The following is a 115343-nucleotide window of genomic DNA, read 5'->3' as shown; positions in this document are numbered from 1 at the left end:
GAGCTCTCAACAGAGAACTATGATGACATATTGAACGGTTGGGCTTCATTGCCAAATTTGCAAGCTAGCGTTGTACTTGATGCTGGTTTCAGTCAATATTGTGATGAGGAATCTTCAAAACAGACGTTAGTCAACAATTTTGGATGGCAAATTGAGGATAATGGAGCATCATGTCTCTCCTCTTTGACCGTCAGGGAAATTTACTTGGTGGATGCTGTTCAAGATGAAAAATTGTACACGTTAAGGGATGATGCTCAGATAAATAGGCAATCGTTGCCCAACCAACTTATCAATTTCGAAATCATAACATCAGACGATGTTGGAAGTGTTGAGATTGAACTTAGCGACACCCAGAGTTTTTCCGCGGTTTCAAATGGAGATCCATTTACACTATTTGGAGTTGATGGTACGGATTATTTAGGAAATTCCTTGCTTTCTGGAAGCTATACCATAGTCGTTACACCATACAGTGGTACTGATTTGACAGGAATTTCCGGAGAGCCATATATGCTCAATTTTAAGATTTTGGATGGTGTGGCCAAGCCCTTTATCACTACATGGAGGATAGATAGTCCCACTAATCTTACAATAAGAACAATCCCAGGAGAGCATTATTATTACGATATAAAGTGGTCAGACGGTTATACTAGTTTGGGAGTGAGCGGTAATTTGACCCACTTTTATGATGAACCCGGTACTTATGAGGTCATAATAAGTGGAAGGTTCCCTGGCATCGTTCTTGAAGGGGACAATCTTGCTGCAAGCCTTATTTCAATAGACCAATGGGGGGATGTTGATTGGAAATCCATGGAGGGAGCATTTTCAGGTTGTGGGAACATGGATATTCTTGCCGCGGATATTCCGGACCTCTCCAATGTTGAAAGCATGGCCAGAATGTTTCAAAATTGCATATCATTGATTGGCAACAATACAATTAGTACTTGGGATACAAGTCAAATCAGTGATATGTCAAACATGTTCAAGGGTGCTGCGGTATTTAATCAAAATATAGCAGATTGGGATGTGTTCAATGTTTCCAGTATGGTTGGTATGTTTGAAGGAGCAACCGTGCTGGACCAAGATTTAGGGAACTGGAACATTTCACAAGTAACGGATATGGGCAATATGTTTAACCAGAGTTCATTGTCCAATACAAATTATGAATCCATGCTGATATCATGGAGTCAACTGCCCTCTTTGCAAAGTGGAGTCCGTCTTGGCGCACAGCAAAACAATTATTGTGCAGCCGCCTCTGCTCGTCAAGATTTGATAGCTGATAAAGGGTGGATAATACATGATGGTGGCTTGGAATTGAATTGTGCCGTTGATGGACAAATGCCTTTTTTGACAACATGGAAAACCGATAACCGAGGAGCTTCCAACAACAATCAAATAACCATTTACACGGACACCAGGTTTGATGGTTTCAATTATACTGTGGATTGGGGAGATGGGTCAGTAGATACTAATGTTCAAGGAGATATTATCCATACATATCCTGAACCAGGGATTTATCGTGTGGCTATTTATGGAGATTTTCTAGGAATGTATATAAATAATGGGGGCAATGCTAGACTTAGAGACGATGATAAACTTCTCTCCATAGATCAATGGGGAGATATTGAATGGGAACTTTTGCATTTGGCATTTGCAGGATGTGATAACATGGATATGAAAGCAACTGATATTCCAGATTTTACAAATGGCCCTAATCTGTTTGGTATGTTCTCGGATTGTAAAGCATTTATTGGAAATGAATCCATAAATTCTTGGGATTTGTCAGCAGTTGATAATACGGCCTATATGTTTCGTGGAACAGAATCATTTAACCTGCCCTTGGATAATTGGAATACGGGAAATGTATTGTATATGTACAATATGTTCCAAGATGCATCAGCCTTCAATCAGGATTTGGGCTCGTGGAATGTCTCCAATGTGATACATATGACCGAAATGTTCGATGGTTCTGGACTTTCGGATGACAATTATAATGAAATTTTAATGGGTTGGGCCAGCTTGCCTTCCCTACAACAGGGAGTACAATTGGATGCGCCACAGAATAAATTCTGTGAGGCCGCACTATCAAGATACGAGCTCCTTAAAAATTATGATTGGATAATAAATGATCAGGGAAGATCTGAAGGGTGTACTGTATATCACACACAAGAAGTTTTTGTGACCAAATGGCAAACCAACAATGTGGGCATTTCTGAAGACAACCAGATTTTATTACCACTTTTTGGAGGGCCATATAATGTAGATTGGGGCGATGGCAGTATAGAAACAGATTTATTTGGCAGTACAACACATACCTATGCAACACCTGGGACCTATACCGTATCAGTTTTTGGGAATCCATATAGTGTAGCTTTTAACAGCAGTGGAGGGAGTACAATAACCAATGACGCCCAAAAATTGTTGGAGATAAATCAATGGGGGATAATAAATTGGTCTTCAATGAATTCAGCATTCGCAGGTTGCGTCAATATGGATGTAGTGGCAACTGATGCTCCAGATTTATCAAACGTAAGCAGCATGTTCTCCATGTTCTATGGCTGCGAATCTTTAAAGGGCAACGATTCGTTCAATACATGGGATATTGGTAATGTTCAAAATCTTCTACAAACTTTTTCAAGATGTAAACAATTTAATGCCGACATCTCCAACTGGAATACGGGTAATGTAACCTCAATGGGTAACCTTTTTGAGGATTGTGAACTATTCAACAGGGATATTTCGGGTTGGGACGTTTCTAATGTGGAAAATATGAATGCGATGTTCTATCGTGCTGCTTCTTTTAATCAAAACATTGGTAGATGGGATGTTTCCAGTGTAACTAACATGGAGTCAATGTTTGAATTTTCGAACTTTAATATGGACATATCCAATTGGGATGTTTCCAACGTTGGGGACATGGGATACATGTTTAATCTGACTACTGAATTCAACCAAGATATAAGTTCGTGGAATGTTTCCAAGGTACAAAATATGGATTTTATGTTTTCTGGTTCTCAAAAATTCAATCAAGATATCTCCAACTGGGATGTTTCAGGGGTAATTACAATGAGAGGGATGTTCAATCGGGCTGAGGCCTTTAATCAAGACATTTCCAAATGGAATGTTTCAAACGTACTGACTATGTATAATATGTTCTTTGGAAATAATGTATTTGACCAAAATATTGGGAGTTGGAATATCTCCAATGTTGTTGATATGACCGGAATGTTTGCAAATACAGCGCTGTCGTTAAAGAACTATGATAATACTTTGCGAGGATGGGCCAGTTTACCTAATCTGCGAACAAATGTTATTTTTAATGCGGGCAGCAGCACGTATTGCGAGTCTGCCGAGGCACGCCAATTTATTATTGATACATATGGATGGACAATCTTAGACGCGGGTGAAGATTCTTTGTGCACCGCTGACATGGATGGTGATGGAATTTTTGATTATAGAGATGGTTGCCTTGATACTTCACCCGGAGCCTTGGTGAACTCCGAAGGCTGTGATTTGATACCCAATGATGCAATAAAGGTGCAAGTATTATCAACGAGCTGTGTTGGAAGAAGCGATGGGGCCATTGAAATAGTCATGGCAACTCCCGGGTATTTGCTTGACATCTCGATTGTAGGAGATGGATTCGCAAATCAATTTAATGATGTTCCTTCTGGAACCGATTTTTCAATCAAAAATTTAGCCAATGGGAATTATACAATTACTGTTCTCATTCCTGAAATTCTTTTTGAACGGACCTATGGGACAACTATTAACGAGTTGGATGCTATTAGTGGTAAAAGAACGCTATTGGATTCCAAATCGGGAACAGTTTCATACGCTGTTGCAGGAAGTAAAACATATGAGGTTTTGGTAAATGGGAAGGAAATGACCTTTTCCTTTGATGATACCAGTGAAAGAATAATATCACTTGAAAAGTTAGAAGGTCAAACAGAAATTACAATTTCAGGTCAGAGCGATTGCCAAGGTGTCATTCTAGACAACTTATATATGGGCCACTTAATACAAGTTTTCCCAACCATTACTTCAACAAATGTGAACTTCATTTCCGAGGATGCTAATCTCAAGGTTAAGGTTTTTGGACTTGACGGGAAATTGGTTAGGGAATTGGATTTTGATGAAAGGGAAAAAAGTATGGACATCTCTTCATTCAATTCTGGAATATACATTGTACAAATGGAGAATGGAGATAAAATGGAAACTGTAAAAATTATCAAACGATGAAATATGTTAAGCACATAATTGAATTATACATCATTTCTTTTGTGGTTGGTGTGTTTTTTGCCTGCAGTGGTGGAGAAGGTGGCGAACAGCCACCTAAAGAAGAGCTAAATCCTCCCGAAAAGGCAATTGGTGTCTTGCCTGCAAATGGGGAACCTTGCTCAGACTATGAAGAAATAGCGGAAAATGATACTCAAGTCTTGATTTCCTTTAGCTGGAATTCTGCTCGGTTTGCCCAAAGTTATGAGGTCATTATTTTGGAAGGCAGTAACGAAATTGTGAGAAAAAGCGTAGGAGGCTTACATACAGAAATAGAATTGGATAGAGGGAAAACCTATACTTGGCAAATTGTATCAATTAACGATGATGGTTCCTCAACAAGCAACACATATTCATTTACTTCACCAGGCATTCCTCAAAGAAATTTTGCACCATACGCTGCAACTATTACGGTAGAATTTGATACTATAAATTCTGAAATGTTAATTTCTTGGGTGGGTAGTGATGAAGATGGGGATGCTTTGAGTTATGAAGCCCTCATATACCAGTCTAACGAATTAATATATGAATTCAATGATTTATCAGACACCTTTTTACCCCCAATATCTTATATTCCCAGTAGGGAATATTCCATTGAGGTAACATCTAAAGATAGTTTTGGTAATTTCTCCATTTCAGAAGTTACTGTTTCAACTTTTAGTGGTTTTTAAGACAAATTAGTTTAAAGCATACGCATGCCAGTTGAAACTTAGGCTGAAGAAAAGATAAGTTTTACTGATTAAAGTTCGCAAATACTCTTGATAATTTGATTTTTTGCAGAGCCCTTAACCTGATTCAAATACTTGAATATTCGAAACTGAATAAGATGTTGGAGCAACTAATAGAATTACTTAAGGATTTTTTCTTGAAGATTCGAAATATAGGTACGTCATAGCAGCAATTTTTGTTATTGTTTTGGTCATTGCAATAGTCATTATAAAGTATAAATAAACGATGCAGAGAAAAGAAATCATAGATATAAATCAACTTTTGGAACTGATAGAATTTATTCTTTCAGATTCTAAAACTGAACTCTATGAATCATACTCTGAAATGGAAAAGGAAATAGTTCGGGTTAACACTTTATCTGAGTTTAAGAACTATTTAGACAATGGTATTTCGAACGGAAAAGTACACTTCGGATTTGGAATTTACAATCCAGAGCATAAAGGCAAGTTTTTCGTTTCCAAAATACCACTAAACCCCAAATATTGTAACGGTATGACTTTTCGTTATAGGATAGATGGCTTGGCAATAATTTTTATTCAACTTGATTTAAAAAATGGCGAAAACCAAGTTGAATGTAATATATCAGTGAACTCAAAAAAGAGAGCTGAAAATTGGAAAAACACTAATCCTGAATTTGGAAATCCAGAATTATGGGAATGGAAGTTGGTAGAAAGTAATGCTCGAAAGATAATTAACAGATTAAAGAAGACAACCACTACCATTAATTAAAGTTCAAATAAACCATTCGGCTATTACATCGATAATTATCTTATTTCAGATTTTAGTAACGTATATTAGGGTGAATTTGCCATTAACCACATGAATAAACTAACATTATTTCTGTCAGCATTTGTAATAATTACTAATGTTGAAGCTCAAAAATTTGATATAAAAGATTTTAATGAAAAAGCAAAAATTGCTGAATGGCTTGTCAATTATGACTTAGCAGCTTGGTGGTCGACAGATTCACTTTTAACTAAGAATCAATCCAAAATTGAAAAACTTGGGAAAGAATGGTTCTGCTTTCAAGATTCAACTAATACTTGGCATTCAGTATATGGTAAATACGAAGATGGGTTTTATGACCAAGTATTTCATTTTGTAATCAAGTCCAGTTCTGATGTGAAGGAGTCGACAGAAATTCTTGATCAACCCTTTTTGAGCAACCATGCTGAAGCGTTAAATATTGCACTTAAAGAGTCAAAAGAAGTCAGGGATTCTTCGGGTCTTCGGTACAACAATTACATTCGACAAAATGAACGAGGAAACTTTGATGTGTACATATTACCAGCGTTTCAACCTGATGGGACTGCGGTATATGGGGGTGAGTTTATTTATGAGATAACTCCTGAAAATATTATTGTTAAAGATAAAAGTTACTATCAAGGTCAATTTCGTGGGTTTAAAACTAATCCTCCCAGAGAAATTTGGTTGAATTATCGGGAACTTGAAAAACCGAGCTTAGGAAGTGTGTTTTTTGCTTGGTATTATAAACCATATTTCACCAAAATCTTTATTGATAATAAGGAAACTTCAACAACGCCGTTTCAAGATGGTGATATCTGGACATGGATTCATGTTGAAAAGGATTTAAATAAAGATTAACTGGAATGACATGTTCTTTTTAAATACAAATTCGAAGTTCAAATAAACGATGATGGAAACAAAATCAATCGAACAATTGGAAAAGGACATTTGGGAAAAGCCGTCTGAATTCCAGACAGACTTGGTTGAGAAGTGTTTTCAATATCGGAAAATAAACATTGGAGAATTAAACAATGAACAATTAAGACTTTTGATTTCTCAAAACATTGGTCTTGATTACCTCCTAGGAATTGCCCTTGAAAAACTCGAACAGGACGTTTGTGCCGAAGGAGATTTTTATAAGGGAGACTTGTTGGACTCAGTTTCAAAAGTATCGACAGAATTTTGGTCAAAAAAACCAATCGAATATCAAACACTTAAGCAATTAATAAAATTGAATTCGGAAAAAATAAAATCCGAATTGGGAGAAAAGCACTTTGAAAGAATCAAGGAGAGAATTCAATATTTAGTAGAATAAGGTAATTTAAGCTAACAAAGTTCAAACAAACGATCAGAATGTATAAAAAAATTATTCCCCTTTTGTTTTTACTCTTTTACTTAGCCATTGGCCATTCTCAATCTCAAAAAATCAAAATCAAATCGGAAAATTTGGAGGAAGTCAATTATCTAAAAATGGACGATTTTTATTTGACTCATTATTTATACATCGATTTGTTTTTGAGAGAGAATTTATTTCCTCAGGCAACTCCTGAAGATGTTTCAGCAGTACTGAAAGCAATAAAAAAATATGTTTCGGAAGAAAACGGTTTGACTATTGAGATCGAAAAACCCGGGGAAAGGAATTACTTAATCAGGATTGCCATTCTAAAGAATAATGATGGAACCGAACTACTGACTGCTTTAACAAATTGGAGTGTAAAGAAAAAGGAATTTGAAAAGGAGATTAAAATTGAAAATGATTCTTACGCAAGGTGGTATTTTCTAAATGGCGACAAAATGACCTATAGAAAGGACATGTCTAACAAGAATGACTATTCTAAAATGGAAAGAATTGACCTTGCTAATGCTTATCTCTTTGACGAACTACCAGATAACGATTCCGAGATTTCAGAGACTATCGCAATTAAACTTCTATCAGCCCCTTTGAACGTTTCGGATAGAATCATGGCCAACTTAATTTTATTGAAATACCAAATTTTCATGAGAGAAAAGGACGAGGTATTAAAACAAACAACATACATATCAGAGCTCTTCCAAAAGAACAAAGCCGAAACAAACCTCAGTGGTTTGCGAGTGGCTTTTGAAGCAACGAAATTTCAAATTGAATTAATGAAATAAATACTCTGTATAATAATGGCACTAATTCATTGTGGTTTTGTGCCATACCAAAATAAAAGTTCAGATAAACGATTGCCATACCAATGATTAAATAAACCTAAATGACACGATAACAAAATAGAAATGAACCAGAGTACTTTAAAATATCTAAACTTCCTCATTTTAATTTTTGCATTTCAAGGATATTGTCAGAACCAAGCCAATGACTACGAAACAGATTATATTAAGGATTTGAATGGGATTAGGCTTAACTGTAAGGTTGTCAAAATAAAAAACGGCAGACTTACTTATCGCTTATATAAGAAGTCCCAACCCTTTAAGCTTAATTTGATGAATCTAACTGACTTGTATATTTCAAACAACAATTTTATTGATAGCCCAATCGGAACGGAAATTAAAGAACCTAAAGATGGATTTTCCCACATTTATATTTACTGTGCTATGCTTCCAACAGCTCAAATATTCTATAACGGTGAAAAGTTGATAAAAATAAAAAAAGGAACTTACTTCCTTCATAAAGTGCGGGCAAATGAACAACACACTTATTATACAAAACTAAATCTTGATGAGGAAAAATTGTGGATAACCCCAGAATCCGGAGAAGTGATTTTTATACATCCAGTATATAATGAAGATGTTATAGGAATGGAAATGGGAAATACGATGATGGTAAGAAATGGCATTAAACTAAAAATGGATAAAAGTAAAATATCCAAGTATGCTGTTTTGTCCATGGGGAAAAAGCTTTGACCTGTTTTATTTATAATAAAAGTTTAAATAAACGATAAATGCAAATCAAGCTTTTCATACTATTTCTTCTTCTTGTTTCAATAGGATGCAATAATGATAAGATGACTCATCGAGATATTGTTACTCAATATTACAATGCTTTGAATTCAGGAAACCACAATGAAATTCAAGCTTCAATAAATGATATTGTCACGTTTATTTCTGGTGATTATGTGACATCTTATAATCGTGATGAGTTTTATGAATTTTTCAAATGGGATTCTGTATTTAAACCATCATATAGAATATTAGAATTAGAAGTAAAGAACAATGAAGTCATTGCGTCTGTTGCACAAGAGAATGCCCGTAATGAATATTTAAGGAACAATCCTTTAGTTTATAAGGTCAAAGTGTACTTTGAATCAGGAAAAATTTCAAAGGTGGAAGATTTGGATTACATGGATGTCAATTGGGAAACTTGGAGCCATAAAAGAGATACACTGGTTAGTTGGATAAGGAATAATCATCCTAATCTGGATGGCTTTGTAAATGATATAACAATGGAAGGAGCAATCGATTATTTGAAAGCCATTGAATTATTCAGCTCCAGTCAAGAAAATTAATAGTAAAGTTCGGAAATGATTGGAATGAAAATGATTTTAATTCTATCATTATTTATTACAGTTGTTTTTATTTCATGTAAAAGCAAAAAGGTGGAATCAAATCCCAATCTAACCCAAGTGGAAAATGTTGCTAAATACGTTAGTGGTATTATCTCAAAAATAGATTCCATTTAAAAATATTATTTCGTTTTCATTGAAAATGACCAAGAGTTTTATAAAATAATCTCGAATAAACATCAGGTAATACCGCAAAATGGAAAAAAGGTAGAAGTTGGAGAGCATTATCAAGTTAAAATACAGCAATTAACGGACAGAAAGGCACCTGGTCCTAATGATCGATTTGTTCCCGTAAACTATTTAGACATAAGCAGGTGCATAGATTATGATGGAACTGAAATTTGCACAGAGTCTTCTTATGAATTAGCAAAATCCGATAATTTAAATGGCCTGTATCTTTTTAAATAAAAAGTTCAAATAAACGATTTATTACAAATGGGAAATGACCGATAGATATTTGAGAAAAAAACCAATAGAGCTGTTCTGGCTTTGTTGGTTGGGCATCCCATATTTGATTTGGTTGTTCTCAATCGGAATGGAATTAAATAAGAAACTTCCAAAATACCATGAACTCAACAAGGGATTGTTTATCACCCTCGCAGGATATTGCTCATTCTATTATATTTTCGGAATTACTGTGTTGTTTTCGGGGAAAGGATTTGAAACATTAATGCCATTTCATATAGCTGCCATGGTTTCAATGTTTTTAATGATGATATTGGCTTCTTCTACGATAATTCGGTTTGAGAAGGAATTACACCTTAAACAATCAAACGGGCTGGGTCTATTTTTTGGCATTTGGTATTTCATTTTTGGCATTTTGGATATTCAACCCAAACTAAATAAATATATTAAAATAGTAGACCAAAGTGACTAAAGTTCAAATAATTGATTACATACATCGACTTTATTCTAATTTGGGAGAATATAAATGCATTTTAAAACTATATGGATAGATTGACCACAAACAAAGTACCATGAAAAGAAAAATTACCTTTTCTGTCTTCTTCCTAATAGTCACTTTTATCCAAACTCAAGTAAAAAAAGAAATTTTGGGCATTTGGATAAAAACTAAGATTGGAAATGTTGGAAAGGAATTGACCCCAGATGTGCAACAGAGAAACAAAAAGTTTTTTAGATATACATTCGAAAGGAACAATCAATTATTCATTTCCTTAAGCCCCAATGAAAAAGGGAATTTGATTAAATATCGGATTGAGCGAGACATCATAAATCTAGGTTTCAATAAATTCAAAATAGAGAAATTAAATAACGAGCAATTAGTTCTTATTGAATTTGAGAACAATAAGATAACCCCAAACTCAGTAAGGATTTCTTTTTTAAAAGAACAATCTTACTTGAACCAGTTGGCTTTAAAAGAAGAGGATATTCTTATAAGAGGAGGGGATGAACTTTTTTTTGAAACCGACAAGGTGTATCCAAAATTTAATAATGTCAAATATGCCAATGTAAATGAGTTCATTCAACCATTTGTAGAGAATTTATCGGATAACGAAAATACTTTTGCATATGCCACTTTTCTTGTCGATACCAAAGGAAAAGTAAGTGATGTTCAAATCCACCACCATATTAATGAAACATATGATAAAGGACTTAGAAAGGCAATCATGAAAACAAGTGGGATGTGGACTCCCCCGTTTTTGAACGGAAAAAAAGTGAGTGTGGTTAAAGAAATTACTTTTAATTACATTGAATTTCCAAATTTTGAGAGAAATGGTGATAACTTGACTATTAAACCTTACAATACTTTCAAGGAGTCCTATAAAAATCAATTCAAGAATGCGACTCAATTATATTTAAGAGGAAACTATGATGAGGCATTGAAATTGCTTCTAGATATTGAATTTTCTGATAGTCTCAATGTAGACAATTTGAAAAGGAAGATTTATGAAAGATTGGAGGATACAACAAATTATCGGTTGACAACTCAAAAGCTAAAAAAATCAAGGCTCTCTTATTTAATCGGGCTAAAGCAATGACCAACAGGAGCTATTAAAGTTCAAATAAACGATGATCGCTAAGATTATTTATTAACTACAATAATGAAAAATATAACCCTAATTGTTCTTCTAACAGTAAGTATGGGCTGCGGGTCCAAAAGAACAGTTGTTGAACCCAGCGCAAATGCATATTATCCCGTAGGAAATTATGATGCTAAGTTTAAATATGTTGATACTGATGCCTATGTAATCCATAAGGACATAACAAAGCAAATTGAATGGAATCAAATTGCCTATAGTGTTCGCGAAATCCAATATTCTTGGGGCAAAAAAGTAGAGATGTTTTATAGATTGGAAGATGGAAATGTTTTGTACTACGATGTTGCATCCAATACTGAGAGTATGATAATGCCCAAGGATCCCAAGGTTGGTTTTAAATGGGTAAGCACTGACAAAGCCTGGGAATATGAAATTGTTCAACTAGATGGAGAATTGGAAACACCCCAAAGGAAATACTCAAACTTATTGGTTATGAAGGCAAGTCAAGTTACAGGAAGAGATTTAAATAAATTAAGTGAATACCACAATTATTATCAAAAAGGTATAGGAAAAGTGGCTAGCATGGGAGATGGTATGTTGATGACGTTTAGATTATACCAATAATTCAGTAAAATGATTAAGCTAAAGTTCAAATAAGCGATGATGTGGAAACAAAATAGATTCTGGCTCGTAATAGCTCTTCTGACTTTTTTGACTTTGTATTTTCTTACTGTTGGATTTGGAAACAGTGGGCTCATGGAGACAACTAGAATTTTTATACTTGGTAATTTTATAAACGCTCCAAACTTTTATTTCTTTTTCACTTATCTACCTCTTGTGTTTTTCACCGTATTTCTCATCAAGGCAATTTCGGATAGACTTAAAAATCGTATTACGAATAAGATTTTAATAATTTTCAATTCATTTTTTATCCTTCAGATAACTTATTTGACGCTTAAAATCAATTGGATAAATGAAGCAAACTCCTTGGATGAAAATACAATCAAACTATGGCAAAACATTCTGCATTTATCCTTACCAATACAAATTTTTTTAATATGCGTATTGGTAATTGTAAGTTGGAAAGGTGAGAAGCGAAGTAAAACTTTAAAAACAATCAAAGAGTAATAAGTTCAAATAAGCGATAGGCTTTCATTTATAAAACAATCATTTACAGCTGTTTGTTTATCTTTGTAATGACGAAAGTCAAATTGACTTTAAGAGTTCACAAATCGTCAACATTTTGAAATCAAAAAGTGGAAACCCCAATAAAACTAGGGGTCCGAGAGAAAAGTTCGATTCTTGCCGGGGCTACTTACTTCATTTCGCGAACACTTCCATCCAGATTGATAATCAGATAGCAATTTCTAAGGTTATTTGAATATATTTACTACTAAGAACCCCTCTCAAAACGTGATTGCTATGGAACGTTTGTATAGGATAGTCCTACTCTTTTTAGTTACATTACCGTATTTGGGTAAGGCCCAGAAAATGGAACCCAAGGATATTACCGTGTTGGTCAACAAGTTCAAGAACGACATTCGAGGGCCGTACAAGGACATCCGTTGGTTCTGCACCGATGGAAGTATTCGTGCACCTAAAGATCCTTGTCCAGATGAGATTGGTCCCGGCGTACAGCATGCCCGTTACAAGGATGAGGTTGTGGCTTTGGCGAAATCAAACCACATTTATCTAGGCCAAATTTTGGCCTATACGGAAAAGGAACCTTTTTGGGATGCCGAAAATGACCATTCGCGACTCAAACAGTATCAACTCGATAAATATTTGAAGAGTGTGGACAATGGTTGGATCAACCAAAAAGGGCAATTTTACCGCGGTGCAATCCAGGCCGAGGATGAGGAAGCTTGGGGGATTGAGTTTTATAAATGGCTTTTAACGAAGGATGAAATTCTGAAGAACGAGTATTTTTTGGTCCGACAATCTCTAAAAGATATTCCCCACAACGGTGATGACAATGTGGCCCAAAAGATGCGGAGCGAATCCAAAGTGATTTCCGATTTGTATCTGCCGTTTATGGATTTAAGAGTAAAGATTCACAGTCAACCTGAAGAAGGTGACATTCAAAAAGTGGTTCGTTTCAAGCAGGCGCACAGCACCAAACTGACTTCTGACATTTCCAAGAAAATAGACGAATTGGTGGCCACCATGAGGGAATTCCACAAGCCGGTTGATATATCCGCACTGCCCAAAATTGCACCATTGGTCAAAGACACCACTTTGGGCAACTCCATTCAGGCTTTTGCTTCCAATTCGGCATTAGTGGAAAGTCCAAAGTTGCTATTGGAGCAGGCTTCGCAACTCTTGTTTGACATCAGAAATGGTCTTTTGGATGAGAAAAAGCCTTTGGCACGACTCCAGCTGTTGGATGTTTCCCTAAAACTTGAAGAAATCGTATTCAAGAGTTCGTCCGACTATCAACCCAAAACCTTAAAGGAACTCTTGCATAAAATCTGCTATTTAGGCATGGCTGTAACCGGTTCGGGCTATTTGGAGCAATGGGAATGGAACCAATTGGCCAGTGATTTAACCAATTACGAAGCTCAAGAACGTTCACTTGGCGAATTGACCGAAATTTTGAATCGGGCAAGGTCTGCCGTGGAGTGGAGCGCAGCCATGGTCAAGGCCAATTATGATGGCATTGTCAACGAATATGTGGCTTTTGAACCCCTAGCTGCTGGTTTTGTGGACGATAAAATCCGCGGTTCGGTGGCACTTCACTTGGGTCAAAGTGTGGGAGAATTGGGGAATCTTATTTCAACAGAATCCCAATTGGCGAACAAAGTGATGGACTTGCAGAACCAAAGTACCATTCGGGGTCTTAATCCAGGCTATGCCTTTGGGGAATTGGTGGTTGTGGGGGGCAGTTCCGATGATATTGAAGTTTCATCGGATAAAATCTACGTGTTCCAACGTCCGCCATCCGATTTAAAACCGGTTGCAGGCATCGCCACCGTCGCCGAAGGAAATATGGTGTCCCACGTGCAATTATTGGCCCGTAATCTGGGAATTCCTAATGCTGCCCTATCGGATGAAAACCTGCAAAACCTTAAAAAGTATGATGGCACTCGGGTGTTTTACGCGGTTTCCAACAAAGGAAATGTTATCCTGAAACCCGAAAACCAAATGACCTCGGAAGAAGTGGCCCTTTTTGCCAAAAAAGAACGCAAGGAAGAACGCATCGAAGTGCCCATTTCACAAATCCGGTTGGATGAAAACAATGTTTTGAACATGCGAAATGTGGATGCCGATGATTCTGGAAAATTATGCGGCCCCAAAGCCGCCAATTTGGGTCAGCTCAAAAAAATGTTTCCAGAAAAAGTCGTGGAGGGCCTGGTAATCCCATTTGGAATTTTCAGGACACACATGGACCAAAACATGCCCGGTCAAGAGGGCTCGTATTGGCAGTTTTTGACGAAGATGTTCCAAGAGGCCAACCGGATGACTGCCTCTGGCATATCCGAAAAAGAAGTTGAAAACTACCAATTGCGACAATTGGAGACCCTTCGGGATGCCATCAAAAAAATGCCACTGCAAGGCAGTTTTGTGAATCAATTGGAAAAGGGATTCAAAGAAGTTTTGGGTTCTGAATTAGGCACCGTTCCCGTGTTCCTTCGCAGTGACACCAATATGGAAGATTTAAAGGATTTTACAGGTGCAGGGTTAAATCTCACCATCTTCAATTCGGTGGATAAAGAAAAAATCTTGGCTGGCATTAAGGATGTTTGGGCATCTCCATATACCGAACGAAGCTTTAAATGGCGTCAGAAATATTTGCTGAATCCCGAAAACGTGTTTCCATCTATTTTGGTCATTCCCAGTGTGGATGTCGACTATTCCGGGGTTTTAATCACCAAGGGAATCAGTTCGGGAACGGATGAGGACCTGACCGTTGCGTTTAGCCGGGGTGCTGGTGGCGCGGTTGATGGCCAAGCTGCGGAACAATACCTCATCAAAGATGAAGGAGGGTATACTTTATTGGCCCCTGCTCGGGAACGATTTTACAACAGTCTGCCCAAAACAGGTGGCACCGAGAAGAAACAAGCCACTTTTCAAGACCGAGTGCTGAATGAGCGGAACATCAGGGAAATCCGGGAGTTGGCCCAAACCATTCGGGAACGGGTGCCCAAAGAGACAAATTCGGATTACGAAGGTGCTTATGATGTAGAACTGGGCTTTAAAGATGATAAGTTGTGGCTCTTCCAAATCCGGCCTTTTGTGGAAAACAAAAAGGCGTTGGGGTCCACCTATTTGGAGTCCATCACCCCAAAAATCGACCTTAATAAACGCATTTCACTTTCCAAAAAACTGTAAATGAAAAAGATACTTACTTTAGGATTTTTAGGTTTGATGGGATTAGGATTCACGGAATTTGTGGAATATCCCATCGATGGGTATGAGCGTACTGGAATAAAACGACTCAAACGACTGGAAATGATCAAGAACGGGGAACTGAAGGAGACTTCTACTCCGTTACCGGAAGGCGCCAAAAAATCATGGGAAGACATCCAATTGAACCTTCGCTCCAGAAAAGAGGATAGCGTGGGAAGCTTTTTTGTGGTAGATGAATCCTTTCAAAAGGATATTGGCGCATTGTTCCGAGGGCTTGACAAAAGCTATTCCCTAACGATTTTGGATATTTCCGACCCTGACAGTGTCCGGTATGCCGAACGAAACAAAAATTTAGGTTATCAGCCGGGAAGTGTGGGTAAACTGGCAGTACTTGTGGCACTTTTTGAGCAGTTGGCCAAAATTTATCCTGATTCCTTCGAGCTGCGTACCCAATTGCTGAAAAACAAAGAGGTAAAAGCTGGCGTATGGGGCCTGACAGACACTCATACAATTCCAATTTTCAATATTGAAAAAAATACCCTGGTCAAGCGTCAGGTGATTGCCAGCGATGTGTTCAGCCTGTATGAATGGGCAGACCACATGCTTTCCGTGAGCAACAACGGAGCCGCGAGCATTGTGTGGCGCGAGGCACTTTTAATGGCTGCTTTCGGTGAAAAATATCCCGAATTGACCGAAGAAGAGGCCATGGCCTATTTTAAGGAAACCCCAAGAAAAGAGTTGACCGATTTGGCCAATGACGTGGTCAATCTTCCCCTTCGTGATTTGGGTATAACCACGGATGAATGGCGGTTGGGAAGTTTCTTCACCTCTGGGGCCAACACCTATGTGGGTGATAAAGGCGGAAGTATTGGTACGCCGTATGGTTTGATGAAATTTTTGGTACAACTCGAGCAAGGCAAAGTCATCGATGAGGCCAGCAGTCTAGAGATGAAACGCTTGATGTACATGACCGATAGACGGATTCGCTACGCGCAATCGCCAACCTTGAAAGAGGCCGCCGTGTATTTTAAATCAGGGAGTCTCTACAAATGTGATCGAAGCAAAGGGGAGGAATGCGGAAAATATATGGGCAATGTTCAAAATTTTATGAACTCTGTCATTATTGTGGAACACCCAGACAATTGCAGGTATATGGTGGTGTTGATGACCAACGTCCTTCGGAAAAACTCAGCTTCAGACCATATGTATTTGGCTTCAGCCATTGACAAGATTGTTAGGAAAGGTTGATTTCTTCTAGGGCTTTTTGGGCAAAATCCTTGATTTTTGGGTTGTTATCCGTAATGAATCGTTCCAACAACGGTTTAAACCGACTGTCTTTTTGTTTTCCGATGAGGTAGATTACGGCCAGTTTCAGGTTAATGTCCGGAACGTTCAGTAATTGCTCAAAACACTCCACTTCACTGGGGATACTGTGTTTTATTTTTTGGATGGCCTCTTCGGATGAAAAGTCCATGGTGGCTTCCTCAATGATGGGCAAAAGCTTTTGCTTGAGATTTCCGGTGAGAAGATTGTCCAAAAACTCAATGGCCTTGTTTCGTGCTTCTTCCTTGGGGCTCAAAAGTCCCAAATAAGCATTTTGCACGTCTTCCTGCACGTATTTCAACCCCAAAAGTTTAAATATTCGCTCCAAACCCGAATCTAGCCTTCGTTCCAAAAGCTCCAACAACGAAGCGCGGGCATCTCTTTCTTCGGAATCGACCGTGGCTCCTGATTTTTTCCGGTTTCTGTATGAGATAATAATCTGCGTGTGCATGGCCGAAAGTGTCTGGTGGTACAGTTTGCATTCGTCAAAAATCTTGGCCACGATTTTAAACCGATTGAATCGTAAAGTAGGCCGTTCTTTTCGGATGTCGCTGAGGGCACGGACCACTTCCAACCGAATGCTGAGATCAACATCATCAAACAACTGAAACAATGAATGAACCGCTTCCTTGGACATAAACGACTTTATGACCAATGGCACAAATCGGCAAACATCAAGACTTACCGTACGATTTTTTACCTGTGAAACCAAAATAGGCAGAATGCCCGGACCATAAGTATTCAAGGCCTCAATGGCCAACGGTCGCATTTTTTTATGGGGGAGCAAATGCAATAATGTATTGATGAACATGGGTCGCATGCTAATGCCAGCGGCAATAATGGCCGCTTTTTTAAGTTCATCATCCTTGCTCTCAAGGCTCTCCATGATTACTGGATAATATTGCGGATAACCCGAAGTGGCAATGGCCTTTAAAACCAATGCATTTATGGAGTGTTCCTTTTGGGCCAATCGCTTTTCCAGCCTTCCGGCCAAATCATACCTTGATTTCAGTGTCACGTTGCCAGCACTTTCCAATGCTAAACAATAGAGGGCCGTATCCCGAATCAATTCGCTTTCCGAATCCAAAAAATGGTCAAAAATATGTTCCTCGTTTTGGTCCGAATGCAATAAAAGATACTCAAAAGTGGCCAAGGTCAATTCTTCATCATCATACCCTAAAAGTTCATTAATGTTGACCACCATGGTGGCGCTATTCAAAAAATAAAGGTTGCGCATGGCAGCAGCTTTCACTTTTAGCGAAGGATGATCTAACAATCTTATTACATCATCCAAAAACCGTCTATCGTTGATCTCCATCAACTTGTTGAGCATGAAAAGGAGTTGCTCTTCGCTTCCGGTTGAAAAAACGCTTTTCATTCCCTCAACTACAGAAACTTTTTTCACCTTTTCGGAGGAAATGTTGATTGTTTTATCTGCCGTGTTTTCCAGATTCTTTTTGAAGGTGGCATAATATTCCTTGCGCAAAACTCCCACAAAGAATATCCAAATCAGAACCAGCCCTATAATCAATAGGGTAATGCTCATGGTGCCAAGGTTGAGCCCACTGACAAAGAAAATAAGTAGCAAGCCAGCAAAACCTGTGGCAATGCTGTCCACGACAACATCAATAAAGGATTTTGTGCGATTTTTTAGCTCGAAGGGCAAGGGGAGCGCCAACAATTCCGAAGCACTTTTATTGATGGATTGTTTCAAGACCCCATCCATGGCCTTAATGGCCACAATGGCGGACAATTCAGGCAATATCAAGAAAAAAACTGCACCAAAAAGGATGCCCAAGGGCAATAAAAGCAAGGAAAACCCAACTCCCCAAATGCCCACGATTCGGTGGGTGAGGAAAAGCTGTACGGCGAGTGACAATAAATTGAAGGAGGAAAACCAAAAGGCCAAGAAAGAGGTAAGTTCCTCTGGGTCTTCAATGGCTTTGGCGGCAAAATCACTGAAGAGGTAATCCACCAATTTTGCGACCAAAACACCAACGGCCACGGTTAGGGCCATGTAGGTAAGATGCCGGGATTTTTTGATCAATTTATACGGATGGCCATCGGTGGATGAGATTCGCTTTTTCTGTTTAAACTCATCCAACTTGTTCACCCGAAGTTTCCAAATAAAATTGAGTAGGGGAAAGCAGCCGACCAGCAAAATGGCTGCTATGAATATCATCACTTCGTTGCCAAAGAGCGGAGCAAAAATAGAGGTGAGGTAGCCCCCAAAAATTCCACCCAAAATCGCCCCTGAGCCTATAAAACCAAAAAGTCGTTTTGCATCCCTCACATTAAAGACCAAATTGGCCATGACCCAAAATTGTGAAGCGGACAACACTGCGTAAATGGCCACCCAGATGTAGAAAAAGAAGAGCAAATAGGTGTTCATCAGTCCCAATTTCAACAAGCTTCCCAGCGCTACAAGGACAACAATTGAAGTGGACAGCGTGGTTTTTATGATGTGATTCAGCTCAAACTTTGTTAATACACGGGTGTAGAACAGGGAGCTAAAAACAGCCGTAATGGCAACCAGTACGTAGGCAATGGACAATTTTTCGGCACCCAATTCAGAAAGGAAAAGTGCGTTGATGGTTGGTTTAATGATCAACAGCACAGATATGATCAGAAAGATGTAACAAAACATAAAAAGGGAAATTTTGTATTCCCCTTTTCTGATATCAAAAAAGTTATTTGCTATTCTATAGATCATTGGTCAAAGCGCTATCCAATGACTAAATTTCGGTTTTTTTCAATACTTTCTCCACCGGCTTGACCAAATTTCGGATAATTTGTTCCCCATCGGGGTCATCAATGAGGGCCACCAAGATGTAACGTCGATTGGGGTCTTTTCCCCAGACCAAAATGGAATCGGAGTGATAGGTCTTCCATGACCCAGATTTTCGGAATAGACGCGCGCTTGGGGCAATGACTTCCAAGGTGTTCACAAATTTGTGATGAAGTTCTGGGTGTTCCATGATGTTCAACATCTGTTTGGACCTTTTTTCATTCACCAATTTTCCATTGGCCAGCAAATAGTAAAAGCGGCAAACCTGGGTCACCGATGCAGCATGACTCAGTTGTTTTAACGGCTCTCTGTGGGTGTCACCACCACCGCCATAACGTTTCCCAACCCAAAGGCCACCTCCTTTGTGTTCATCATAAAACGCATATTTGGGGTCGGTCATTACAGATTCTATTTTAGCATATCCAATACGGTCAATCATTCGGGTGGAAGCAGCATTGTCCGATTTACTGATCATCAATCGCATATCCTTTTTCACCTCTACAGTTTCTACCAGTTCTCCCTTTTCAATAGCATCCATGGCGGCTAAAAGAATGGCAATTTTGGGCAGACTGGCGGCGTACATCATATGGTTACCATTGATTCGTGCAAATCTTACTTTTTCAGGATTGCTAAGGTCCACGATGCCGATGGCCATTTTCTTTTGGGAAATTAAATGGGACCAGACTTCATTACTTAATATTTCTTCTTCCAAGTTGACTTGAAGCGAAGTATCCACCAATTTTGTCAGTGGTTTAATGTTTTCACTCTTTATCTTCAATGGGAGGGTTTGCTGTCCTGAAATTGAAGGGCACAGCGTAAAAAGTAAAATTATGAGCAGGATGTTCCTCATTAAAATACGGTGTATTAAAAACTAGTCAAAAGTATATAATCCAATAACACACAGGATGTTAAAAATATTTTTTTAACCAAAATGAAATAGCGAGCAATTGTGCGGTTTGTAAGCAAGATTTGAAATTGAAATGTTAAAAGTTGACACAAAACTGCTTTTCTAAGATGCTCGTGAAGGGGCTTACAGGAAAAGATCTGTTCCTGTCCAAACCACTTTTCCCATTCTTCCTTACCTTAGTGCAAAACTTGCTGTATGGAGACCAAAATCAAGAATGTTTTTAGGGAAGGAGCCATTTCTCCTGAGTTTATCGCCAATTCCATCGCAAAACACCAATCCAAGACCCAAATTGGGGCGCACGATATCTTTTTGGGTCAGGTTAGGGCGGATGTAATTGGAGGTAAAACCGTTTCGGCCATTGAGTACACCGCCTATGAGACTATGGCCAATCAAAAATTTCATGAGATTAGGGAGAGTACTTTTTCAAAATATGAGATTACCTGTATGCATATCTACCACAGTTTGGGAAAAGTAAACACTGGGGAGATTTGCCTCTTTGTCTTTGTGTCTTCACCCCATAGACGTGTGGCTTTTGAAGCGTTGGAATATGTGGTGGAAGAAATTAAGGCCCACGTTCCCGTTTTCGGCAAAGAACTTTTTGAGGATGATTCCTATCAATGGAAAGTTAATACATAGCTCATGGTAGATATTACGCAAAAACAATCCACCCATAGAACTGCCGTGGCCCAAGCTATTGTTAAGGTCAGTAATATATCGACTATTGAAGCCATAAAAAACGGGACTGTTCCCAAAGGTGATGTGCTTTCCATGAGCAAGGCCGCCGGTTTTTTGGGCGTAAAGAAGACGTCAGATCTGTTGCCCGATTGTCATCCACTTCCTGTGGAGTATTGCGGCATAGAATACGAAATGGACGGTCTGGATGTTAAAATTCTGATTACCGTAAAGACATTTTACAAGACAGGGGTGGAAGTGGAAGCCATGCATGGCGCCAGTGTGGTGGCCCTTACCATGTACGATATGCTCAAGCCCATTGATAAGGGTGTGGAAATACATCAAATAAAACTACTCAAGAAAACAGGTGGTAAATCTGATATAGATGTAACATAATTTTTTTTGTTAATTTTTTTGTAGCAAATACTTTTATTCTACTTTTAGATTAGTCACCCGATAATCCCACTGCTATGAATAACCTCAAACGTGTAATTGTCGATTATAAAAAATTGACCCCCGAAGTCCTGAAGCTGTTGGTGGATAAATACCCTGATGGCTATGGCGACAATGATGTCATCAATTTTAGAAACCTAAAAGGTGAGTGGGTGGAGGCTGTAGAGGTTTCAACCGACGATACCAAATATTTGGTCAAGATCAGTTCCAAATTGGAACACACCATGGCCAACTATGACGATGACGACGAAGATGATGACCTGGATACCGAAGATTTGGGAAAACTCCCAGATGATGACGATGAAGACTTTTCCAATTCTGATGAAGAGGAGTAAACTATCCCTCTTTCTTTAAATTGCTAAGCATTTCTGAAGAAGTTTGATCCAAATCAAATTCAGGTTTCCAGCCCCAATCCGTTTTGGCCAAGGAATCATCAATGCTACTGGGCCAAGAATCCGCTATTTTTTGTCTAAAATCAGGAGCATAACTGATTTTGAAATTGGGAATATGTTTTTTGATGCTTTCCGCCACATCTTCTGGAGTAAAGCTCATGCTTCCCAAATTGTAGGATGATCTTACGGCCAGATTCTCCGCTGGACTTTCCATGAGCTGAATGGTGGCCCTAATGGCATCATCCATATACATCATGGGCAATTTAGTGTCCCTGTCCAAAAAAGATTGGTATTCTCCTTTCTTCAAGGCTTCATGGTAAATTTCAACTGCGTAGTCGGTGGTTCCGCCACCAGGCATGGTCTTCCAACTGATTAAACCGGGATAGCGCACACTGCGCACATCCACACCAAATTTTTTAAAATAATATTCGCACCACCGTTCCCCAGATTGTTTACTTATACCGTATACCGTACTAGGCTCCATAATGGTACTTTGAGCTGTGTTTTCCTTGGGGGTATTTGGCCCAAAAACAGCAATACTCGAAGGCCAGAATATTTTGGTGATTTTACCTTCTTTCGCCAAATTCAACACATTGAAAAGTGAACTCATATTAAGGTTCCATGCGCGCATAGGAAACTTTTCGGCGGTTGCACTGAGCATGGCGGCCATGAGATACACTTGGTCAATCTCATAATGCATCACCACATCCTCAATGGCGGCATAATTGGTGGCGTCCAACAATTCAAACGGGCCAGATGCCATTAAAGCATCACTTCCCTCCCTAATGTCGCTTGCCACCACTCCTTCGGCGCCGTATTTATTTCGTAGTTCAATGGTGAGTTCCGTTCCTATTTGGCCACATGCGCCAATAATGAGAATAGGTTTTTGCATTAAAATTGAAGTTAATTGCGTTTGATGGCAAAGATACCCTTTATTAAAATTTGTACATTCGCCTATGCGAAAATTGTTAGGCTTATTGATTGTTTTTTTAGTCCTCTTCGGATGCAAAACCAATGAAGAAGATGCTCAGGAGCCCCAGGGCACCGAACTTGTTTTTGAGTATCAAAGAATGCCTGAAAAACTTGCTATAAATCCTGAAGCCACTGAAATTGTAAAAAATTGGAAAGAGTTCACCTCGTTTGCTGCAAGCATCGATGTGCTCTACAAGGCAACCAACAATGAAGACCTCAGTTTGGCTATTGACGATCTAATTGAAAAAGAAAAAAAACTTGCTGAGGGCACGTATCCAGAATTGTTCGACACTTTTCAGGTGAAGAGTAGGCAACGGGTATTGAAAACCTACATGTACAAGGTGAAGGCGAGTATTTTAGAAAATCAGGAAACCACTACACCTACCATTGAAATGCTTGAAGCTTACAATGCCATGCGAAAACAATTCAATGTAATCGTGAACAGTCAACTGGACAAAGAATTAATATTGGATGAAAACTAAAATTTTATTTATGTTGGGATTTTTCATGGTACTTGGTGCCATGGCCCAGGATATCGAGGAAGAAAAAATAAATACAGTTTTGGATGGTTGGCACTTGGCTGCCGCCAATGCTGATTTTGAAGCGTATTTTGGAAAGATGACCAATGATGCTGTTTTCATTGGGACAGATGCCATGGAAAATTGGCAAAACAAAGAATTCAAGGCGTTTTCCAAGCCTTATTTTGATCTAGGCAAAGCTTGGAGCTTTACATCGGTGCAGCGAAATATCTATATCAATAAAGCTAAGGACTTTGCTTGGTTTGATGAGTTATTGGATACCCAAATGAAAATCTGTAGAGGCTCTGGAGTGCTCAGAAAAGAAAATGGGCAATGGAAATTGCCCATTATGTGCTTTCAATTACAGTGCCCAATGAAAATGTGGACGAACTTGTCCAAATCAAGGAAGAAAAGGATGACACACTCCTCCTTGAACTGAAAAAGAAGCAGTGATTATTTGTTGCCGCCCTCTCCCTCGGGTTTTTCCTTGCGGGATTCCAAGGCCTGTTTGCTCAAACTGGCCAGATTAAAATTGGGGTCTATCTTTAGGGCTTCATCTATGGATGTTATGGCCGCATCAATATTGTTCTTGTCCATATTATATGTGACCAATCCCTTCAAGTGATGAAAAGCGGCCTTTAGAGGAACTTCGTAGGGTTGTTGTCTTTCGTAAAAAGCATATGTCATGCCTTCTTGGGCATTGTTAATGCCATAATCTATGTTTGACAAGGCTCCTGAATTGTCTCCAACTTGAATTTTAAGGTCCGCCAATTCGTAGGCTAAATACGCCGATGGCTCTCTTTTGTATAGAATCTCAAAATGTTCCAAAGCCCTTTTAGGTTGGTTCAATGCCTTCAAAGAAACAGCCTTTACTTGCACGGCAAGGTCCGAGTCGGCCTCATTCTTATCAATACCGATAGTATTCAGGGCCTGCATGTGCTGGTTATTGTTCATGTAGACAAAGGCCAGTGTATCTCTTCGCTCTGTGGAGGGTGAGAGTACATTTAAATGGGTCAATGCCCCTATTACGCCAGTAACATCGCCTTGCATACGCATTTCTTGGTAATACGCCTTGTAGTGGTCCAAAAGTTCGTTTTTGGTCTGGGAAATTCCACTAAAGCCCGCAAGCAACAGTAATAAGAGTAGTGTCTTTTTCATTCATCTTCAATTTAGTGCGCCAAAACTAAAAAAATTATCCATATCATCCTGTTAATAATCCCATAAGTATCAGGATATAATGGAGGTGGTAAAGGAATGCCCCTTTTCCAGAAAATTTTTACTGATTACAACCTTGGCCTTACTATGGGTGTCATCCACTTGATATGGAGGTAAGGGTAGCCCCCTTTTTGTTGCTTCTGAATTATAATATTCAATTTTAGGAGGGTGAAAAGGATTGACACCATTGAATACCTCACCCCAGTATTTGTTTTTGAGAATGATGCTGATGATATGGATGCAATCTTCCAGATGGATAAGGTTGACCGGGTCGTTCCCATTGGTAAGATGTTGTTTTTTGGACAACATGGTCACAGGATGCCGGTCTGGGCCAATGAGTCCGCCAAACCGAATAATTGTGGTTGAGATGTGGGGGTCACTCAAAAAAAGTTCCTCAGATTGCACCAACTGTTTCCCAGATTCAGTCACTGGGTTTGGCAAAGTTTGCTCGGTAACCTCACCTTCCAAATTTCCGTAGACCGAAGTACTGCTCACAAAAATGACCTTTTTCACACCACTTTTTTGGATTTCGCCATGCAAGAGCTCCATTTTATCTATGAAACTTTCATTTTGACTACCTCTTAATCGCGGTGGCACATTAATGATGAGCACATCAATCTGGGACAAAAAACCTTGAATATCCCCGTGGATTTTGGTGGGCTTTACACTAATTTTAAAGGGATGTACCCCTTCCTTTTCCAATGCGTGCAGTTTATCTGCTGAAGTTGTGGTTCCAAATACCTTATAGGAATCCTTTAAGAGTCGTTTTGCCAAAGGTAATCCTAGCCATCCACAACCCAATACGCCAATTTTTTCACTCAAACTTTATGGTTTTTATGGTCAAGATAGCATCATTTAAGACAAAAGGCATGGGAATGCTGTTTTCCGGCCTTTTTGGGATACTGAAATCCTTGTGAGATAGGAGGTCGTTGGATGCCTCATAAAAAGAAAGCTCCAAAACCGAATCCTTTGGAAAACTCAGTTCCAATTCGGTGAAATCATTATTGGTGACATAGTGCGTAATCAATTTGTTTCTCCTTTTCTGCAAGAATTCATCGGATAATTGAATGCGATTCGCCTTTGCCGAAGTTAAAGCGATGGAGTTGGTGTACACATCAAGTCGGTTGACATCCCGTTTTGGTGTGACACAGATTTCAACAACACGATTCTCGCCAATAATGGTGTCCCTCACTGTGTCTATCCAAGGAGGGGTGATTTCTTTTTTGGGAGCCTCTGCAATATAGGTGAGCTTTGTGGCATATTTGCTTGATAAAGTCTTGTACTCATCGGGTCCGGGTACTCGCTTTTCATTTCCTAGAAATTGATTGTTCCAACCAATCAGACTATGATCATAGGTGCCCCAAATGGCAGCATTCTCATCGGCATTGTACACATATAACAGGCTGCTGGGTTTGGGTCGCTCTTCATTGAAATGGGAGCTGAGATGACTGGATATGCCAAAGACCATAAATAAAAATAGGAACAAGTATGCCAAGGTACTCTTGTTTTTAAGTTGACTGAAGAAGGGGAGCACCAAAAAGAACAACAACGTTGTGAATACGGTTGCAGCCACCATCATTTTCAAACCCAACCCAACAGGAAACATTTTTATGAAGGGAGAATACAGAAACACGGCGGGCAATGCTAGAAAAACCAGCAAGAATGAGTTGGGTTCATCTTGGTTGATGCTAACCATGAAAGCGGCCAACAATCCAAATAGCGGAACCACAAAAAAGCTGGCCCCTGGTAAATAGTAGGATGCCAAGCCGCAGATAATCAACCAAATAACAATGGGAGCGACCAAAAGATTTGGCGTGCTGGTTTTTCGGAATTGATGGTACATCCAAAAACAGATGGACACTGAAAGCATCACATAGACTACAATATAGGCATGTCCATTATACGTAAAACCATGGAGTATGTCCTTAAAACCAGGATACCACCATGTGATTATGGTCCAACAGAAATAACCAATGACGCCATTGATGACCAAAGTGAGCAAAACTGGGATAAAACCTTTAAAAATGTCCTTTAATTGGAGTTTCTTTTTCCGGAGCCCATCAAAAAGTAGCAGAAGAAAGGCCAATACAGCGAGAGCGAACATGGGCCAAATCCAATCAAACGGATAAGAGATCAATCTAAAAAAAGGCAGATTGAAATACACATAATCATCCAAACTTTTGAGATTGTTTAGGTCAGCATTCGAAAAATAATGCAAAAGCGGCATCAAATAACTGCCTTGGTGCGCCAAGGAAGTCCGGTCTAACCGTTCATAAGTGTCCAATGCCGTATGATAGTCGAAATGGTCATCAATGAAAGCAAAGTTAAATCCCTCTATATCACCATCTTCCCGAAAGACAGTAAGGTCTGTGTCATTCGGTAACATTTTGTAGATACTATACGCCAAGGAATTGGCCACCGGATATTTTGGATTGGCCTTGGTGAATTCCTTGATTAGCGTTCCATTGCCACGATTGGTCTCAATGAGCATGTAGCTGGGTCCACCGCTACCTCGTGCTTCAAAATTGAGCACCAGCCCCACATCTTTTGCCCATGGATGGTTGTTTACAAAAAGGTCTGCACCGTTAAGGCCCAGCTCTTCGGCATCGGTAAGAAGGATAATGATGTCATTTTTTGGAGTCTTGTTTTCAGCCAAAAAGGCCCTGATTCCCTCGAGAATGGTGGCCACTCCGCTTCCGGCATCACTGGCTCCATAGGAAGAGTGGGGGTTGCTATCATAATGGGATAGGACTAAAAGGGCTTTTCCGGCTTCAGAACCTTTTATTCGAGCTAAAATATTGGAGGCTTTGCTCAAGTTGCCCCAGTCACCTGCCGTATACCCTTCTTGGATGATGGTTTCCAAACCCATTTTTTTGAGTTCGGCAATAATATAAGCTCGAACCCGGGCATGACCCGGAAAACCTACGGCATGGGGTTCAATGGAAATATTTTTAACATGGACCAAGGCCCGGTCTGTTGAAAATTCTTCTTGGGCAGAATCTTCATCAGCAGAATAGGAGGGCATCAATGAATTAAAGCTCCAATAGACCGCAAAAAAGAGGAGCAAAAGGGCAAGCGTGCGTGAAAATTTCATGATTTGGTTATGTTGGTATCTAAATGTATGAATTTATGAAAGGTTCGCACATTTTAACGTTAAAAATTAGACAATTCTCTAAAAAAGTTTATATTTATTGTTTAACTCTAAACAGTAACCCTATGGCTATCAAAAGTTTTCAAGGCGTACGATCCAAGGAGGAGTCCAAGAAAAAATACAACGCTCCTATTTTGGTAGAGGACTATATGACCAAAAAATTGGTCACTTTTTCCCCAGAACAATCCATTTTGGAAGTTATGGAGGCTTTTGCAAAGTACCATATTTCAGGTGGTCCTGTTTTGGATGGCAATGGATTCTTGGTTGGAATTATTTCCGAAGCGGACTGCATGAAGCAAATTTCAGAAAGCCGCTATTTCAATCAACCTATTTTGGACAAGAGTGTGGAACGCTTTATGACCAAAAATGTAGAGACCGTTCCGCATGACATGAGCATCTTTGATGCGGCCGGGGTCTTTGACAGGCACAACAGACGACGTTTACCCGTTATGAAGAATGGAATTTTAGTTGGACAGATCAGTCGTAAGGATGTTGTGATTGCCGCCCTAAAGCTTAGTGCTCAGAACTGGAAATAGTTTTCTTTTGTCATTCCCGCTTTACAATCATATAGTAATCATTGTCAAGCGGCAAATACCCTAAATCATATACAAAATAGTAGGTACTCCCCTTTTTGGTGGTGTACAGGTTGGTGATATACTCAAAATCGAAGCCTTTATCCATCAACTTCATTTTTGTAGTGGTGGTTTTACCTTCTTTTAGTGGAAAGCTGTCCAAAATACGATAGTTCTTCCGAAGCTTGTTGTTGATGTTTCGGACCAAGTTTTTGCTATCCTTGTTCAGACGGTTGTTGTAGGCATTGCGACAATGGTCTGAGCAGTATTTTTGGTCCACCCTTCCCAATAGCTTTGCGCCACATTCCAAGCATTTTCTTTCATCCATGATATAAGATTAGGTAACCACAATATCATATTTTTTTAGCAAACCAATGAGTCCATCTTTGCTGAACTTACTTTTTTTGAGGTGATTAACATTTGGGTCAATGTTGAAATTAACGGCTGAGGTAAAATCAGCCTGCTCCAAATCGGTGTTATCAAAAATGGCATCCTTAAAGTCAGAACCATGAAAAGTGCATCCTTTTAATTGTGCTTGACTGAAATCAACTTGGTGCAATTTGCAATCTTCAAAAAGGGTTTGAAGCAGGCTCATTCCATGGAATGAAGCAACAGAAAGATTGCATCCTCTAAATTGAAAAGTGCTCAGTATCGGATTGCAGGTTTCAAACTGTAGTCCAACCATCTTACAACCCATAAAAGAAATATCGTTGAAAATGGTATGGGCGATGTTGGTGTTGGTGAAATCGCAGCCTTCAAAAGAGCATTCCACAAAATTTTGGTTGTCCAAAAATCCCTTGGCAAACGTGCAATCCACAAACCGGCAATTTTCATAATCACCTTTGGGCAATTTATGCGCCGTGTACTCCTGTTTTATGAATTCTTGGTCTACCCAAAAGGATTCAGCCATTACTCGTCTGTTAATATGATCGCGGGAATTTCCAAGGATTTGAACATTTGGTTGTATTCCTTCATTTCACTTCCCACAATGGCATTCTTTTCATCTTCATAGGTTTTCCACTGGGCCAATAGGTCTCTTAGTCGTTCTTTAGCCCCTTGGGTCACTTTAGGTTCGGCTACATCAACAAACCCTTTTAGGTGCATGAATTCCGCATTGAGCTGGTTCTTGAAGTTGATAACATCCTGAAAGGTCTTTTGTTGTGGCTGTATGAGTTTTTCTTCCCAAGTGGTGATGCGCTCCAACAACGCTTTGCCCTTTTTAAGTAATTCCGAAGCATCCTCATTATCCTTGAGCAATTTTTCATATTGATTCAACTGGTCTTTGGCACCACGCATTTGATTCACCGCTTGGTGCATGCCCTTTAAGGTTTCATCAATGGTGGTCAATACGGATTGTTGCTCTGCGTAGTCCGATGGGCTTGCCTCAATTTTCGGGTTTGCCAAAATAACGGCATTGGTTTCTACAGTTTCATTTTCCATGGAAAGACGGAGTGTATACGTACCGGGAGCTACTCGGGAACCTGCATAATCCCCAAAGACAAACACTTGGTCTATGGAAGGGATGGCATCTTTGGTAAAATCCCAAGTGAATCGGTTATATCCTTTTTCAGAAGTCAGAACATCTGGTTTTGGAGGTCCACCCGGCCATGTTTTAAAATTTTCCGGTTTTTGATTGGTTATGGTTTTGATGACCCTTCCACCGGAAAGAACTTCTAGTTTCAACTCCATAGAATCCAGTTTTTTGGGCAAGTAATAATCAAAGGTCACCCCAGATTTTGGGTTTTGACCCAATCCCGGAACGGGTTTTTCAGAACTTCCACCAAAAATCCGATACGTGTCTTTTGGGGTAACTATAGCGAAGGTTCTCTCTGGCATAACGCTATTTTGAATCGCACCTAAATCATCCAAAATCCAAAAAGAACGTCCTGCGGTGGCTGCCACCAAGTCATTATCTTGAATGACCAAATCATTGATGGGAACAATGGGTAAATTCAACTGAAGAGGTTGCCAGAGTTGTCCATCATTTAAGGAAACATAGAGTCCAGTTTCTGTCCCGGCATAGAGTAATCCTTTTTGTTTTTTGTCCTCTCGGACAACTCTTGGAAAGGTATGTTCCCCTTCAATGCCATTTGTGATTTTCGTCCATGTTTGCCCATAATCAGAGGTTTTAAAAATATACGGACTCAAATCCATGAACTTGTAGCGCATGGCCACCAAATAGGCTGTTGCAGGGTCATGTGGAGACACCTCAATACTGTTGATAATACTTTCCTGAAGATTGGGAGGTGTTATGTTCTCCCAATTCGCCCCACCATCTTTGGTGATGTGCACCAAACCATCATCCGACCCCGCGTAGAGCACCCCTTTTTCATGGGGTGATTCCACCAGATACATAAGGGTGTTGTAGTTTTCACCCCCTGCTGCTTCATTGGTGTAAGGCCCCCCTCCGGGTCCTTGTTTGTTTTTATCATTCCGGGTTAAATCTGGACTGATGACCTCCCAGCTAATACCCCCATCTTGGGTTTTAAAGACCACATTACCGGCATGGTATACGGTGTTTCGGTCATGTGGTGAAGCAATGATGGGTGCATTCCAATTGTATCGGAATTTAAAGTCTTCCGGTACCTTGCTAAGCCCGAGTTCTGGGTATTCTTTAATGGGTTTGGATTCTCGCGATGCCCGCACCCATTTTTCAATGATGCCTTGGTAACAACCGCCGTAAACCACTTCTGGGTTGTCTGGGTCGAAGGCCAAATATGCACTTTCACATCCTGCAACATCGTACCAATCTTTCCAATCAATGCCATCATCATTGGTTCTACTGGCAATTCCGATGGCCGAGTTGTCTTGTTGACCGCCATATACGTTATAGGGTACTAAATTATCCGTGATAACCCTGTAGAATTGAGAAGTAGCCTGATTTTGCTGTGTACTCCAACTTTTTCCACCGTTGTTGGAAATATTGGCACCTCCGTCGTTGGAGTTAATCATTACTTGGTTGTTATTTGGATGAATCCACAAATCATGATTATCTCCATGAGGTGTTGGAACCGGGGCAAAGGTCTTACCACCATCAATGGATTTGGTCACTGGGGCATTGAGTACGTAAACAATATTTTCATCCTGCGTATCGGCAAAGATTTCCATGTAATACCAAGAGCGTGCAATGTTGATTCGGTCTTTGCTGGTCTGTTGCCATGTTTTTCCGGCATCCACACTTTTATAGACCCCACCTTTTTCGCCTTCCGCTTCAAGCACGGCGTAAACCACATCAGAATTGGCTCTTGAGACAGAGATTCCAGTTTTGCCAAATTCCTTCGGAAGTCCTTTTTCCAACTTTTTCCATGTGGTACCACCATCGATGGATTTATACAATCCAGAAGAAGCACCACCAGATTCCATGGTCCATGGATATCTGCGATGTTGCCACATGGCCGCATAGAGAATCAGAGGATTGTTCATATCCATAGATAGGGAGGAAGCCCCTGTGTTTTCATCCACAAAAAGTACCCGTTCCCAAGTTTCACCACCATTGATGGAGCGGTACACCCCACGCTGCTCCGAAGGACCGTATTGCGCACCTTGCGCGGCAACAAATAAAATATCCGGATTGGTAGGGTCAATGATAACATCAGATATGTGCCGGGTTTCATCCAATCCCATATGTTTCCATGTCTTACCGGCATCGGTGGATTTGTAAACGCCATCCCCCATACTGGTCATGACCCCACGGGCCGCATGTTCTCCCATCCCGACCAAAACCAAGTTGGGATTACTTTCCGATATGGCAATGTCGCCTACTGTGCCGGTCTTGAGTTGCCCGTCTGAAATGTTGTTCCACGTAAGCCCATCATCAGTGGTCTTCCAGATGCCGCCTCCTGTGGTTCCCATGTAATAGGTATGGGCCTGACCCACAACCCCGGTCGAGGTGACGCTTCGCCCTCCGCGGAAAGGGCCTATGTTCCGCCATTTGAGTCCAGGGAATAAAGAGTCATTAATGGTAATCGAAGGTTCAGCGGATTTTCTGTTTCTGCGCTGGGCTTCAGTTTGAAAAGGCAGTAATAGCAAAAGGGTGAGGAAGAGTTGAAATACTTTCATTTTTGATAAGTTGAGTTAGCACTGGGTAAGATACAAAACCCCAACTGATCTGTTAATAAAAAGATAAAGATTGATTTTATTTGGAACAATCGTTCCGAAATGTATATGTTTGTATTGGAACAATCGTTCCGAAATATAAATCGAACAAATCAAAAACAACATGAGAAAATTGGAAGGAAAAGTCGCCATAGTAACCGGTGCAACAAGTGGAATGGGTCTTGAAACGGCCAAAAAATACCTTGAAGAAGGTGCAAAAGTGGTCCTTACCGGACGAAATCAAGAAAAATTGGATGCCCTACAAAGTGAACTTCAAGGGGAGTATCTCTTGGTAAAGGCCGAAGCCTCCAGTTCAGCCGATAGTGCAGCTTTGATAAGTAAAACGGTGGAGACTTTTGGGAAGATTGATATTCTTTTCTTGAATGCAGGTATCTTCCGTTTGGAACCCATTGAAAAACTCACCGAAGCTGTTTTTGATGAGGTGTACGACATTAATGTAAAGGGGCCTCTGTTTACTGTAAAAGCCGCGTATGATCATTTTAATGAAGGGGCCAGTATTATATTCAACACATCTGTAGTTAATATAAAAGGTTTTGCTTGGTTGTCTACGTATGCTTCCAGCAAGGCGGCATTACGTTCTTTGGTACGTACCTTGGCCACGGAGTTTGGCCCAAAAGGAATTCGGGTAAACGCCATTGCCCCAGGTCCTATTGAAACTCCGATTTATGATAAGCACAACATACCCAAAGGTGATTTTGAGGAGATGGCATCGTCATTCCCATCTATGGTTTCATTGGGAAGGTATGGAAATTCCTCCGAGATAGCCACAACAGCATTGTTTTTGGCTTCTTCGGATAGTAGCTTTATCACAGGAGCAGAGATACCTGTGGATGGTGGCTTGGCACAAGTGTAAATTTTTTTGGATACATTTGGAACAATTATTCCAAATACAATGCCTAGAACAAAACAATTCAATGAAGAGGAAATATTGAAAAAGGCCATGGAACTCTTTTGGGAAAAGGGGTTCCATGCCACTTCAATACAGAACTTGGTGACCTGCTTGGGCATCAACAGGGCGAGTTTGTACGATACTTTTGGTGGCAAGGAAGAGCTGTTTAATAAAGTTTTTGAGCGCTATAGAAAGGATGGGGGAGATACCATTCAGTCAACTTTTGACAAAGAGAAATCTGTAAAAGCGGGGTTTTGCCGACTTTTTGAGGATGCCATCGAAAAAGCCCAAAACGATATGGCCCAAAAAGGCTGTTTTGTGGTCAATACCACCACTGAGCTTATTCCAGGGGATGAAACCATTCACAAAGCGTTGCGAAAGAACAAGGAAAATATTGAAAGCATCTTTATTTCACAAATCAACAAAGGAATCGAAAACGGGGAAATAGATGCTTCCAAAGATGCAGAGAGCATTGGACACATGCTTTTTGCCCTCTTCAGCGGGCTACAGGTCATGGCAAAAGTAGACCCTGACCCAAACAAACTTCGTAAGTTGCTTAAGTCAGGGCTATCTGTTCTCGATTAAAAACTGATTTACATCCGTTTGTAGGCAAACAGAACTTCTTTCGCGGAGTCTTTGGATTCAATGAGAACCCACATGTTTATCTGGTCTTCGCTTACCTTTTCTATGGTAAAGCCTTCAAAATAGGCTTTGTTTCTTTCGATTTTCACTAACCGGAAATCCACTGTTTCATTCTTTTCCTCCCAACCTCTCAAATTCTTATCGAAATGTTTCAATTGTAGAATTATGGAATCATCCACTTCTTGAATGTGCCCCACTTCGTAAAAGGACACTTCATTATCGGCCACCAATCGGAAGACAAACATCATGGAACCACCCATGGGGTTGCTCCAGATTTCTTCAGCCATACCGCCAAAGGCCTCTCCCTGCCAATGCCCGGCAATCCAAGCAACATCTTCAAGTGAGGCGCTGGGTGAGTTCTGTCCTTCGGACAGCTGTAAAGTTTCTTGTGCGGACATGATTCCCACAGGAAAAAACAATAGAAATAGTAGTTTTTTCATTGTATCGGTTGTTTGGTGTATGACGAATGAAAAGTAGTTAATTGGACAACGCAAATTTTATATTCACCGTGGACTCCACTCTTATTTTTTCAAAATCAATGTCCAAAGGTTGTGCCTGACCCATATCAGCAGAAACCGCTTTCATTTCCATCATTGGAGCTTGGTTGTATCTTGGGTAATAGGGCTGAGAATTATCTACAATGTGAATGGCCAAACCAACTTTCTGACCTAGCGGCTTAGTTAGGGCATCTGCTTTTTGCTTGGCTTTTTTTACGGCTCTGGCTTTTAGTTCCAATTCCAGTTCATCCATTTTGGAATATTCGGTTTTTTCCAAAAAGACGTTGGCGATGTCCAACTGCTCCAAGGCCACCATAACTTCGGCGGCTTGTTTTCCGGTATAGACCAAAAGGGAATACTGTTTGCTTTTAAGCACCTCTTTTCCTCGAAGGAAATACTTTTCAAAATTGCTGCTGAGGTCTTTGATGACCAATTGTTCATCCAGGTCTATACCCAGCACTTTCAATCTTTGCGCCATTTTGTTTTCCTGCTCCTCAACAGAAACCCGACCTTTGGAATCCTTTTCTTGAATGGTAATGTTCAGGTAGATTTTATCTGGGGTTAACAGCGTGTCCACTTGGGCCGATGTTTCAAGATAGGGGACGTCCAAGAAGCTTTTGGATTGGGCAAATAGCGCTGTTGAGAACAGAAGTGTGATTATTGGAAAGATTATTTTTTTCATGATTTTTAGTTTTTGATTAAAGGTATATACTTCCCCCTCAGAAGCAAAACCTGTGCCGTTTTATTTGTAAGAAAAGTACAAGCTTTTAAAAGCCTAAGGTTTCTTCAATTTTTGAGTACATTGTACATATGAAATTTGTTTTGGCTCCCGATAAATATAAAGGTTCGTTGACCGGACATGAGTTCTGCGATGCCGTGGAAAGTGGCATTAAAAGAGTCTTCCCCGATGCAGAAATACTCAAAAAACCCTTGGCCGATGGCGGTGATGGTACCATTGAAGTGGTGGCGCATTACCTCAATGCTCATTCGATTTCTTTGGAAGTGACCGACCCGTTGTTTCGAAAAATAAAGGCTGATTATCTCCTTTCGGATGACCAGAAAACCGCCTTTATTGAAATGTCTGAAGCATCTGGCTATAAAGTATTGGCCAAAGACGAAATGAATTGTATGCACACTACCTCTTTGGGAACAGGGGAGATGATTTTGGATGCTATCGAGAAAGGTGCTAAGAACATTGTGCTGGGGATTGGGGGTAGTGCAACCAATGATGGAGGAATGGGCATGGCAACAGCTTTGGGGTACGAATTTTTGGATAAAAATGGGACTTCCCTCGAACCCGTTGGAAAAAATCTAGCCAATGTGGAAGAAATCCGAAGAGACAACGTTCACGAAAAACTAAAGGGCGTAAAAATTCAAGTGGCCTGTGATGTCAATAATCCACTGTATGGAGAAAATGGCGCAGCTAAAGTGTATGGTCCCCAAAAAGGGGCATCACCGGAAGAAGTGGAAGTATTGGATAACGGTTTGGAACATTTTGCCGCAGTGGTTCAATCCACATTTGGCGTCGATGTACAACAAATCCCCGGCGCCGGAGCCGCTGGCGGTATGGGTGCTGGAGCGGTGGTTTTCTTAAATGCCAAGTTGACTTCTGGAGTTGACTTGGTGATGCAGTTGGCCAATTTTGATGAAGCTTTGGCTGATGCAGATTGGATAATCACCGGTGAAGGACAATTGGACGGGCAGACCTTTTCTGGAAAAACCATTGCGGGCGTTATTCAATCGGCAAAAAAGAAAGGAGTGCCCATAGCTGCTTTTTGTGGTTCATTGAATATATCTATTTCAGAAATGCAAACCATGGGATTGGATTATGCGGTCTCCATTCTAAACCAAGTGGGAAACTTGGAGGATGCCAAAGCAAAAAGTAGTGAAAATTTAGAACTGGCCAGTTATAACTTTGCACATTTGTTGCAGCAAGTGAAAGCGTGACCTGCAAGCTATCATTGTTTGGACGCCCCTCGTTTCATTTTAAATTCCAACGAAGTTTTTACCGTTTTCCATTCGCTATCCAAAATGGAAAAAACCACAGTATCCCTTAGATTGCCCTCTGCATCAACCCGATGGTTTCTAAGAATTCCATCCTGTTTGGCCCCTAAGCGCAAAATGGCGTTTCGGGAAGAATGGTTATGGAAATGGGTTCGAAACTCAACCGCAATACAGGTCAGTGTTTCAAAGGCATGTCTTAGCAAAAGATATTTGCATTCGGTGTTGATTCCAGTACGTTGTACGCGCTGTGCATACCATGTGGCCCCAATCTCAACCCTTCTATTTTTAGAATCCACATTTAAATAACGGGTGCTGCCAATAATCTTATTGGATTTCTTATCAATCACCGTAAAAGGCAAAGCCAAACCTGCTTGTTGTTCATTGAGTGCGGTGTCCATGTAGGCATCCATGTTGGGTGGGGAAGGAACGGTGGTGTACCAAAGTTCCCATAGATTGCCATCGGAGGCGGCAAACGCTAGGTCTACTTTGTGGGTTTTCTGCATGGGTTCCAGCCGAACCAATTCTCCTTCAAGGGCAATGGGTTGCAACCAAGGTTTCATAGGTTGTGTTTTGTAGTTCAAATATAGTTGTAAATAGGTCGATTTTGGCAATAAAAAAAGCCGGGATTTCTCCCGACCCTCCAATCAATCAAAAAACGAACTTTGATTGAATTGTTTTTGATGTTATGGTGTGGCTGTAAATTCTTCGATGATAAAGAAATCTTTGTTCTTGTCCTTAATGTAGTACATATCATCCAAGACATTGTAGTGCATTTTTCGGTCATTTACCCTGATTTCAAAACCTTCATCCGTAGGCGACATTTCAAAGGCATTCTTATCCGAACCTTTATATTTTAAGGTTGTATAACTGTCATATGCATCATCCGCATCATAGTCAATGGCTATTAACTTTGTAACAAATGCAGGGGTTGATTTCCGGTCTTGATTGACCATTCCTTTATCTTTCTCGTTCAGTTCCACAGCATATTTTCTATGCTCCATCACTTTTACACTGAATTGTTTTTCTTTTCCGTTTTCAGATACGGTATACGTTTTCAGTTCTTGTGTGGCACTCATGACCCCGTCTTGTCCATACCCTGCGAAGGCGGTGAGGGTCAAGAATGAAAATAGTGTCAATATAGTTTTCATGGTGTGTTTTTTAAAGTTCATAATTCTTTTTATGTTTGGACTGCTTCCTATTTTAGGTAAGAAGTGAACATCCAATGTCTTTCTTCCAACTCGGTAATGAAATCGGTCAAAATTCTCTCAGTGGCAACATCGCCAGTTTCCAAGGAGGCATTTACGCCGTCCAACAAACTATCATGGATAATTTCGTAGTCCTTGAGTACCTCTCGCACCATTTCCAGAGCAGACCTACTTTTTTCCGATTCTTTAACTTTGGATAGTTCCAAGGTTCTTTTCAGCGAGAAATTACTTTTAACGCCAAATACTCGTATGCGTTCAGCCACCGTATCAATGTTTTCCTTCACGGTGTTATATTCTTTTTCAAACTCTTCATGAAGCTCAAAAAACTCTGGTCCTTCAATATTCCAGTGAAAGTTTCTGAGTTTGTTGTAGAAAACTTGATAATTGGCCAAAACGGTATTTAGGGCTACCACAATTTCTGCGGTTTCCAAATAGGTGAATCCAATTTTTTTAAATGTTTTATTTTTTGCCTTTACAGCTTCCATCTTTTATTATATTTTTTTGTTTCGTTTTCAATATACCTATCAAATAAAGGAAAGGTTGATGCAATTGATGGAAAGATTGATGCAATAGAATTTTGACCTGTATTTAGGCCCAAAACGCCAATAAACTAAAGGGTTTTGCCAATTCTAACGGCGTAGTTCAATAATTGTCGGCGCTCTGAACAATAAATTCCTTGTTTAGGGACAAATAGATATCTGCAGATATATCAGTTACATATTCCTTGTGACTATTAAATACTTTTTGTGGCTCATGGTTCTTTGAGTCAAGTTCTTGGATGTATAGGGTGTCCAAGGTATCGTACATTCGTTTGCCAAGACTAAATCTTTTTATGACCGTGTATTTGTTGATGCTTCGGATGGACATGAGTTTAAGTTGATTTTTTACTAGGACACCAATTATGTAGGTAAGTCACAAATCTGGAATAGCTCAATAGAACTTGTGGATTGCCACTATTTAATAACTTTATACAGATAGTAAAGGTTACCTTGTTGTTCTTATGAAGACCAAGAATTTTATTGGTATAACGATAATAATTTCACTGCTTCTTGCGGTGTTGATCCATTGGCGGGAATATTCTTCGCGGGATCAAGTATCCGTTTGGTATGTGATTGCATGGCAGTTGTGCATCTGGTTAACTTGGGTCTTAGGTTTTTGGCTTCTAAAGGAGGTTAGAAAGAGGACACTTCTACAAAAATATGGCAAATGGATTGGCTTTTTGACGGGGCTCTTTTGGATTGTCTGCCATTTCGGGTGGTTTTTCATGATAAGCTCAAACTTTAGTCCCTATTTAAATTATCCAGAATCTAGATTTGGGGTTTATCGCTACTTCTTTATTTTTTGGACTCTCATAGATTTTGGATTGCTGTGGTTTGTAATAGAAAAACTATGGACAGAAAAAGAATCAAAAGCCGAACAGGATAATCCAATTCTATTGGAACTCACGCGTGGTGGCAAATCCTATTTTTTTGAGCCTCACCAAATTCATTCGCTTACAGCCGAGAACTACTATACAAAACTATCCACAACTTCGGGCATTTTTGTAATGCGGAAACCACTCAAGGAATTCCATGATATTCTTCCCAGCCCCATGTTTCAAAAAATTCATAGATCTACCATTGTCAATGTAGAGTATGTTTCCGAGTTGGTGGGGAATATGTCGCAAGGATTGGAACTGGTTTTAAAGGACCAAACCAAGCACAAGGTAAGTCGGAGTTTTTCCAAAAAAATCCAACAATTCTTCAAAGAAAGAGCCCATTAGTGCAATTCACTACCAAAAACCGTGCAGTTCACTGCAAACCGTAAATGACATCACTTTTATTGGATAGCTTGGTGTAGCAATTATACTCAAGTCACATTCAAAAATCAAAAATCAAAATGTCATGCTATTATTCACGATCACAATTCAATCAGATTCCAAGAGGGCTCCTATCCATCCGGGCTCTAGTCTGTATTTTTTGTTTTAGCTCCGGTTTCATTTCAACAGGTCAGGAGATTCTGTTTAAGAATGTCGCACTCAAAGGTCCAACACAGGGCTCTAGGGGAGTGTCCATGGCAGATTTAAACAATGATGGCTGGTTGGATATTGTAGTGGCCAATCAAGTGGATTCAATTCAACTCTTGGGCAATACCATTTATCTCAATCAAGGAGATAGGTTTAGTAGACAAGCCATTTCTGAAAATAACCTTCAGGCTTGGAGTGAATCTGTCCACACCGTAGACGTGGACAACGACCACGATTTAGATTTCTTTTTTACCACTCAGTTTGGGGTTCCCAATTTGCTGTATCAAAATGATGGAAAGGGAAATTTTGCCCCTTGGCAAGGTGGAGACTTAACCATGGATAGAACCAATTCCCCGGGAGCTTGCTGGTGTGATTATGATTTGGATGGGGACATGGATGTATTTGTGGTTAATAGAGATGGTGAGGCGGATAATTTATACGCAAATGACGGTAAGGGCGTATTCACCAGAATAGCAGAAGGTCCATGGGTAAACAACAAGGGTGATGGAAGATCATGCGCTTGGGGCGACCTGAACGGAGATGGGATTATGGACCTTTACATTGTCAATTTTGTGGTAAAAGACCAGCAAGGAGCCGTAATCCAAAAGCACCGTAACTATCTCTATCTGGGGACATCATCTGGTGGATTTACAGAAGAAAAAAACGGAATCCATGTTGAAGAGGAAAATGCTTCCTATGGAATTTCTATAGTGGATTTCGACTATGATGGGGATTTGGATATGTATGTGACCAATGTCTCTATTTCTGATGAAAATGCCCTTTACGAGAACATTGGAAATGGAAAGTTTTCCAAATCGGATAATGAAGTGGCCTACGAAATTCATCGTCCCTCGAAAGGGCAGGCGTGGGGAGATATTAATAATGACGGTTGGTTGGATTTATATGTTGCCAATGGCACTGAAGGTTATCCTGAAATCCAGAATTTTATGTTTCTCGGACGCAAGGATTTTTCCATGCAACGGGTGTATAATGCCCTTCCGGCCATTGAGGGCCACATTTCCGCAGGCACGGCAATGGGAGATTTGGATCGAGACGGAGATTTGGACCTCTATGTATGCAATTGGGGCGGCGAAGCGGAGGCCAATGACTGTTATCTCAATCTTGGACCAACCCGGAACTGGGTCACCTTTCAGTTGCAAGGGGTGGAATCCAATACCTACGGTATAGGAAGTTGGGTAAAGCTAAGTTTGGAAGATGGTAGGGTATTGACGCGCTACTTCATTCGAGAAACTGGCTATGGCAGTGAAAATGCACCCGAAGTCCACTTCGGATTGGGGGATTCAAAAATCCAGAAAGTTGAAATAGTATGGCCTTCGGGAACTACCCAATCGGCCACAGCATTGGAAATAAATCATACCTACCAAGTGATTGAAGGCAAAGAAATCAAAAAGCGAAATCATGAATAAAACTTTGAACCGAAGACATTTTATGCAACTTACTGCATCTGCAAGTGGTGCGTTGTTGCTCGGATTGCATTATCAGTCCTGCGCACCCAATGGCCGTGCCGTAAAGTATCCAATGTTGCCCCTCATCGAAATTGATACCGATGGCTGGGTGACCCTAATCGCCAAGAACCCTGAAATAGGTCAGGGTATCAAAACAGCCTTGCCCATGATTCTGGCGGAAGAATTGGGAGCGGATTGGGAAAAAGTGAAGGTGGTCCAAGGAGATTACGATAAAAAGTATGATGAACAGTGGGCCGGCGGAAGCTATGCCGTAATCCTTAATTGGGATTTAATGCGGACTGCTGGGGCCAAAGTTCGGAGTGTGCTCGTTGAAGTAGCCGCTAATCGAATGCAGCAATCAAAAGATCAATTTAAGACCGAAAAAGGTAATGTGATTCATACAGGAACCGGTGAAAGCATTCCCTTTGAAGAGTTGATAGCTGAAGCTTCCCAGATGGAATTGCCGGAAGAAGTAGAATTTAAACCAGTAGATTCGTATACCATTGTAGGGCAGAGCCTTCCTCATGTTGATATTCAGGAATTGGTGGACGGTACGGCTCAATTCGGTATCGACATCAACCTCCCTGAAATGCTGTATGCCACTGTGGTAAAAAACCCAGTGTTTGGGGGAGGCTTGGAAAGTTTTGATGATACAGAGACCAAGAACGTTCAAGGAGTAATGGAGGTAATCACATTAAGAAACAGCGAATATGGTGGGCGATTGCTCGGTCCCAATAGCCCTAATTTTATGAACGGGGTCGCCGTTGTGGCCAATTCCACTTGGACAGCGTTCAAAGGTGCTGAAAAGTTGAAAGTAGTTTGGGACAACACATCATCCCGAAGAGAAAATACGGAACTACTTTTTGAACAATTCAGAAACCAGTTTGATGACACCGAGCTGGTCCGAAAAGATGGGGACTTTACAGCTGCGCGAAAAAATGCGGCCACGGTTTTTGAGCAAACCTACGAGCTGCCCTTTTTGGCCCATGTACCTATGGAACCTATGAACTGTACTGTGGATTTTAGGGAAAATAGCTGTGAGGTTTGGGCCCCTACCCAAAATCCGGAAGCTCTGGAAAAGGGATTGATCAAACTTTTTAATTTGAAACCAGAGCAAATCAAGATACACCTATTAAGGAGTGGAGGGGCTTTTGGCAGACGATACTATGTGGATTATGCCATGGATGCCGCCATACTCTCAAAAGAAATGGGAAAACCGGTTAAACTCACCTGGACCCGAGAGGAAGATATTAAACACGACTGGTATAGACCTGCCAGTGTTCAAAAACTAACCGCGGCTATCGATAAAGATGGAAAAGTAACTGGGTGGCGACATATTTTAGCCAATGCCTCGCGCGTAACATCTTTGGGCAGGGAAGGGAGTCCGGCCGGCACCGAGATTGATGAATATGAATTTCCGGCAGGGTTTGTACCCAATCTTCAATTTGAATACGGTCATGTGCTGAGCGATGTTCCCCTAGGTCAGTGGCGCGCTGTGGCCCAGTCGGCAAATGTATTTACGGTACAAAGCTTTTTGGACGAATTGGCTTTTTTCCATAAAAAGGATCCTATTGACCACTTTCTGGAATTTTTGGGCCCAGCTCGAATGGTTCCCGTGGTCGGGGACTATGAATATGACGTGGGTCGTTTGATTACGGTAGTGGAACAAGTTCGAAAAAACAGTCGCTGGAACGAACCTTTGCCCAAAGGGCAAGGCAGGGGTTTTGCGGCAGCGAAGAATTCCGGCTCATTTTTGGCCGAAGTGGTCACCGTTGAGGTCACGGAAGATGGCAATATTAAAATTTTGAGGATTGATGTAGTGGTGGATTGTGGCATTGTAGTGAACCCATCCGGGGCCAGAGCACAGGTGGAAGGGGGCATTTTGGAAGGCTTGTGTGCCGCACTTTACGGGGAGGTTACCATCAAAGATGGCGCCGCCCAGCAGTCTAATTTTCATGATTATCCTTGGATGCGTATGCGTGAAGTACCGGAAATTCACGTGGAGTTCATTAAGAATGATTTGCCGCCCAGAGGGCTAGGAGAGCCACCTTTGCCTCCTGCCGCACCCGCTTTGACCAATGCTATTTTTGCTGCTTCCGGTGTTCGAATCCGAAAGCTTCCCATTCAAAACCAATTGAAAAATGCTTAAATTAATAGGGTCAATCAAAAAATCAAGCAATCATGAAAACTATCTTTCTATTGGGTACCGTCCTAAGTATCCTGACAACCCTGTCTGCGCAAGAAAAAAGCATTAAGGATTTGGAGTTTTTAATCGGAAAATGGCAAGTTCGGGAAGACAATACTGAAGAGGGTTGGTGGGAAGAGACGCTTCGCACGGGTAAATATGTAATGGACAGTACGTATATAGAATTGGAATCGGAAGCGGTCTCGTCAACAGGCGTGGAGCGGACCTATCGCTGGTATATTCATTACAATTTCAAGGCCCAACAATTTGAAATGACATCCATGTTCAGCAATTGGCATAAGGTTCTGAACGATATTCTGGATTGGGACCCTAAAAATCGTAAGCTCACCTTACGAAATGGAGTAGATGCTTCTAGCGAAGAATACCACGAACGCTTTGGGGAGATTGTCTTTGATGAGGATTTCAATGGATATTTATGGAAAGGTGAAAATAAATATGGCGACCCGGAGAATCCTGGCATCTAGAAATATGTGGAAAAGGGTGTTCGGTCTGAATGAGGGGTATATATGCAATATGAGACACGAATAAATGTTAAACCTGTGTCTTAAAAGTCACATTTTTTGAATAAAAATCAGTTTTTGGTAAATATTGATAAGATCCCCTTAATTTTTAACCCCCGTTTCTCTTAAAAAGCTAAAAATAGGGATGTTGAGGCTTAGATTTTTAGACTAAGAAATTTTTTTTTGTAGCTTTCCTACGTCAGTTAGGGGAAAGCATTAGTACACGTTGATATTTAACTTTCAAAAATGTGTACTTATGAAAGCTTCTGAAATACTCCGACTTATTACCGCCATCATTTTTTTAATTGGATCAATAATTGCTTTGATAGTTGTAATTGTACAAGTGTCGACAGCTGGTACATAACCCATCTGTACCAACATGAATGAATTCTAAGGTGCCCATGGGGCACCTATATACATTTACAGTCATTTACATCCGTTTACAAACGAAAACAAATGATTCATGACCGATTCATGGATTTTAGTGGTTTTATGTTTGCCCTGTCGAATTCTAAGTTCGATAGTATCAATTGTTTAACGCTTAAATCTTATTTGTATGAACTCGCTTAAAAACAAAGTACAGTTGATTGGTAACTTGGGTAATGACCCAGAAATGATCACAATGGAAAATGGGAGTAAACTGGCCAAATTTTCAATCGCTACCAATGAAACCTACAAAAATTCAGAAGGGGAAAAGGTGACCGACACCCAATGGCACAATGTGGTTGCTTGGGGTAAGTTGGCCGAAATCGCGGAAAATTATTTGACCAAGGGCAAAGAAGTCATGATTGAAGGAAAGTTAATGACCCGCTCCTATGAAACCAAGGAAGGCGAAAAACGCTACATCACCGAAGTTAAGTGCAACGAAATGTTGATGTTAGGAAAATAGAGGGCTTTTGCAAATCATCGGAAAAGGGGGCAATTTGTCCCCTTTCTTTTTGTTTACGGTGTTTTCACCATATCTTAAAGATGAACTGCGTAACTATTGGGGTGGTTATTCGTCAAATGAAGTGAGCTATTATGAAAGTAGCAAAAACCCTAATATTCGTTTTTATTCTTGGTTTCTGGTCATTCTCTTTGGCACAGGATGGCGAACTTACTGCCTCTGACGTTATATTTTACGAAAGCCTGGCCGAACGCGATGCGATTTACGAACAGGAGCAACGCTTTTCCAATGAAAAAGATGAACGCGACTATTGGAGAGATCAAAAGAATTTTGAAATAATGCTCCTGCAGAAAAACCCACAGGCCTATCATGTCTATATCAGTAAAAAAAGGCCATCCTATGTTGATCATATCGAGCACTGTCATCCTGACTGCGGGCATGGTGACTTCTACAAAAGAGAGGAGGCCTCCTTCCTTATGCAAATGTCCAATGACTCCATATATGGACGATTACTTTCTGAAGCCCAAACCAGAACATCCCCAAATAAATTTAAATAACAGATTGCTTACCCGGTAGGGTATTTTCATCTTCAGTTGTTTCTATACTGAAAACCTCAGCATTCATAAAAGTTCACCTATAAAACTTGAATTATGAAATGGTTTGGTTATGTCTTCGTACTTGTGATTTTCACGACTAACACCGTATTCGCCCAAAATCACAAAGTAGATTCCAAAAAACAAAGAATCAGTTTTTTTATGGAACGTGCGCAACAAGATGCCAAGTATGAGCAAACCTTGGTCACCGGCAATAAAGAAGACGAATTGGACATTTGGAAAGACCAAAAACGCTTTGAAAAGGATTTAAAAGATTGGGATTGGGTTTCCTATGATGCCTACATGTTTGCAAAAAAGAATGCATACCTAAAACATGATGAGGTTTGTGAGGACCATTGCAACCATACAGATTACTACTTTGAGCAGATAACCCCCTACTTAATGTATCAGCCCTACGACTACCATAAACAAAAAATTTCTTTGGGGACTGAAGTGTACAATAGAACGCTTAGCGAGTGGCAGGTAAAAATCAAGTAGAGGTCTAGGCGACTTTCTTTAAAAGGTCAAAGCACGGGCATTTTTTGCACCGCTTGCTTTCCTTTTTCTTGTATTTCTCACAGCATTTGGATTTTAAATTGCCGTGGGATGACAATTCTTTCAGCAATGCTTTTTTGAGCTTTTTCTTTGAATCCTTTTTCTTTTTACCCATTTCGATATCCAAGAACCAGACAAAAGTAATTATTTTAAATTAATCTAAATAAGAAAATTATCAACAATACAGTATCGACAATCCTAAAATTGAAGTGATACGCCCATAGTACTGGGGCCAAAAGAAAGGTTCCAGCTTATATTTTTGGACTGGTCATTGTACTTTTCATTGTACTTGGAATCTAAATACCTGTCGATGGATTCCACGATAAAAATGCTCAAAACTGTACTAAAGACCACATCCGAAACCCAATGAAAATCATCCACTACACGTACCAAACCCGGGATGGAACCTACCGTATACAAACCTGCTTTCACCCATGGACTTTTAAACTGTTTGGCAATGGCATAGGCATTACTAAAGGCCAACATGGCATGACCGGAAGGAAAAGAATCATAATCATACACCCTATCCAAATGAAATGGGTCAAATGTGGCAGAACCAGCCCCACTTTTGGGCCGAGCCCTACCAATGATGCGCTTACTTACCTGTTGCAAAAAGCCCCCTGCGGTCGCAGAAGCAATCAAAAGTACCCCCGTCCGTCTTAATTTTTCATTTTTCGTAAACAGTCCGGCCAAATAAACCCCTCCGGTGAGCATGTAGTTGTTTTCCGGACTTCCATATTCGTGCCCATAGTCAATCACAAAATCAGGGATATCCTCCTGAAAGCCATTTTTCCAATGATTAACTTCTTCATCAACTGTAAAAAGAAGTAGGGTGCCACCGGCCAAATACCCAAAGTTGGCCCAGTCATTTCCTTTCCAATGAAATGGTCTGGAATAGGAATAGCCCACACCGCCAAAAATGTTGCCAACATCATAAGTAAAATCGTTCCAAAGCGTTTTCTTTTTTTCTGATTGCAAATCTTGTGCAGCTAGCGGCAATATCGTCAACAAGGCGATGAAGTATTTCAGTATTTTCATGAAGGTTGAAAACTAAATGGTCGATAAAATTACGCATAAATATCCTGTGCCAATCGAAAAGTATTGGCATGAGCCTCCACAATGATTTTGATGTCTGGTGAATATCCGCCACCCATACTGCATTGCACTGGAATGTTGGCATCAAAACAGGTTTGTAGCACAAAGCGGTCACGTTCCTTGCAGCCCTCCAAAGTTAGGGCCAGTGTTCCCAATTTGTCCGAAGCGAGCACATCCACACCACAGAGATAAAAGATAAAATCGGGTTGTACTTTTCCCAGAAGCTCGGGGAGGGTGTTTTTTAAAACGGAAAGATATTCTTGGTCCGTGGTTCCTTTGTCCAAGGCAATATCAAGGTCCGAAGTTTCCTTTTTAAAGGGGTAATTGCCCTTGCCATGCATGGAAAATGTAAAAACAGAATGGTCAGTATTAAAAATTTCTGCGGTGCCATTGCCTTGGTGAACGTCCAAATCAATAATTAAAATATTGTTTTTCAATTTTTTATTTTGAAGGTATCGGGCTCCGATGGCTTGGTCGTTCAACATACAAAAAGCCTCGCCGCGATTGGAATAGGCATGATGTGTGCCTCCTGCGATGTTCATGGCAATGCCATGCTCCAATGCAAATTCGCACCCTTTTATGGTGCCATCTGCAATAATCCGTTCCCGTTGTACCAATTCCGTGCTCAGTGGAAATCCAATTTTTCGTGCGGCACTTGGTTTGAGTTCAAGATTCACCAAATCATCATAATATGTGGCGTCATGTACTTCTAAAATGTGGGAATCATCAGGAAAATTAGGTTCAAAAAAATTCGCTGCGGTACAAGTTCCTTCATGAAGTAATTGCTGTGGTAACAACTCATACTTCATCATGGGAAATCGGTGCCCATGGGGTAAATGATGTTTGTAAATGGGATGATACGCTATTTTGAGCATTTTGGAATCCCTTATTTGTGCAAAGCCAATTGAATCCGCTTTCTTTTAACGTCCACATCTAGAACCTTGACCACCACTTGTTGATGAAGACTCACATGTTCATTGACATCCTTTACAAAAGTATCGGATAGGTTGGAAATATGGATAAGCCCACTTTCTTTGATTCCGATATCCACAAAACAGCCAAAATTGGTAATGTTGTTGACAATTCCAGGCAATAGTTGACCTTGGTGAAGGTCGGTTATCTCCCTTATATTCTGATTGAAGGTAAAAACCTTTGCCTTTTCCCTGCGGTCCAGACCTGGTTTTTCAAGCTCGCTTAAAATATCCTTTAGCGTTGGGATTCCGATGGTGTCCGTGCAATACGATTTTAGGTCGATGCGTTGTAAAGCCGATTTGTTGCCCACAATCTCAGTTAATGGAACACCTTGGTCTTTCACCATTCGTTTTACAATATCATAACTTTCTGGATGAACAGCAGAGTCATCCAAGGGGTTTTCACCATCTTTTATGCGCAAAAATCCTGCGCTTTGCTCAAAGGCTTTTCCACCAAGGCGAGGGACCTTTTTAATCTGCTCCCTGCTTCCAAATGCCCCGTTTTCATTTCGGTATGTGACGATATTTTCAGCCAATTTCGGCCCAATTCCCGATACATAACTAAGCAAGGGAACACTGGCCGTATTAATGTTCACGCCAACGGAGTTCACACAACTTTCAACTACCGTATCCAGGGAAGATTTTAATTGGGTCTGATCCACATCATGCTGATATTGCCCCACACCAATGGATTTGGCATCAATTTTTACCAATTCGGCCAAAGGGTCGGCTAAACGCCTACCAATCGACACCGCACCTCGAACCGTAACATCATAATTGGGAAATTCTTCGCGCGCAATCTTGGAAGCCGAATAAATGGAAGCCCCTGCCTCACTCACCACAAAAACCTCAATGGGTTTTTTAAATGGGATGCGTTTTACCAGTTGCTCCGTTTCGCGGGATGCCGTTCCGTTGCCAATGGCAATGGCCTCGATTTTATAGGCATCTACCAACGAGCTTATTTTTTTAATGGCTCCAGAGCTGTCCTTTTGTGGTGGGTGGGGATAAATGGTCTCGTTATGTTTTAAATCGCCCTGTTCATCCAAACAAACCACTTTGCAGCCCGTTCTGAATCCGGGGTCAATGGCCAAAATACGTTTTTCGCCCAGCGGTGCACCGAGGAGCAACTGCTTAAGGTTTTTAGAGAACACCTGAATGGCAGCTGTATCTGCTTTTTCCTTGGCTGATTTTAAAAGTTCATTGGAAAGCGATGGAAGCAAAAGTCGCTTGTAGGCATCTGCAATGGCCATTTCAATTTGTTCGGCACAAGCGTTGTTCGATTTGATGATGCGTCTTTCCATCGCTTCCAAAGCGCGGTCATCATCAATCTCGATTTTAACCCGAATGAACCCTTCTTTTTCAGCACGCATGATGGCCAGAAAACGATGCGAAGGACATCGGCTTAAAGGTTCGCTCCAATCAAAGTAATCTCGGAACTTCTGTGCTTTTTCATCTTCTTTCTGAGTTTTGACCACCTTGGTCACAATAAGCGCATGTCGCTCTAACTGATTACGAAGCTGATTTCGAATATCGGTACGTTCATTGATCCATTCAGAAATGATATGTCGGGCTCCTTCGAGGGCATCATCTTCATTCACCACATCTTTACTAAGGTATTTTGAGGCCATAAACTCAATTTCATCATTGTGTTGCGCCATGATGATTTTGGCGAGCGGCTCCAGACCATTCTTTCTAGCCGTTTCGGCTTTGGTCTTTTTACTTTTCTTGAAGGGAAGATAGAGGTCTTCCAAACTGGTAAGATCGGTGCAGTTTTGGAATTTTGCCTGTAGTTCTGGAGTGAGACTTCCCTGTTCTTCCACAGCCTTGATGATGACAGCCTTTCTTTTTTCCAATGCCTCAAACTGCTCTTTGTACTTTACTATTTCGCCAATCTGTACTTCATCCAGATTTCCGGTGCGTTCTTTCCGATAACGTGAAATAAAGGGAATGGTGCAATCTTTATTCAAGAGTGCTACCGTGTTTTCAACATTTTTTTCAGAAAGGCTGGTGTACCGTAAGATGTAAGGAATAAGGTGCATTTAGTTACTGTAAGGTAGTAGCATTACTAATTGAATAATAGTTTATTTTGGACTTTTCTAGCACTAGAAACTCCTTAGAACATATGTATTTTTAGCGGGTAAATATTCGCCCCACAAAATATCATTATGGTATTTGAAAACTGTCTCAGAAAAGATTCTGTCACGCCTATTTTCTTTGAAATTATCAATCTTGTTAAAAGAATTTTCCCCTATTTCACCATCAATATGGTCAAAATCACTATTAAAAAGTCCAGTGAAGTAGATGGATTTATCAGAGGTGTAATAGTAGTAATAGTTTAAAGTCAAATTTAGATTTCCTAAACTAGTAGTTGCCAAAGGAATGCCTCCCATTGGCATCATCATAGGGGCACCTGAAGAAATATTTTTGGTGCCTCCAACGGTAATTTCATAATTTTCGCCATAACGATTAATGGCCAATCCAACATTGGAGGCAAAAACTTTACGTATGAATTTATCTGTACGATCAAATTCTCTATAATTGTCATACATTCCACCTTCTTGGATTATGGGCGTATTATTGATTTTGATTTCCTCAGTTACAAGAATGGAATGTTCTTTTACGGAAACACCAGAATTTAAGTTTTCTATCCTAAAAACCAATCCTCTCTTGGTACAACTAATTAAAAAAACGTTTTCATTGAAGATAAACGAATTTGTCTTTTTCTCATCAGTAGAAATTTTGGCTATTGGTTTTTCAATTTTTCTTTTGCCCCATTCAAAATTTTCAAGGTCAATACTAAGTATTTGGGCTACCTCGTCAAAACCGTCAAATGTAAAATAAGCTTTGTTGTTAAATAGATAAAGTTTGTTAGCATGCGATGCAGCTTCCATTGGAACGGGAATTGATGTATCTATCATTTCAAATGACAAATCCTCAAAAGAGGTCTTTGAAAAAGACAGTTTAGGCTTATCAAGAAGAAGTTTATAAAGTGAAATTTTTCTTCCTTTTTTATCCAAAAAGGCAAAATCCTTAAGTTCCAAAGCGTTTTTTACATATGCTGAAGAATCTTTAAAAGAGTAAAAATTTAAGATGGAACTGTTTTTAGTGATTGTAATAAGAATGAAAGAGCCATTATGATTTAATGCTTGAACGAATACCTCTTCATCAATGGGAAGTGCAATTTCCTTGGATACAACTAATTTTGAATCAAAATCAAAGCTAGTTGCCAAAAAACTGTTTCTTTTATTGTTGGATGAAAAGGAGGTATATTTTTTTCCGATATTATCGATATTGTAACCTAACAAGACTTTATATTTTCTAGGTACTTCTTTAGTAGATATTTCTCCTATTTTTTCTTTGTTTCGATTAAACAAATAAGCAAATAGAGTTTTCGACTCATTAAAAAATAGCGCAAAATCTCCATTCCTTTCATTTACAATAGGTAAGATATCCTTCATCACGTAATGACTATCTTTTAAATGCAATTCTTGTTCCAAAAATATATCTTGGCCAAACAATGGACTGTATAGAAATGAGATTAGACTTAGAGTCAGAAAAACTATTTTTTTATTCATCTATTAAAAACAAGGGGGTTTGTAAAATGCATCTAAAATTAATTGATGGTCTCCCCATTCCCAACCCCATCCTCGTCTGGGTTCATGAAAACAAGTTTGCCGTCAGTGCTTTCCGTCATCAAAATCATGCCTTCACTTTCCACACCGCGGAGTTTTCTGGGTGCCAGATTGACCAAAACGGTTACTTTTTTGCCAATAATCTCTTCGGCTTTAAAGCTATTGGCAATTCCGGAAACAATGGTTCGGGTATCCAGCCCGGTATCCACTTTTAAGACCAAAAGCTTATCCGTCTTTGGCATTTTTTCAGCTTCGATGATGGTGCCCACACGCATGTCCAGTTTGCTGAAGTCATCATACGTGATAGTGTCTTTTTGGGGAATTAGCTTTTTTTCCATGGAATCTGTATTGTTTGTGGCCGACGCATTGGTTTTTTTGGTGGCTTCCAGTTTGTCTAACTGTTGTTGAATTTCGGCATCTTCAATTTTTCGGAAGAGCAGCTCGCTTGGGTTGATTTGATGGCCTGCGGGTAACAATTCATCAAGGTTTGGCACATTATTCCAGTGAGATGGTGAATCAAGTTCAGCATGACGAAGAATCTTTTTCAACTTATCCGAAGTAAATGGCAAAAAGGGTTCACTGAGAATGGCTAGACCCGTGGCAATCTGAAGGGCCACATACATAATAGTTTTTACTCGTTCCTCATCCGTTTTGATGAGTTTCCACGGTTCGGCATCGGCCAAATATTTATTGCCCAATCGGGCTAGGTTCATCAATTCTTGACTTCCTTCCCTAAAGCGATAACGCTCCAACGAATTGGAAAGGATTTGAGGGTAGTTTTTCAGTGCTTCCAAGGTTTCCTTGTCCACGGTCTCAAATGCATTTGGATTAGGAACCACCCCATCGTAATATTTATGTGTCAAAACCGCTACGCGATTGACAAAGTTGCCAAAAATGGCAACGAGTTCGTTGTTATTCCGTGCTTGAAAATCCTTCCAGGTAAAGTCGTTATCCTTGGTCTCTGGAGCATTGGCCGTAAGTGCATAGCGAAGCACATCTTGCATATCTGCGAATTCCTCCAAGTATTCATGCAGCCACACCGCCCAGTTTTTAGAAGTGGATAGTTTGTTGCCCTCCAAGTTCAAAAACTCGTTGGCGGGAACATTTTCCGGTAAAATGAAATCGCCATGGGCTTGGAGCATACTTGGAAAGATGATACAGTGGAAAACGATATTGTCCTTACCAATAAAGTGGACCAATTTGGTGTCCTTGTCCATCCAATAGGGTTTCCAGTCCTTTCCTTCTCGCTCGGCCCATTCCTTAGTGGACGAAATATAGCCGATGGGCGCATCAAACCAAACGTAAAGCACCTTTCCTTCGCCGCCTTGCACGGGAACAGGGATTCCCCAGTCCAAATCGCGGGTCACGGCACGGGGTTTAAGGCCTTCATCTATCCAAGATTTGCATTGACCGTAGACATTGGGTTTCCAATCGGATTTATGGCCTTCCAGAATCCAATTCCGAAGAAAATCTTCGTAACGGTCCAAAGGTAAAAACCAGTGTTTGGTTTTTTTAAGCACCGGAACACCTCCGGTGATGGTGGATTTTGGGTTGATAAGGTCCGTTGCGTTCAAGGACGATCCACAATTTTCGCACTGGTCGCCATATGCCTCCCCATGACCACATCTAGGGCAGGTTCCAACGACAAATCTATCGGCCAAAAACTGTTGGGCCTCCTCATCATATAGTTGTTCGGTCTCTTCCTCAATAAAATCACCCTTTTCATAGAGTGTTTTGAAAAAATCCGAAGCGGTTTTGTGATGTACCTCTGCAGAGGTTCTGGAATAATTGTCAAAAGAAATTCCAAAGTCCGCAAACGACTTTTTAATGATGTTGTGGTACTTATCAATGATTTCCTTGGGTGTAACGCCTTCCTTTTTGGCTTTCATAGAAATGGCCACTCCATGTTCATCGCTACCGCAAACAAAAGCTACATCGTGCCCCTTCAATCGTAAATAGCGAACATAAATGTCGGCAGGAACATAAACACCGGCCAAATGTCCTATATGAATGGGTCCATTGGTGTAGGGCAGTGCAGAAGTTACAGTATATCTGGATGGAGCTTTTGTCTGAGACATGTACGAAATGAATTAAGCCCCAAAAATACTCATTTTACGAGAAGCCAAAAACGGGAATTACGGTAAAAAGGAAACCTCCAATGGGTACAGCCCTAAATTGGGGTGAGGGGATGCACTATTGGAGGCTTTCTGGAAATTGAATTTTTGTGTCGCTTACATGATCATTACGGATTTACTCATACGTTGATCGGCAACGGATATTCTATAAATGTATTTTCCGGTGGATAGGCTGTCGCGCATACGCTCCCTAATATTGATTTCTACAGCGCCCTCCATCATCATTTCGTTAAAAACAGTACCTACTTTTTGCCCCAAAATATTGAAAAGTTCAATGTCAACATGGGCTGCAAAAGGCATTTCCAAATGGATGTGGGGCGCCCGTTGGTTCGGGTAGTATGGCGTGTGCACGATGGTATTCACCAAATCGGGGTCTGGTGGGGTCATGCCATCATCACTTGGCGGGGTATCTGGAAATGTTGGTGGGTCATTGTCCATGGCAATATCCTCAAACTCTTCGCCACTACAGTTAAATCCTAAATCAATGGCTCTGTACTGATATCCCAACAAGTGCTGTTCCACGGCAGTCCTTGGAACGCAAAGCCACTCGGCCAAAACAGTTCCATAAAGGTCCCTGAAGTCCATGGTGTATTCCAAGTTTCCACGGCTATTGGGACTGTCCAGCGCTGGGTGGTCACCCACAAAGGCACTTCCATTTAACCCTGAACCAAAAAAGAGCGTAGGAGCAGCTTTTCCGTGGTCGGTTCCGTTGGAGCCATTTTCGAAGATCCTACGGCCAAACTCGGAAAAGGTCATGCTTAACACCTTTTCATCTTGCTCTGTACAGGCCAAATCCTCATAAAAATTGTTGATGGCAATGGAAAGGTTGGACATCAATCTTTCGTGGACAATGGGCTGGTTACCGTGAGTGTCAAATCCTCCAATGGAAATCATGTAGACTTTGGTTCCCAGATTTCCCTTGATCAATTTGGCCAAAAGTTCCAATTGTCTGGCAAAACCATTGTCTTGGTATTCAACGCATTGTAACGCAGCGCCTCTTTCGTAGGCTTCATGGATTTTTCCGGCATATTCGTAGGTGGTATTGGCCACTCCACGCAAGAAACGTAATTGATCACCGTACATACAGTTGTCGAACGGTGCAGTTTCGATGTCATAAAACAGACCTGTTTCAGCGATTTGCTGCAATTGGTCCACATTATTGGTGACAAAGGCGTAGTTGGTTTCATTTCCTTGAAAGACCAAGTTGGCCAAGTTTCCAATTTGAATGGCTGCAGGTGCTTCTGGCGGGTTGATCAAATAATCTGGGTAGAGATCTTCAAAGTGTCTGCCCATCCATCCAGTAGGTTCACCGCCGAAGCCGGTAGTGTTCAAATCGGTATTGGCAAAAATATCGGACCCTGTAAAGTGGGACAGGCTTTGGTTTTCGTACCCTACGCCGTGAACGGCCTTGAACTGACCTTCGCCCCAAAGAGGTTCCAAGGAACCCATGTAGGTGGGTACACCAAAATCATCGGTAAGTTTTAGGACCTTACTTTCTGGAATGTAGATGTTGGGTCTTGCGTTAGCATAAGTATCATATTGTTGAATGGGGATGACCGTGCTCAGTCCGTCATTTCCTCCCGATAGCCTGATGAGAATGAGAATATTATCGGTTTCTGCAGCGGCAATGGCAGCTGTAAGAGGAGATGGGGCGGATGCTGAAATAAAATGGTTCCCCAAGAACATGGAACCAGAACCTGCTATACCCAGTGCCTGGATAAAGGATCGTCTGCTCCAATTTTTGTGTTCTAAATCATGGCCTTCGTGTTCTAGGCCTTTATGGGGAGATGTATGGTGGGTGTGGTGATTATCGCACATAATGGTAGGGTTATTTTAGTTGAAATTCGGGTTCTCTGGACAAATGACGTAGTAACAAGAAAACTTGTGATGGTCCTGTTTCCCATCCAAGGAGGGTCCAAGAAGGAGTGGTGCCCCCTTCGTAATAGTTTACATCAACGTCGCTTCTAAAGGCAATATAAGCTCGGTCATAGTCTGCATCGGTCAACAATCCTTTTGGGGTAAAAAAGTCGATAATTGGCTTTGCTACCTCATCTGGGTTGTTGCTTGTCTGTCCAGCGGTACCGGATAACGATAATCCTAGATCACGGAATTGTTCTGCATTGTTTTGATAGAACCGTTCAAGATACATTTCAGCGGTTAACCATCGTCCAATAATAAAATTGGTATTGATCCATTGACGGTCGCGTTGCCAACCGGCAACATCGTAAGGATCAAATAACTCTTGGCCAATTAAGGCTGCTGAATCTATCATGTTGTACACCGTGGTATCATCATAGGCAAAGCCAGTCTCCTTGACCATATGTAAGTAAAGGTCAAACGGACTTTTTATGATAACCCCAATGGCAGTTTCGTCAAAAAAGTGTTGACTTTTCAGCAATTGTCGCAGAACGGGAGCAATCTCAAAATTGTTGGCTATGAAAGTTTGCGCCATTCCAGCGATGATATCTTGGGCGTTGCCACCTTCTTCACCAGATGAATCGGGATGAACATAATATTCATACAATTTCATGCAAATGAAACCGGCAATCTCGTTGGCTCTTTCATTAAAAAGGATGTCGATGACATCGTCATAGTTCCAATTTCCGGTTTGCCCTAAAATGGTCTTGTTTTCCGTATTAAAGTCTTCCGGGTTAAAGGTTACTTGTGTGCAGCCTTCTTCGCCTCGCTCAGTATATCCTGATATAGCTTTGGAGGTTTCAATGATATCTTCTTCCGTATACCCATTGCCCTCTCCCAAGGTGAAGAGTTCATAAAGCTCCCGTGCATAGTTTTCGTTGGGATTGTTTCCGCGGTTGCGAACACCATCCAAATAATAGAGCATGGCACTGGTTAAGCCAATCTCATGAACGAAAGTTTTAAAATTTCCAAGGGCGTTGCGTTGAAGACAGTTGACGTAGTAGTACAAAAATTGGTTGCAGTCATACACATCCAACTCAGTCACAAAGTGATTGCTCCAAAAGAAGCTCAACCGATCTCTGACACTGTTGTCCAATAGGGAATTACCATAGGCTGTAGTAAATTCCTCCAACTGGGCACGTCTTAATTGTCTCGCCAAATCGTCATCGGCAGGATAATTGGAGTTGTTCCAATCTGCCCAGGCAGGTGCTGGTAGAACTGGAGCGGCAAGTGCTTGGTCTATAAGGTTGTCAACTAGGGTATCTGCGGTTTGTCCAACAGCGGCGTTAATCGTTTGTACCGAGGCACTGAAACCAAGCCTCCGGTATAAGTGGGCGGCACGTAACTCATCCAATGGAGTGGTATACGGCGCCAACGTTGAGGAATTACAATTAATGAAGTATTCCATAGCAATGTCTGGCGTTAATTAGGTACATAGTTTTGGGGCAACTATATGTTTAGCTAACGTTGGGCGTGGTTCAATTCAGCCAACAAATTACAATCTAAACGCTTTAATCACTGTGAACTACCAAATTTTTCGATGAACTGCACGTTTTTTTCAATATTTTTCCAAATCAATGGGAAAGCATAATGAATTTGGCAAGCAAGGTGAACAACTTGCCGTGGACTACTTGTTTGGGAAAGGGTATAAAATCCTTGCTCGAAATTATCGCTTTGGGAAAGCTGAAATAGACATTATTGCCAGGCAGGGGGAGACTTTGGCCATAGTTGAGGTAAAGTCAAGAAACACAGGGTTCTTGGAAGATATTTCCACTACAATCAACGCCAAGAAACAAGGTCTTTTGGTTCAAGCCGCCGATCAGTATGTCCAGGAAAATAATTTGGATGTTGAGGTCCGCTTTGACGTAATCACCGTCATTAAAAAAGAGGTGAATTTTGAAATTGACCATCTGGAGGATGCTTTTTATTTTTTCTAACCATTTGTTTGTTTTGTAACAATATGTTATTTTTGCGTCAGACCAAACCAAGAAATAATGAAAACAATTTCCGCAGTAGTTGAGCATTACATTAAAAAGAAGCCTTTTCTGCAAACTGCTCTTGCGCAAGGAATTATTAACCTTACTTCCTTGTCCCGACAAATAAAACCCGAAATAGCCGATGCCCTGGGTAAAGATGTAAAAGATGGTGCCATAGTGATGGCATTGAAGCGTCTGTCAGACGATTTAGAGTTCAGAGCTACCCATAGGATTGTAAAAGTGCTCAAGAATATTGGTGAGATTACGGTGCGATCTAATCTGACGGATTATACCTTTTTGGCTTCAGATACCATTCTACAACAGCAAGCCCGTTTGTTGGAAGAAGTAAATGACAATCAAGATGTTTTTTATACCTCTTCACGAGGCGTCAACGAAATCAATATTGTAATCAGCAATATTATGGATGGTGTAGTGGAAAAGTATTTTAAACACGAACGCTGTACCCAGAAAGCGGATGGATTGTCTTCCATTACGGTTAAGCTTCCGGCAGAAAATGTCTCTGTCCCGGGAATTTACTACTTTATCTTCCAACGCTTGGCCTGGGAGGGGATTATACTCTACGAGGTAATTTCCACCACCAATGAGTTTACCATCTTGGTCAATGAGGAACAAGTGGATGTGGCCTTCAAGACCATTAAAGATTTAAAACTGTTGTAGGATTGCTTTCTTTCACAGTGTGTTAGACTAAAATGGCCGCAATACCGTTTTAGAACAAGACACTTTTGGAAGAATGACCAAAAAAAGAATCTTTTTCGGACTGTTGGCCCTTTTGGTGCTCTATTTGTGCTATCTGGCCTATGTTTTCCTCCTTTCGCCAAAGACTAATCTACAATCCATTTACCTTATTCCGAAGGATGCCGTTTTTGTGGTGGAATCGGAACACCCGGTGGAAAGCTGGAAAAAAATCAGTGAAAGCGAAGGGTGGCAACATCTACGGAAGAACGATTATTTCGCAGAGCTGACGGAGAACGTTCAAAAGGTAGATACGGTCTTTCAGAACAACCATAATCTTTTTGAATTTTTTGATGGCCGGGCACTGTTCATCTCCATCCATATGATTTCTCCAAAGGAGTATGGAATTTTCTATGTACTGGATTTAAAGCGCATCGCCAAACTTCAACTGCTAAAAAGTTATTTCAATACCCTGCTCAACGAAGATTACGAATTGAGCAAACGTATCTACCACGACCACGAAATTTTAGAAGTGCACGATCGCAAGAGCAAGGAGACCATGCACATAGCCTTTATCAAAAACCAGTTGATAGCATCGTATACCCATACCTTGGTAGAGGCTTCTATTGATCAATACCAAGAACCAGTCATTGGGCGTAACCTCAATTTTATTGAAATCAACCAAAAAGTGGGGCACGAGGACCTGTTCCGCATGTACTTGCAGTACAATTATTTGGATGACTATATAAAACGGTTTACCAATCAGCCTTCAGATTGGGTGAAACGGGCCAGTGAAAACTTCCTTTTCTCTGGTTTTTATTTTGATTTGGACAAGAACAGTACGTTGGTGGCCAACGGATTTACCAACATCAGTGCTGTCAATGAAAATTACTTGGAGGCCCTTCAAAAGTCGGGTACTGCGGAACGAACCATTCCCCAAGTAGCGCCAAAACGTACCGCACTCTACATCAGTTATGGGTTTGATAGCTTTTCTGAGTTCTACAAGAATTTTGAAATGGTTCAGCAAAATGACCCCAAAAAGTTTGAAAGTTACCAAGCTGGTATTGAAAAAGTAGAGAAGTTCCTTAAAATCGATGTCAAAGAGAATTTTGTCAGTTGGATTGGGGATGAGGTGGCCCTTTTGCAGATTCAGTCCCATATTTCCAAAGGAAAAAATGATATGGCGCTAGTCTTAAAAGCGAATGATTCTGAAAAAGCCAAAGAAAATCTGGATTTTGTACTGGAACAAATCCGAAAAAAGACGCCTGTTAAGTTTAAGGCGGTGAACTATAAGGAGCATGAAATTAATTTTCTTTCCATAAAAGGCTTTTTCAAGATTTTGCTGGGAAATCGGTTTGAACAATTTGACAAACCCTATTTTACACAGATTAATGGCTATGTCATTTTTAGTGATAACCCCAACACCTTAAAAAGTATTATTGATAATGTTGTGGCTGAGAAAACCTTGTCCACTTCCGATGAATTCAGAAAGTTCAATGATCGTTTTAAATCCGAATCGACCGTATTTGTCTATAGCAACATTCCTGTACTTTATAATAATATGTATGCCTTGGCGGATGCTACTACCAAACAGAAAATGAGAAAAAACAAGGATTTCATCATTTGCTTTCCCCAAGTTGGGTTTCAACTCACCCCTGAAGACAACTTGTTTGAGAGTCGATTGGTGCTGAACTATCAAAATGTGGAGGAAGTCAAGAAAAATGCCCAGTTCGAGGAAAAGATTCAAATGCAAAATCCTAATACCTCAAACTCAACGGAAATCACCGATGCCATTTTTGACCTAAAACCCATTTACCCCACCGATTTAAATGCAAAATCCTTCAGTAGAAATTACGCCAATGGGTCGCTACGGTTCGAGGTTGACCTAAAGGATGGGCTAAAACACGGTCGCTATACGGAATACTACTCAGACGGCACCGAAAAAATAACAGGACGTTTCCGAAATGATGAACAGGTAGGTATGTGGCACTACTATAATGCCGAAGGGAAAATGGTCTGGAAAAAACGGTTTTAGTCGTTTTTCAATTCCGTCAAAAGGTCATTCAAGTCCAAGGATTTAGTATACATATCCAAAGAGCCATCCTCTTTTTGTGGCCAATCTTTTTTGGGTCGGTCCCAATAGAGTTCCACACCATTTTCATCGGGGTCGTTCAGGTACAGTGCTTCGGAAACCCCATGGTCGGCTGCACCGGTCAAGGAATATTCTGCCTCCATCAATCGGTTTAGGATAGTGGCCAAATCTTTTCGGGTAGGATACAAAATGGCCGTATGGAATAGTCCAGCAGCCCGTTTTGGGGCAGGTGGTGCTCCTTTACTATGCCAGGTGTTCAATCCAATATGATGATGGTATCCACCCGCTGAAATAAAAGCGGCTTGGTCGCCGTAGCTTTGGGTAATCTCAAAACCCAAAAGCCCACAATAAAAATCCAAGGATCTTTGTAGGTCAGATACTTTTAGGTGCACATGGCCAATTCTGGTTTGGACCGGAACGGAATATTGAGGCAATTTTTCCATAATTCAATAGCTGAAATGCAAAGGTAGCCATTGGGACGATTTCAATAACAATTATTACCTTCAGGCGATATAAAACATATCCCCATGAAGCAATTTTTACAACTCTCCTTTCTTCTTTTGCTCGTTTTTGGTTCGAATTCTGCGGTAGCCCAGGAATTCTATTTTCCAACGCGCTACGAGATTTGGAAAACCGCCGAGAAAAGTCAATTTAAATACAATGAGAAACAACTCGATACTGCTATTGAGTTTGCCCAAAACAATGAGTATTCAGGTTCCCGGGATTTACGTCAGGCCATTTTGGAGGGATTCAAAAGAGAACCGTTTCATGAAATTTTGGGACCTACAAAAAAACGGGGAGGTCCTGCCGGAATGATTATTAAAGATGGATATCTTCTGGCCTCTTGGGGCGATACACAGCGGGTGGATATGACCTTTAGCGTCACCAAAAGCTTTTTATCTACCATGGCAGGACTGGCTCAAGACCAAGGATTAATCAAAAATGTAAAGGATAAAGTTGGGGATTATGTTTGGGATGGTACGTTTGATGGTGCCCATAATTCCAAGATTACGTGGGAGCACTTGCTACAACAAAACTCAGATTGGTCTGGGGAACTGTGGGGCGGTAAGGATTGGGCCGATCGTCCGCCCAGTGAAGGTGATCTAGACGACTGGAAGTTTCGGAAGCTCAACGAACCGGGCACTGTGATGGAATATAACGATGTTCGCGTAAATGTACTGGCCTATGCTTTGACGCATCTCTGGCGAAAACCATTGCCCTTGGTGTTGAAGGAGGAGTTGATGGATAAGATTGAGGCGACCCCCGCATGGCGTTGGTATGGTTATGATCATGCTTGGACTGTAATTGATGGGCTGAAAATGAAATCCGTGACCGGGGGAGGACATTCTGGAGCAGGACTGTTTATTTCTACCGAAGATATGGCCCGTTTTGGCTTGTTGTTCCTCAATAACGGAAAATGGAAAGACCAACAACTGGTCAGTGAAGATTGGATCAAAAAAGCTACGCAGCCTTCGGTGCCCAATGTAAATTACGGGTATATGTGGTGGTTGAACCAAAAAGGCCCCCGCCATTGGGAAGATGTGCCCGAACATGTATTTTACGCAGCCGGATTTGGCGGCAATTTTATTGTGGTGGACCAAAAAAGCGGATTGCTTATCGTGACGCGATGGTTGGAGCCTTCACAAATTGGGGATTTTGTAAAGCAGGTGTATCAGGCTTTTTGAACAATTCTATGATTTTCCTCTTAGGTTGGCAAAGGAGGTGGAATTATTTCTATTTGTTATTCTTAATGTCAAGAAATTTTTCCATATTCAGATGAATGATACTCCAAGAATGGTCATCTAGGTCTTCTAGGGTTCGAACTTTCATAAATCCTTCATCACGAATTGGAGTAGGCTCATTTCCACCTGCATGTATGCCTTTTTCAACCATATGGTTCAGAAGTTCCACACTATCAACAGGCAATGTAAATGAAGCGGTTCTACTGTTTTTAGGATTTGCAATGGTTTTGTTGTTCCCAGAATTGAAAAAGGTAAAGGATTGCAGCATCACATAAACAGCATCGCCCCACTTCATGCATTTTTGGTTATCACCCGAAAACAATTCATAATCGGAAAATCCCAATTCCCTGTAAAAAGCTTGGGAAGCCTGAAGCTCTTTTACCGGTAGGTTTATAAAAATCTGCTTCATTCACGTATGGTTAAGACATGGAATGCAGACCAAACATATTCCCTTCTGTATCGGTTCCAAGGGCAATAAAACCATATTCCCCTATAGAAAATTTAGGCTTGAACACTTTTCCACCGGCTTTTTCAATTCTGGCTTCCTCAATACTACAATCCTCACTTCCAAAATAAACCAAGGTACTATTGCCTCCTGCGGCAAAACCTTCCATTTTGCAGAGTGCGCCGCCAGCGCCAAAATTGTTCATCTCGTTCGGAAAGAATTTCATGGTCAATCCTCCTTCATCGGAAGGCATAGGAAGATTATCAAATTTGATATCCAGAACAGTTTCATAGAATTTTTGTGCACGGGCCATATCGTTCACATAAATTTCGAACCACACAACGGGATTGGGTTTTTGGTTTTCCATATTTCAGTTTTTTGTATTTATTAAATGGTATAAACTTTACTTTGGTAATTTGGACATATCCATATGCAGCATTCCCCAACGATGTCCATCTAGGTCGATAAAACCCATAACATACATCCAACCTTCCAATTCCGAGGGTTCTGCGTATACAGTTCCGCCAGCATTCTTGACCATTTCGGAAAACTCGTCTACATATTCACGGGTAGGGGAGTCAAGATTCAAGTATGCTTCGGTACCTTTGGAAGTATCAGCGATGGGGTTTCCGGCAAAATGGGCAAAACGTTCTTCAGGAAAGAGCATCAACACCGTTTTGTTTTCATCAAGATAGAAACCGGCATATTCATCGTTCTTTGGTTGATTCTCGGTTTCTTGAAAGCCGAGGCGGTTAAAGAATTCTTTGGATTTTTTCACATCTTTTACAGGTAGATTTATCCAAAACGTCTTTACTTTATTGGTTTTCATATTGCTCTATTTGATTTTCGTAAAATAGGATTTCATTTCTTTGATCCTGGGATTTTTAAACCCGCGTAACGTATACACATCACAAAAAGCATAGGCAGCAGGATTTCCATTTTGGTCTTGGGAATGAATAACGCCGTTCACCGCGGCAGTGTTTCCGTGGGTAATGATTTTATCGAGTTCCAGGCCACATTCAGACTGTACCATGGATTCAATTTCTTTTTTGAATTCTTCCATGCCATTTATGGTTTTATCCCCAAACATTGTCCATTGGATATCCTGGGTCACACTTTCAGCAATAAATTGGGTATCCCCTTTGGCGAAAGCCTCATTAAATTTCCTTAAAAATTTTCCTTTTTCTGTCATGAGTATCAATAATTTATAGCTACCCAAATATATGGGGAACAAAACAGTCTACTCATGTGTGAAAACGACAATCCTACGGGTCGATTACGACATGGAAGCGAACTCTTAAAAATTAAAAAGCTTGTGAAGAAGGTGCGCGAGGGTTATTTAATCCTCAACGCATCGGCAGCTCATTTTTCTTCCAACATTCTCCCAATCAACGGTCAATGAAGTTCCAGGGGTAAATTCAATAAATTTTGTGGTTGCGAATTGGGAACCGCCGGGAGAGGTGGTCCAATAAAACCCTGTATTATTCAAAAACTCATACCCCACTTGGGTGGACCAAAATCTACCAGCGGCCAATAAGTTAAATTCCACATCCCTATTTTGAAAACTGGCACCCACTTCCAACAAATTCATGGCTACGGTGTTGCCACCCAAATAATCAAAAAGTTCTTGCCACTCTTCTTCCGAAGGAAGATGCCACCCATCTGGGCACGCAGTTGCTGCATCATCACTTCGATACAGTCTGCCGTATAACAAACAATTGGACGCACTGTCATCGTAACATGCACTTTGTCCATTGTCCAAAGTATAATTTAGGTTTTCAGCAAACCATACTTGATTACCAATTTTTACGGTTTTGTAGGTGGTTCCATCCCTATCATCTGTAAAAGAAGAAACGGTAAAATCCGCAACTTCTTGGCTACCGCCATCATCGTCGTTGGAACAGGAAACACTTAAAAATACAAAGACTAGAACTATTGGGAATTTTAGAAGTTGAGGTTTCATCAATGCGATTTTATAGTTTGGGTTTCTATCGTTTTATATAACTTTTTAAACCCATTTTTATTATATATTATGCTGAAAAAGAGACGCTAAGGCCTTATGTCAATTATAGGGTTTCCAATTCTATATCGCAGAAACCAAACTGAATGGATTTTGAAGGATTTGATGGGTCATCGTAGGCCTTAAAGACTTTTTCTCCGACTGAAAAAGGAATAGGGCTCTTAAATATGGGACCGTCAAAGCAAAAAGTGTGATATTCGCCATTTTCACCACATGGGTCAACACTTGAAGGGAATTTGGTAATGAGTTCCCGTGATAGTTCCTGTCCTAAAAATGATGCATCCAATTTTGAATTGTTGACGCAAATGATCATGGCCCGAAACCCTAGTGCTAGAAACTCCTCTATCAACTCAGTGGTGTCCTTTTTCCACAATGGGAAAAGCGTGGTTAGTCCATAGGGATGGAGCATATTTTCCCGATATTGCTTAAGGTCTTCCAAAAAAATGTCCCCAAAACCTGTATGGGTGTACCCGTAATCCCGTAATTGGGTGACCGTGCTCCGCATTAAATCATTGTATTCCTCCATACTGGGTTTTTCAGGAACTTCAAGAACCTCCAAGGGAATGCCTACAGATGCTGCCTGGGACTCCAAGACTTTTCTGGGCAGACCGTGCATGGAAACGCGATTGTAATGTGCATTTACTGTGGTCAATAATCGGTCAATGTCATAGTTGCCTTGCTCCAGCAGATAGTGGAGTGCCATTGCGGAATCCTTGCCGGAACTCCAGTTAAAATAGGTTTTTGGTTTTTGTGACATAATAGGATTTTGGGCTATGATGCCACTACTTTTTGGGGGCTGAGGGGCTCCAGTGCCTTCAATGCCTTTTCAACACTCGTGATTCGGTCAAATACCAATAACAACCGCAGTCCATTTCGGGTCTGCTTTTCCTTGAGTTTGGCTTGTTGGGGATGATGTTGCACATATTGCAGCACTTGAGTAAATACAGTGCTTTGGTAGAAGTGAGATTGTTGGTCCGCAATAAAATACCCAATAAACTTGTCCTTTTTCAATACTACTTTCTCCAATCCAATATGAGTTGCAATCCACTTAATTCGGACAGAATTGAGTAAGTCCTTAGCCTCTTCGGGAAGTTCACCAAAACGGTCTACCAGTTCAGCTTCGTATTTTTGGAGTTCTTCCTCATCCTTCACTTGGTTGAGTTGGGTATAGAGGTTTAGTCGTTCGGTAATGTTGTTGATGTAGTCATCCGGGAAGAGCAGTTCAAAATCGGTATCCAATTGCAACTCTTTCACATAGGTTTTTTCCTTACCTGTTTCCACTTCATCATACAACTCCTTAAACTCATTTTCCTTGAGTTCCTCAATGGCTTCGGCTAATATTTTTTGATAGGTCTCAAACCCAATCTCATTTATAAACCCACTCTGTTCACCCCCCAGTAGATCTCCGGCTCCACGGATTTCCAAATCCTTCATGGCAATGTTGAATCCACTCCCTAAATCAGTGAATTGCTCCAACGCTTCGATACGTTTTCGGGCATCAGGCGTCATCACTTCGTAAGGAGGAGTGATGAAAAAGCAGAAGGCCTTTTTATTGCTTCGGCCTACGCGCCCCCGCATTTGGTGCAGGTCACTCAACCCAAAATTATTGGCGTTGTTGATGAAAATGGTGTTGGCGTTGGTCACATCCAAGCCACTTTCCACAATGGTGGTGGACACTAGCACATCAAACTCCCCGTTCATAAAGGCGAGCATAAGCTGTTCCAGTTTTTTTCCTTCCATTTGCCCATGGCCAATACCAATTTTTGCATCGGGCACTAAACGTTGAATCATTCCGGCAACTTCCTTTATGTTCTCAATGCGATTATGGATAAAGAACACCTGACCACCTCTTTGAATTTCATACGAAACTGCATCTCGGATAATATCCTCATTAAATCGAATCACCTGACTTTCGATAGGATATCGGTTGGGTGGAGGGGTGTTGATGACGGAAAGGTCACGTGCTGCCATTAAACTAAATTGAAGTGTTCTTGGAATAGGCGTAGCGGTCAATGTGAGCACATCCACATTTTCCTTGATGGAACGAAGTTTTTCTTTTACAGAAACCCCAAATTTTTGTTCTTCATCCACAATCAGCAACCCTAAATCCTTGAACTTTACATTCTTATTGACCAGTTGATGGGTGCCTATGATAATATCGATTTTCCCCTCGGACAGCCGCTCTAAAACATCTTTTTTCTCTTTTGCCGTTCTAAACCGGTTGAGGTAATCCACGGTAACGGGCATGTCTGAAAGCCGTTCTTTAAAAGTTCTGTTATGTTGAAAAGCAAGAATGGTAGTAGGGACCAAAATCGCTACCTGTTTGCCATTGTCAACCGCTTTAAAAGCCGCACGGATGGCCACTTCGGTCTTTCCGAAACCAACATCACCACAAATAAGGCGGTCCATGGGCCGTTCACTTTCCATGTCTTTTTTAACGTCTTGCGTCGACTTTTCTTGATCTAAAGTATCCTCATAAATAAATGACGCTTCTAGTTCATGTTGCAGATAGCTATCAGGAGCATATTGGAATCCTTTTTCCAAGCGTCTTTTGGCATATACTTGGATAAGGTCGAACGCAATTTTCTTTACCCGACTCTTGGTTTTTTGCTTTAAGTTTTTCCAAGCGGCAGAACCCAGTTTATAGATTTTAGGCGGGGCACCATCCTTACCATTGTATTTAGAAATTTTGTGGAGCGAGTGAATGCTAACGTACAAGATATCGCGATCGCCATAGATCAATTTTATGGCTTCCTGTTTTTTACCCTCCACATCAATTTTTTGAAGCCCACCAAACTTCCCAATGCCATGGTCAATGTGGGTAACGTAGTCTCCAATTTCAAGCTTGTTGAGTTCTTTCAAGGTAATGGCTTGCTTTTTGGCGTAGCCATTTTTTAGATGGAATTTATGGTACCGTTCAAAGATTTGATGGTCGGTATAACAAGCCAGCTTTAAATTTATATCGATGAAACCCTTATACAGTGGAAACACTACCGTTTGGTAGTGAACGGTTTGGTCTACTTCATCAAAAATGTCATGAAAACGTTTGGCCTGTTGCTCGGTGGAACAGAAAATATAATTGGTGAAACCTGCTTCGCGATTTTCATTAAGGTTTTCAATGAGCAGGTCGAATTTTTTGTTGAAAGAGGGTTGGGGCTTGGTATTGAATTGGATAGCAATCTTATCATGAGCTGTCTTCCCGAGCGCAGTCGAGGGAGTGGCTGGGGGAGAATTTTCTGTCTGCTTCTCGACTGCGCTCGAAGTGACAGAAGTTGCTCCAATCTCCACAAACAAAAAATCCTCCAACTGCTCTTTCAGCAAAGCAGAATCCACAAAAAGCTCGTTGGGCTTTGCATGTTTGATTTCGGTACTGAGTTTGGTAAAGCTCTCTTCGGCCTTCGCAAAAAACGAATCAATACGATCGTAAATCAAAGCGGGATTCTTGGCAAAAACTACAGTTTTGGGTGAAATGTATTTGAGAAAACTCTCTCTGGACTCCTGTAAAAACTTGTTCTCCACATTGGGAATGATGGTAATTTTCTTCACCTTATCCGTGGAGAGCTGGGTTTCCACATCAAAGGTTCGAATGCTGTCCACTTCATCCCCAAAAAATTCAATACGATACGGCTCGTCATGCGAAAAAGAGAATACGTCCACAATTCCACCACGAACCGAAAACTCTCCGGGTTCGGTCACAAAATCCACCCGCTTGAATTTATATTCAAAAAGAACTTCATTTAAAAAATCCAATGAAAGCGTATCCTCCAATTTTATTTTGAGGGTGTTTTTGTCGAGCTCCTTCCGAGTGACCACTTTTTCAAAAAGTGCATCGGGATAAGTGACAATAATTGCTGGTTTTTTTCGGGAGTTGATTCGATTCAAAACCTCGGCACGAAGCAGGACATTGGCATTATCGGTCTCTTCAATTTGATAGGGTCTTCGGTAACTTCCTGGATAAAAAAGCACATCATTTTCACCAATCAACTGCTCTAAATCGTTCAGGTAGTAGGCTGCGTCTTCTTTATCGTTGAGAATCAGCAAGAAAGGTTTGTCCGTAGAAGCAAAAACCTCTGAAATTATAAAGGAAAGGGACGAACCCACCAATCCTTTAAGATTGATTTTGGCATTGTTATTTTGAGGTTTGGCAATAGCATTCCGCAGTTTCCCGAGTTGGGGAGACTGAGCAAAGCGTTGGGAAATTGGGGTTTTGGTCAATCCAAAAACTTTGCGGCAAAGATAAACTGAAATGTTTTTTCGGAAAATGTTTTTTCGGATTTCTCGTCGCCATGCTCTGTCAAAATAACAAATATTGCGGCAATGTCATTTCGAACCAACCCAAGGAGTGTGAGAAATCTATGGATTGGTAGGATTTCTCAATCAATGCTCCGCATCTCATATCGAAATGACAAATTGTTGATGTTTTTGCAAGGTACCCTGAGCGTGGTCGAAGGGTTACTTTATGAACAATCAGGTCTATCGTTTATGATTGGACACGAATTGCACAAATTATCTCGAATTACTTTTGCCATTTCGAACGCCCGCCTACCGGACGGGCAGGAGTGTGAAAAATCTATGGGTTGGTGAGATTTCTCAATTGTCCCTGCGTTCCTCATATCGAAATGACATCGAAGTTTGTTGGTAAGCAATTGGTCGAAAGGGCAATCGAAACTTTTTGGATAGTGTTGATATGAGTGTTGTGGAATTTAATGAAAGCTCTATTTGCCATTTCGAGCGCAGTCGAGAAATCCTTCTTGGTTTTTGACACGAATGACACAAACTATTCCGAATGTGCCATGGTCATTCTAAGCAAAGCGAAGAATCTAAACCTTTACCACCATATCCTCCACAATGGCATACACTTCATCATCCTTTGATGGGGCCATGGTATAGGTTCCTGTAAATTCACCGAAGGCGGGTAAGACCATTTGGTTTTTACTTTTAAAGAAGCAGGGAAGTCGAAGTTTTTGTCTTCCAAATCCGTGGAGTTTCACCGCAGGATGAATATGTCCGCAAAAGGTGAACAGTCCTTCTCGCTCTTCTGGGTGATGTGTCAACAGGAAATCATCGATAATGAGTTCAGGGAAAATTTCAACCTTGAGCTGTTTGTATTTTTCTGGAGCGATGATATCATGGTTGCCCGAAACCAAAATAATCTCGGCCGGAGTTTTGGTCACCCAATTCTCAAACAGTTCCCATTCCTTGTTTAGAGAAGAGTGGAACAAATCACCCAAAAAACAGATTTGAAAGGGTTGAAAATCCGCCACAATCATATCAAGCAGCACATAGTTTTTGTGGATGGCCTTTCTTGGCACCGCGGCGCCAAACTTCCTAAAGTGGGAGACTTTGCCCAAATGCACATCGCTAATCAAAAGCATCGACTTTTCTACCCAGAACAAACCACCCAAAGGGTGGAGTTGAAAATTTTGATCTTTTATATGGATGCTATGACTCACTGACGATACGTTATTGCAAATGTAATGGTATTGTCATTTCGAAATGAGGAGAACAACGACGATTGAGAAATCACATATCAGTTGAGATTTCTCACACTTGCTTCGCTCGGTTCGAAATGACTTGCTCCTGCTCATCTGTTTAGCTTGGCGGTCATTCTTTTGATACGGTCCGCCAGTTTTTCGTTGGATAGTTTTTCTCGAAGCCTATCGGTAATGATTGGAAACGAGAAAGGAGTAGGCTGTTGGCATTGCTTCCAAACGATTTCCTGTTGGGCAATTCGTTCCAGTGCCAGTCGCAAACGACCTTCTTCCAATTGATGCTCAAAAGTTTCGGTATAGGCTTGCTGATAGAGGAGGTTGTCGTCCTCAAAATCCTTGAAAACATCAAACAAAAGTTCTGAACTGCTTTGCAGGTGTTTCATTTTTACTCCTTTTTCAGGATACCCAGTGAAAACCATTCCACTTATAACGGCAATATCCCGGAATTTTCGTCTGGCCATTTCGTTGGAATTCAAACTTTTTTGAAGATCGGAGAGCATGTACTCGGCTGTAAATAGATTGTTGTCCAAAATCGCCTGAATATCGATGGGTTTGTCTGATAGCAATTCAAAACCGTAGTCATTGAAGGCAAGGGAGCACGTAATCGGGGTCAACAAACTGATGCGATAGGCCAACAAACTACTCATTCCTTCATGAATGGCCCTACCTTCAAACGGATAAAAAATATGGTGATGACCGTCGTTGGTTTCGAAAGTCTCAATTAGGAATTGATTGGGAAGAGGAACGATGCTTTCTTCACGTTGTTTGGCAAACATGGGCGCTAAGGACTGGATTTCCTTGGATTGTTTTGAAGAAGGGAGTTCGGCTGTGTACAATTCCTCCCGGAGCAGTTCCGACATTTTCGCCGAAAAACTGAGTCGGCCGCCCATCCAACTAGGGACTTTATTCGTGCGTTTGGATGAATTCCGAACATGGGCAGACATGCCCTTTATCCGAATAAATTCCAAGTTCCTCCCTGCAAAGGTGAAGACATCCCCAGAACTCAATTTAGAAATAAAATACTCTTCAATGGAACCGATGTACCCTCCTTTTTGGTAACGCACATGAATGGTAGCATCACCTACAATGGTCCCAATTTGGAACCGGTGTCGCATGGCAACTGCACGGCTGTTCACCTTAAATCTTCCATCTTCTTCAACCTCAACTTTTTTGTATTCATCATACGTTTTTAAGCTTTGACTGCCCATCACCAAAAAATTGAGAAGCCATTGCCATTGCTCGTCACTTATTGCCTGATAACAAAACGTCTGTTTAATTTCAGGATAAATTTCTTCAGGAAAGTACCCATCGGAAACTGCCAAGGTGGTCAGATACTGGATGAGCACATCAAAACTGTTTAAGTATGGAATACGGTCTTCTACGGCACTGTTCAACACCGCCTTTTGCATGGCTGAAGCTTCAATGAGTTCCATGGCGTGGGTGGGCAAAAAGTATATAACGCTTTCTTTTCCGGGGCGATGGCCACTGCGACCGGCCCGCTGTAAAAATCGGGCTACGCCTTTGGGCCCTCCAATCTGGACCACGGTTTCCACTGGCGCAAAATCTACACCCAAATCCAAGCTGGAGGTACAGACTACGGCTTTGAGACTTTCATTTCTAATGGCCTGCTCCACCCAAAGTCGGGTTTCTTTGTTAATGCTACCATGATGCATGGCGATTTCCCCGGCAAACTCGGGATATTTTTCCAAGATTTTTTGGAACCAGATTTCACATTGGCTTCGGGTATTGGTAAAAAGTAAGGTGGTCTTACTGTTTTTGATAATGGGAATCACTTCATCCAATAAATGTAGTCCCAAATGACCCCGCCACGGGAAGGTTTCCATTTCTTTTGGGATGATACTTTTTACCGTGATTATTTTATTGAGGTTGGCCTTGACCAACACTGAGTTGTCCAGTTCTTTGGAGGATGGACCCAATAAAACTTCTCTAGCCTGATCCAAGTTGCCAATGGTGGCGGAGATGCCCCAAATCCGAAGATTTTTGCAAACCGATTTTAATCGGGATAGGCCTAGTTCCATCTGAACGCCACGTTTGGTGCCCAAAAGTTCATGCCATTCATCCACCACAATAGCGGAGCAGTTCTTAAAAAGCTTGGCATAGCCTTTTGAGGAAAGTAACAGTTGCAAACTCTCAGGTGTAGTGATCAAAAGGTCGGGCATTGTTGTTTTTTGTCTAGCCCGTTCTTTTGTTGAGGTGTCTCCAGTCCGAATGCCCACTGTCATTTGGGTCCCTAAATCATGGGTAATTCGCTCTGCGGATTGTCTAATTTCTTGGGATAGCGCCCGAAGCGGGGTAATCCAAATGGCCTTGAGTCCCTTCTTGTGTTTGGTTTTGTATTCGGGATTGTTTTTGATGTAATTCAACACAATAGGGAACCAAAGGGCGTATGTTTTTCCGCTGCCGGTGGGAGCGTTCAACAGCCCGTGTTTTCCACTCAAAAATGCTGTCCAACTTTTTTTTTGAAAAGGGAATGGGGTCCATCCTTGTTGTTGGAACCATTCTTCAGCGATTTGAAAAAGCTCTTTCCTGTCCATTGCGTTATACAATCAATTTTTTAAGCTCATCCAAGGAATTGGCCTCTTCAATTTTTTTATCCTTGCGCCAGCGTAAAATTCGGGGAAAGCGTGTGGCCACTCCACTTTTGTGGCGTTTAGACGGGGCAATGCCCTCAAAGGCAATTTCAAAGACGTGATGGGGCGTTACACTTCTTACCGGGCCAAAACGTTCCAAGGTATTTTTCTTGATCCACGCATCTACCTGTCTAAATTCGGCGTCGGTCAACCCGGAATACGCCTTGGCAAAGGTCACCAATTCTTTTTCTCCTTCCTCATTGGTGTCCCACAGGGCAAAGGTGTAATCTGTAAAAAGGTTGCTGCGGCGACCGTGCCCCCGCATGGCATAGGTAAGCACGGCATCAATGGTGAGGGGGTCAACTTTCCATTTCCACCAATCTCCCTTTTTTCGGCCTACTTGGTAAGTGGAATTGTTCTGTTTGAGCATTAAACCCTCACTGTGCTTTTCTCTGGACAGTTCTCGTTCTTGGGCAACTTCTTGCCATGAATTGAATTGCATTCGTTCAGATAAGAGTAGGGGTAGGTCACTTGGACTACCTGCCCGTCTGGCAGGCGGGCGCTCAGTGAGCGTTTTATAAAATTTTTCCAAAAGTTCTCTTCGTTTTAGGTAAGCCTTTTTTCTGATATCTTTTCCTTCCCATTCTAAAAGATCATAGACTTTTAATTTGACGGGGATTTTGTCCAAAAGCGATTTTGAAATGTTTTTTCGACCGATTCGGGTCTGAAGGTCATTGAATGTACCGATTTTTCCTTTGGGATAGGGGAGCAATTCACCGTCAAGGACGGTTCCATTGGGAATGGCACCCACTAAAGATTCAAATTCCGGATATTTGTCGGTAACCAATTCTTCGCCTCGACTCCAAATGAAGATTTCGTTGTTTCTGAGAATGACCTGCGCCCGAATGCCGTCCCATTTATGTTCAGCCGACCAATCTTTCACATCACCCAACTCATCGACTTCCCCTTCCAAGGCATAGGCCAAAAAGAAAGGATAGGGTTTGGAGAGGTAATCACTTTCTTTTTCCTCCAAAACCAAATCATGAAAGGTGATTGTATTGGGGTCCCAATTCCCCATTAATTTGTAGGCAAGGATGTCCTCCTCAATTTTTGTTGCTTTGGAAAGGGCACGCGTCATCAGCTTCTGGCTTACCCCAATCCTAAAACTGCCTGTGATCAATTTGGTAAACACAAATCGTTCATAATAGTCCAATACCGACCAATTTTTAAAGAGGTATTTCTTTTTTTCTGCTTCTGTTTTGGGCTTAAGGGCAATCATTTCCTGTAAAAAGTCCGTCAATGACTTTTTTGTTCCTTTTTCTGATGAAGGAACCACCAAAGCAATCGTTTCAGCCAAATCGCCCACAATATGGTAGCTTTCCTCGAACAACCAGGGCGGGATGTTGGACAATTCTGCGGCCCATGTTCGCAATAACGTGGTGTTCACAGGCCGTGGTGGCCTTCTGTGCGAAAGAATGGCAATGGTCCAGACTTTATCAGGGTCACTTGCCTTTTGGAAATAGTCCGAAAGTGCCTGCACCTTTATGTTGGTCTTGTTGGTGCTGTCCAAGGTTTTTATGAGCTGGGCAAATAGTTTCATTCCATCTCCGACTTTTCCTGTTCTTCCGTATTGTTTTCGGTCAATTCCCCTTCGTACTGGGTATTTTCGGTTCGTGCATCGTAACCCAACTCCCCTAGATATTTGGAAAAGACATCCGTGTAGCCATGGGTACAGATGACTTTTTCGGCTCCGGTGGCGCGAATGGTGTCCAAAAGTCCGTTCCAATCGCAATGATCGCTCAACACAAAGCCTTTATCAATGGCCCTTCTTCTAGGCGCACCGCGAAAGGCCATCCAACCACTGGCCGAAGCGGTGACATAAGGAACCATTTTTCTGATCCACGTACTGCCGTGCGCACTGGGTGGAGCAACCACAATATTTCCCAAAAGTTCCTGCTTCTTGGTTTCTTTTGTGATTAAATGGGTCGTGGGTAAATTGGCCAAAGGGCGAATGACATGGGTCATGTTCTCCACTGCTCCGTGGGTATATATTTTACCGATGGAGGTGTCCAAATGTTTTATCAGGCGTTGGGCTTTTCCGAGCGAATATCCAAATAATACGGAGGTCTTGCCTTCTGCTTTATTTTGGGTCCACCAATTGTTTATGTCCTGAAAAACTTCGGCCTGCGGTCGCCATTGAAAGGCTGGTAATCCAAAGGTACATTCGGTGATGAAGGTATGACATTTAACCAGTTCGTATGGCGTTGTAAGACCATCGTCCTCAATTTTATAATCCCCTGTAAACACCCAAACCTCCCCTTTGTGTTCCACCCGTATTTGAGAAGAACCGATGATGTGTCCGGCCGGGTGCAGACTGAATTTCACGCCATTTACGCTAAAGGTCTCTCCCCATTCTTTGCCCACTACATTGATTTCTCCCAAGCGATGTTTTATAATGGGAACATTTCTCCAATGTGTAATGTATTGCTTGTGTCCCCAGCGACTATGATCGGCATGTCCGTGCGAGATAATGGCCTTTTCAACAGGCTTCCAGGGATCTAAATAGACGTTTGCTCTATCACAATAAATTCCTTTGGAAGTAAATTGAAGCAGCGGTTTTTTCATAGCATTGGAAAATTACGAATTTCTTTTGGTGTTATTTTACCTGCTTTTTTACGATAAGATTTATATTTGTGCCACAAAATTTGATATATGCCGATTCTAGACCTATACGAGCACGGAGACCACCGAAAAAACTTGGCCCACTTTGCCACTTTGGCCAGTTTGGCTGCTATTGATGGAGAAATAAATCCGAAAGAGAAAGCTATTTTGGACAAGTTTGCCTTTAAACTGAATATTTCAGAGGCAGAGTATAAAGAGGTCATGAAAAAGGAGAATAAATATCCTATAGAAACTCCTCACAGTGGCGAACAACGTTACAAAAGACTTTTCGAGTTTTTCCAAATCATTTTTTCAGACCACGAAATTGATGATGAAGAACGTTTTATGGTGGAGAAATATGCAATTGGTCTGGGGTTTCCCACCAAAACAGCTTCACAAATCATTGATAAGTCCATTGCCATATTTACCGGGAAAATCGATTTTGAGGATTACCACGAAATTGTAACCAGGAAGTAAGATCAAGAACTGGCATTGGCCATAAACTCTTCCGCTTTTTCCACCATTTTTTTGCTTCCGCAGAAAAAGGGAACCCTTTCATGAAGCTCGGTGGGCTGTATGTCCATAATACGTTGAAAACCATCACTGGCTTTTCCGTTGGCCTGTTCTGCCAAGAAAGCCATGGGATTGCATTCATACAACAAGCGGAGTTTACCATTTTGTGCAACGCTGCTCTTTGGGTACATGTAAATACCTCCTTTGATCATATTTCTATGAAAATCGGAAACCAAGGAACCAATATATCTTGAGGTATACGGTCTATCCCCTTCCTCTTTTTGGCAATATTTGATGTAGTCTTTGACTCCTTGCGGAAAATGGATGTAATTGCCCTCATTTACCGAGTAAATTTTGCCCGTTTCGGGAAACTGCATATTTGGGTGGGAAAGATAAAATGTTCCAAGAGCAGGGTTTAGGGTAAAACCATTTACGCCATGTCCGGTTGTGTAGACATACATGGTTGAAGTTCCGTAAATAATATATCCTGCTGCGATTTGATTTTTACCAGGTTGTAGAAAATCTTCTAAGGTAACCGGGGTGCCCACTGGCGTTACTCTTCTATATATGGAGAAAATGGTGCCTACGGAAACGTTTACATCAATATTGGAGGAGCCATCCAAGGGATCAATAAGTACTACGTACTTGTTTTTATGTTGTTTGTCAAAACTATTTATACTGATAAAATCGTCCTCCTCTTCTGAGGCAATCCCACAAACAATTTCACGGTTCTTTAGGGTCTGAATAAACTTCTCATTAGCCAATACATCCAATTTTTGTTGGTCCTCGCCTTGAATATTGGTATCTCCTGCGGCTCCGATAATGTCAACAAGGCCAGCTTTGTTTACTTCATGGTTCACAACTTTGGCGGCCAAACGAATGCCGTTGAGCAGTCTAGAAAGTTCCCCGGAAGTGTATTGAAATGATTCTTGGTTGGCGATAATGAACTCGCCCATGGTGAGTCGCTGTTTGTCAGACATGAAATACTGTTTTATTTACGGACAAATATCGGGCATTTTGTGAATCTAAAACGTTTTCGTAAGGCTAAAGTTTTAGAAATTTATAACTTTGAGTTTTATTTGTAACAATCATGGAATATATAATCAGAAATGCCGAGAAGGAAGATATGGCCCAAGTCTTGGCTTTGGTGCAAGAACTGGCCGATTTTGAGAAAGAATCCGATGCTGTTATAATTTCCAAGGAAGATTTGGAAAATGATGGTTTTGGAGAGCATAAGCTGTTCCATTGTTTTGTTGCTGAAGTGGAGAAGGAAATCGTAGGGATTGCCTTGGTGTATCCCAGATACTCCACTTGGAAAGGGCCTGCAATTCATTTAGAAGATCTTATCGTTTCTGAACGTATGCGTGGAAGCGGTTTGGGAACCGCACTGCTTGATGAGGTTATAAAATATGGCCACGATCTTGGCGTCAGGAGAATACAATGGGAAGTTTTGGACTGGAATGAGCCAGCCATTGAGTTCTATGAAAAAAAAGGAGCCAAAGTGTTAAGGGATTGGGATGTGGTTCAAATGGACGAGCTGGGCATAAAAAATTACATAAATAGTTTAAACTAATTTTTAGAAGAAGATATACTGAATGAGAGTTTTTAAGTTTGGTGGTGCATCAGTAAAGGATGCCGATGCGGTTAGAAATGTTGTACGAGTTTTACAAGAAGTGGGCTATGAGGATACTTTGGTGGTCATATCGGCCATGGGCAAGACCACTAATGCCATGGAGAAAGTGGTGGAGTCGTATTTTAAGGATAAAAGTTCCATCACAGGGGCACTGCAGGAGGTCATTGATTACCATGCGGGAATTCTTTCCAACTTGTTTGAAAATCCCAAGCACCCCATCTATGACAGGGTTAAACTGCTCTTTGAAGAAGTCAAAGGATTTTTAACGTGGAACAAATCGCCTAAATACGCTTTCGTTTATGACCAAGTGGTGGGCTATGGGGAATTGTTATCCACAACCATTATCAGTTCCTACTTGAACGAGATTGGATTGTCCAACACCTGGTTGGATGTCCGTACTTTGATTAAAACCGATACCAATTACCGCGATGCCCAAATCAATTGGGAACGTACCCAAGCTGAAGTAACTGCCCATGTAGATATGTCCAAATTGAACATCACCCAAGGATTTCTGGGAAGTGATGACAACAATTTCACCACTACGTTAGGTAGGGAAGGCTCTGATTATTCCGCGGCAATTCTGGCGTATTGCCTCAATGCGGAATCTGTAACCATTTGGAAGGATGTCCCAGGTGTTTTAAATGCAGACCCCAGAAACTTTAAGGAAACCCTATTGTTGGAACAGATTTCATATCGTGAGGCAATAGAATTGGCGTTTTACGGAGCGTCGGTGATTCACCCTAAAACCCTTCAACCCTTACAGCGAAAGGAAATTCCCTTGCATGTAAAATCGTTTCTAAATCCCAAGGATATGGGCACAACAGTGGGCAAAGGAGTAGGGATTGTTCCGAAGACCCCTTGCTTTATTGTAAAGAAGAATCAGGTTTTACTGAAACTTTCTTCATTGGATTTTTCTTTCATTGTTGAGGACAACATCAGTGAAATTTTTAAACTATTCCATGACCATCGCCTAAAAGTGGATTTGATCCAGAACTCTGCCATTAGCTTTTCGGTGTGTTTGGACAATAAGTTCAATGGACTTCAACCTATGTTAGATGTACTGAAACGAAAATTCAAGGTAGTATGTCATGAAGATGTGTCGCTCTACACTATTCGCCATTTCGATGATACTGCTGTTAAATCCCTTCAAAATGGGAAGTCCGTGCTTGTGGAACAACGTGGCAAGGAAACCGTACAGCTTGTTGTAAAGTAGGGTTTGGTGCCCTTCTTATTAACGAAGGTGCCAATTACCGTATTTTTCTATCTTTACGCATACCTAATAATAAAGATAGTTCATGGGGTTGGTTTCTGCGAAAGAAGTGGCTAAGGTGATTCACCTTGATAAATATGGATTCTTGGGCACTTTTGTGGGGTGGCTTTTGATGGTTGCCACAAAGATTACGACCATAAATCGATTCTACAACAAGAACAAAGAGCTTCCTGGTCCGGAATTTCTGGATTCTATTTTAGACCATTACGAAATAGACTTCGAGATTCCAGAGGAGGATTTAAAGCGATTGCCCAAAGCAGGGCCCTATATTACCATCAGCAATCATCCGCTGGGAGGAATTGATGGGGTTTTGTTATTAAAACTTTTGCTGAAGGAACGTCCCGATTTTAAAATCATCGCCAATTTTTTATTGCACCGTATAGAGCCGTTGCGGCCCTACATTATGCCGGTTAACCCTTTTGAAGAACATAAGGATGCCAAGAGCAGCATTATGGGTTTTAAAAGTGCTCTGGCCCATTTAAAAGCAGGTCACCCACTGGGAATTTTCCCTGCTGGTGAAGTGTCAACCTACCGTGATGGAAAATTGGTGGTTGACCGGCCGTGGGAGGAAGCGGCGATTAAACTGATTCGTAAGGCAGAGGTTCCTGTAGTACCTATATATTTTCATGCCCGTAACAGTCGACTTTTTTATCGACTGTCTAAAATGAATGATGTTTTTAGAACGGCCAAATTGCCATCTGAGCTTACCTCGCAGAGTAGACGGCCCATTAAAGTGCGTATTGGACAACCCATTTCCGTGGCTACTCAAAATGAGGAGGAGACTTTGGAGTCGTATACCGAATTACTTCGGAAGAAAACCTACCTCTTGGCCAATGTTTTTGAAAAGGAACGGTTGATTGATAAGGTGCCCACCAGTTTAAAGATTCCAAAACCTCCCAAGAAAATTGCTATGCCCGTAAGTGCAAAAGTGTTGGAGGGTGAAATTGAACGATTGCGTGAAAAGGATTGCAGGGTATTGCAAAGCAAAAACTACGAGGTTTACCTAGCGCAACAACGAGATATGCCCTTCTGTTTGAACGAGATTGGCAGACAGCGTGAAATTACTTTCCGTGAAGTAGGGGAAGGAACCAACAATGCCATTGATTTGGATAAGTTTGATTCCTATTACCACCACCTGTTTTTATGGGATAATGAAGAAAAGACCATTGTTGGTGCCTACCGAATGGGGTTGGGTTCGGAGATTTTCAAAAAATACGGTATTGATGGGTTTTATCTTCAGGATTTGTTCCGTTTTGAACCCGAACTGTATGGCATGATGGAGAAATCCATAGAAATGGGACGGGCCTATATTGTGAAGGAATACCAACAAAAGCCCATGCCCTTATTTTTATTGTGGAAAGGGATTGTGCATACCACGTTGCGACATCCGGAGCATAAATATTTGATCGGGGGTGTGAGTATCAGCAACCAGTTTTCCAACTTTTCCAAATCCTTGATGATCGAGTTTATGAAATCCAACTATTGGGACCCGTATGTGGCCCAATACATTCGACCCAAAAAGGAATTCAAGGTACAGCTCAAGGACGCAGACAAAGAATTTGTCTTTGATGAAACCCAGGCCGACCTTAATAAGTTTGATAAATTGATCAGTGAAGTAGAGCCAGGAAGCCTACGATTACCAGTTTTGATCAAAAAATACATCAAACAGAATGCAAAAGTAGTGGCGTTCAATGTAGACCCGCTGTTCAATAACTCCGTAGACGGATTAATGTACATAAAGATAGCGGACCTACCTGAGGACACCGTTAAACCGGTTATGGAGGAATTTCAGGCGGAGTTGGAACGAAAAGTTGCTGAAGGTTTGGTCAATAATGAGGACTAAGCCAGATTAATCCATAAGTTCTTCCTTTACAAAATCGTGACAAAACTCCTTTATTTCATCCCGGGTACTTACAAAAGCCTCATGAATTTCTTGGTCTGAACCATCTACTTTGGATGGATCTACAAAGTTTTGATGAAGGCGTCGCGCATTTTTTGAGGGGATAAAGGGACAGTGTTCCTTGGCATGGTCACATACTGTGATGATATAGTCCCACTCGATGCCAGCATACTCATCTACATGGTTGGAGGTATGGTGGGAAATATCAACTTTATCCTCTTTCATAATGGAAACCGCCATGGGGTTAAGGCCATGGGTTTCTATACCGGCACTGTAAATATTGGCCAGTTTGTCTTGAAAGTGGTTTAAATACCCGTGGGCCATTTGACTGCGGCACGAGTTTCCTGTGCAGAGCACCAATACATTTTTCATTTTGTGTTTTTTGATTTGATATTTAGTCTATTCCAACTTTGTGGCTTCGTTTTTCAAACAATAAATTGTCCTTCCAAACTCCATGAATCTTACCCACGCGTTCACGTTTGCCAATATAGCGAAAACCAACATTCTCATGGAGTTTAATACTTGCTTTATTTTCAGGAAAAACACCGGACTGAAGGGTCCAAAAGCCCGCTTTCTCACTTTCTTCAATAAGCTTCTCTAAAAGTAATTTTCCAACCCCTTTTCCACGACTTTCCGCAGCGATGTATACGCTAACTTCGCCAACACCGCCATAAACACATCTGCTGGAAACGGGCGATAGGGCGGCCCAGCCCAAAATAACACCATCTTCCTCTGCCACCAAGCGACAAGAAGAAACATGGGCAGCGTCCCAACTTTCGTAGGTAGGGGCATTGGTTTCAAAAGTGGCAAAGCCAGTGGCTATACCTTCGGTATAGATTTGGCATACGTGCTCCCAATCTGAGGCTTGCATATTGCGAATCATCATAAATGTAGTTAACAACATCCAGAACCTGGGGCGCAACCAGCGGAGGCTTCTTCCTTAACTTCAACAGTAGGTTCAATCCCGCAAGTTTCCTTCGCTTTGCAATCTGTTTTTTGAACAGATAGCTTTATGGTCAAGGATTGGTTATCCAAGGTGTAATCGTTTACAAAAAGTTGCGCTGTGTGAAAGTCATCATTACTGTACTCGAACTTAATTTCAGCATCTTGTTCCATGGGCTTTATTCGGTCCACCTTATTGAGAATGGCCAAAGCCTTGTAAATGGACATAAAATCTCGTTTGCCCTTTTCTTTTGGACTTTCCCAAAGTTGAATAACGGTCTCCTTCCAGAAATCGGTTCCAGCTCCACAGTCCACGGAGTCAATCGTGATATTTTTTACTTCGGTGATATGATAATTGGCCCCAACCAGCTTGTCTGGAGCATATTCAAAAAGCAAACTTTTGTTCTGATGTTGTTTTAATACGGATAGAAATTCAGATGTTTTCATGGCTAACAGCAATTACGGTTAATATTGGAAAAGAACTGATGAAACGAATGTTGAAGTTCCTCCCATCGTTCTTGATTGATGCAATAACAGAGGTTTTTTCCCTCAAAAGTTCCTTTTAGGAGTCCAATTTTTTTGATTTCGTTCAAATGTTGTGAGATGGTGGGTTGGGCCAGGCCGATGACATCCACCAGATCATTACAGATACAGGCATCCTGTTTGCTGATGTATTCCAAAATGGCAACACGTGCAGGATGGGCCAACACTTTGGCAACATGTGCCAGTTCATTGTGTGTTGGGGAAAAGATATGTGTTTTTGAAGCTCCCATAGGTTCTACTCTTTGCCAAATATAAAAATAATATTGCAATATTACGATAATGATAGGAAATAAAAAAGCCAGAGGAGTTTTCTCTGGCCTGTTTTTTTTAGAACCAAGGCTTTTTGCCCACTTGGTACGTATTGTAAAATTCCTCATCCGACTTAGTCAAATAGATAATACCTTCAATAAGTCCAATGATACCGGGAATCCAAGCTAAAAAGGCACCGATTACAAAACATACCAAAATATAAGCTACTATGGAAAAGCCCAAAAGGATGAAGCCTTCTTTGTTGTACCCTAAAATAAATTTATGCACTCCTAGGGAACCCAATAGAATCGCTAAGATTCCAGCTAAAATTTTCTTGTTGTCACCTCCTGCGTTCTTAAGCCCCTCTGTAAATTCATCAGCGGTTTTTTTGGCTTCTTCTTTAAAGTCTTTTTTTTCTTCAGACATGGTCTTTAATGTGTTGGTTAAACGATTTCTAAATGTAGTAAATAATTTAATAGCTATAGAAATGCTTTATCAACAGGTTCCCAAAGCTCCAATTTGTTTCCCTCAGGGTCTATGATCCACCCAAATTTTCCATAATCGTATTCCTCAATATCACCAACAATGGTAACGCCTTCGTTTTTCAATTGCTCAAGGAGTTCCACTAGGTTTTCTACCCTAAAGTTCATCATAAATTGTTTGTCACTGGGCTGAAAATACGTAGTGTCATCTTTAAAAGGGCTCCATTGTGTCATACAATCATTCCCATCCTTATCCTTCCACCAAAAGGAGCAGCCATATTGGTCGGTGTTGAGGCCTAAATGGGTTTTGTACCATTCTTTAATTTTATCTGGGTCCGTGGTCTTAAAGAAAAATCCGCCAATTCCGGTTACTCTGTTTTTCATGTTTTTTTAATGTTTTGTTCATACAAGGCTATCCAATCCTTCGGGGTCATTTTTTGGCACAGCTCCGCTATCAACGCATAGGGAATGGTATTCATGTTCTTAAACCGGATACAGCTTTTACCCATGTCCAATTTGGTCTTTACGTATTTCGGGTATTCCCTTACAAACCAGTCGTGTAACTCTTTGTCCGCATAGATTCCCGAATGGTAGAGCGCCACAAAATTCTTTTGCGAAGCAATATTGATAAAAGGTAACGGCAACTTTGGGTCAACATGATAGCCATTTGGGTATAACGAGTGCGGCACCACATAACCGATCATTTTATAGCTGATACATTCTTCAAAACCGTCGGGAAGATTACTTTTCACCGTTTCCCGAAGTTGGGAAACTGCCTCTATACGATTTTCTGGCAATTTATTGATGTATTCGTCCGGGGTTTGGGCGTCTATGGTCATAAGAAATTTATTTTCGTTGGAGGATCAATGCAGAAAGCAGCGAAATGATAAATCCAATCACAAAAACTGTCAACGCCATTAATGCAAAGGAGAACAACGGGTTTGAAAAAAGTGCTTTTTGCGATTCCATCTCAGCTAATTTTGCTTCAAACTCATCTGCTGGAAGCGATGTTCTTAGAGTTTCAACACTATGGTTGTAGTACTCGGTCATAAAATCTGGGTTGAGTACTTCAGTATAAAAAACATCAAGAATCCCAAACGCCAGGGCCGTAATTAGACTGATTAGAATACCCATTACGAGTGCTTTTTTGAAACTTACCTTGCCATCATTTTCCTTATCTCGATAGTGTTTGATGCCAAAAAAGACAAAACTAAGTGATAGTACCATGGATATATACCCTAAAACCTCTTGGGAGAAGTAGGGGAGGTCGTTAAATACGAACCAACTTAAAAGGAACAATATGCAAATGGTGATGGCTCCATATAGGCCAAACTTGGTAACGGTTTTTTTCATGGTCAATTCATTAAAAGTTGATTCAAATGTAGTATTTGGACCAAAAGAATGGCTCATACTAAAGTACCAAAATCAAGATATATTAGGCTTAGAATGAATTAAATACCCAAAATTTGAAGGTCTTTTGCCCGTTGAATGGCTTGGGTGCGGCGTTTGGCATTCAATTTTACCAAAAGGTTGGAGACGTGTGTTTTAATGGTACTTTCAGAAACAAAAAGTGACTCTGCAATCTCCCTGTTGGACAGCCCTCTGGAAATTTCAACCAATACTTCATATTCACGCTGACTGATACCAAGTTCCTCTACTTTTTTTAGATTGATGGCAGGGTCGACATTCTCTTTATTTCGAAGCGATTTTTTGTTGATGTAGATTCCGATGAAAAAGAAAATCACGGCGATTATGGCTATGATGATCTCTATGGAAATGTCACCGGACCAATAGGCATATTTGCTCAACTGAAAGAGGATAAGCAGCGCAACGATTAGGGCTGAAAAAACAAATATGGTCTTTTTCACCCACTAAATTTAGCAAAATCTAGCTTTAACCTTGTCCACAATGGTTTGAGCCAACTTTTCTTTGCTTTCCACTGTCCATCCGGCCACATGCGGGGTCAAAAGAACATTTTTGGCTTTCCGGAGATACTTGAAAGCTTTTGGCTTTTGGACGAACATGTTCTCAAAAGATTTTTTTTCGTACTCCAGAACGTCCAATCCGGCACCTAATATTTTTCCCGATTTCAATGCCTCCACCAAATCTTTGGTAACCACGCATTTTCCACGTGCGGTGTTCAACAACCAAAATGGATTGTGAAAACCATTGATGAATGCTGTATTGACCATGCCAATGGTCTTTTCGGTTTGGGGAACATGCAGACTCACCACATCTGATTTTTGCTGAAATTCCATGATTCCTACTTGACGGGCGTTATCATCGCCAACCCCGCCGACTATATCATAGCAGATGACCTCCACATCAAAACCGCGTAACTTTTTGGCAAAGGCCTTTCCCATATTTCCATAGCCAATAATCCCCACGGTTTTTCCATCAAGTTCTTCACCTCGGTTGCCTTCGCGGTCCCATTTTCCTTTTTTTACCTCGCGGTTGGCCTTTGTCATTTTGTTCATAAGGGACAACAACATACCCAAAGTGTGCTCACCAACGGCATTTCTGTTTCCTTCTGGAGCAGATGCTAGAAATATGCCTTTCTCCTTGGCAAATTGGGTATCTATGTTTTCCAATCCGGCACCAACCCGTCCAATGAACTTTAAATTGGTGGCCTTGTCCAAAAACTGATGGTCTATAGTAAACCGGCTTCTTATGATGATACCATCGTATTTGTCAATAGTTTTTTCAACTTCTTCTTTGGTTGAAGTGTAATCTTCGTGGTTTTCAAAACCTAATTGGGCAAACTGCTCCAAAAGTAGGGGGTGGTTGGTATCCAGGTGGAGAACTTTCATGGCTCAAATATACAACTCCTAGATTTTTGGATAATGCGTCTGTGTTTTTTCATGCTGCACTTTACCAGTGTGCGCAGTGGTGAGCTTTTCGAACAACAGAACATGGACTTCTTCGCCATTTTTGGTCATGGGATTGTGCTCCACTCCTTTGGGCACCACAATGATTTCGCCTTCATTTACCACTTCGGTCCTGTCGCGAAACTGCATGTACAAAGTGCCTTTAATCACTTGGAAGAGTTCATCTTCATGCTCATGGGCATGCCACACAAACTCCCCCTGTAATTTGGCCAGAAGTACTTGCATATCATCCACTACAGCAATTTGGTGCGGGTGCCATTGGCTGGAGAACTCAGCATGTTTTTGTTTTAGATTGATGGATTTCATAATCTTAGTTTTACGTAATTGCGATAAGGAGTTATTCAGCCTGAATCATTTTATTTATCAGCACAATTTGACCGAGATGATAGTAGCTATGCTCAATCACGCCCTCAATGTTTCGCTGATAGGTTCCGTATTTTTCATCAACAAAATAATCATCAAATTGTGAATCTTCCATGCTTTCTACATGCGCTACAAACTTTTCGGAGTTCACCACAAATTGATGCTTCAACTTCTTCCAATCTGTTTCAGATTGGATTGGGGGCATTTCAAAACTGTATTTATCCCGAATCTCGAGTTTTCCTCCGTTAAACACATTTAGGATGCCAGCCAAGTAATAATTAAGATGGTAGGTAAGTAGCGCAACAGTATTTAAAGAACCTATCTTTTGGTTGGCCTGTTGCCATGATATACTTTCTATTTGCTCCTTAATATTGGTTTGGGCAATCCAGCGACCGCTTAAAAGAACTTCCTGTAACCGAGATGCCATGAATTCACTTCTATTCGATTTCATTGGTGTGTGTTGACTAAAGAAACTAGATTCCCAAAATCAGCTTGGCGATCCAAAAATAAATCAAGATGCCAAAAATGTCGTTACTCGTGGTGATAAAGGGGCCTGTGGCAATGGCGGGGTCAATATTTCTTTTATGAAGGAACAATGGAATAAACGTGCCTATTAGACCAGCAACAACGATCACTACCACCAAAGAGAGTGATATGGCCAAAGCGGTGGCAAAAGCACCTTTCCAAATCCAAGTAAATAATAAGAGCAGAAGGGCAAGAATGAGTCCATTTAAAAGGGCTAATAACATTTCTTTTATGAGTCGATGGCTCACACTCCCCTTTAGATCATCATTGGCAAGCCCCTGAACAATGATGGCACTGGATTGCACCCCTACGTTCCCGGCCATGGCAGCAATCAATGGAGTAAAGTAAAATAGGACAGCATGTTTGGAGATCATTTCTTCAAAACCTCCCATGATGGCCGCTGCTCCCAATCCGCCCAATAAACCTAGAATGAGCCAAGGCAATCTGGCGCGTGTCAATTCCCAAATGCTATCATCGGCTTCAACCCCTTGGGATATACCGGCCGCCATTTGATAATCCCTGTCAGCTTCTTCACGGATTACGTCCACAATATCATCAATGGTAATTCGGCCTACCAATCTTCCAATCTCATCTACCACCGGAATAGCTTCCAAGTCGTATTTGGACATGATCTTGGCAACTTCTTCCCCTTTTTCATTTACGTTTACAGCATCGACCTTAGCAATGTACACATCTTTGATGTGCGTTTTGGTGGAGGTGGTGAGCAAATCCTTTAAGGAAAGCCTTCCTTTAAGTTTACCTTCATCATCCACAACATAAATGGAATGTACCCGAGTAACATTTTCTGCTTGGGCTCGCATTTCCTTAACGCATGTGGTAACGGTCCAATTCTCGTTGACTTTCACCAACTCCTTGGCCATGAGTCCCCCAGCAGAGTCATCCTCATAACGCAAAAGATCTACAATATCCTTGGCGTGCTCCCTATCCTCTATTTCAGAAATTACCTCCTGAATGAGTTCTTTGGGAAGTTCGTTGATGATGTCAGCTGCATCATCGGTATCCAATTCGGATAGCTCGTCCGCAATTTCCTTGGCAGTAAGATTTTTCAGAACAGCTTCCCGGATATCCTCATGCATTTCTGCTAGGATGTCCGATGTCTTTTCACTATCCAAAAGCTTGATGAGGTAGGTAGCTTCCTCCACATTGAGCTCATCCGCTATTTCGGCGACATCGGCATAGTGGAATTCCCGCATCATCGACTGAAGGGCGCTGTTTTTTTCTTCGGCGATCAGTTGTCTGATGTCATCTAAAAGCTCGTCTGTAAGTTTAAACGGGGTCATTGGCTATCTTTTGGGTCAACGTTACAAAATCTGCCACACTGAGCTGTTCCGGGCGTTGGTCAAAGATAGTATCTTCTTTTAGAATATCAGAGAGATTGAAGGTTTTAAGGCTATTGCGGAGCGTCTTTCTCCGTTGATTGAACGCTGTTTTTACCACTTTAAAGAAAAGGCTCTCGTCGCAGGGCAAATTGAGCTCTTTTTTTCGGGTGAGTCGCAAAACGCCTGAATCAACTTTGGGTGGAGGATCAAATACACCGGGAGGTACGGTAAACAAATATTCTGCGTGGTAATAGGCTTGTACCAATACGGAGAGAATACCATAGGTTTTGCTGCCAGGGCCCTCACAAATGCGTTTTGCCACTTCTTTTTGGAACATTCCCGAAAATTCAGGCACCTGTTGCCGCATTTCCAGCATTTTAAAAACAATCTGACTGGAAATATTGTAAGGGAAGTTTCCGGTGATGGCAAATTGCTCATCCCCGTACAATTCCTGCAAATTGAATTTGAGAAAATCCGCTTCAAGAACGTTAAGATTCTTATTTTTCTGGATTACTTCTGGATGTTCCAAAGGAAAGCTGTGGTTCAGGTAGACAATGGATTCTTCGTCCAAATCCATGGCCACCAAGTCTATGCCGCGCATCAGCAGATATTTGGTGAGAACACCCATGCCCGGTCCAATTTCCAGGACATTGCTATAGCCATCCAAAGAAAGCGTATCCGCTATTTTTTTGGCAATGGCCTCATCTTTTAGAAAGTGCTGCCCCAAGTGCTTTTTGGCTTTTACCGCACCCTCATGCTGTCCATTTTCAGGCTTTCTGGTTTTGCCGTTACCCAGTTTTCTTTTCTTCTTTTTGGACACGGAGGTTTTTTTGCAAGTTACTGGGAATTTTCGATATAAACCCAAGCCATTAAGCCAGATTCCAGATTGAATTTTTCCCGTTTGTACGCACTGGTTTCGTAGATGTCGGCTTTTTTTAGGTCGGCTGTGGAAACTTTGTAGACCATACCCTCAACCTTGTCTTCTTCATTTTTGGTATGAAGCACTAAAGGATACCGACCATAAACCGCATTTTCAAATCGTTTGAAGCCAAAGAGAGCGTCTGATTTTCCATCCAAAATCCGCCCAAAAAGATATTCCTGCACCTGCAGGTCCTGTAACGTACCGTAGGTAAAAAGATAGTCCAATGGGTTACGGTATTTGTTGGTTGATGACTTCGAGCTCAGTTCTAAAGGTTACAAATTTATTGGGAAATAATTTTTGGGCCTCGGCTCTTAAACGTTCAGCATCTTGTTGGTAATACGATTCCAAAGTTTTTCGATCCTGGGTCGTATATTGGATGGAATAGGTTATGCCCCCCATATCCTCCTCGACCAAAACCTTTACCATTTTGGCATGGGAGAATTTCCCAGTGCTGAGCATATCAGGAATGTGCTTGTCCCGCATCCAAATAAGCCATTCGTCATGGACACTTTCATCTATGTTGATGGTAACGTTGTAAATAAGCATAGACCTTGAGTTTCTTGGTCTAAATGTAGGGAAGAATTAGTTAATAGCATCGCCACGGAGCCTTCTAAAATTCTTTCTTGCCTGCGGAAAATAATAACTGTCCTGATAGTTATAGATGATCTTCTCGTACTGACTTTTGGCCTTTTCGGGTTCGTTGAGGATATTTCGGTACAGTTCTCCCAAGGCAAAATGGGCGTCATCAGCTAAAATTCCATCCGAATAGAATTCCACGATTTTCTTATAGTTGAACTCAGCACTTTCGTAGTCCTTTTGTTGCACCAGAAGTTCGGCTTGTTTTAGCAGGGCTTCGTCTTCAATTTTTTCGCCTTTGTGGTTTTGCAAAATCTCTTCCAAAACGGCAACGGCCTCCTTGTTTTTATTTTGATAAGCCAATAAGTCAGCTCTAGCGTATTTTTTTAATGCGGTTTGGGTGGAATCTTCCAAAGAGTTGTCCGAAATCAATAGGCTCAATTGCATGGCATCGTTGGCGATGAGTTGCGAAGTGGAGCTTCGAAGCACCTTCAATTGGGTAAGCGCCCAATCAAAATCGCCCTTATAAAAACTGGTCTGTGCCACTTTGAATCGCGCATTTTGACCCAAAACATCATTTTTAAGGCTTTTTTGCACCTGAGTGAAATTGATCAACGCCTGATTGAACTGCTGATTGTACACCAAAATATCCCCTAGGGCCAATTTTACATACGCCACGGCCATGCGGTTCATGGGGAGTTCCAAGCTTTTTTTGAGCAAAGCAATAGCAGGTTCGGGTCGTTCCCGTTTAAACGTTAGGAAATTGGCATAGGCAATCTGGAGTTGGAGCGTTCTGCTTTCATTTCCGTATTCAGCCTCCAAATCCTGAAACTTTTTTTCTACCTCATCCAATGTTTTTTCTGTTGGATTTAGCAACGCAATGTCAATGAGATTGAGCTCAGCGTTCAATTTGGTTCTGGGCTCTTGGGCATTTTCAACGATGTATTCAAAAATGACAGTTGCATTTTCAAGATCGTTGTCCTCCAAGGCAATCTGACCCAAATTTTCAAGTCGGTCCATAGCATTATCCTCTGAACGCTTAAAAATGGCCTTCTCCTGGCTGAAGGCACTGTTGTACTGTTTTTGTTGCACAAAGAGCCAGCTCAACAATTCGTTCCAAAGAATATCCGGGTTTTGCTGCGCATTTTTGAGCAACACTTTTCGAAGTAAGACATTGTTGGCGTCTGCCGGGTCTTCCGAAATAAAATCATCGATGTTGCGAAGTACGTTGGAGCGTGAGGTCCGTCCTTGCCAAATAAGATTCAGGTAGGATTGATACATTTTTTCAATATCGCCCTGTTCTCCATAAATTCGAGCTAACTGAAAATCGTAGTTCAATTCTGGTTTTAAGGCCATGGCGTTAGAATAAGCTTTTACGGCATAATCCAAGAGCGCATATTTTTGAAAGCGATATCCAACACTGTACCCATAATTGGGATTTTCATTAATTTTCAGGATGGCTTGGTCATAGTATTCCGTTGCTCTATCCGATTGGTTTTGAAGGGTATAATTATAACCCAATTCAATAAAAAATGTAGGGAAGGCGTAGGGGTCACTAATCTTCTCCAAAAGGAAGGACTCTGCATCTTCATACCGCTCCAATTGTTGATAACACGCTACCAGCCCTTCGGAATAATCGGTGCGCCTTGGATTTTGTTCCACCAATTTGGCGTAAAAGACCACGGCTTTCTCGTAATCACCATCATTAAAGTACTGTTTGGCCAAAAAGTCTTCTTGGGCATGGGTGTAGGTCAGTAGGCAAAAGCACGATATGAGAAATAAAAAGTATCGCAATAGCTCATTTTATTTCAAATATAACGCAGAAATGCTGGGGATTCTGTTAAGCGAATCCAAATATATTGATGAAATCCTTAGTTAATCACATCAAAACCGCAATAGGGAACCAAAACCTCGGGGATTTTGATGCCATTTTCCGTTTGATAGTTCTCCAAGATTCCCGCTAAAACTCTTGGCAGTGCCAAAGCGCTTCCATTTAGCGTGTGCGCCAACTGACTTTTTCCATTTATATCCTTAAAACGAAGCTTTAATCGGTTCGCTTGGAAGGTTTCAAAATTGGAAACTGAGCTGATTTCCAACCATCGGTCTTGGGCCGTTGAAAACACCTCAAAATCATAGGTGAGGGCAGAGGTAAAGCCCAAATCCCCACCACAAAGCCGAAGAATGCGATAGGGCAATTTCAATTCACGAAGGATATTTTTTACATGTTCCACCATCTCGTCCAAAGCTTGGTAAGAGTTGTTGGGGTGCTCCAAGCGCACAATTTCCACTTTGTCAAATTGGTGCAAACGGTTCAAGCCGCGAACATGAGCTCCATAGCTTCCGGCCTCTCTTCGAAAACAGGGGGTGTAGCCTGTGTATTTGATGGGAAAATCACTTTCGGCCAAAATATCGTCACGATGCAAGTTGGTCACCGGCACCTCCGCAGTGGGAATCAAATAAAGGTCATCGGCCTGTACATGGTACATCTGGCCTTCTTTATCGGGCAGCTGGCCTGTTCCATAGCCTGATGCTTCATTCACCAAATGCGGCACCTGCATTTCAGTGTAGCCTGCTTCCGTGTTTTTATCCAGAAAATACGAGATCAAAGCACGCTGCAAACGGGCTCCCTTTCCTTTGTAAACGGGAAAACCGGCACCGGAAATCTTTACACCAAGCTCAAAATCAATAATGTCATATTTCTTGGCAAGCTCCCAATGGGGGAGCGCATTTTCGATGAGGGTGGGCACATCGCCTTCCCGAAATACCTCTTCGTTATCTTCCTCGCTGCTCCCTGCAGGCACAGATTCATGGGGAATGTTGGGGATAAGGTATAGTTGCTCCTGCAAAGCTTCAGCAGTGGCGTTTAGATCATCACCCAATTGCTTGGAAGCTTCTTTTAATCCTGCTGTTTTTTCCTTTAGGGCATTGGCTTCTTGTGCTTTTCCTGATTTGAAAAGCATTCCGATTTCTTTGGAAAGCTTGTTGGATTCGGCCAGAGTGCTATCCAGTTCGGTTTGGATGGAACGTCTTTTTTCATCCAATTCGATGACTTTGGACAGTATGGGTGAAGCATCGAAATTTCGCTTTTTTAAAGCGGTGATGATACTATTCGTATTCTCCCTAATGGTCTGTAATTGAAGCATGGCCTTATTTTGAGCGGCAAATTTAGGGAATTTACCCATGTTACACTACAACCTAAACGATTACCTTTAAAGCGTCCAACTAAATAACCCGATATGATTTTTGAGCACTTTGCAGTGAACGTGGAAAATTTAGGTCTTGTTGTGGATTGGTATATGACGCATATGGGTCTTAATCCACGTGTAAGTGATTGGAAACCTCCTTTTGTAACTTTTTTGGAAGATAGCACGGGGCGTGTGGTGTTAGAGTTCTACCAACGGACCGATGCGCCAGTTACTGATTTTTCCAAGGAAAACTCGTTAAGTTTTCATGTAGCCTTTGTGTCTGAAAACGCCGAAAACGATAAAAAACGTTTGGTGGAAAGCGGTGCCACATTTGAGTTGGAGGTACAGCTGGAGGATGGAAGTCATATTGTGATGCTTCGTGATCCTTGGGGCATGCCTTTACAATTGTGCCAACGGGCCAATCCTTTTTAGTCACTCGTTTTAGTGGAATCGGTTGGTTGTCGGGGCAAAATCCACTCATTATGGGCAAAATGCTTCCAGGGAACACTGGCCAGGTCCACTTTTGGGTCGATAAACTCATGATACTCGCCGCTGTTCACTTTTACCTTATTTGTGACAAAGACTTGGATATCCTCGCCCTTTTTGGCATATTCCTTTTTTAGATGTTGGGCAAATTGCCAGGCAAAATCGGGATAACAAGCCACCCTCCTTCGTTGTTTTTTGGTGAGATAGTCATCTAGATCAATAAAACTGACTTTATCGGTCTCCTTATTTACAACACGGTACCGAATGGTTCCGGAGCGACTTCGGAGCATCATTCGCCAGCTAAGTCTATGGCCTTCCTCAGTCCAAAGTACATCGTCTTTAAATGCATAATGACGGAGGGGAAGCACCAATTGAACCACAAAATAGATCCCAAGAATTCCAATGATGATGTTCCTATGTTTTGGAATGGTCAAAACTTGATCCACCACAATGTTTTTGGTTCTAAGAAAAATATTTCGGATGGTCTGCGGTTCAAAAAAGAAAACAATAAAGGCCAAAGAGAGATAGGGGAAAATACCAATCCTGAAAACGTAGCTATTGAACAAGTGGAAGAATATGGACAATCCAAAAGCAATTTTTCGAGTCGGTTTCCAGAGTAGGGCAGGAACAATGAGCAGATCAAATAAAATACCAAAGATGGCCACAATTTTGTGCACCCATTTTAGCTGAAGCAGCCCACCAATAAGTGGATAGTCATCCTTGGAGCGCATCAAGATGTCGATAATGCTAAAATCCAACCAATCCCCATATAGTTTAGCCACAGATGCATAGGTGTATACAATGAACAATTGTAAAATTATGGTCCACCGCACCCAATTGGGCATGGTGTGTGAATGTAGCTTCGGATTCAATTTGGCATCCAATGAAGCATCTCGTCCAGCAGGCAAAAAGGCCATGATATAGGCCAGGAGCATGAGCAGATAGTAGTGGTTGTTGTAGGATGTTTTTTGCATCAAGTATACCCCGGTCCACATAAATGCAAAGGCGAGCGCACTAAACCGGTATTTGTAACCCAAGGTAATTAGAATGCCAAGGGTGCCCATAATGGCAAAATAGATGTACATTCCATTTCCGGGCAGGGGCTGGAGCCACTCAAATCCGATAAAGTTAAAGGTGAACTGTGGCTCAATGAGGGTTCTTCGAACCCATCCGGTGGCAATGGCCCCGTAACATTCGGCACTGACCAAAAGTCCATAGAAAATTCGGAAAACAATGAGCTGGGCATTGTCAATTCTCTTAAAAAGAAACCGATTCAACATCTATTTGGAGATTAGGTCCAACGAAAAGTTTTTGTCTTTTTTCAACTGTTCCCGTAATTCTTCAACGGAGCTGAACTTGTGTTCATCACGAATACGGTGCAAGATCTTAACCTGAATTTTTTGGTCATAGAGATCCCCTTCGAACTCAAAAAAGTTGACCTCAATACTTTTTTCGGTGCCAGATACGGTTGGATTGAAACCAATGTTCATCATACCATAATGTTTGTTGCCATTAAGGGTACTTTTAACTACGTAAGACCCATTTTTTGGGATGAGCTTATAGGATTCAGCAATATGAAGGTTAGCCGTGGGGAAACCAAATTCCTTGCCCAACCCTTTGCCTTTTTTTACCGTTCCGGTAAGCATGTAGGCATAGCTCAGGTAGCTGTTGGCCGTGGCCACATCACCTTCTAAAAGTGCGTTCCTGATTTTAGTGGAGCTCACAGATACATCATCGATTTCTTGGGCGGGAATCTCCTCAACTTCAAAATCCAAAGTATTGCCAAACGCAATGAGATCTTGAATATTGGCATTGCGATTGCGTCCAAACCTGTGATCGTACCCAATAATGATTTTTTTAGCTTTTAGGCTGTTCACCAAAACATCTCTCACAAATTCGGTTGCCGAAAGTCGGGAAAAAGCCTTGGTAAAAGGGTGGATTATCAAATTATCCAACCCCAGACTTTCTAGGATCTGTGTTTTCTCTTCAATGGTGTTCAAGAGCTTTATCTCCGTATCTTTCTGCAAAACCATCCGCGGATGCGGGAAAAAAGTGAGCACGGTGGACTTTAATCCAGTGTTTTTGGCATTATTTATGAGGCGTTCCAATATCTTGCGATGGCCCAAATGGACACCATCAAAAGTACCGATGGTAATAACAGTTTGATCGGTAATGTGCTTAAAAAGAGAAATGTCTTGGATTGTTTCCACCTAATCAAGAAATAAAAAAAGGCTTATTTTTGAAATTCGACTGACGCCCTACATATGTATGAAAGCTAAATTACATCTTGTTTTTTCAATAACCATACTTTTTAGCTGCTTTTGTACCTATGGGCAGCAAGCGTATTGGAAATCCGTACCCAAACAATCGAGTATGAAGAGTGCCTCCCTAAAGGATGTGGGCAAGGCCAGTGCTGTTTTTACTTTGGATAAAAGTCGTTTCAAGGAGAAGCTTCAGGATTTTTCTGTTGCTAAAAATGGAAAACACATCATTTACTTACCAGACGGGGAAGGAGAGGTAATCCCGTTTAACGTGAAGGAAACTCCAGTTCTTCATCCTGATTTGGCAGCAAAGTATCCCGAAATTAAATCTTTTACCGGGGTAAGCCTGAATGGAAAGTACAAAATTAAACTCAGTAGTTCCCAGAAAGGCATTGAGACCATGGTTGTTAATTTGGAAAGTCAGAAAGCTTCATTTTTGGAACCGACCCTAGCTGACGATGATTCATATGTATTGTATAAAAAAGGGTCAAGGTCTTCTTTGGAGCATAGTTTTTTGTGCAAGACGGAGGTTATGCTTATGAATAAGATGAAATCTGATGGAACCACTTCCAAAACCATTGTTCCCTTAGTGGATGATCAATTGCTCAGAACATTTCGGATTGCTGTTTCCGTTACTGGGGAGTATACGGAATATCATGGAGGTACGGTTGCAGATGCACTTGCTGCCATTAATGCCACGCTGACACGAATCAACGAGGTTTTTGAAACGGATTTAGGGGTTACGCTAGAGTTGATTCCAAATAATGATCTAGTCATCTTTACCAATCCTGATAATGATCCGTATACAGGTAGTTTCAACTCTCAAGTACAAAATACACTAACATCTACCATTGGTGAGGCCAATTATGATGTAGGTCACCTGTTTCATAGGGTAGAAGATCCCGCACAGAATAATGGTAATGCCGGTTTTATAGGGGCGGTTTGTTCCGATAACCAAAAAGGAAGTGCCTTCTCCGCCGCTTTTGAGCCAGAGGGCGATGTTTTTGATTTGGATTATGTTGCCCATGAATTGGGGCATCAATTCGGGGCCAACCATACATGGTCTTACGAATCAGAAGGAACCGGAGTACAAGCTGAACCGGCCAGTGGAACTACCATTATGGGGTATGCTGGGATCGTGCCAGAAAATAATGTGGCTCCCAACGGAGACGATTATTTTCACTTTGTGAGCATCTTTCAAATAGCTTCTTATCTACAATCTATAGCATGCGCCCAGACCACGGCCCAGACCAATTCTCCACCAGTCCTTACGCCGATTGGTGATTTCAATATTCCAAAAGGTACTGCATTTGTGTTGGAAGGTGTGGCAACTGACCCAGATGTGGGCGATGTGCTTACCTACACTTGGGAGCAGATTAATGATGGGGTGGTAACGACAAGTACTTTTGGGCCCAACAATCCCAGTGGAGCCAATTTTAGATCATTGCCCCCTTCAACTGATGCTGCAAGATACTTTCCAAGGTTGTCTGAGGTGGTGCAGGGAAATTTATCACAAGTCAACCCGTCGGAAAATGACGCTTGGGAAACGGTTTCCGATATTGAACGTACCTTGAGCTTTGCTTGCACGGTTCGCGATAATGCCGTAGGAGGGGGACAGGTGGTTTCAGACGTTTTGGATGTTCAGGTCATAAAGGCAGCAGGCCCTTTTGTAGTTACATCCCAGGCTTCCAATGAAATTTATGAAGCTGGGTCGGTTCAAGAAATCACTTGGGATGTGGCCAATACAAATACTTCGCCCATCAATGCTCAAAATGTGGACATTTTTCTTTCGTTGGATGGTGGACAGACCTTTCCCATCACCCTGGCAGATGATACCCTTAATGATGGCTCTGAGGAAGTGCTCATTCCGGGAGATGTGAGCAGTACGGCGCGTATCATGGTAAAAGCCAGCGACAATGTGTTTTTTGCCATAAATGCAGCGGATTTTACCATTCAACAATCAGAGGTGGTCCTCAATTTTCAAGATGTAACTTTCAGGGTATGTCAACCCAGTGACATTGTTATTCCATTCACCTATGAGACATTTGGAGGGTTTAGCGAAATATCGATCTTCTCTGCAAATACTCCAGCAGGACTTTCAACATCTTTTTCGCCCACTCAAGCCAGCACGGATGATACGGCGGTGGATTTGACCATCTCCAATACCAATGCTGTTGCAGCGGGTGTTTATGATGTTGAGGTGACAGCAACTTCGGCCTCCGTGACCAAAAATATTACCTTGTCCCTTATCATTGAGGATGGAACTTTTCCAGATGTTGTTCTTTCCTCGCCCACAAATATGGAAACAGGGGTCACTTTGAACCCACAATTGAGTTGGGAGGCCAATCCTTTGTATCAAAGTTATGATGTAGAGGTAGCTACTGATGTAGGTTTTACCGATATAGTTTCCACCGCTACGGTTCCTTTTACGTTTTATAAAGTGAACGGATTGGATGAACAGACCGAATATTTTTGGAGGGTCCGTCCAACAAACGATTGTGGCAGCGGAACTTTTGGACCTCCCTTGAGTTTTACCACAACACAATTGGATTGTAAGAGTTTTGAACCAAGAAATGGACTTCCGTTGGAGATTTCATCCATAGGTACCCCAACCGTGAGCACCTCAATACAGTTTTTTGAAGACCTTCCCATTTCAGATATCAATGTTAGTCTTGAGATCAACCACACCTTTTTGGAAGACTTAGTGATCAATTTAATTTCTCCAGCAGGAACCCGCGTTGCCTTAATCTCAAGAACCTGTGGCGACTTAAATAACGTCAATGCCATTTTTGATGATGATGGTACACCCATTGTCTGTTCTGGTAATCCGGCTATAATGGGTACAGTTAGTCCATTGGGTTCGTTGGCTTCTTTTAAGGGTGAATCAACCTTGGGAGAGTGGATTTTGGAAATTAGCGATACTGCTCCAAGTGATGGCGGTGCATTAGTGGCCTTTTCCATGGAAGTCTGTGCCGAAGGAGCCTTTAGGCCCGATGAAGATGAAGATGGGGTGTTCGATGACGGTGACGACCTATGTTTGGGAACCCCTAAAGGAATTGAGGTGGATACCAATGGATGTGCCGTGTACAGATTTCCCCCGGACAACTTCTCAATTGAAATATTGAGCGAAACCTGTAGAATCAGCAATAATGGCTCGGTAACGGTATCCCCAATGGATACCTCTATTACCTATACCGCCGTTTTAAATGGAGGTGCATCGCCAGTAACTATGGACTTTACTGATGAGCATATATTTCAAAATTTAGGAGCGGGTAATTATTCGTTGTGCATTACAGGGACCAATGGACTCATTACCTACCAAGAAACGTGTTTTGACATCACCATAACGGAACCGGATGTATTGGCTGTTGAAGCAATGATGGATGAACAGAATGTAGAGCTTTTGCTTAACGGCGCTGATTTGTATAATGTAGAATTAAATGGTCTGGTGACCCAAACACAAAGCTCTAAAATACAATTGCCTTTGGCCGAAGGTAAAAATGTCTTGAAAGTCTACTCCAACCTTCCTTGTCAAGGGGTGGTGGAAAAAACATTCTTCTATTCTTCACGACCCATTCTTTCACCAAACCCAGTTGATGCAACAACAGAAATTTATCTGAACGGATTTGATGGCGAAATACGTATTCAAATTTTCTCAGCCAATGGCCGCTTGGTTAAGACAGATTATAGGTCGGTTAATGGAAATACGTTGGAATTGGACTTGTCTTTCTTGTCCAAAGGAGTCTACTATTTAGGAGTGGAAAAAATGGGAGTTTCAGAAATGTTTAAATTTATTAAGCGATGATTCGGAAAGTATTACTATGGTCCATTGGGATTTTATTGGTTTCGTGTGGAGGTAATGACGACCCATCACCGGCACCAGAAGGAGCCAATTTGGTTTTTCCTGAGGAAAATTCCGAATGTACTACAGGGGTAAGTGTAAACGAGACGTTGAGTCAGGTTACGTTTCAGTGGATGGCTTCAAGCAACACAGATAGCTATACACTAAGCGTGGTGAACTTAGATACAAATGTGCCGCAGACCATTTCCACGGCAGCAACATCGGCAAACCTGTCCATTGCCAAAGGGACCCCTTTTTCATGGTCGGTCACTTCAATCAGTTCCGATTCTGACCAAACCGCAGTAAGTGAAACATGGTTGTTCTATAACGCCGGGGCAGAAACCAGTTATGCACCTTTTCCCGCACAGTTGGTAAATCCAATTTCTGGGTCTACTGTTCAAAAGGATTTGGCCAACGAAGTGCTATTGGAGTGGCAGGGTGCGGATGTTGATGGTGACATAGCCACCTTTGAGGTATTTTTCTCAGAAGACAACCCACCCACAACCTCAATGGGTACTTTGGGTCCGGGAACCATGGAGTTCTCCGTAAGCGTGACCTCTGATACGGTGTATTATTGGAGCGTATTGACCACCGATGCTGAAGGGAACAGCTCCAATTCTGGGGTGTTCGACTTTAAGGTATTTTAATTAAGTGCCGTTAAACTGGTTCATGGTATTTTTTACCCCGGCAAATACAAAAGAACGGATAAGTGCTGTGGATTTTTTTAATCGTTCAGGAAGCGCAGCTGCTTCATCCTCATTCCATTTTCCCAAAACGTAATCCACTTGCTTTCCCTTACCGAATTCAGCTCCTATTCCAAATCTAAATCGGGGATATTGGGCTGTTTGTAAGGTGTTTTGAATATCCTTTAATCCATTATGGCCGCCGTCGCTTCCCTTGGTCTTCAAACGGATGGTTCCAAACGGCAAATTAATGTCATCGGTAATGATGAGCACATTGTCTAACGCAATGCTCTCCTTTTCCATCCAATAGTTGACGGCCTTTCCACTTAAATTCATATAGGTGGAGGGTTTCAGGCACAGGACACTTCTTCCTTTGTGTTTAAAAGTAGCTACAGCCCCCAATTTGGCACTTTCAAAAGTGAGGTTTTCCTCTTCGGCCAAAAAATCCAACACTTTGAAACCGATATTATGTCGGGTTTCTTCATATTCCGCTCCGATATTTCCGAGGCCAACAACTAGGAATTTTTTCATAGGATCAGTTTCTTGCAACAGCTGATTCTGGGCACCAAACAGGCTTTTAATGAATTGGAACATTATAGAACCATTTTGTCTAAAAATACAAAAGCATCCCAAATTTTACAGCGTGGTAAAACCGGGATGCCTTTTTAAATAAATCTAAAACTATTCTGTAGCTTCAGCTTCTGGGGCCTCACCACCTTCGGCTCCACCTTCAGCAGCTGCTTCAGCACCTTCTTCTGTTCCTTCTTCATCTTCGTCTTCAAGCTCTTCATCAATAGAAGTTCTAGAAGCTTTCACCTGTACAATGGCCGTGCTTTCTGGATGTAAAATGGTGTAATCATCATTCAACACAGTTTCAACGGCAATTGTGCCACCAATTCTTAGTTTGGAGATATCCACAGTGATAAAATCAGGAAGTAGATCAGGCAATGCTTTAATGGCAAGCTTTCGTTTTCTAAACAGTAATCTACCACCGTTTCGTACCCCTGGGGAATTTCCTTCCAAACGAACAGGAATGTTCATGGTAACAGGTTTGTCTTCAAACAATTGATAGAAATCGATGTGAAGAATTTTATCAGTTACGGGGTGAAACTGAATGTCCTGTAAAACGGCGTTCAACTTTTCACCACCTTCCAACTCAATCACAACAGTGTGTGCGTTGGGGGTGTAGACCAAATCTCTGAACGAGATTTCATCAGCTGAAAAGTGCAATGGCTTATCCCCTCCGTACAGCACGCAAGGGACCTTTCCAGCATTACGTAAGGCCTTGGTAGATACCTTGCCCACGCTTTCTCTTTGGGATCCTTTGATAGTAATTGACTTCATTATTATATATTAAATTGATTACATTAAAAATTTTGATGATATTGAGGTATTGTGGTGTACCCTGTGCATAACATCTGCAAAAAGGTCAGCACAACTTAATACCTTAATTTTTTTCTTGGTCTCATCGATAGGAATGGAATCAGTAACAATCAATTCCGACAACTTTGACTTTTCTATTCGTTCATACGCTTTGCCAGACAACAATCCGTGTGTGGTAACCGCGCGAACGCTTTCAGCACCTCTTTCCATCATTAGATCGGCCGCTTTGGTCAAGGTGCCTGCGGTATCCACCATATCATCCACTAAAACCACATTTTTGCCCTGCACATCACCAATGAGTTCCATATGGGAAATAACATTGGCTTTAGCCCGTTGCTTATAACAGATGACTACATCGCACTCCAACGCTTTGGAATAGGCATAGGCTCTTTTGGAACCACCCATGTCCGGCGAAGCAATGCAAAGATTGTCCAATTTCAATCCCTTCAAATAGGGTAGGAACAAGGTCGAAGCAAAAAGGTGGTCCACAGGTTTTTCAAAGAACCCTTGAATCTGATCGGCATGGAGGTCCATGGTGATGATTCGTGTGGCACCGGCGGTCTCCAGCATTTTGGCGACCAATTTTGCGGCAATGGGAACACGGGGTTTATCCTTTCTGTCCTGGCGGGCCCATCCAAAATAGGGCATTACCGCGGTAATGTGTCTGGCAGAAGCTCGTTTGGCGGCATCTAGCATCAAAAGCATTTCCATAAGGTTCTCCGAGCTTGGATTGGTGGATCCAATAATAAAAATGCGTGCACCACGAATGGATTCTTCGAAAGAAGGCTGAAACTCCCCGTCGCTATATCTGGAAAACTGGACTTTGCCCAAATCAGCACCATAAGAAGCTGCTATCTTTGTGCCAAGATCAACACTCTGCGTACAAGCAAAAATTTTGGGCTCGGGAACTTGATATGCCATTGCAAACTCTTGTTAACTAGCTTTTTGAAGCACTTTTTTATAAAGAGGTGCAAATTTAAAAATTAATTCGGGTTGCTAAAGGAATAAAGCAAGTATTTTTTGGTGGAAAATGAAATAATTTTTTAGCTTTGCATCCGCAATTAAAATAAGTCACTATAATTGCTTATGCCTTGGTGGCGGAACTGGTAGACGCGCTGGATTCAAAATCCAGTTCTTTCGGGAGTGTGGGTTCGATTCCCACCCAAGGTACTTAAAAACCCTGATAATCAATTGATTATCAGGGTTTTGTTTTTCTATAAGTGACGTAAAAGTGACGGTTTTTGAGATAAAAAATGATAAAATTACCACTCTAAAATTTCAGGATTTGTCCAGTCTTATGGATAAATTTAGGTGCAAATTTTCTAAAGGTCCTAACCCTATAACAAGTTAATTATCGGCAGTAAAGCGTAATTATGATTTCAGTATTAGAAGTGTAATACTGTGGCTGTCATATTTTATATCAATTAGTAATTGATATTTTGAATGTTGCCAAGATATATGGTTAGAGAGAACAGTTTAATGCCTATCTTTATATGAATATATTTTGTTCAAGCCCTTTTCTAAAGTCTTACTACTATCTTATTGCCCGTAGAGAAAAGGTTTTTTACACATCTATTTACAAATATTTCACAATTCTTCAGAGTACGGGAATAAAAAATAAAGTCGTATTTCCCTTATAAGCTTTGATGTTTTAACATAGAAGAGACATCTTCAGCATGATTGGGGAGCATAATGCTTTGAAAAGGAAATAATGGACCATTATCGGTTGGTGTTTGAGAAAATTTAGACAGTCAAAAGTTTATTGATCAAATCCTTGGAATTGAGGAAGACCATTCAAAATAAATGAATGAAATTATATATAAAGTACATGGTCAGTCTTCGCTGCAAAATGTTGGTAAAGGAAGAATTGACAAAGTTGGGACTGGATTATGTCACCTTGAATCTGGGCATGGTGGAAACTAAGGAGGAAATTACCCATGAAAAGAGAATCCAACTCAAAAGTAATCTGCTGAAGTCTGGATTGGAATTATTGGATGACAAAAAGAGCATATTGATTGAAAAAATCAAGAATGTAATAATCGAAATGATCCATCATACCGATGAGATACCAAAAACCAATTACTCCGGGTATTTAAGTGAAAAATTAGGGTACGACTACACGTATTTGTCCAACACGTTTTCAGAGGTGAAAGGAATCACTTTGCAGCATTATATCATTAAACACAAAATCGAAAGAGTAAAAGAGTTGCTCCTATATGACGAACTCAATCTTACCGAAATAGCATATAAACTTCATTATAGTAGCTCCGCACATCTCTCCAATCAATTTAAAAAAGTCACCGGTCTCACACCCTCCTATTATAAAAAGTTAAAGGAAAAAAGGACACAAAACTTGGAAAACCTGTGATATATGTAAAGTTTAATATTATTTATGTAGCAAACCCCACCTAATTCTAATGCACCTTTGTTTATTGCTGATAAATATATAATCAGCTTGATAACAAATCATGCTATGGACATATTTAAAAAAAATATATCGGTTAAAGGTATTCTAGGAAAACTTCTCGGTCTTTCCAGTCCGGATATCGAACACTTAAGATTAAAATATGAAAAGGAAAGTGAATTGCACAAAAGTTTAGTGCCTGGGTTGATTCGAATTAAAAATAATTGAAAGTAATCTTTAATGCATTGTTGACTCATATGCTTTGAAGCAATTTAATTTGTTGATACGTGCTTTTAAATTTTTAGAAGCCCAAAAAAGAGCAGGAACTAAAAAACACTGCTCTTTTTTCTTGATGTTAATTCCCTCTCGCCCAAAAGAACAACTTGCAATCATTGTCCCAGCCATTCCAATTATCCTAAGCCAACAATAAACATTGAGTTGTGAGAAAATGTGTCATCTATTTTATTCTGTTCATAACAATGCTCGTACTGGCAAGCACATTGCTATAAAGTAATGATAACTTAAATAAATACACTATGTCAAAAGAAAGAGAAGGAAAGAAAAAGTCAGGAAAAACGCCACCTTCAAAGACCCCTAAAGAAAAAAAGGCAGCCAAAAAGGCCAAGCGAAATGCCAAAAATAGATCGGAATAGGGGGAGATACTTATCTTATATTATTTTAAATATGGAAAAGGGTGAGTTTGAGGAATCAAAGACATTTAACCTAGCGGATATACTGGAGTTCAATTCCAATGCCATCGTGGTAAAAAACATAAGTGTCCAGAACAACTGTATCATACAGGCATTCGCATTTGATTTTGGTAAGGTGTTGTCTCATAATGAATCACCTTTTATTCGATTCATCCATATCATTGAAGGAAAGGCCGAGGTCGTCATAAACGGCAATTCTACTTTTATGCGGAGTGGGGATTCCATAATTATACCTGCATTTACACCCTGCTCCTTTGAAGCAAATCATAAATTTAAGATGTTATGTACCACCATAAAAAATGAATGACGTATCGATTTCATCTACACAAAGAACATTGCCAATGAAAAAGAATAACATGACAAAAAGATATAAAAAAGGAGATCTTGTTTATGCAAAGGTACGGCCCAGTGTCCTTCTTGTAGTACGATTGTACATACGTAAAATCTACCATTGCGCCATTCAAAATGATTCAACGGCTAATGAATTGCTTTATTTTGATAGTGAGCTTCGCCCCTATATAAATGGCATATCAATAATAAAAAAGCAACATAATTGAATTTTGTTATGGAGTCAATAATTACCAAGTTCATTCTGATTCATTTCATAATAAGCTGTTTAAGAGGTTTTTATAGGTATTTTATGATTGAAAAGCACCAATACAATTACTATGACCATTCTATGAAACTCGGGGGGAGATTGGCTCACAATTGGTTATACAGCACTTTCAATTCAACTACTCTTTTAATTTCAGTTTGTTTAACCGTCCTGGTATTTTTTATCTCTTAGGAAGCACATACTGTGGATTTAGAAATGTATCTTTTCCCGTAACTATTTTTGATAGAATTATGTGTATTTTTCAATAGTAATTGACTTGATCTCAGATTGAGTTCCCGAATTCTTCAGTAACAGTTGGCATTGTTGCCATAACAACCCTAAATAAAGAGTATTTGTTCAAGAAATTGGATAAAAATCTACTGTATGCCTGTATACAGAAATTCCTGTTGGCACCAAATGTATGAGATAGTTTCATCCCGTAAACGTTAAAGTGTGACGACCAAATATTAAATGAAATCTGCTTTGGGACAGAAAAAGTGGTTCAAAACAATTGAATCATATTGGAACAATGAAAGATAGCATTATAGACCTTATGTCTCTTCTATGATTTTATCCTTATCAGCCAAAACATTAAATTAGGTAAATGAACGACAGCGTCAGCAAATATGTGCTCCTACTGTGTATTGCATATGCCTATATACGTCTATTGGTAACTTACATAAGATTCTTTGCAAGATATATGTTCAATGAAAGGGTTGGATGGGACAAATACATTGAAAGGCCCCGATTGCTGTTTTATGGTATTGGGCTGCTTCTGATGCATACCACCTATTCTAAGATTATAAAGGATTCCCAGGAATCTTTAAGTGTATATTCCATTTTAAATCTTGTAGTCTTTGTTCAAGGATTTGTGTTTAGCCAGATAACATGGTCCAAGATGTTCAAAGGTGTTTTCATTCCAAGTATCAAAAAGAAGTTGCGTTCGTCCAAGAATTTCAATATCTCGGCTTCCAAATCACATTTGGACAGGCTGTATGATGAACTTGTCAGGTATGAAATGCTTAGACTTGAACGAACTACTAGGGAGGATTTTCTAAATGCGCTTACCAATAATTGGAATGCACACGAATCCAAAATCCATTTTAACTTGGACTCCCCAAGTGCCAGAGAGTTTTATGAGTTCTTTACGGCATCTTTTCCAAACAACTCAATGACCTTAAAGGACTTCTTTGAGACCTCCAATGTTATCCGAAGACCGGATGGCAAACCTTACAACTATTCCACCATAAAGAACGCGCCGATACGCACCCCTGTTTCCAAGCGGAATGGAGATCTGCAGGTTGTTTTTTTATCTTTCCAAAACCAATAAGGTTACCCACAATTCCAATTTGGATACATGGCATGCAATGCTGACATTTCCTTTTGTTTCTCTTGCTAGCTTAGTTCCATAGTCACATAAAAATGGGAAAATGGATTATTTTGAACTAACGGAGAAATTGGACCGAATTGAACGGTTATTGGCCTCCAACAAGGAAGTATTGACATTCGAGGAAACCTGTGAGTATACGGGTATTTCCAGAAGTTATCTGTACAAACTGACCGCAGCTAGGGAAATTCCCCATTCCAAGCCTAATGGGAAAATGATATTCTTTGAAAAGAAGAAGCTCAATGAATGGTTATTGCAAAATGGAAGAAAATCCAAAATGGAAATTGAGGATGAGGCCATTAAATACACCCTTAAAAGGAGAAATGGCCAATTGTAGAACAATGCATTTGATCTTGCGTCTGAGTGGAAATTCAAGATGTGTCATTGTCATGACAAATCTTGCTTTTGCTCCCGGAGGTCGCAAAAGATGATGGAAATATGAAAAAGGAGTTCGTCCAGTTCCGATGCTCGGTCTACGAGAAGAAACTGCTGAAGGTAAAGGCCAGAAAGAGCGGTCTATCCATCAGTGAATACTGTCGCCGAGCAGCATTCAATGACAGGATAATTGAGCGGATGACCGATGAGCAAATTGAGGCATATAAAATGTTGGTGAAATACCAAAGGAACTTCAAACTGATCACCAATATGTTCCGCAAACGCAACCCAAAGTTGGCAGAAGAAGTAGCCCAACTGGCCAATGAAATACGACAGCACCTTATAAGCTTCAAAAAATGATAGGAAAGGGTAAGGCAATATCACACACTGCAGCTTCCATGAACTATGGACTGAAGGAAGAAAAGGATTCAGAAATTATTCACAGTCAATATCTGGCCGGGGAAACTCCAAGGGAAATTACGGAGGAGTTCAGGGTCATTCAACAACAGAACGAACTGTGCAAAAAGAACACGCTCAGCTTTGTGCTAAGCCCGACGATAGAGGACGGTAAAAAACTGGAAAAAAAACGGTTGAAAGAAATGACCGAGCGGTTCCTTAAAGAAATGAGGTTAAAGGAAAATCAGGCTGTGGCCTTTGTACACAGGGACAAGGAACACGTACATGTCCATCTCTATGTGAACCGGATAAGCTTTGAGGGAAAGGCCTACAATGACAGTTTCATTGGAAAACGGAGCCAACAAATGGCCGAGAGGGTTGCCAGACAGATGAGCCTCACTACGGTAAGGGAAGTGCAGCAGGAAAAGCTGTACAGAACCCAGGAACTAAGGTCGGAAATACAGAGAATCCATGAAAAAGTCATGGCCAAGGAACGGCCAAGGGATTTTGACCAGTATATCAAATCGATGGAGGAGAACATGGTGAAAGTCATCCCGAGTATCAACAGACAGAACCAATTACAGGGCTTTCGGTTCGAGTACAAAGGAACGAACCTTAAAGGTAGCGAGGTGCACCGTTCCATGTCCATGGGCAGAATCGCGGGCCAAATGAACTTTGAGAAGGACAGGGTACAAAGAATGGCAAAGGACAGGAGCATGGAACTTTTGGGTAGGACAGTGAATATCCCATCCAATTTGGCAGCAACCATTGCCAAGAAAACAATAAAACTGGCCATCAAAGTGGTCAGGGATACGGGAATAGGAATCTAAATAGTATATCATGGCAAAACTTGATGAAATAGCGGAACTGTTGACCGAGGAGATAAGTGAGTTTGAAAAGAGCATCGCACGATTGGAAAAGGTGCATGATGGCATGAAGAACCTTCAACTTAGGCCTGATACTGCTGGGATTGATGCGCTCTTGAAAGGGTACAGCAACAATCAAAAGAAGAACATTGAGGAACAGCAAAAACTGATGCAACGGATTCTTCGCAAGGTGGAGAAATCAATTCTGTTGCCAAGTTGGGCCATAAAACTGTCTTGGGGATTGTTGGTGTGTGTCCTTTTGGTCATCGGATTTTCGGTCTATCAGGTATCAAGGATATCCAAGAAAGAAGAGGCTGCATATATCAAAGGCCGGGACAGTGTCATGGGACATTACGGGACATTCCTTGAAGAGAGCACGCAGGCAAAGGAACTCTACCAAAAATGGATAGAGGAAAATGGCAAAAAGTAGGATAGCGCCCTATCCGATTTTTGCTTAACGTTTATCTGCCGGAACACTACAAAAATCGGACAGGATCCATGCGCAAAGTTTAGAGGTAAGAATTTGGGACATTTACCGCATAAAAAAACCATCATTTAGAGATGGTTTTATTGGTTGTTGAATTATATGATCTAACTGATCAATAATTCGACATTTACGGCGTTCATGCCCTTCTGACCTCTTTCCACGGTAAACTTGACCTTATCGTTTTCGCGGATTTTATCTATGAGGCCACTTTGGTGCACAAAAACATCATCATCGGAGTCATTGGGCTGAATAAAACCAAAGCCCTTGGCTTCATTAAAAAACTTTACTATTCCTTCTCTCATTACTTTATATTTAATATTAATATTCTATTCAATGTTTGTTTTTATTTGTTGTTTTATTATTACCCCCTCTTTCAGGTATGAACAGGTTGTACCTTCCCTAACTTTCGTAAAACTCCAACATGGTCGATAATGGCGGCGATAAATGTTCTTTTTGTATTATAAGGAATCCCAAATTCCCTGGCAGTATCGGCTACGATACCAGATATTTTTCTATAATGTATATGGCAGACATTGGGCAATAGATGATGCTCCACCTGATAGTTCAACCCGCCAATCAGCCATGAAAATATTCTGCTCTTGGGAGAAAAATTAGTTGTTGTGGCCAATTGGTGGTCTGCCCAGTCACTTGAAATTACCCCATCTTCATTAGGCAGAGGAAATTCCGTATTCGGCATGATGTGCGCTACTTGAAATACGATGCTTATCAGTAGACCTGTAACAAAATGCATGCTGAGAAAAGCCAGAACGATGATCCATGGGGACAGAGGCACAACCAACAAGGGTATGATCAAGGCATACGAAAAGTATATCAACTTCCATCCAACAATCTTCATGAGCGCATTCCTGTAACCATTTTTTTTGTTGAAAAATCCCATTTTCCGATACCGATCAAGTCTTATGAAATCTTTGGTAGTTATCCAAGAGACCGTGGATAGGCCATAAAAGAACCATACATACAAGTATTGAAATCTATGCAGCCCATTTTTTTTGGCATGTGGGGAGAACCGAAGGAAAAATGGTGCGTTAATGTCATCATCGGCCCCCTCAATGTTGGTATAGGTATGATGAAGTACATTGTGTTGGATTTTCCAAACAGCGGCATTACCTCCTATGAGGTTCATGGTGTACCCAAGATATGTGTTCACTTTTTGATTTTTGGAGTAAGATCCATGGATGGCATCGTGCATAATGCCCATTCCTATTCCGGCCATTCCTGTTCCACTTATTATATAAAGACCAAAAAGTAACGAGGGAGCGGTAACCATCCCTATGTTTATGAAAATCAAGGGGACAAAAAAAACAGTGAGCATGACCATGGTCTTCAAAACCATACTTATGTTGGCATGTCTACTGATATTGTTTGTTTTAAAATATGTGCTGACCCGGTTTCTTAGGGTTTTTGAAAAATCAGAATTTGAATTTTTTGAAAATCTTGGCTTGTTAATGCCATTAATTGCGGTTTGGTGTTGCTCACGCATGTGATATAAAGGGATAATTGATAAGCGCAATTGGCTTGGGCATGTTGAAGAATTATCCAAATATGGAGACCATTACATAATTGTCCGAATCCATAAAGGCGTCACCATCCTTAACGTTTGGCTTAAAATATTTGACTACGTTATAAATTAAAAAGAAGAGAGCTGAAAATGAATTGAAGATCTGCGAAGACTAAATTGACTTGGGCTTTCCGAATTTTAACCTCACAAACTTACCATTTATCTGGGCAGTATTCCCTAATAATGTGTTAATTGTTGAAAACAAGTATTTTAGGAAACGAAACTATTGAAAGGTTGAATTGCCATTTCAAAGGCAATTAGAATCGAAAAAACGATCGTGCTCTATGAAAGTAGAACCATTCCTTATCATAAAATAAACTGGGCAAACGGGTTTAGTTCCAATTTAAATCCTTTCCTTTACATCGCATCACGGGTTATGGACGATGATTGCTCCAATCCTTAAATAAAAAGATAGCCCTCCTTTTTCCCATTTACAATTCACAAAGGGCCACTTCTTAGTTATTTTTTGCTTGAACCAATATTCACATTTTTAAGACCAGACCAAACAGGTCAAAGCCCAAAATTTTGTATATGCCAGGGAATCTGCCATTTCCCTGAAAAAGAGCCCAATGTGTAAATATTGGCCCTCAATGGCTGGATTTAAATAATATTAATAACTAGAAAATATGCTGATAATCAAGATAGTTCCAGGCGAGAATATAGAAAGAGCTTTGAAAAGGTATAGGAACAAGGTAAGGAACACCCAACAGTTGAAACGCATTAGGGATAACCAAGAGTTTACCAAAAAATCCGAAGAGAGAAGGGAGAGCCTGAAAAAGGCAATCCATAGAAAGGAATATTTAAAAAAGAATGAGGAGTGATTTTATGGACAAAGATTTAAACCTAGCCGTCCTAATAGATGGTGACAATATACCTTCCAAATATGTGAAGGAAATGTTGGAAGAGATTGCCAAATATGGAAATCCGAGCATTAAAAGGATTTATGGTGATTGGACAAAGCCAAGTTTGGCGAAATGGAAGGATGTCCTACTAAAAAATGCCATTACTCCCGTGCAACAATATGGATATACCACGGGCAAAAATGCAACGGACAGTGCCATGATCATTGACGCAATGGACATACTCTATTCCGGAAAGGTGAATGGTTTTTCACTGGTCTCCAGTGACAGTGATTTTACGCGGCTGGCCATACGACTAAGAGAAGCGGGGATGACCGTTTTTGGTATTGGAGAGCGAAAGACCCCAGACCCCTTTATAGTTTCATGCGACAAGTTCATATACCTTGAGATACTTCATAATACCCCTGTTGGGAAATCCAATACTCCTGAGAAAAGTGATAAGAACAAGATTGATAAAATCACCCCGAAAGTTATTGATCTTATACTTTCCACCATTGCCGATGTGGAAGATGAGGAAGGTTGGGCCTTCTTGGGTGAGGTAGGGACACTGTTGCAAAAGAAACAACCCAATTTTGATGCAAGAAACTATGGGTTCCGAAAACTTACACCTTTGGTCAAATCCATCGGTCAAATTGAAATAGGATCTAGAAAAAATCCAAAGGGCAATGGAAACTTGATTTATGTAAGGACGATGGCCTAATGAAAAACAAAACCTATGAGATCTCTTACCATATCAAAGCAAATAACAACACGGGATACCCTTTCCCTGAACAAGTATCTTAGTGATATAAGCCGCATTCCTATGGTAACCGAAGAGGAAGAGGTTGATTTGGCAGTTCGCATAAGGCAAGGAGATAACGAAGCTCTAGAAAAGTTGGTGTCCGCCAATTTACGATTTGTTGTGTCTGTGGCGAAGCAATACCAATCAAGGGGACTCAATTTGCATGATCTCATTAATGAAGGGAATGTTGGGCTCATCAGGGCTGCGGCAAAATATGATGAAACCCGTGGTTTCAAGTTCATTTCCTATGCAGTATGGTGGATACGCCAAGGAATAATACAGGCACTTACGGAAAAATCGAGGATGGTCAGATTGCCCTTGAACAAAATAAATGTAATCAACAAGATAAACAACGTCTCTTCCCATTTCGAACAAACACATCAAAGACCACCAACGGCGGATGAAATATCTGAAATGATTGATTTCTCGCTATCAGAGATCCAAGTATGCTTAAAGCACTCTTCCTGGCCCCTTTCAATGGATGAACCATTGGGGATTGGGGATGGAGGACTAAACTTGCATGACGTAATGCGTTCCGATGAGTTTGGCAGCCCAGAACAGAAGTTAATCAATAGTTCGTTACAATTGGAAATTGATGGTATTTTGGATATTTTATCTTATCGCGAAGCTTTTGTGATTAAGATGTACTTTGGGATAGGAGCAGAAGATTCCATGGGATTGGAAGAAATTGCATTTAATTTAGATCTTACAAAAGAAAGGGTCAGACAAATAAAAGTAAATGCCTTGGCCAGGTTAAGGAACTCCTCTAAAATTGAAATTTTGAAGCAGTATTTGGAATAAGTGTTTTTTTGAAAAAAGAACAACGGATTTACAAAATTAGATTTGGAATTTTATCAATGGCCTCATCTTTTAATTGTTCCACATGATTAAGGTACTTGAGGGTGCTTTTAGTGGAACTATGGCCCATGGCATCAGCAACAGTTTTGAGGTTGGCCCCATTTATTAGCAATTGGCAGGCAAAAGTATGTCTGGCACAATAAAAGGTAATGTGTTTGTCAATTTTAGCTCGTTTTACCCAATATCGTATGGCTTTGTTGGCCCCATTATCACTAAGGGACTGTATGTTGAAAATAAAATCTTCATTGTCTTTAGGCTTGCCAAGAATATTGTTTGCTGTCTGACCAAGACGGTTGTTTATCAGTTCTCCAGTCTTATTCCTATTGGTGATTAATCGACCTTTGTTGATATTCTTCCATTTGAGCTTTCTAATTTCAGCAAGACCAAGTGATGTGTAACAAGCAAACAAAAAGGCTCTTTTTATTTCATTATTTCCGCATCTGGTATTAGCCAATTTTTGTAATTCATCCATATCCAACACTTGCTTTTTTAAAGTATCGTCTTTATTTGGATTGGAGAAGCGAATGTCAACTGTTGGCATTTCTTTTAAATAACCTTCAATTTTGGCCGCTTTCAATATCTTTTTGAACCTAGTGAAATAGTTGTGGGCAGTTTCCCCGGTAAGTCCTGCATCATGGATTAAATAATCTTTAAAGCTGGACATTATTTTTGGATTTATTGAGGAAATCGTCAGCCTAGGGTTATTGACGGCCAGTTTAAACTTTTCGACGGAACTGGCAATGATACGAACATCCTTGTTTTTGTAGTTTTTAATATAGTTTTCAGCAAAAACAAAGAAATTCAACTTTTTTAGATGCTGGGGAACATGTCCAGTTTCATCTGATAAAAGTTCTAATTCCCTATTGGCTCGAATTCTTTCCGCAACCCTTTTCTTTTCAATTTTGGATTGATCTTTTGGGGAGAGTTTTATTTTGAGAAATTCCCTCCATCTTTCACCGTTATGATGAATATCCAAATAGAGACTTTTCTCTCCTGATTTTAATGTTCTGCTTCGAAGTTGTACGGACATAAAAGTGACGTAAAAGTGACGGTTTTTGTCCAAAAATACGAAATGAAGCGAAAATCAGCAAACAAAAATATTTTTAAATATTTGATATACAGTTATTTATACTCATTTGACATCAAAGAAAATTGTAGGTTCGATTCCCACCCAAGGTACTGAAAAGCCCTGTTGGTATTTACCGGCGGGGTTTTTTGTTGATGATGAGGTGTGCAACAAGAATGTTCGGCGTCACGTTTTGTGACGACTGAACCACTCCTTTAAATTTCATATTTTTGTGGCATGAAAGTTTTGGCGATCCTTTTATCGTTGCTTACGATGTTGCTTTCATCATACCCATGTTGTCAGGAGACCAGTTCTTGTTCCGAACAAGTATTGGTGGACCAATGTGGACATGACGAATCGGAAAAGCTTCCACTGAGCAAGGATACGCCTTGCTCCCCTTTTTATACCTGTGGCAGATGTCCAGGATTTACAATTGCGTATGAGTCCATGGATTTCATCAATCTAGAGGTTCAAAGGGAAGCTACTCCAGTACCGTATCTGGAACTTTTGCCCAAAGAAGTGTATTTTTTTTCCCTAAAACCCCCTCGCGCTTTTGAAGTATAACCCATTGTAGATAAAAATACGCTTGGCTTTTTTGGCCAAGATTCAAAATACTTCAAAAACCAAAAAAATGAAATTACGATTGTTTGTGGTGCTGTCCCTATTGGGGATGGTATCCGTTCTTGCACAGAATACTCTTGACCTTGTGGTCAAGGACTCTTTAAGTGGTGAACCCTTGATTGGGGTCACAGCGGTTTTGGCATCCTTGGACAAAGGGGCCATTTCCAATGAAAAAGGAGAAATACATATAGATAACATTCCAAATGGGACGTTTCAGCTGCGATTAAGTTATGTAGGATATGCTGCAGTGGAACGTGAACTTGATTTTCCTTTGGAAGAAACAATTCAAGGACAGACTTTTTTCCTTTTTCCCCAAACCGAAGAAATGGAAGAGGTAACTTTGGTCTCCACAAGGAGCAGCCGAACCATTGAGGACATTCCAACACGGGTAGAGGTCATCGCGGGGGAGGAACTCTCCGAAAAAGGAAATATGAAACCCGGAGACATCCGGATGCTGCTTAACGAAAGCACAGGAATCCGAACCCAACAGACCTCGGCCACCAGCTACAACTCCAGTATCCGAATACAAGGCTTGGATGGGAAGTATACCCAGCTTCTCCGTGACGGTTTTCCTCTATTTTCTGGGTTCGCCAGTGGACTAAGTTTGATGCAAATAGCTCCTTTGGACCTGAAACAGGTGGAGGTCATCAAGGGCTCTAGTTCCACGCTGTATGGTGGAGGTGCCATTGCTGGACTGGTAAACTTGATTTCCAAAATCCCAGAGGATGAGCCCGAGCT

The 115343-nt window shown here is 41.0% G+C and carries 111 protein-coding genes, 1 tRNA gene and 1 pseudogene (2 of these 113 running past the window's edge); 52 read left to right on the top strand and 61 right to left on the bottom strand.

Annotation, left to right across the window (positions count from 1 at the left end):
* The 12 genes from ACFOWS_RS14880 to ACFOWS_RS14825 form a co-directional block, all read left to right on the top strand.
* Positions 1–4239 carry the 3' portion of a BspA family leucine-rich repeat surface protein gene (locus tag ACFOWS_RS14880; protein ID WP_379766145.1) on the top strand. It extends 1089 nt beyond the left edge of the window, so the window shows 4239 of its 5328 coding nt (coding positions 1090–5328); its start codon lies off the left edge, out of view; it ends in the stop codon at positions 4237–4239.
* Positions 4236–4946 carry a hypothetical protein gene (locus ACFOWS_RS14875; protein WP_379766143.1) on the top strand — a complete coding sequence of 237 codons (711 nt, stop codon included), beginning with the start codon at positions 4236–4238 and terminating at the stop codon, positions 4944–4946. The genes ACFOWS_RS14880 and ACFOWS_RS14875 overlap by 4 nt, the downstream gene beginning before the upstream one ends.
* Before the next feature lie 283 nt (positions 4947–5229).
* Positions 5230–5733 (top strand): hypothetical protein, encoded by a 504-nt coding sequence (locus ACFOWS_RS14870; RefSeq protein ID WP_379766140.1) that lies wholly within the window; start codon positions 5230–5232, stop codon positions 5731–5733.
* 90 nt (positions 5734–5823) lie between these two features.
* Positions 5824–6609, top strand: coding sequence for a hypothetical protein (locus ACFOWS_RS14865; protein ID WP_379766137.1), 786 nt, complete (start codon positions 5824–5826; stop codon positions 6607–6609).
* A gap of 52 nt (positions 6610–6661) precedes the next feature.
* Complete coding sequence (locus tag ACFOWS_RS14860; RefSeq protein WP_379766134.1) at positions 6662–7066, top strand: contact-dependent growth inhibition system immunity protein; 405 nt, start codon at positions 6662–6664, stop codon at positions 7064–7066.
* Positions 7067–7104: 38 nt separating this feature from the next.
* Positions 7105–7887, top strand: a complete 783-nt coding sequence (locus tag ACFOWS_RS14855) for a hypothetical protein (protein ID WP_379766131.1) — start codon at positions 7105–7107, stop codon at positions 7885–7887.
* 123 nt (positions 7888–8010) lie between these two features.
* Positions 8011–8637, top strand: a complete 627-nt coding sequence (locus tag ACFOWS_RS14850; RefSeq protein ID WP_379766128.1) for a hypothetical protein — start codon at positions 8011–8013, stop codon at positions 8635–8637.
* Positions 8638–8675: 38 nt separating this feature from the next.
* The gene (locus ACFOWS_RS14845) at positions 8676–9239 is read left to right on the top strand and encodes a hypothetical protein (protein ID WP_379766125.1); all 564 of its coding nucleotides are present in this window, start codon (positions 8676–8678) and stop codon (positions 9237–9239) included.
* A 1034-nt stretch (positions 9240–10273) separates the two neighbouring features.
* Positions 10274–11296, top strand: a complete 1023-nt coding sequence (locus ACFOWS_RS14840; protein ID WP_379766122.1) for a hypothetical protein — start codon at positions 10274–10276, stop codon at positions 11294–11296.
* A 63-nt stretch (positions 11297–11359) separates the two neighbouring features.
* On the top strand, positions 11360–11920 hold the full coding sequence (locus tag ACFOWS_RS14835; RefSeq protein WP_379766119.1) for a hypothetical protein: 561 nt from the start codon (positions 11360–11362) through the stop codon (positions 11918–11920).
* 798 nt (positions 11921–12718) lie between these two features.
* Positions 12719–15628, top strand: coding sequence for a PEP/pyruvate-binding domain-containing protein (locus ACFOWS_RS14830; RefSeq protein ID WP_379766116.1), 2910 nt, complete (start codon positions 12719–12721; stop codon positions 15626–15628).
* A complete protein-coding gene (locus ACFOWS_RS14825; RefSeq protein ID WP_379766113.1) occupies positions 15629–16894 on the top strand; it encodes a serine hydrolase in 1266 nt (421 codons plus the stop codon).
* Here ACFOWS_RS14825 and ACFOWS_RS14820 read toward each other — a convergent pair.
* Positions 16881–19616, bottom strand: a complete 2736-nt coding sequence (locus ACFOWS_RS14820) for a hypothetical protein (protein WP_379766110.1) — start codon at positions 19614–19616, stop codon at positions 16881–16883. The two genes, ACFOWS_RS14825 and ACFOWS_RS14820, sit on opposite strands and share 14 nt — an antisense overlap.
* 88 nt (positions 19617–19704) lie before the next feature.
* The gene (locus ACFOWS_RS14815; RefSeq protein ID WP_379766107.1) at positions 19705–20535 is read right to left on the bottom strand and encodes a serine hydrolase; all 831 of its coding nucleotides are present in this window, start codon (positions 20533–20535) and stop codon (positions 19705–19707) included.
* Between the two features lie 324 nt (positions 20536–20859).
* Here ACFOWS_RS14815 and ACFOWS_RS14810 point away from each other — a divergent pair, with 324 nt between their 5' ends.
* The 3 genes from ACFOWS_RS14810 to ACFOWS_RS14800 all read left to right on the top strand — a co-directional run bounded on the left by ACFOWS_RS14810 (position 20860) and on the right by ACFOWS_RS14800 (position 22124).
* Positions 20860–21300 (top strand): molybdenum cofactor biosynthesis protein MoaE, encoded by a 441-nt coding sequence (locus tag ACFOWS_RS14810; protein ID WP_379766104.1) that lies wholly within the window; start codon positions 20860–20862, stop codon positions 21298–21300.
* Between the two features lie 3 nt (positions 21301–21303).
* Positions 21304–21732, top strand: coding sequence for a cyclic pyranopterin monophosphate synthase MoaC (gene moaC / locus ACFOWS_RS14805; protein WP_379766101.1), 429 nt, complete (start codon positions 21304–21306; stop codon positions 21730–21732).
* Between the two features lie 74 nt (positions 21733–21806).
* Complete coding sequence (locus ACFOWS_RS14800) at positions 21807–22124, top strand: hypothetical protein (protein WP_366586567.1); 318 nt, start codon at positions 21807–21809, stop codon at positions 22122–22124.
* A gap of 1 nt (position 22125) precedes the next feature.
* Here the strand turns inward: ACFOWS_RS14800 and ACFOWS_RS14795 are convergent, their stop codons facing one another.
* Positions 22126–23073 carry an NAD-dependent epimerase/dehydratase family protein gene (locus ACFOWS_RS14795; protein WP_379766097.1) on the bottom strand — a complete coding sequence of 316 codons (948 nt, stop codon included), beginning with the start codon at positions 23071–23073 and terminating at the stop codon, positions 22126–22128.
* Positions 23074–23137: 64 nt separating this feature from the next.
* Here ACFOWS_RS14795 and ACFOWS_RS14790 point away from each other — a divergent pair, with 64 nt between their 5' ends.
* Complete coding sequence (locus ACFOWS_RS14790) at positions 23138–23635, top strand: hypothetical protein (protein WP_379766094.1); 498 nt, start codon at positions 23138–23140, stop codon at positions 23633–23635.
* Positions 23625–24124 (top strand): annotated as a pseudogene (locus ACFOWS_RS14785) (nuclear transport factor 2 family protein). The gene ACFOWS_RS14790 and the pseudogene ACFOWS_RS14785 overlap by 11 nt, the downstream one beginning before the upstream one ends.
* Here the strand turns inward: ACFOWS_RS14785 and ACFOWS_RS14780 are convergent.
* The 3 genes from ACFOWS_RS14780 to ACFOWS_RS14770 all read right to left on the bottom strand — a co-directional run bounded on the left by ACFOWS_RS14780 (position 24125) and on the right by ACFOWS_RS14770 (position 27980).
* Positions 24125–24829, bottom strand: coding sequence for a hypothetical protein (locus ACFOWS_RS14780; protein ID WP_379766091.1), 705 nt, complete (start codon positions 24827–24829; stop codon positions 24125–24127).
* Between the two features lie 69 nt (positions 24830–24898).
* Complete coding sequence (locus tag ACFOWS_RS14775; RefSeq protein WP_379766088.1) at positions 24899–25708, bottom strand: SDR family oxidoreductase; 810 nt, start codon at positions 25706–25708, stop codon at positions 24899–24901.
* Positions 25701–27980: a M28 family peptidase gene (locus ACFOWS_RS14770; protein WP_379766085.1), complete on the bottom strand. Its 2280-nt coding sequence runs from the start codon at positions 27978–27980 to the stop codon at positions 25701–25703. The genes ACFOWS_RS14775 and ACFOWS_RS14770 overlap by 8 nt, the downstream gene beginning before the upstream one ends.
* Before the next feature lie 122 nt (positions 27981–28102).
* On the opposite strand from ACFOWS_RS14770, the gene ACFOWS_RS14765 reads away from it, so the two are divergent.
* Positions 28103–28573 (top strand): CBS domain-containing protein, encoded by a 471-nt coding sequence (locus ACFOWS_RS14765; protein ID WP_366586585.1) that lies wholly within the window; start codon positions 28103–28105, stop codon positions 28571–28573.
* A gap of 10 nt (positions 28574–28583) precedes the next feature.
* On the opposite strand, the gene ACFOWS_RS14760 is transcribed toward ACFOWS_RS14765, so the two are convergent.
* Genes ACFOWS_RS14760 through ACFOWS_RS14750 form a run of 3 tightly spaced genes read right to left on the bottom strand, consistent with a single transcriptional unit; the run spans position 28584 to position 32668 of the window.
* The gene (locus ACFOWS_RS14760; protein WP_366586587.1) at positions 28584–28937 is read right to left on the bottom strand and encodes a hypothetical protein; all 354 of its coding nucleotides are present in this window, start codon (positions 28935–28937) and stop codon (positions 28584–28586) included.
* Positions 28938–28946: 9 nt separating this feature from the next.
* A complete protein-coding gene (locus tag ACFOWS_RS14755) occupies positions 28947–29519 on the bottom strand; it encodes a pentapeptide repeat-containing protein (protein ID WP_379766082.1) in 573 nt (190 codons plus the stop codon).
* Positions 29519–32668 (bottom strand): VPS10 domain-containing protein, encoded by a 3150-nt coding sequence (locus ACFOWS_RS14750; RefSeq protein ID WP_379766079.1) that lies wholly within the window; start codon positions 32666–32668, stop codon positions 29519–29521. The genes ACFOWS_RS14755 and ACFOWS_RS14750 overlap by 1 nt, the downstream gene beginning before the upstream one ends.
* Before the next feature lie 160 nt (positions 32669–32828).
* Here ACFOWS_RS14750 and ACFOWS_RS14745 point away from each other — a divergent pair, with 160 nt between their 5' ends.
* Both ACFOWS_RS14745 and ACFOWS_RS14740 read left to right on the top strand, forming a co-directional pair.
* Positions 32829–33578, top strand: a complete 750-nt coding sequence (locus ACFOWS_RS14745) for a glucose 1-dehydrogenase (protein ID WP_366586596.1) — start codon at positions 32829–32831, stop codon at positions 33576–33578.
* Between the two features lie 39 nt (positions 33579–33617).
* Positions 33618–34199, top strand: a complete 582-nt coding sequence (locus tag ACFOWS_RS14740; RefSeq protein WP_379766076.1) for a TetR/AcrR family transcriptional regulator — start codon at positions 33618–33620, stop codon at positions 34197–34199.
* 8 nt (positions 34200–34207) lie between these two features.
* On the opposite strand, the gene ACFOWS_RS14735 is transcribed toward ACFOWS_RS14740, so the two are convergent.
* Positions 34208–34696 carry a DUF6265 family protein gene (locus ACFOWS_RS14735; RefSeq protein ID WP_379766073.1) on the bottom strand — a complete coding sequence of 163 codons (489 nt, stop codon included), beginning with the start codon at positions 34694–34696 and terminating at the stop codon, positions 34208–34210.
* 37 nt (positions 34697–34733) lie between these two features.
* The gene (locus ACFOWS_RS14730) at positions 34734–35435 is read right to left on the bottom strand and encodes an SIMPL domain-containing protein (protein WP_379766070.1); all 702 of its coding nucleotides are present in this window, start codon (positions 35433–35435) and stop codon (positions 34734–34736) included.
* Between the two features lie 128 nt (positions 35436–35563).
* On the opposite strand from ACFOWS_RS14730, the gene ACFOWS_RS14725 reads away from it, so the two are divergent.
* On the top strand, positions 35564–36700 hold the full coding sequence (locus ACFOWS_RS14725) for a glycerate kinase (RefSeq protein WP_379766067.1): 1137 nt from the start codon (positions 35564–35566) through the stop codon (positions 36698–36700).
* Between the two features lie 11 nt (positions 36701–36711).
* Here ACFOWS_RS14725 and ACFOWS_RS14720 read toward each other — a convergent pair whose 3' ends face one another.
* The 4 genes from ACFOWS_RS14720 to ACFOWS_RS14705 form a co-directional block, all read right to left on the bottom strand.
* A complete protein-coding gene (locus ACFOWS_RS14720) occupies positions 36712–37317 on the bottom strand; it encodes a GNAT family N-acetyltransferase (protein WP_379766064.1) in 606 nt (201 codons plus the stop codon).
* A 123-nt stretch (positions 37318–37440) separates the two neighbouring features.
* The gene (locus tag ACFOWS_RS14715) at positions 37441–37905 is read right to left on the bottom strand and encodes a hypothetical protein (protein ID WP_379766061.1); all 465 of its coding nucleotides are present in this window, start codon (positions 37903–37905) and stop codon (positions 37441–37443) included.
* A 47-nt stretch (positions 37906–37952) separates the two neighbouring features.
* Positions 37953–38447: a Dps family protein gene (locus ACFOWS_RS14710; RefSeq protein WP_379766058.1), complete on the bottom strand. Its 495-nt coding sequence runs from the start codon at positions 38445–38447 to the stop codon at positions 37953–37955.
* Positions 38448–38604: 157 nt separating this feature from the next.
* Entirely contained in the window at positions 38605–38829 is a 225-nt protein-coding gene (locus tag ACFOWS_RS14705) for a hypothetical protein (protein ID WP_379766055.1), read from the bottom strand.
* Positions 38830–39325: 496 nt separating this feature from the next.
* Here ACFOWS_RS14705 and ACFOWS_RS14700 point away from each other — a divergent pair, with 496 nt between their 5' ends.
* The 7 genes from ACFOWS_RS14700 (at position 39326) to ACFOWS_RS14670 (ending at position 46116) form a co-directional block, all read left to right on the top strand.
* On the top strand, positions 39326–39724 hold the full coding sequence (locus ACFOWS_RS14700) for a LytTR family DNA-binding domain-containing protein (RefSeq protein WP_379766052.1): 399 nt from the start codon (positions 39326–39328) through the stop codon (positions 39722–39724).
* A 116-nt stretch (positions 39725–39840) separates the two neighbouring features.
* The gene (locus tag ACFOWS_RS14695; protein WP_379766049.1) at positions 39841–41394 is read left to right on the top strand and encodes a CRTAC1 family protein; all 1554 of its coding nucleotides are present in this window, start codon (positions 39841–39843) and stop codon (positions 41392–41394) included.
* Positions 41387–43582 carry a xanthine dehydrogenase family protein molybdopterin-binding subunit gene (locus tag ACFOWS_RS14690; RefSeq protein WP_379766046.1) on the top strand — a complete coding sequence of 732 codons (2196 nt, stop codon included), beginning with the start codon at positions 41387–41389 and terminating at the stop codon, positions 43580–43582. Before ACFOWS_RS14695 ends, ACFOWS_RS14690 begins: the two co-directional genes overlap by 8 nt.
* Before the next feature lie 32 nt (positions 43583–43614).
* Positions 43615–44103 carry a hypothetical protein gene (locus tag ACFOWS_RS14685; RefSeq protein ID WP_379766044.1) on the top strand — a complete coding sequence of 163 codons (489 nt, stop codon included), beginning with the start codon at positions 43615–43617 and terminating at the stop codon, positions 44101–44103.
* Between the two features lie 592 nt (positions 44104–44695).
* Positions 44696–45028: a single-stranded DNA-binding protein gene (locus tag ACFOWS_RS14680; protein ID WP_366586628.1), complete on the top strand. Its 333-nt coding sequence runs from the start codon at positions 44696–44698 to the stop codon at positions 45026–45028.
* Positions 45029–45159: 131 nt separating this feature from the next.
* Positions 45160–45582: a hypothetical protein gene (locus tag ACFOWS_RS14675; protein WP_379766041.1), complete on the top strand. Its 423-nt coding sequence runs from the start codon at positions 45160–45162 to the stop codon at positions 45580–45582.
* A gap of 93 nt (positions 45583–45675) precedes the next feature.
* Positions 45676–46116 (top strand): hypothetical protein, encoded by a 441-nt coding sequence (locus tag ACFOWS_RS14670; protein ID WP_379766038.1) that lies wholly within the window; start codon positions 45676–45678, stop codon positions 46114–46116.
* 255 nt (positions 46117–46371) lie between these two features.
* Here the strand turns inward: ACFOWS_RS14670 and ACFOWS_RS14665 are convergent, their stop codons facing one another.
* The 7 genes from ACFOWS_RS14665 to ACFOWS_RS14635 form a co-directional block, all read right to left on the bottom strand.
* Complete coding sequence (locus ACFOWS_RS14665; protein ID WP_379766035.1) at positions 46372–47211, bottom strand: phosphatase PAP2 family protein; 840 nt, start codon at positions 47209–47211, stop codon at positions 46372–46374.
* A 29-nt stretch (positions 47212–47240) separates the two neighbouring features.
* A complete protein-coding gene (locus ACFOWS_RS14660) occupies positions 47241–48143 on the bottom strand; it encodes a histone deacetylase family protein (RefSeq protein WP_379766032.1) in 903 nt (300 codons plus the stop codon).
* Between the two features lie 11 nt (positions 48144–48154).
* Positions 48155–50278, bottom strand: a complete 2124-nt coding sequence (locus tag ACFOWS_RS14655) for a Tex family protein (protein WP_379766029.1) — start codon at positions 50276–50278, stop codon at positions 48155–48157.
* A gap of 63 nt (positions 50279–50341) precedes the next feature.
* Positions 50342–51736 (bottom strand): hypothetical protein, encoded by a 1395-nt coding sequence (locus ACFOWS_RS14650; RefSeq protein ID WP_379766026.1) that lies wholly within the window; start codon positions 51734–51736, stop codon positions 50342–50344.
* A gap of 116 nt (positions 51737–51852) precedes the next feature.
* Complete coding sequence (gene metG / locus ACFOWS_RS14645; protein ID WP_379766023.1) at positions 51853–53949, bottom strand: methionine--tRNA ligase; 2097 nt, start codon at positions 53947–53949, stop codon at positions 51853–51855.
* A 153-nt stretch (positions 53950–54102) separates the two neighbouring features.
* Positions 54103–55824: a DUF1501 domain-containing protein gene (locus ACFOWS_RS14640; protein ID WP_379766020.1), complete on the bottom strand. Its 1722-nt coding sequence runs from the start codon at positions 55822–55824 to the stop codon at positions 54103–54105.
* A gap of 10 nt (positions 55825–55834) precedes the next feature.
* Positions 55835–57331 carry a DUF1800 domain-containing protein gene (locus ACFOWS_RS14635; protein ID WP_379766017.1) on the bottom strand — a complete coding sequence of 499 codons (1497 nt, stop codon included), beginning with the start codon at positions 57329–57331 and terminating at the stop codon, positions 55835–55837.
* Positions 57332–57500: 169 nt separating this feature from the next.
* Between ACFOWS_RS14635 and ACFOWS_RS14630 the strand changes: the two genes are divergently transcribed.
* The 3 genes from ACFOWS_RS14630 (at position 57501) to ACFOWS_RS14620 (ending at position 60627) form a co-directional block, all read left to right on the top strand.
* The gene (locus tag ACFOWS_RS14630) at positions 57501–57860 is read left to right on the top strand and encodes a YraN family protein (RefSeq protein ID WP_379766014.1); all 360 of its coding nucleotides are present in this window, start codon (positions 57501–57503) and stop codon (positions 57858–57860) included.
* 57 nt (positions 57861–57917) lie between these two features.
* Positions 57918–58577, top strand: a complete 660-nt coding sequence (locus ACFOWS_RS14625; protein WP_366586656.1) for an aspartate kinase — start codon at positions 57918–57920, stop codon at positions 58575–58577.
* A 73-nt stretch (positions 58578–58650) separates the two neighbouring features.
* Positions 58651–60627, top strand: coding sequence for a DUF3352 domain-containing protein (locus tag ACFOWS_RS14620; RefSeq protein WP_379766011.1), 1977 nt, complete (start codon positions 58651–58653; stop codon positions 60625–60627).
* Here the strand turns inward: ACFOWS_RS14620 and ACFOWS_RS14615 are convergent.
* Entirely contained in the window at positions 60624–61127 is a 504-nt protein-coding gene (locus ACFOWS_RS14615) for a VOC family protein (protein ID WP_379766008.1), read from the bottom strand. The genes ACFOWS_RS14620 and ACFOWS_RS14615 overlap by 4 nt on opposite strands.
* An 84-nt stretch (positions 61128–61211) precedes the next feature.
* Between ACFOWS_RS14615 and ACFOWS_RS14610 the strand changes: the two genes are divergently transcribed.
* Positions 61212–62369 carry a serine hydrolase domain-containing protein gene (locus ACFOWS_RS14610; RefSeq protein ID WP_379766005.1) on the top strand — a complete coding sequence of 386 codons (1158 nt, stop codon included), beginning with the start codon at positions 61212–61214 and terminating at the stop codon, positions 62367–62369.
* Positions 62370–62418: 49 nt separating this feature from the next.
* Here the strand turns inward: ACFOWS_RS14610 and ACFOWS_RS14605 are convergent, their stop codons facing one another.
* The 11 genes from ACFOWS_RS14605 to ACFOWS_RS14555 all read right to left on the bottom strand — a co-directional run bounded on the left by ACFOWS_RS14605 (position 62419) and on the right by ACFOWS_RS14555 (position 75599).
* Positions 62419–62835, bottom strand: coding sequence for a VOC family protein (locus tag ACFOWS_RS14605; protein ID WP_379766002.1), 417 nt, complete (start codon positions 62833–62835; stop codon positions 62419–62421).
* A gap of 10 nt (positions 62836–62845) precedes the next feature.
* Entirely contained in the window at positions 62846–63238 is a 393-nt protein-coding gene (locus tag ACFOWS_RS14600; protein WP_379765999.1) for a VOC family protein, read from the bottom strand.
* A 36-nt stretch (positions 63239–63274) separates the two neighbouring features.
* Positions 63275–63700, bottom strand: a complete 426-nt coding sequence (locus tag ACFOWS_RS14595; RefSeq protein ID WP_379765996.1) for a VOC family protein — start codon at positions 63698–63700, stop codon at positions 63275–63277.
* Between the two features lie 6 nt (positions 63701–63706).
* Positions 63707–64063: a nuclear transport factor 2 family protein gene (locus ACFOWS_RS14590; RefSeq protein ID WP_379765994.1), complete on the bottom strand. Its 357-nt coding sequence runs from the start codon at positions 64061–64063 to the stop codon at positions 63707–63709.
* Between the two features lie 147 nt (positions 64064–64210).
* Entirely contained in the window at positions 64211–64834 is a 624-nt protein-coding gene (locus ACFOWS_RS14585) for an FISUMP domain-containing protein (protein ID WP_379765991.1), read from the bottom strand.
* Positions 64835–64937: 103 nt separating this feature from the next.
* Entirely contained in the window at positions 64938–65648 is a 711-nt protein-coding gene (locus ACFOWS_RS14580) for a Dph6-related ATP pyrophosphatase (RefSeq protein ID WP_379765989.1), read from the bottom strand.
* Positions 65649–65662: 14 nt separating this feature from the next.
* Positions 65663–69106 (bottom strand): transcription-repair coupling factor, encoded by a 3444-nt coding sequence (gene mfd, locus ACFOWS_RS14575; RefSeq protein WP_379765986.1) that lies wholly within the window; start codon positions 69104–69106, stop codon positions 65663–65665.
* Between the two features lie 605 nt (positions 69107–69711).
* Positions 69712–70344, bottom strand: a complete 633-nt coding sequence (gene pdeM / locus ACFOWS_RS14570) for a ligase-associated DNA damage response endonuclease PdeM (RefSeq protein ID WP_379765983.1) — start codon at positions 70342–70344, stop codon at positions 69712–69714.
* A 131-nt stretch (positions 70345–70475) separates the two neighbouring features.
* Positions 70476–72938 carry a ligase-associated DNA damage response DEXH box helicase gene (locus ACFOWS_RS14565; RefSeq protein WP_379765980.1) on the bottom strand — a complete coding sequence of 821 codons (2463 nt, stop codon included), beginning with the start codon at positions 72936–72938 and terminating at the stop codon, positions 70476–70478.
* Positions 72939–72942: 4 nt separating this feature from the next.
* Positions 72943–74574 (bottom strand): ATP-dependent DNA ligase, encoded by a 1632-nt coding sequence (locus ACFOWS_RS14560; RefSeq protein ID WP_379765977.1) that lies wholly within the window; start codon positions 74572–74574, stop codon positions 72943–72945.
* Complete coding sequence (locus ACFOWS_RS14555) at positions 74571–75599, bottom strand: ligase-associated DNA damage response exonuclease (protein ID WP_379765974.1); 1029 nt, start codon at positions 75597–75599, stop codon at positions 74571–74573. The genes ACFOWS_RS14560 and ACFOWS_RS14555 overlap by 4 nt, the downstream gene beginning before the upstream one ends.
* 87 nt (positions 75600–75686) lie before the next feature.
* Here ACFOWS_RS14555 and ACFOWS_RS14550 point away from each other — a divergent pair, with 87 nt between their 5' ends.
* The gene (locus ACFOWS_RS14550; protein WP_366586688.1) at positions 75687–76112 is read left to right on the top strand and encodes a tellurite resistance TerB family protein; all 426 of its coding nucleotides are present in this window, start codon (positions 75687–75689) and stop codon (positions 76110–76112) included.
* 2 nt (positions 76113–76114) lie between these two features.
* Here the strand turns inward: ACFOWS_RS14550 and fbp are convergent, their stop codons facing one another.
* A complete protein-coding gene (gene fbp / locus ACFOWS_RS14545; RefSeq protein WP_366586691.1) occupies positions 76115–77128 on the bottom strand; it encodes a class 1 fructose-bisphosphatase in 1014 nt (337 codons plus the stop codon).
* A gap of 110 nt (positions 77129–77238) precedes the next feature.
* Between fbp and ACFOWS_RS14540 the strand changes: the two genes are divergently transcribed.
* From ACFOWS_RS14540 to ACFOWS_RS14530, 3 genes are all read left to right on the top strand, one after another.
* Positions 77239–77721 carry a GNAT family N-acetyltransferase gene (locus ACFOWS_RS14540; protein ID WP_379765970.1) on the top strand — a complete coding sequence of 161 codons (483 nt, stop codon included), beginning with the start codon at positions 77239–77241 and terminating at the stop codon, positions 77719–77721.
* A 22-nt stretch (positions 77722–77743) separates the two neighbouring features.
* Complete coding sequence (locus ACFOWS_RS14535; RefSeq protein ID WP_379765967.1) at positions 77744–78994, top strand: aspartate kinase; 1251 nt, start codon at positions 77744–77746, stop codon at positions 78992–78994.
* Positions 78995–79076: 82 nt separating this feature from the next.
* Positions 79077–80894 carry a GNAT family N-acyltransferase gene (locus ACFOWS_RS14530; RefSeq protein ID WP_379765964.1) on the top strand — a complete coding sequence of 606 codons (1818 nt, stop codon included), beginning with the start codon at positions 79077–79079 and terminating at the stop codon, positions 80892–80894.
* A gap of 6 nt (positions 80895–80900) precedes the next feature.
* Here ACFOWS_RS14530 and ACFOWS_RS14525 read toward each other — a convergent pair whose 3' ends face one another.
* The 18 genes from ACFOWS_RS14525 to serS all read right to left on the bottom strand — a co-directional run bounded on the left by ACFOWS_RS14525 (position 80901) and on the right by serS (position 92924).
* Positions 80901–81323 (bottom strand): arsenate reductase ArsC, encoded by a 423-nt coding sequence (locus ACFOWS_RS14525; RefSeq protein ID WP_379765961.1) that lies wholly within the window; start codon positions 81321–81323, stop codon positions 80901–80903.
* 22 nt (positions 81324–81345) lie between these two features.
* Positions 81346–81837, bottom strand: coding sequence for a GNAT family N-acetyltransferase (locus ACFOWS_RS14520; RefSeq protein WP_379765958.1), 492 nt, complete (start codon positions 81835–81837; stop codon positions 81346–81348).
* An 8-nt stretch (positions 81838–81845) separates the two neighbouring features.
* On the bottom strand, positions 81846–82340 hold the full coding sequence (locus tag ACFOWS_RS14515) for a DUF6428 family protein (protein WP_379765955.1): 495 nt from the start codon (positions 82338–82340) through the stop codon (positions 81846–81848).
* A 2-nt stretch (positions 82341–82342) separates the two neighbouring features.
* The gene (locus ACFOWS_RS14510) at positions 82343–82666 is read right to left on the bottom strand and encodes an ArsR/SmtB family transcription factor (RefSeq protein ID WP_366586712.1); all 324 of its coding nucleotides are present in this window, start codon (positions 82664–82666) and stop codon (positions 82343–82345) included.
* 97 nt (positions 82667–82763) lie between these two features.
* Entirely contained in the window at positions 82764–83111 is a 348-nt protein-coding gene (locus ACFOWS_RS14505; RefSeq protein WP_366586714.1) for a TM2 domain-containing protein, read from the bottom strand.
* Between the two features lie 53 nt (positions 83112–83164).
* Positions 83165–83551, bottom strand: coding sequence for a VOC family protein (locus ACFOWS_RS14500; RefSeq protein ID WP_379765950.1), 387 nt, complete (start codon positions 83549–83551; stop codon positions 83165–83167).
* Positions 83548–84006, bottom strand: a complete 459-nt coding sequence (locus tag ACFOWS_RS14495; RefSeq protein ID WP_379765947.1) for a DUF1801 domain-containing protein — start codon at positions 84004–84006, stop codon at positions 83548–83550. Before ACFOWS_RS14495 ends, ACFOWS_RS14500 begins: the two co-directional genes overlap by 4 nt.
* Before the next feature lie 7 nt (positions 84007–84013).
* Positions 84014–84520: a DUF4199 domain-containing protein gene (locus tag ACFOWS_RS14490; protein WP_379765944.1), complete on the bottom strand. Its 507-nt coding sequence runs from the start codon at positions 84518–84520 to the stop codon at positions 84014–84016.
* 98 nt (positions 84521–84618) lie between these two features.
* A complete protein-coding gene (locus ACFOWS_RS14485; protein WP_379765941.1) occupies positions 84619–85035 on the bottom strand; it encodes a response regulator transcription factor in 417 nt (138 codons plus the stop codon).
* A gap of 9 nt (positions 85036–85044) precedes the next feature.
* Positions 85045–85977, bottom strand: a complete 933-nt coding sequence (locus tag ACFOWS_RS14480; RefSeq protein WP_379765938.1) for a 2-hydroxyacid dehydrogenase — start codon at positions 85975–85977, stop codon at positions 85045–85047.
* Between the two features lie 18 nt (positions 85978–85995).
* Positions 85996–86361: a cupin domain-containing protein gene (locus ACFOWS_RS14475; RefSeq protein ID WP_379765935.1), complete on the bottom strand. Its 366-nt coding sequence runs from the start codon at positions 86359–86361 to the stop codon at positions 85996–85998.
* Between the two features lie 31 nt (positions 86362–86392).
* Positions 86393–86869, bottom strand: a complete 477-nt coding sequence (locus ACFOWS_RS14470) for a DinB family protein (RefSeq protein ID WP_366586731.1) — start codon at positions 86867–86869, stop codon at positions 86393–86395.
* A gap of 22 nt (positions 86870–86891) precedes the next feature.
* Positions 86892–88244: a magnesium transporter gene (gene mgtE, locus ACFOWS_RS14465; protein WP_366586734.1), complete on the bottom strand. Its 1353-nt coding sequence runs from the start codon at positions 88242–88244 to the stop codon at positions 86892–86894.
* The gene (rsmA, locus tag ACFOWS_RS14460; RefSeq protein ID WP_379765931.1) at positions 88231–89103 is read right to left on the bottom strand and encodes a 16S rRNA (adenine(1518)-N(6)/adenine(1519)-N(6))-dimethyltransferase RsmA; all 873 of its coding nucleotides are present in this window, start codon (positions 89101–89103) and stop codon (positions 88231–88233) included. The genes mgtE and rsmA overlap by 14 nt, the downstream gene beginning before the upstream one ends.
* Before the next feature lie 17 nt (positions 89104–89120).
* On the bottom strand, positions 89121–89429 hold the full coding sequence (locus ACFOWS_RS14455) for a gamma-glutamylcyclotransferase family protein (RefSeq protein ID WP_366586736.1): 309 nt from the start codon (positions 89427–89429) through the stop codon (positions 89121–89123).
* A 4-nt stretch (positions 89430–89433) separates the two neighbouring features.
* Entirely contained in the window at positions 89434–89751 is a 318-nt protein-coding gene (locus ACFOWS_RS14450) for a DUF4286 family protein (RefSeq protein ID WP_379765928.1), read from the bottom strand.
* A gap of 36 nt (positions 89752–89787) precedes the next feature.
* A complete protein-coding gene (locus ACFOWS_RS14445; protein ID WP_379765925.1) occupies positions 89788–91575 on the bottom strand; it encodes a tetratricopeptide repeat protein in 1788 nt (595 codons plus the stop codon).
* Between the two features lie 77 nt (positions 91576–91652).
* Positions 91653–92924, bottom strand: a complete 1272-nt coding sequence (serS, locus tag ACFOWS_RS14440; RefSeq protein WP_379765922.1) for a serine--tRNA ligase — start codon at positions 92922–92924, stop codon at positions 91653–91655.
* 93 nt (positions 92925–93017) lie between these two features.
* Between serS and ACFOWS_RS14435 the strand changes: the two genes are divergently transcribed.
* Positions 93018–93398 (top strand): VOC family protein, encoded by a 381-nt coding sequence (locus tag ACFOWS_RS14435; RefSeq protein WP_379765919.1) that lies wholly within the window; start codon positions 93018–93020, stop codon positions 93396–93398.
* Here ACFOWS_RS14435 and ACFOWS_RS14430 read toward each other — a convergent pair.
* Together ACFOWS_RS14430 and ACFOWS_RS14425 are read right to left on the bottom strand one after the other, a co-directional pair.
* Entirely contained in the window at positions 93395–94732 is a 1338-nt protein-coding gene (locus tag ACFOWS_RS14430; protein ID WP_379765917.1) for an HTTM domain-containing protein, read from the bottom strand. The genes ACFOWS_RS14435 and ACFOWS_RS14430 overlap by 4 nt on opposite strands.
* Positions 94733–95662, bottom strand: coding sequence for a bifunctional riboflavin kinase/FAD synthetase (locus tag ACFOWS_RS14425; protein WP_379765914.1), 930 nt, complete (start codon positions 95660–95662; stop codon positions 94733–94735).
* Between the two features lie 163 nt (positions 95663–95825).
* Here ACFOWS_RS14425 and ACFOWS_RS14420 point away from each other — a divergent pair, with 163 nt between their 5' ends.
* Together ACFOWS_RS14420 and ACFOWS_RS14415 are read left to right on the top strand one after the other, a co-directional pair.
* Entirely contained in the window at positions 95826–99518 is a 3693-nt protein-coding gene (locus ACFOWS_RS14420; protein WP_379765911.1) for a reprolysin-like metallopeptidase, read from the top strand.
* Positions 99515–100201 carry a hypothetical protein gene (locus tag ACFOWS_RS14415; RefSeq protein WP_379765908.1) on the top strand — a complete coding sequence of 229 codons (687 nt, stop codon included), beginning with the start codon at positions 99515–99517 and terminating at the stop codon, positions 100199–100201. Before ACFOWS_RS14420 ends, ACFOWS_RS14415 begins: the two co-directional genes overlap by 4 nt.
* Here ACFOWS_RS14415 and pth read toward each other — a convergent pair whose 3' ends face one another.
* The 3 genes from pth to ACFOWS_RS14400 form a co-directional block, all read right to left on the bottom strand.
* Positions 100202–100831: an aminoacyl-tRNA hydrolase gene (gene pth, locus ACFOWS_RS14410; RefSeq protein ID WP_366586756.1), complete on the bottom strand. Its 630-nt coding sequence runs from the start codon at positions 100829–100831 to the stop codon at positions 100202–100204.
* A gap of 87 nt (positions 100832–100918) precedes the next feature.
* Complete coding sequence (locus tag ACFOWS_RS14405) at positions 100919–101581, bottom strand: 50S ribosomal protein L25/general stress protein Ctc (RefSeq protein WP_366586758.1); 663 nt, start codon at positions 101579–101581, stop codon at positions 100919–100921.
* A gap of 18 nt (positions 101582–101599) precedes the next feature.
* A complete protein-coding gene (locus tag ACFOWS_RS14400) occupies positions 101600–102541 on the bottom strand; it encodes a ribose-phosphate pyrophosphokinase (protein WP_379765904.1) in 942 nt (313 codons plus the stop codon).
* A gap of 167 nt (positions 102542–102708) precedes the next feature.
* On the opposite strand from ACFOWS_RS14400, the gene ACFOWS_RS14395 reads away from it, so the two are divergent.
* The 8 genes from ACFOWS_RS14395 to ACFOWS_RS14360 all read left to right on the top strand — a co-directional run bounded on the left by ACFOWS_RS14395 (position 102709) and on the right by ACFOWS_RS14360 (position 108783).
* Positions 102709–102790: transfer RNA gene (locus ACFOWS_RS14395), tRNA-Leu, on the top strand.
* A 637-nt stretch (positions 102791–103427) separates the two neighbouring features.
* Positions 103428–103988: a helix-turn-helix domain-containing protein gene (locus ACFOWS_RS14390; RefSeq protein WP_379765901.1), complete on the top strand. Its 561-nt coding sequence runs from the start codon at positions 103428–103430 to the stop codon at positions 103986–103988.
* A gap of 720 nt (positions 103989–104708) precedes the next feature.
* A complete protein-coding gene (locus ACFOWS_RS14385; RefSeq protein WP_379765898.1) occupies positions 104709–105041 on the top strand; it encodes a cupin domain-containing protein in 333 nt (110 codons plus the stop codon).
* 892 nt (positions 105042–105933) lie between these two features.
* Entirely contained in the window at positions 105934–106659 is a 726-nt protein-coding gene (locus tag ACFOWS_RS14380; protein WP_379765895.1) for a hypothetical protein, read from the top strand.
* Between the two features lie 100 nt (positions 106660–106759).
* Entirely contained in the window at positions 106760–107053 is a 294-nt protein-coding gene (locus ACFOWS_RS14375; protein WP_379765892.1) for a helix-turn-helix domain-containing protein, read from the top strand.
* 101 nt (positions 107054–107154) lie between these two features.
* On the top strand, positions 107155–107451 hold the full coding sequence (gene mbpA, locus ACFOWS_RS14370; protein ID WP_207098866.1) for a mobilization protein MbpA: 297 nt from the start codon (positions 107155–107157) through the stop codon (positions 107449–107451).
* Positions 107448–108317, top strand: coding sequence for a relaxase/mobilization nuclease domain-containing protein (locus ACFOWS_RS14365; protein WP_379765889.1), 870 nt, complete (start codon positions 107448–107450; stop codon positions 108315–108317). Before mbpA ends, ACFOWS_RS14365 begins: the two co-directional genes overlap by 4 nt.
* 10 nt (positions 108318–108327) lie before the next feature.
* Positions 108328–108783: a DUF6730 family protein gene (locus ACFOWS_RS14360; RefSeq protein WP_379765886.1), complete on the top strand. Its 456-nt coding sequence runs from the start codon at positions 108328–108330 to the stop codon at positions 108781–108783.
* Positions 108784–108944: 161 nt separating this feature from the next.
* Here the strand turns inward: ACFOWS_RS14360 and ACFOWS_RS14355 are convergent, their stop codons facing one another.
* Positions 108945–109142, bottom strand: a complete 198-nt coding sequence (locus tag ACFOWS_RS14355) for a cold-shock protein (RefSeq protein ID WP_379765883.1) — start codon at positions 109140–109142, stop codon at positions 108945–108947.
* Positions 109143–109213: 71 nt separating this feature from the next.
* Positions 109214–110173: a fatty acid desaturase family protein gene (locus ACFOWS_RS14350; RefSeq protein ID WP_379765880.1), complete on the bottom strand. Its 960-nt coding sequence runs from the start codon at positions 110171–110173 to the stop codon at positions 109214–109216.
* An 872-nt stretch (positions 110174–111045) separates the two neighbouring features.
* On the opposite strand from ACFOWS_RS14350, the gene ACFOWS_RS14345 reads away from it, so the two are divergent.
* Genes ACFOWS_RS14345 through ACFOWS_RS14335 form a run of 3 tightly spaced genes read left to right on the top strand, consistent with a single transcriptional unit; the run spans position 111046 to position 112861 of the window.
* The gene (locus ACFOWS_RS14345) at positions 111046–111240 is read left to right on the top strand and encodes a small ribosomal subunit protein bS21 (protein ID WP_207098870.1); all 195 of its coding nucleotides are present in this window, start codon (positions 111046–111048) and stop codon (positions 111238–111240) included.
* Positions 111241–111244: 4 nt separating this feature from the next.
* Positions 111245–111979, top strand: coding sequence for an NYN domain-containing protein (locus tag ACFOWS_RS14340; RefSeq protein ID WP_379765877.1), 735 nt, complete (start codon positions 111245–111247; stop codon positions 111977–111979).
* 15 nt (positions 111980–111994) lie between these two features.
* Positions 111995–112861 carry a sigma-70 family RNA polymerase sigma factor gene (locus ACFOWS_RS14335; RefSeq protein ID WP_379765874.1) on the top strand — a complete coding sequence of 289 codons (867 nt, stop codon included), beginning with the start codon at positions 111995–111997 and terminating at the stop codon, positions 112859–112861.
* A gap of 28 nt (positions 112862–112889) precedes the next feature.
* Here ACFOWS_RS14335 and ACFOWS_RS14330 read toward each other — a convergent pair whose 3' ends face one another.
* Positions 112890–113948 carry a site-specific integrase gene (locus ACFOWS_RS14330; protein ID WP_379765871.1) on the bottom strand — a complete coding sequence of 353 codons (1059 nt, stop codon included), beginning with the start codon at positions 113946–113948 and terminating at the stop codon, positions 112890–112892.
* 273 nt (positions 113949–114221) lie between these two features.
* Here ACFOWS_RS14330 and ACFOWS_RS14325 point away from each other — a divergent pair, with 273 nt between their 5' ends.
* Together ACFOWS_RS14325 and ACFOWS_RS14320 are read left to right on the top strand one after the other, a co-directional pair.
* Positions 114222–114548: a hypothetical protein gene (locus ACFOWS_RS14325; RefSeq protein WP_379765868.1), complete on the top strand. Its 327-nt coding sequence runs from the start codon at positions 114222–114224 to the stop codon at positions 114546–114548.
* Positions 114549–114615: 67 nt separating this feature from the next.
* A protein-coding gene (locus tag ACFOWS_RS14320; protein ID WP_379765865.1) for a TonB-dependent receptor crosses the window boundary here: on the top strand, positions 114616–115343 show its 5' portion. 1450 nt of this gene lie beyond the right edge of the window; only the first 728 of its 2178 coding nucleotides appear in the window; its start codon is at positions 114616–114618; its stop codon lies beyond the right edge, outside the window.

The organism is Flagellimonas marina (genome assembly GCF_042651185.1).
Taxonomy (GTDB): Bacteria; Bacteroidota; Bacteroidia; order Flavobacteriales; family Flavobacteriaceae; genus Flagellimonas; species Flagellimonas marina.
Note: the sequence above shows the minus strand (reverse complement) of the source record. Positions and strands in the feature narration are given on the sequence as shown.

What these genes read in the sequence shown, in the direction of transcription:
- ACFOWS_RS14875 (WP_379766143.1), top strand. Translation starts at nt 4,236, where the DNA reads ATGAAATATGTTAAGCACATAATTGAATTATACATCATTTCTTTTGTG.
- ACFOWS_RS14870 (WP_379766140.1), top strand. Translation starts at nt 5,230, where the DNA reads ATGCAGAGAAAAGAAATCATAGATATAAATCAACTTTTGGAACTGATA.
- ACFOWS_RS14865 (WP_379766137.1), top strand. Translation starts at nt 5,824, where the DNA reads ATGAATAAACTAACATTATTTCTGTCAGCATTTGTAATAATTACTAAT.
- ACFOWS_RS14860 (WP_379766134.1), top strand. Translation starts at nt 6,662, where the DNA reads ATGGAAACAAAATCAATCGAACAATTGGAAAAGGACATTTGGGAAAAG.
- ACFOWS_RS14855 (WP_379766131.1), top strand. Translation starts at nt 7,105, where the DNA reads ATGTATAAAAAAATTATTCCCCTTTTGTTTTTACTCTTTTACTTAGCC.
- ACFOWS_RS14850 (WP_379766128.1), top strand. Translation starts at nt 8,011, where the DNA reads ATGAACCAGAGTACTTTAAAATATCTAAACTTCCTCATTTTAATTTTT.
- ACFOWS_RS14845 (WP_379766125.1), top strand. Translation starts at nt 8,676, where the DNA reads ATGCAAATCAAGCTTTTCATACTATTTCTTCTTCTTGTTTCAATAGGA.
- ACFOWS_RS14840 (WP_379766122.1), top strand. Translation starts at nt 10,274, where the DNA reads ATGAAAAGAAAAATTACCTTTTCTGTCTTCTTCCTAATAGTCACTTTT.
- ACFOWS_RS14835 (WP_379766119.1), top strand. Translation starts at nt 11,360, where the DNA reads ATGAAAAATATAACCCTAATTGTTCTTCTAACAGTAAGTATGGGCTGC.
- ACFOWS_RS14830 (WP_379766116.1), top strand. Translation starts at nt 12,719, where the DNA reads ATGGAACGTTTGTATAGGATAGTCCTACTCTTTTTAGTTACATTACCG.
- ACFOWS_RS14825 (WP_379766113.1), top strand. Translation starts at nt 15,629, where the DNA reads ATGAAAAAGATACTTACTTTAGGATTTTTAGGTTTGATGGGATTAGGA.
- ACFOWS_RS14820 (WP_379766110.1), bottom strand. Translation starts at nt 19,616, where the DNA reads ATGTTTTGTTACATCTTTCTGATCATATCTGTGCTGTTGATCATTAAA.
- ACFOWS_RS14810 (WP_379766104.1), top strand. Translation starts at nt 20,860, where the DNA reads ATGGAGACCAAAATCAAGAATGTTTTTAGGGAAGGAGCCATTTCTCCT.
- moaC (WP_379766101.1), top strand. Translation starts at nt 21,304, where the DNA reads ATGGTAGATATTACGCAAAAACAATCCACCCATAGAACTGCCGTGGCC.
- ACFOWS_RS14800 (WP_366586567.1), top strand. Translation starts at nt 21,807, where the DNA reads ATGAATAACCTCAAACGTGTAATTGTCGATTATAAAAAATTGACCCCC.
- ACFOWS_RS14795 (WP_379766097.1), bottom strand. Translation starts at nt 23,073, where the DNA reads ATGCAAAAACCTATTCTCATTATTGGCGCATGTGGCCAAATAGGAACG.
- ACFOWS_RS14790 (WP_379766094.1), top strand. Translation starts at nt 23,138, where the DNA reads ATGCGAAAATTGTTAGGCTTATTGATTGTTTTTTTAGTCCTCTTCGGA.
- ACFOWS_RS14780 (WP_379766091.1), bottom strand. Translation starts at nt 24,829, where the DNA reads ATGAAAAAGACACTACTCTTATTACTGTTGCTTGCGGGCTTTAGTGGA.
- ACFOWS_RS14770 (WP_379766085.1), bottom strand. Translation starts at nt 27,980, where the DNA reads ATGAAATTTTCACGCACGCTTGCCCTTTTGCTCCTCTTTTTTGCGGTC.
- ACFOWS_RS14765 (WP_366586585.1), top strand. Translation starts at nt 28,103, where the DNA reads ATGGCTATCAAAAGTTTTCAAGGCGTACGATCCAAGGAGGAGTCCAAG.
- ACFOWS_RS14760 (WP_366586587.1), bottom strand. Translation starts at nt 28,937, where the DNA reads ATGGATGAAAGAAAATGCTTGGAATGTGGCGCAAAGCTATTGGGAAGG.
- ACFOWS_RS14755 (WP_379766082.1), bottom strand. Translation starts at nt 29,519, where the DNA reads ATGGCTGAATCCTTTTGGGTAGACCAAGAATTCATAAAACAGGAGTAC.
- ACFOWS_RS14750 (WP_379766079.1), bottom strand. Translation starts at nt 32,668, where the DNA reads ATGAAAGTATTTCAACTCTTCCTCACCCTTTTGCTATTACTGCCTTTT.
- ACFOWS_RS14745 (WP_366586596.1), top strand. Translation starts at nt 32,829, where the DNA reads ATGAGAAAATTGGAAGGAAAAGTCGCCATAGTAACCGGTGCAACAAGT.
- ACFOWS_RS14740 (WP_379766076.1), top strand. Translation starts at nt 33,618, where the DNA reads ATGCCTAGAACAAAACAATTCAATGAAGAGGAAATATTGAAAAAGGCC.
- ACFOWS_RS14735 (WP_379766073.1), bottom strand. Translation starts at nt 34,696, where the DNA reads ATGAAAAAACTACTATTTCTATTGTTTTTTCCTGTGGGAATCATGTCC.
- ACFOWS_RS14730 (WP_379766070.1), bottom strand. Translation starts at nt 35,435, where the DNA reads ATGAAAAAAATAATCTTTCCAATAATCACACTTCTGTTCTCAACAGCG.
- ACFOWS_RS14725 (WP_379766067.1), top strand. Translation starts at nt 35,564, where the DNA reads ATGAAATTTGTTTTGGCTCCCGATAAATATAAAGGTTCGTTGACCGGA.
- ACFOWS_RS14720 (WP_379766064.1), bottom strand. Translation starts at nt 37,317, where the DNA reads ATGAAACCTTGGTTGCAACCCATTGCCCTTGAAGGAGAATTGGTTCGG.
- ACFOWS_RS14715 (WP_379766061.1), bottom strand. Translation starts at nt 37,905, where the DNA reads ATGAAAACTATATTGACACTATTTTCATTCTTGACCCTCACCGCCTTC.
- ACFOWS_RS14710 (WP_379766058.1), bottom strand. Translation starts at nt 38,447, where the DNA reads ATGGAAGCTGTAAAGGCAAAAAATAAAACATTTAAAAAAATTGGATTC.
- ACFOWS_RS14705 (WP_379766055.1), bottom strand. Translation starts at nt 38,829, where the DNA reads ATGTCCATCCGAAGCATCAACAAATACACGGTCATAAAAAGATTTAGT.
- ACFOWS_RS14695 (WP_379766049.1), top strand. Translation starts at nt 39,841, where the DNA reads ATGTCATGCTATTATTCACGATCACAATTCAATCAGATTCCAAGAGGG.
- ACFOWS_RS14690 (WP_379766046.1), top strand. Translation starts at nt 41,387, where the DNA reads ATGAATAAAACTTTGAACCGAAGACATTTTATGCAACTTACTGCATCT.
- ACFOWS_RS14685 (WP_379766044.1), top strand. Translation starts at nt 43,615, where the DNA reads ATGAAAACTATCTTTCTATTGGGTACCGTCCTAAGTATCCTGACAACC.
- ACFOWS_RS14680 (WP_366586628.1), top strand. Translation starts at nt 44,696, where the DNA reads ATGAACTCGCTTAAAAACAAAGTACAGTTGATTGGTAACTTGGGTAAT.
- ACFOWS_RS14675 (WP_379766041.1), top strand. Translation starts at nt 45,160, where the DNA reads ATGAAAGTAGCAAAAACCCTAATATTCGTTTTTATTCTTGGTTTCTGG.
- ACFOWS_RS14670 (WP_379766038.1), top strand. Translation starts at nt 45,676, where the DNA reads ATGAAATGGTTTGGTTATGTCTTCGTACTTGTGATTTTCACGACTAAC.
- ACFOWS_RS14665 (WP_379766035.1), bottom strand. Translation starts at nt 47,211, where the DNA reads ATGAAAATACTGAAATACTTCATCGCCTTGTTGACGATATTGCCGCTA.
- ACFOWS_RS14660 (WP_379766032.1), bottom strand. Translation starts at nt 48,143, where the DNA reads ATGCTCAAAATAGCGTATCATCCCATTTACAAACATCATTTACCCCAT.
- ACFOWS_RS14655 (WP_379766029.1), bottom strand. Translation starts at nt 50,278, where the DNA reads ATGCACCTTATTCCTTACATCTTACGGTACACCAGCCTTTCTGAAAAA.
- metG (WP_379766023.1), bottom strand. Translation starts at nt 53,949, where the DNA reads ATGTCTCAGACAAAAGCTCCATCCAGATATACTGTAACTTCTGCACTG.
- ACFOWS_RS14640 (WP_379766020.1), bottom strand. Translation starts at nt 55,824, where the DNA reads ATGTGCGATAATCACCACACCCACCATACATCTCCCCATAAAGGCCTA.
- ACFOWS_RS14635 (WP_379766017.1), bottom strand. Translation starts at nt 57,331, where the DNA reads ATGGAATACTTCATTAATTGTAATTCCTCAACGTTGGCGCCGTATACC.
- ACFOWS_RS14630 (WP_379766014.1), top strand. Translation starts at nt 57,501, where the DNA reads ATGGGAAAGCATAATGAATTTGGCAAGCAAGGTGAACAACTTGCCGTG.
- ACFOWS_RS14625 (WP_366586656.1), top strand. Translation starts at nt 57,918, where the DNA reads ATGAAAACAATTTCCGCAGTAGTTGAGCATTACATTAAAAAGAAGCCT.
- ACFOWS_RS14620 (WP_379766011.1), top strand. Translation starts at nt 58,651, where the DNA reads ATGACCAAAAAAAGAATCTTTTTCGGACTGTTGGCCCTTTTGGTGCTC.
- ACFOWS_RS14615 (WP_379766008.1), bottom strand. Translation starts at nt 61,127, where the DNA reads ATGGAAAAATTGCCTCAATATTCCGTTCCGGTCCAAACCAGAATTGGC.
- ACFOWS_RS14610 (WP_379766005.1), top strand. Translation starts at nt 61,212, where the DNA reads ATGAAGCAATTTTTACAACTCTCCTTTCTTCTTTTGCTCGTTTTTGGT.
- ACFOWS_RS14605 (WP_379766002.1), bottom strand. Translation starts at nt 62,835, where the DNA reads ATGAAGCAGATTTTTATAAACCTACCGGTAAAAGAGCTTCAGGCTTCC.
- ACFOWS_RS14600 (WP_379765999.1), bottom strand. Translation starts at nt 63,238, where the DNA reads ATGGAAAACCAAAAACCCAATCCCGTTGTGTGGTTCGAAATTTATGTG.
- ACFOWS_RS14595 (WP_379765996.1), bottom strand. Translation starts at nt 63,700, where the DNA reads ATGAAAACCAATAAAGTAAAGACGTTTTGGATAAATCTACCTGTAAAA.
- ACFOWS_RS14590 (WP_379765994.1), bottom strand. Translation starts at nt 64,063, where the DNA reads ATGACAGAAAAAGGAAAATTTTTAAGGAAATTTAATGAGGCTTTCGCC.
- ACFOWS_RS14585 (WP_379765991.1), bottom strand. Translation starts at nt 64,834, where the DNA reads ATGAAACCTCAACTTCTAAAATTCCCAATAGTTCTAGTCTTTGTATTT.
- ACFOWS_RS14580 (WP_379765989.1), bottom strand. Translation starts at nt 65,648, where the DNA reads ATGTCACAAAAACCAAAAACCTATTTTAACTGGAGTTCCGGCAAGGAT.
- ACFOWS_RS14565 (WP_379765980.1), bottom strand. Translation starts at nt 72,938, where the DNA reads ATGGACAGGAAAGAGCTTTTTCAAATCGCTGAAGAATGGTTCCAACAA.
- ACFOWS_RS14560 (WP_379765977.1), bottom strand. Translation starts at nt 74,574, where the DNA reads ATGAAACTATTTGCCCAGCTCATAAAAACCTTGGACAGCACCAACAAG.
- ACFOWS_RS14555 (WP_379765974.1), bottom strand. Translation starts at nt 75,599, where the DNA reads ATGAAAAAACCGCTGCTTCAATTTACTTCCAAAGGAATTTATTGTGAT.
- ACFOWS_RS14550 (WP_366586688.1), top strand. Translation starts at nt 75,687, where the DNA reads ATGCCGATTCTAGACCTATACGAGCACGGAGACCACCGAAAAAACTTG.
- fbp (WP_366586691.1), bottom strand. Translation starts at nt 77,128, where the DNA reads ATGTCTGACAAACAGCGACTCACCATGGGCGAGTTCATTATCGCCAAC.
- ACFOWS_RS14540 (WP_379765970.1), top strand. Translation starts at nt 77,239, where the DNA reads ATGGAATATATAATCAGAAATGCCGAGAAGGAAGATATGGCCCAAGTC.
- ACFOWS_RS14535 (WP_379765967.1), top strand. Translation starts at nt 77,744, where the DNA reads ATGAGAGTTTTTAAGTTTGGTGGTGCATCAGTAAAGGATGCCGATGCG.
- ACFOWS_RS14530 (WP_379765964.1), top strand. Translation starts at nt 79,077, where the DNA reads ATGGGGTTGGTTTCTGCGAAAGAAGTGGCTAAGGTGATTCACCTTGAT.
- ACFOWS_RS14525 (WP_379765961.1), bottom strand. Translation starts at nt 81,323, where the DNA reads ATGAAAAATGTATTGGTGCTCTGCACAGGAAACTCGTGCCGCAGTCAA.
- ACFOWS_RS14520 (WP_379765958.1), bottom strand. Translation starts at nt 81,837, where the DNA reads ATGATGATTCGCAATATGCAAGCCTCAGATTGGGAGCACGTATGCCAA.
- ACFOWS_RS14515 (WP_379765955.1), bottom strand. Translation starts at nt 82,340, where the DNA reads ATGAAAACATCTGAATTTCTATCCGTATTAAAACAACATCAGAACAAA.
- ACFOWS_RS14510 (WP_366586712.1), bottom strand. Translation starts at nt 82,666, where the DNA reads ATGGGAGCTTCAAAAACACATATCTTTTCCCCAACACACAATGAACTG.
- ACFOWS_RS14505 (WP_366586714.1), bottom strand. Translation starts at nt 83,111, where the DNA reads ATGTCTGAAGAAAAAAAAGACTTTAAAGAAGAAGCCAAAAAAACCGCT.
- ACFOWS_RS14500 (WP_379765950.1), bottom strand. Translation starts at nt 83,551, where the DNA reads ATGAAAAACAGAGTAACCGGAATTGGCGGATTTTTCTTTAAGACCACG.
- ACFOWS_RS14495 (WP_379765947.1), bottom strand. Translation starts at nt 84,006, where the DNA reads ATGACCATAGACGCCCAAACCCCGGACGAATACATCAATAAATTGCCA.
- ACFOWS_RS14490 (WP_379765944.1), bottom strand. Translation starts at nt 84,520, where the DNA reads ATGAAAAAAACCGTTACCAAGTTTGGCCTATATGGAGCCATCACCATT.
- ACFOWS_RS14480 (WP_379765938.1), bottom strand. Translation starts at nt 85,977, where the DNA reads ATGAAAGTTCTCCACCTGGATACCAACCACCCCCTACTTTTGGAGCAG.
- ACFOWS_RS14475 (WP_379765935.1), bottom strand. Translation starts at nt 86,361, where the DNA reads ATGAAATCCATCAATCTAAAACAAAAACATGCTGAGTTCTCCAGCCAA.
- ACFOWS_RS14470 (WP_366586731.1), bottom strand. Translation starts at nt 86,869, where the DNA reads ATGAAATCGAATAGAAGTGAATTCATGGCATCTCGGTTACAGGAAGTT.
- mgtE (WP_366586734.1), bottom strand. Translation starts at nt 88,244, where the DNA reads ATGACCCCGTTTAAACTTACAGACGAGCTTTTAGATGACATCAGACAA.
- ACFOWS_RS14450 (WP_379765928.1), bottom strand. Translation starts at nt 89,751, where the DNA reads ATGCTTATTTACAACGTTACCATCAACATAGATGAAAGTGTCCATGAC.
- serS (WP_379765922.1), bottom strand. Translation starts at nt 92,924, where the DNA reads ATGCTTCAATTACAGACCATTAGGGAGAATACGAATAGTATCATCACC.
- ACFOWS_RS14435 (WP_379765919.1), top strand. Translation starts at nt 93,018, where the DNA reads ATGATTTTTGAGCACTTTGCAGTGAACGTGGAAAATTTAGGTCTTGTT.
- ACFOWS_RS14430 (WP_379765917.1), bottom strand. Translation starts at nt 94,732, where the DNA reads ATGTTGAATCGGTTTCTTTTTAAGAGAATTGACAATGCCCAGCTCATT.
- ACFOWS_RS14420 (WP_379765911.1), top strand. Translation starts at nt 95,826, where the DNA reads ATGAAGAGTGCCTCCCTAAAGGATGTGGGCAAGGCCAGTGCTGTTTTT.
- ACFOWS_RS14415 (WP_379765908.1), top strand. Translation starts at nt 99,515, where the DNA reads ATGATTCGGAAAGTATTACTATGGTCCATTGGGATTTTATTGGTTTCG.
- pth (WP_366586756.1), bottom strand. Translation starts at nt 100,831, where the DNA reads ATGTTCCAATTCATTAAAAGCCTGTTTGGTGCCCAGAATCAGCTGTTG.
- ACFOWS_RS14405 (WP_366586758.1), bottom strand. Translation starts at nt 101,581, where the DNA reads ATGAAGTCAATTACTATCAAAGGATCCCAAAGAGAAAGCGTGGGCAAG.
- ACFOWS_RS14400 (WP_379765904.1), bottom strand. Translation starts at nt 102,541, where the DNA reads ATGGCATATCAAGTTCCCGAGCCCAAAATTTTTGCTTGTACGCAGAGT.
- ACFOWS_RS14390 (WP_379765901.1), top strand. Translation starts at nt 103,428, where the DNA reads ATGAAATTATATATAAAGTACATGGTCAGTCTTCGCTGCAAAATGTTG.
- ACFOWS_RS14385 (WP_379765898.1), top strand. Translation starts at nt 104,709, where the DNA reads ATGGAAAAGGGTGAGTTTGAGGAATCAAAGACATTTAACCTAGCGGAT.
- ACFOWS_RS14380 (WP_379765895.1), top strand. Translation starts at nt 105,934, where the DNA reads ATGAACGACAGCGTCAGCAAATATGTGCTCCTACTGTGTATTGCATAT.
- ACFOWS_RS14375 (WP_379765892.1), top strand. Translation starts at nt 106,760, where the DNA reads ATGGATTATTTTGAACTAACGGAGAAATTGGACCGAATTGAACGGTTA.
- mbpA (WP_207098866.1), top strand. Translation starts at nt 107,155, where the DNA reads ATGAAAAAGGAGTTCGTCCAGTTCCGATGCTCGGTCTACGAGAAGAAA.
- ACFOWS_RS14365 (WP_379765889.1), top strand. Translation starts at nt 107,448, where the DNA reads ATGATAGGAAAGGGTAAGGCAATATCACACACTGCAGCTTCCATGAAC.
- ACFOWS_RS14360 (WP_379765886.1), top strand. Translation starts at nt 108,328, where the DNA reads ATGGCAAAACTTGATGAAATAGCGGAACTGTTGACCGAGGAGATAAGT.
- ACFOWS_RS14355 (WP_379765883.1), bottom strand. Translation starts at nt 109,142, where the DNA reads ATGAGAGAAGGAATAGTAAAGTTTTTTAATGAAGCCAAGGGCTTTGGT.
- ACFOWS_RS14350 (WP_379765880.1), bottom strand. Translation starts at nt 110,173, where the DNA reads ATGCTCACTGTTTTTTTTGTCCCCTTGATTTTCATAAACATAGGGATG.
- ACFOWS_RS14345 (WP_207098870.1), top strand. Translation starts at nt 111,046, where the DNA reads ATGCTGATAATCAAGATAGTTCCAGGCGAGAATATAGAAAGAGCTTTG.
- ACFOWS_RS14340 (WP_379765877.1), top strand. Translation starts at nt 111,245, where the DNA reads ATGGACAAAGATTTAAACCTAGCCGTCCTAATAGATGGTGACAATATA.
- ACFOWS_RS14335 (WP_379765874.1), top strand. Translation starts at nt 111,995, where the DNA reads ATGAGATCTCTTACCATATCAAAGCAAATAACAACACGGGATACCCTT.
- ACFOWS_RS14330 (WP_379765871.1), bottom strand. Translation starts at nt 113,948, where the DNA reads ATGTCCGTACAACTTCGAAGCAGAACATTAAAATCAGGAGAGAAAAGT.
- ACFOWS_RS14325 (WP_379765868.1), top strand. Translation starts at nt 114,222, where the DNA reads ATGAAAGTTTTGGCGATCCTTTTATCGTTGCTTACGATGTTGCTTTCA.